A 115,343-nucleotide genomic window follows, 5' to 3' on the forward strand; every position below is an offset into this window, starting at 1 on the left:
ACCTTGTCGACTTTAAAACCGACACCGTCATCATGGACAAGTATCCTCACGCAATCATCTTCCTTGGTCAGGGTAACAAAAATATTTTGGGCACTGGCGTATTTATAGCTGTTTTGCAACGCTTCTTGAAGGATGCGGTAGATGTTCATACGAAGGACACTTTCTGTCATTTCCCAATTGAAGGCAGGGTCGATTTCCGTAAAAAGATTGGTTGAAGTTGTGCCGCGATACTCATTGAAAAGATTGTCCAGCAACGCCGCGAAACCTTTGTTTTCGGAAAAAATATCGTCATTCAAGTCATGCGCCACTTGTCTGATTTCATATTCGATCTCCTGGATATTGTCTATGAAACCTATGCATTTCCTTATGGTTTCATCATCTTGGCTTTTGTTCAGGATGAATAGATTTAATCGGGTACTCGCCAACCGGTTCATGATGCCGTCGTGTAACTCGCGCGCGATTCTTTGTTTTTCGGCTTGGCGTCCTTCATCGATTTTGAGCTGCTGGTCATTGATGAGTTGGTAAATCGCTTCATCGGCCTTTTGCTGTTCATGAACCAGCATCAAACGTTTCTGCCGCGCGCGTTGCATCTTGATGACGAAAAGCAGTCCGCCCAATAGCAAAATGGCCCCGGCAACCCCAATGACAATCCATTTTTGTTTGATGGCTCGATCCTTTTCAACGGTCAATTCGTCGGCTTCGAAGGCAATTCGGGCAAACTTATTCCGGTTCCGGCGTTCGGCGAGTTGGAGGGAATCTGAGAGGGAGATGTATCTCTGGGTATATTCCAAAGACTTGACTTTATCCAACTCTATCAACTGTTTGAGACACTGCAAAATATCCCTGGGCGCCCGGAAGCTCTTTGACAATCGCAGCGCCTCCTCGGCGTAACGCAATGCCTCATCCTTTCGGCCTATTTTCCGATAATAATTGGAAAGGTATAATCGGTTGTAATTTCTGCCTTGATCAATATTAAAGCTATCTCGCATTTTGTTTGCCTGTTCATATAAAAAAGGAACTGAGTCAACTTTGTTTATTGAAAGATAGGCGTTTGCTAGGTTGTCTAAAAGGACCGCTTTACCTTCTGCATAATCATTATCTCTTTTCCGTAAGAAAATTAGTCCCTGCCTATAGTATCCAATTGCTTGTCTAGTATTTCCGCTATCAAATGAACTTTGTCCCAATAAACAATAACAAACTTGAAGATCCGTGCTATTGTTGTTCAGCTTTTTTTCGGCAATTGAAACTGCCTTCAGGCCGTATTTAATAGAAGTTGCATATTCTCCAATGTCTCGTAAAACAAAGGCGAGAGAGTAAAAAGCGTTAAATTGTTCATCATAAAGGAACTTCTTTTGAGCCAATTTGAGTGCCTCCAGGTAATTCGAAATGGCCTCAAAATAATCGCAATTAAAATAGTAAACCAATGCTATCGCTGAATAAATCCGAGCAATGTTCTTGTAGTCGTCCGTTTTTATATAAATCTTTTTTGATTCCATGAGAAAATACATGGCTTGGTCATTCTCACTTAGGTTCGTATAGCCGTTGCCTAAGGCCTGGTATGCTTTAGCCAAATAAAAATCGTCATGGGCGGCAAGTGATTTCTTTTTTAGATTGTGGGAAGCATCAATGGATTCACGGAAGAAATTAATTTCAGAGAAAATCTGAGCGACTTGTAACAACTTCTTCCTATTATCAAGCGTATTCGGGGCACCTTTGAGTATTTCTAAAGCCTTTTTCCCATAAAGTGCCCTTGTTTCTCTCTGGGCTGATTTATTCCCTGCACACGTGATGTATCTTTGCATCTTTGCCTCAGGGTTAGATTCCCCCGCTGATAAGCACAAAAAGAGAATCCCTAAAAGCAAAGTTATTTCTTTGATTCCCATAAGCATATTAAGTCAATAGACAATAGTAGGAACAACCATTGTGGATCAATTACAGAAAATCTGTAATTATATCAACCCTTCTTTCCTTGCGGCCAAGATGATTTCCTCGTCGGAACCTTTATTCAGCAGGAAGTAGTCCTTAATCTGGGCCTTTCGTTTATCAATGGCACTAACGGATAAGGGCAAAACTTCATGGAGATTCTTGGTCATCATGCCTTTAGACAAGAGCAGTATGATTTGCCGATTGTAATTGTCTAGGTAGTTTTCTTTTGCGCTAATCTTTTTTATCTGCGCCCTTGCCGTCTGACTAAAATAGTTTTCATTGCCAGACATCGCATCATAAACATCCTTGAAGTCTTCAACCTTGAAGTCCACCTTACAAATCAGCGCATCGGGTGAAAAATCCTTGTATAAATTGTATAGGAAAATAGCCTCCACATGCGACGTCAGCACCAGTAATTTTCCCATCGGTGAATGTGCTTTGATAGGAGTGATTAAATCGCCGCCATTGTAGAGATTGGCGTGTTCATCTGGCGGTATGCTCCAATCCAAGAAGATAAAGTCGTAAGGTTTGGTTGGCTTAGTTGTTAAGAGCAACCTTCCTTCCTTACAATTTTTCGCGACATCGACGGTTTGTACCGGGGCGTTCATCATTTCGAACATCCTCAAATATCCCTGGACAAACAAATCATGGTCTTCGACTACCAAAACCCTCATTACTCGCCTTTTTTATGTAGTGGAAACTTCACGTCAATCGTAGTGCCTTTACCCTTTTTGGAGCGGACGTCAAATGTCCCGTTAAGCTCCTGGGTTCTCGACACCATATTCTGGAGGCCGATACCTTTCTTCTTGGTATTGGTAGAAAATCCGACACCGTCGTCGGCAATGGTCAGGCTCAGGTCATTCCCAAGCTTTTTGATGGATAGATTGATATTTTTCGCGCTTGCGTATTTGTTGATGTTTTGCAAACACTCCTGTATGATCCGGTAAAGATTAATTTTTGCGGTATTCTCTAGCTCATCCCATTGGATCGAATCGTCGATATTGACGGTGACTTCGGGCTCAAACGAACTCCTTTGTTCTTCCAACAAATTGTTGAGGATGGCTAGGAAATTGCTTATCAATGCATGTTTCTCTCGGTTCAGGTCGTGCGATATTTCCCGGATGTCCTGTTCTATGTTCTTCAATTCGGTGAGGTATTCATTGCGCTTCGAAGCGGCATCCTCCGAGTTTTGGCGATTCAGGCTGTCCAAATTCAGCCGCGCCCCAAAAAGACGCCCGAGTACACCGTCATGGAGTTCCTGTGCGATGCGTTTTTTCTCACGCGCGCGGCTTTCCTCAATGGAGTTTTGTTGGTTGATCATGAGGTTGTAGATGTCTTCATTGGCCTTCTGCTGGGCCTGCTTCAGCATCAACTCCCTATTTTTGGCGCGTTGCGTACGGATGACAAAGAGGAGCATTACAATGGTTAGGGTACCGATGAAGATGTAGAGGAGGTTTCGGTTCTGTTGTTCCAGCTTGTCCTTTTCATCAATTATCTCGTTGGTTTCATAAGCAATACGTGCGAACTTGTCTTTCGCTTTTCTTTCAATTTGCTGAACACTGTCATTTAGCTTTATATACTCCTGAAAATAATTCCCTGCATTTCCCTTGTCAACTATCGAGGTCTGCTTCAAGGAACCGAGCACGTCTGATGCTACCCCGTTCGCCTTGGCAAAAGCCAAATTATCCTTTGCTATCTGAAGTGCTTTGTCATCTTGTTTCAAATAGTCATATAGCTGGGAGAGGTGAATCTTATTTAAAATAATACCTGACGGATCCGTCTTTAGGCTGTCGCGTATTGATAAAGACCTCTCGTAAAGTCCAGGCAAACCATTCAAATCGCGAAGTTTGAATTTAGAATATGCCAAATTATCAAGCAACATGGCGTATAACCCGGGATTGTCCCGGAAAAGGGTTTTATCTGAGAGTGCTTCCTCAAAATATACTATTGCCTCGGCGTCCTTGTCCATATTCTGATAGACATAGCCAATGTTGTTTAGTGAACTGGCGCCCAGGTGAAAAGGACTGGCAAGGTTGTGTTCCCTGAAAACTCCTAAAGCTTTCTTGTGGTATTCTAATGCTCGCTCGTAATTTTTCAACTCATTTGAACAAACACCAATTATATTGTAGGCATCGTATACGCCATATTGATTTGTCTTGGAAAAATGAGTTAACGCCTTTGATGCGGAAATCTCACTACCTGTAAAATCACTTTCAAACAACTTAATGAAAGCAATGTCAAGATAAATATTCCCTAGCAAGGGTTCGTCCTTTGCCATGAGGGCAAGTTCCTCCGCCTTCAAATAGTGGAAATAAGAACTGTCATTTTTTTGGAAGTCGAGATAGTATGTCCCAAGATTCTTGTATGCCTTGGCCTTGTGCAGTGTGTCGTTTTTTTCATTCGAGAGCTCAAGTAACATTTGGCTGGCTCTTTTGAAACCGTCCTTATCATTCAACTTATACAAGTTCTCGGCCGCATCTGCTACGCTTCTCCTAACCGCTCTGCTGTTATCCTGATCCAGCAAATAGTCTAGAAATTTTTTGTTAAGATTTAATCTATCCTTTTCTGCTAGCGATTCCTTCTTCAGCATCTTGCCATAATGTGCAATGCTGTCGTTGGTCTGCTCCGCACTTCCGTTACCCTGCCTCTCACAGCAAGTGAAAAGAAAAATTACTAAGAAACTTAATGGTATAGATTTCAATATTGACACTCCGTTTGCGTGTAAATATAAAAAAAGGCCGCCAATTTAGGCGACCCTTATATTCTTATAATTTAAAATGACAATTATGCCGCAGTGGTAGTGCTTCTTGGCGTGCTGTTACCACCAATTGGTTTCGCCTGAGATGAAGCGTTTCGAGGTGTACTGTTGCCGCCGATTTCAGCAACACCGGTAGAGGTTCCCCTTGGCGTGCTGTTGCCACCAATGTCAGACAAACCTTTACTTCTCGGAGTACTATTGCCGCCTATTTCAAATGGAGCTGGCGATTGAGTAGGATTTGAAGGGTTGCGCGGTGTGCTATTTCCCCCAATCTCCTGCGGCGCCGTAAATGACGTCAGAACCATAATCAGGGAAAATAATCCGAAGGTTAAAATTGCTTTTTTCATAATTTGAGACATTAAGTTTTTATGTTTTGTTTTTTGTTTCGTTTGGGTCGGCGGTGCTTTTGAACACACGCTTACACGACGTAAAACTACATAGCATGTCTCTGTACAACTAGCGTTTTCAGGCGTTTATGGTAGATGACGCCCGTTTGATAGTGGATGAATATTAAATTTGAGTGGATGGATTTCCTTAAATCTCCAAATAATTGCCTTTTGTGATGCTTGTAAGGATGGCATCGACATTTTCCTTATAGGATTTGGAGAACGGAAGCTTGGTTGTAGTGTTCTTTATGTAGCACACCGCGTTACCGGTATGGATTCGTGATACATAATCAATGTTCACAATGTAGCTGTTGTGGATGCGAACGAACGGAGATGGCAGTACCGTTTCAAAATGCTTCAGCGTTTTAAATGCGGTAACCATTTCGCCATTATTTAAGTGAATATCGGTTGAATTGTTGTCCGCCTGCAGATAGCAAATGTCATCCGCAGCAATAAACCGGTAATCTCCATAGGACTTGACGCAAATCGTGAGTGGTTTTTCCGGACGCGCAATAGGCGCAGTTGTCTCAATGTCTTCTGGGAGTGCTTGTGGTGTTTCCTGTTGGTCTTCGGATGGCGCAACAGCAATCTCGTCAATCATTACGGGCGCCGAGACTTCAGTCGCATTCTCGGGTGTTTGCAACGACCCATTAAGCATTTCGGGCGCATCGATTTTGACAGGAACGTGAATTTCTTTAAGATCCAAACCCACATCGGCACGTTCCAGCCTCAGCACCGATTTCCGAAACTCATTGATTTCAAGCGGCTTAACGAGATAATCAGCAACTTCGTGCTTCAAGGCATCGAAAGCCAACGACCTATCTTGTGTTGTGACAATAATTTTCGGAACGGCCTTGAGATAGCGGTATAGTTCATTAATTAGCGAAAGCGAAAGCCCGCTTTCAGGATCTACCGGGTCGATTTCCAGGAACACAATAGCCGGTTTAAATTCCAGAATCATATTCAATCCATCATCGTAATTGGTTGCGGAACCACAAAATAGCAACGTGGGAAAACGTTCCGCAAGTGCGCGGGTTTCCCGGATGCTCTCCTGGTTGTCGTCAATGATGATGTACGGAAGTTGGGCCAATGCTTCGGATTTTATCCAAGCAAAGCAGGCTAAATCAATTTAAGGCAGAATTGGGGGAATTCTTCATCGCTAAATTAGCCAAAATCCCAAGCAGTTATAAGCTTTGTTGATACAATGCGGCAAATGTTGATAGATTTCAACCGAACGGCAAAAAAAGTCGGCGAATGGGAAAAAAAGTTTTTTTTATCTGTATAATATATCTATTTTTACATCATTATCTACATTAGAGTGTAAATTTCTACATTTTACATATGCAAAAATCTATTAGTCAATTTCTTGCGAGCTTTCCAAGTGAAACCGAATGCCTGCGATATCTGGAAAAAGTCCGTTGGAACGGCATCGTGATTAGCCCGTTTTCCCCGAACTCCAAAGTGTACTACTGTAAAGACGGAAAATTCAAGTGCCGCGATTCAGGGAAATATTTTAATGCGAAAACAGGCACGATGTTTCACCACTCAAGGATCAGCCTGCAAAAATGGTTCACCGCCATCTGGATGATGTCTATCGAGAAACACGCCATTACCTCTGTTGACATGGCGAAAGAACTCCAAATTACCCAGAAATCCGCCTGGTATATGATGCAACGCATCCGCGATTACTTCAACTTGAAGAAAACACCGGTCTCGAGAAAGAAAAAGATGGTTGAAACCGAAACGATCGGCGAAATATCTAATGCCGACAAACTCAACATGGTTGAATGGCTAAAAATGCTCAAACAATAACATGGAATCCGCAAAAATACCATCCGCCTTATTCGGTTCGGAATCACAAAAGTTAAAAATCGGCAACGTCTCGTTTTCCTGTTATTTGCTAGACAATGGCCAGCGCGTGCTTTTGAAAAACAGCATTCCCAAAGTATTCGGCTATGACGGAAAATCAGAAAACTGGCTTTTCGAGTTCCTGATGCACATTAATCGGTTGACGCCCGTAGAGCCCGTCATCCTGGAAGCGTTGGGCAAGGACATTGTTTTCCAAGTAAAATCTGGGGAAAACTACACCAAAAAAATGGGGATTAGTCCGAATCTATTTCTTGAGGCCTGCAGAACCATTGTCCAAGCAAACATCGACGGTTTCCTATACATGAGCGAACACCGTTTCGCAAAAGCCGCGGAAACCATTTTGAAGGAAGTAGCGGACGCCGATATCGAACAACTCATCGATTATGCTACTGGCTATGAATTGTACAAACAAAATCACAAAGAAGCACTGGCAAGGCATATGGCCGCAAATGGCGAAACGTACGGCGTCTGGGTAAAAAGTTTCCCCGACAGTTTTTTCAGGATCGTTTTCCTTTACAAAAACTGGGGCTGGAAAAATCTCAACACGGATGCCCCCGCTTTTGCTTCTTTCCTGAACGACATTGTATTCTCGCGGGTTTCAGACGACCTGTTTCACGAAATTGGACGCACCAAGCCCAGGATGCAGTACCGGAAGAAAAATACGCCGGAACAGTACATCGAACATCCCGAATTGCGTGCCCATCTGCAAACCATTTCGGGTTTGATGACGGCATCCGGGAACGACGAGGCTGTTTTTGAACAATTGTTGTCGAGAACATTCCCGCAGGTTAGGAATATGGGCGGTACGTCCGCAAAAAAAGACGTCGGCCAAAATGCCGACGCCACTTTCAATATCTTCAACGATTCGATACATAGAGCTCTGCACCGAAAAAAATAATTAAATCGTCTTCTTGAGCCAAGCCGTCATCGACACTTCGTTATTGATGATTTCCTTAAGCGATGCAATCGAAACGCGGTCTTGTGCCATCGAATCCCGGTGCCTTAAGGTAACGGTGCTGTCCTCCAAGGTTTGATGGTCGACCGTGATGCAAAACGGCGTTCCAAGCGCGTCCTGCCTCCTGTAGCGGCGGCCAACGGCGTCTTTTTCGTCATAGGCGACGTTGAAATCCCATTTCAGGTCGGAAACGATTTGCTGTGCGATTTCAGGCAATCCATCCTTCTTTACGAGAGGCAATACAGCGGCCTTGGTTGGCGCCAACACCGACGGCAAGCGCAAAACCGTCCGGACCGAGCCGTCTTCCAGCGTTTCTTCTTTCAAGGAATTGGAAAAAACAGCAAGGAACATGCGGTCTAGCCCGACGGAGGTTTCTACCACATACGGCGTGTAATTCTCATTCAACTCAGGATCGAAATACTGCATCTTCTTGCCAGAATATTCTTCGTGGGCTTTCAAATCAAAGTCAGTCCTGGAGTGGATACCCTCCAATTCCTTGAAGCCAAACGGGAAATTAAATTCGATATCGGCGGCCGCGTTGGCGTAATGGGCCAATTTTTCGTGGTCGTGGAAACGGTAATTGCCTGCGCCCAATCCCAAAGACAAATGCCAGTTCAAACGCGTTTGCTTCCAGTATTCGTACCACTTCATCTCCTCACCCGGACGCACAAAAAACTGCATTTCCATTTGTTCAAATTCGCGCATCCGGAAGATAAATTGCCTAGCCACGATTTCATTACGGAATGCCTTTCCGGTCTGGGCGATGCCGAATGGAATTTTCATCCTGGACGATTTCTGTACATTCAGGAAATTCACGAAAATGCCTTGCGCGGTCTCAGGCCTCAAATACAAATCCATGGCGTTCTCTGCCGAGGCACCCAGTTTGGTCCCGAACATCAGGTTGAACTGACGCACTTCGGTCCAATTGCGTGAACCCGTATCCGGATCGGCGATTTCCAACTCTTCGATTAAGGTCTTCACATCGTCCAAATCGTTGTTGCCCAGAGATGCGGCCATGCGCTCCAAAATCTGCCGCTGACGGGCTTTATATTCGGCCACACGCGCATTTGTGGAGACAAATTCCTCCTCGTTGAAGGCATCTCCATAACGCGCCCGCGCCTTCTCGATTTCCTTTTGGGCCTTTTGGTGCAGTTTCTCGGCGTAGTCTTCAATTAAGACATCGGCCCGGTAACGCTTTTTAGAATCTTTGTTGTCGATGAGCGGATCATTGAATGCATCGACGTGACCCGAAGCTTTCCAGGTTGTCGGGTGCATCAATATCGCCGCGTCAAGCCCAACGATGTTGTCGTGCAATTGCACCATTGACTTCCACCAATACTCGCGGATGTTCTTCTTGAGTTCAACACCATTCTGCGCGTAATCATAAACAGCGCTCAATCCGTCGTAAATTTCGCTCGAAGGAAAAATGAAACCATACTCCTTGGCGTGCGAGACCACGTTCTTAAATAAATCTTCCTGTTTTGCCATAGTGGTGCAAAAATATAAAAATGTGGTTTTACCGTAACCGCCAGCGATGAACTTTCTCTAGATTTCCAACGATTTATCTAAATACTGACATGATACGAGACTTCATCGACCTTTTCTATCCGAAAGTATGCGCTGGCTGTGACCGATTCTTGTTGGCTAGCGAATATGTAATCTGCACCCGATGCCGCCACGAAATCCCGCTGACGAACCATCATCTGAACAGAAAAAACGAAGCATTCCAAAAATTCTATGGAAAACTGCCCGTAGAATACGCCGGTGCCATGGTCTGGTTTCACAAAAAAGGAATCGTCCAGGAAATGATCCACAAACTGAAGTATAAAGGCCAACAGGACATCGGCAACGCCATTGGGTATTGGTATGCACCCTATTTAAGTAATTTGAGGCAAACCGTAGATGCGATCATTCCTGTGCCACTTCATCCCAAAAAGCAAAGACAACGCGGCTACAACCAAGTCGAAACCTTCGGGAAAGCCCTATCAGAAACGTTGAATATTGCCTACAATGACCGACTACTTGTTCGAAACACTTACGCCAATTCGCAAACCAAGAAAAACCGTTCAGACCGGGCAGACAACAGCCAATCGGTGTTCGACATCAGCGGGATTCCGGAAGAAACGGGCCAGCATTATCTTATCGTGGATGACGTGCTGACGACAGGCGCTACACTCGAAGCTTGTGGCCGGGCGCTGCTGAAAATACCGCAAACAAGACTGAGCATTGCGTGCATCGCCATGACAGAATAGTGTTTTTAATGAAGTAATCTTGAGTTATAAATTTGATTTAGAATAACTTAAACTTGATTAAGTCATAGCGATTAATAATTCCATAAAATCCTTCGGGCGAAAAAAATATAATTGTTATTTTGTGGCTCATTCTGCACTATGCGTCTACTAGTAAAGATTTTTGTCGTGTTTGCCCTCGTGGTGTTTGCCGGTTGTGCAAAGCGCGGTTCCATTACCGGCGGCACGAAAGACACGCTTGCGCCGGTCTTGAAAGTCAGTTTCCCAAAAAACTATTCAACCGGTTTCGATAAAAACGAAATCAAACTGGTGTTTGATGAATACGTCAAACTCAAAGACGTGCGAAAACAACTCATCGTGTCGCCGCCCATGACCAACGCGCCGGAAGTGTTGCCGCAGACCGCCAGTAAAACCCTGACCATAAAATTAAAGGATACGCTTCTCCCGAACACGACCTATAGTTTCAATTTCGGGCAGAGTATTCAGGATAATAACGAAGGTAATCCGTATCCGCAATTCAAATACGTCTTTTCGACCGGCAGTTACATTGACTCGCTGAAACTTCGCGGCGTTGTAAAAGATGCGTATGAAAAACAGCCCGACAATTTCGTATCGGTGATGCTGTACGAAGTCGATGAGAAATTCAACGACTCGGTCATTTACAAACAAAACCCGCGTTACGTTACCAATACGCTGGACAGTCTGACCTCTTTCTCGCTTGAGAATCTAAAGGCCGGAAAATATAGGCTCGTCGCGATGAAAGATGTCAATGCCAACTTCCGTTTCGACCCGAATACCGATAAGATTGGGTTTCAGAAAGACTTTATCACCATTCCGAACGACACCCTTTACGAAATAGAATTGTTCAAGGAAGCCCAGACTTTCAAAGCGATAAAACCCACCATCGCATCCGGCAATCGCCTCTACATGGGTTATCAAGGGAACGCGAAAGACGTGAACGTCGTCTTGAAAAATGGCGATGATGTGATTCAGACCATTGTAACCAACGTACCCGACAAAGATTCTGTGAACATATGGTATGCCCCGGTGAAGGCTGACTCGCTAAAAATGTCGGTGGCCAAAGGCGCGTACGCAGAAACGTTCCAGCTAAAGTTCAAGGCGGCCAAGAATGATACCCTTAGTTTTTCGCCGAAACAAAATGGCACGTTGCCGTTGCGCGAGGATTTTATCGTCAACGCTTCGCGTCCTATCGTGAAAATTGACCCGACTTTAATTCAAGTGACCAAGAAAGATTCCTCGACGGTGGCCTTCACCACGTCTTACGAGGTATTTGACCAGCAATTGAAGTTCAAGTTCGAGAAAGAACCGTTGGAAAAATACAAAATCGTCCTGATGCCAGGCGCGCTCACCGATTTCTACGAAAAGACCAATGACACACTAAAATTTGAATTGACAACGAAAAACACCTCAGACTACGGAAACCTGAGATTGACACTGCAAAACGTGCGGAAATACCCGATCATCATTGAACTTACGGATGCCAAAAACCAAGTGTTGGCCTCTGAGTATGTGACCGAAAGCCAAGTGATTTTGTTCGATGCGCTCGAACCGCAGAAATATACGTTGAGAATCATTTACGACGAAAACGGAAACCGCGAATGGGATACCGGAAACTACCTGGAAAAGCGGCAAAGTGAAGAAGTGATTTATTTCCCCGGAGAGCTTGACGTACGGGCCAATTGGGACGTGGACCAAACGTTTAAACTACCGTAAACGTATCGCGATCATTCAGGAAACCAAATTTTTGTCTGGCTTCCAGCAGCGCACCTTTGTCAAGTGATACATTGATTATGGCTTCGTCTTCAGACGAATTGCCCATCGGGTTGCCCAGCATATCAAAAACCTGTGAATGCCCAACATAGCATTGCCCGTTGCCGTCTTTCCCGACGCGATTCACCCCGACCGCGAAACTCATGTTCTCGATCGCACGCGCTTTTAATAATGCATCCCAAGCGGATACGCGCGGCTCGGGCCAATTGGCCACATAAATAAGCAAGTCATATGCTTCAACGTTGCGCGAAAACACGGGAAATCTCAAATCATAACATACCAGCGGGCAGATCCGAAAATCCTTATACGTGACGATGAGCTTTTCGCGTCCGGCCGTAAACGCTTCGTCTTCGCCCGCCAAAGTGAATAAATGCCTTTTGTCATAATGGACGACTTCTCCGGTCGGATGAACAAAAAGGCAACGGTTGAAATACTTTCCGTCTACTTCGATGACCGCAGATCCGCATAAAGCTGCGCCGGTTTTGGCGGCCATGGCTTTCATCCAATTGACCGTTTGCCCGTCCATCGGCTCGGCGACGCGATTGGGCCGCATCGTAAAACCTGTCGAGAACATCTCCGGCAGGACAATTAAATCGGTATCCGGCAACGCGGAAATTCGCTGCTCGAATGCCGCTAGGTTGGCCGGAATATCTTCCCAAACCAAAGTTGATTGTAAAAGGGAAATTCGCATAAAAATATATTTTATTACACTTTTATTTTATCTGAATTTCATCGACAAAAATGAAAGCATCGCCCCCGAAACCTTGATGCCACTCGGCCAGTTTCCCGAAATTGTAAGCCTTGATCTTCACGTAGCGTGCACGCGTTTTATCGACCATAACCCCGAAAGCGCGAATTTCGTTCTCCGTGCTTTTTGGATCCAACGAATTGGTTGTGCTACCCACAAGCCTGAAGTTTTGGTTATCGTCCGAGAGGTAGTATTCCACCTTACTTGGCATTAAAATCCAAGAGCGGCTGTCTTGCAGGAACGTCGCGGAAAGTTGTGTTACATCATGCGGCTGTTGCATGTCGATAACCGCTTCAAAATCCTGGCTTTGGTAGCCTTGCCAATCGCCTTTGCGCCAATTTTCCGTGCCGTGGATACCATCGAGCAAACCGTCCGGTCCGCCCGCGTGGTATTGTTTGTTATAGGTTGATTTCAATTCGATGGTGAAGTCGTTCGGCCGTCGGAAAAAACTTGCTGAAATGGTGTCGCTAGACACGCCGCTGACCATCGCAAACGCATGGATCCGGCCAGAATCGGTGATGTGCAATGGTGCCTCGTATCGCGAAAAACCACCGGAGTCTCCCAATCGGTAAAACAGTTCCGAAGCACTTGAATTAGGATCGCGCAAACCTTGCTCAATAACGACCGACATGCCGCCTTTAAAGGTTTTCCGGCCTGCTTTGATTACCGGAACAACCACAATGGGCCGGCTCACGAACTTCGCCGTCGTTTTAACAGGCTTTGAACCTATGCGTTCGTCGCCGGGCTTGTCCTTTGTTATCGTAACGCTCGTGCCGTCCTCGAAATTGATCTTCGCATCAAAATATGGCGGAATAGACAACCACGAATCATTGCCCGGCGTGACATCGTACAACCCAATGGCGCTCAAGACGTACCAAGCGCTCATCTGCCCGCAGTCTTCGTTGCCAATCAGGCCATCCGGCGTATTCTTGTAAAATTCCTTCAAGATATAATTGACCCTGCGACTTGTTTCGGGTACATTCCCGACGTAGGAATAAAGGTAGGCCATGTGATGGCTCGGCTCGTTGCCGTGCGCATACTGACCGATCAAACCGGTGATGTCCGCCTGCTCGCGGCCTGTGGTCTGGGATGGCGCCGTGAACATTTCATCCAACTTGGCTTGAAAAAGCGCTTGCCCGCCGTACGCGTTGATCATCCCCGGAATATCCTGCGGCACGAAAAACGAATACTGCCAACTGTTGCCTTCCGTGAAATTGTTGTTCACTTCACGCGGATCAAAAGGCTTGTCCCAGCCGCCATTCCGCTTCGGACGCATGAAGCGCGCCGTAGGGTCGAACACATTTTTCCAACTTTGCGACCGCCTCATGAAATACTGATAATCTTTCTCTTGGTTGAGCATGAGCGCCATTTGCGCGATGCACCAATCGTCGTAGGCGTATTCCAAGGTCTTCGAAACGCTCTCATGTTCGTCGTCGATTGCAATAAAACCGCGTTTCTTATAGGCGTCAAGGCCCAAATGATCGAGCATGGCGCTGTGTTTTGCGGCTTGGTACGCTTTCTTATAGTCGAACCCGGTGATTCCTTTTGCCATAGCGTCTGCGATGACTGAAACGGAATGGTAACCAATCATGCAATCGGTCTCATTGGATGCCAATTCCCACACCGGCAGCCGGCCGCCCTGCTCATATTGCGCCAGGAATGTATTGATGAAATCTGCCGTACGCTTCTTGTCAATTAAAGTGTACAGCGGATGCGCCGCGCGAAAGGTATCCCAAAGTGAAAACACCGAATAGTAGTCAAACCCTTTTGCCGTATGGATTTTGTTGTCGCGCCCACGGTATTTTCCATCGACATCCTGTGCGATATTCGGCTGCACCATTGTGTGGTACATAGCGGTATAAAAAACCGCTAATTCGTCTTTATTTGAAGTGGTTATCGTAATCTTCGAAAGCACCCTATCCCAGTCTTGTTGCACCTTGTTTTTGACCGCATCGAAATCCCAATCTTTGATTTCCTGCATGTTTCTTTTGGCGCCATCGTAACCCGTCGGAGACAAAGCCACTTTGACCTTAATGCTTTCCCCATCGGCTACGTCGGCAGAAAAACTAATGGCCAGAACAGTTCCCGAGAAAAACTTTTCGGAAACTTTGGGCGGTGCGACGCCATTATTGTTGACCCCAGAAACAGTCATCGGTTTGCTGAACTCAATGCGTGCAAAAACGTATTGGTCTCGTGCCCATGCTTCACTACGCCGCAATACTTCAATGGTTTTACTGTCGATAATCCGGACTTCACCCTGCAACAATTTGTCGCGGTGGTTTAAGTCTAGAACGATGTTGGCTTGTCCCGCCTTCGGAAACGAATATTCGTGGAAACCGACTCTTGTTGAAGTGGTCAACCTGACGCCGATTTCGTCTTTGTCAAGTTTGACGGCATAGTAACCCGCAGCCGCATGTTCATTGGCATGGGAAAAAGACGACGCGTATTCCTTCGGGTTGAGGCTTGGATTTCCCATGGTTGGCATGAGCATGATGTCTCCAAAATCAGAACATCCCGTTCCGTTAAGATGCGTGTGTGAAAATCCGTAAATAACAGGGTCCGAATGATGGTATCCGGAACAACCGTCCCAACTGCCGTCAACCCGCGTATCGGGTGAGAGTTGCACCATACCGAACGGAGCAGTTGCGCCTGGAAACGTATGCCCGTGGCCGCCTGTTCCAATCATTGGGTTGACGAATTGATGAAGTGATTGCCCGAATTGCAACAGCGGAACCAGACAAAATGCGATGGCTAACTTTTTCATGCCGTAAAAAAGTATAAATTTAAAGTTTAAAATTTAATTCATTGGCCAGATGAAAATAAATACGATCCTCGGTTCAATTTTGCTTGCGGGCGTGTCGCTCATGGGTTGCAAATCTCCAAAAACCGCTACGCCCGACGTTACGCCAACAAGTAGCGTTGTTGAGAATGTCGCTTCCGTAACGGTGGTAAAAAAGGACTCGGCTTTTACGTTGCTGTCTGTCGATCGCGCAAAAAAGACCATTTATCGCGGGCTAAGAAACCCGTTGACCATCTTCGTCCCGAATGCAGTTTCAACCAAAGTGGAAGGCAACGGCGTGATGAAAGTAGATGATTTCGGACATTACAGAATCGCTCCAGGCGCGGGCGCAACCAGCGAAATCAGGATTACTGCTACGATGCAGGACGGCTCAACCTACAAAGACACCAAGATCTTCAACGTCAAGAACGTTCCGGCACCAACGGTTCATCTAAGCCAAATGAAATGGATTCCGGGCGCCACGCAAGGAAGTTTGACCCCAGAGGAACTGGCAAATGCTGAGATTTCGCTGCACATGATTGATTTCGACTACGATTTGCGCTTTATCGTCACCGGATTTCGGGTGTTGTTCCCCAACGGTAAAAGCCTGGATGTGGAAGGAAACAAGCTCGACGCGAAAGCGCTGGACATGCTGAAGAAAGTGCGCCACAATGCCGAGGTTAAAATACAAAACATCCGCGTGGCACCTGTTTCTGGCGATGATGTGTTGCTCTTTAAACCAACGCCCATCACGATAAAAGTCAATAAAAAAGCGCGTCCAAAAAAATGAACGCGCTTGCTTTTATATTCAGCTAAAAAGCTTATTTGATACTGGCAGTCAAATATTCCCGGTTCATGCGGGCAATATTGTCCAGCGAAATGCCTTTCGGACATTCCACTTCACAAGCACCGGTATTGGTACAGTTACCGAAGCCTTCAGCGTCCATTTGGCGTACCATATTCAAAACGCGGTCGGCAGCTTCCACTTTTCCTTGTGGCAAGAGCGCAAACTGCGACACCTTAGCCGAAACGAACAGCATGGCAGAAGCATTTTTACAACTCGCCACGCATGCGCCACAGCCAATACAAGTTGCCGCGTCGAATGCTTTGTCGGCATCGTCTTTTGGAATAGGAATCGCGTTTGCATCAATGGTGTTGCCCGAAGTGTTCACCGAAATGAAACCTCCGGCGTGTTGGATGCGATCAAAAGCACTACGATCTACGACCAAATCCTTGATAACCGGAAACGCTTTCGCGCGGAACGGCTCAATGAAAATGGTATCGCCGTCCTTGAATTTACGCATATGCAATTGGCAGGTTGTCACGCCGCGGTCTGGGCCGTGCGCCTCGCCATTGATGAACAAAGAACACATGCCACAAATGCCTTCACGACAATCATGGTCAAATGCTACCGGATTATCGCCCTTGTTGATGAGTTGCTCGTTCAAGACGTCGAGCATTTCCAGGAAAGACATATCCGGCGAAACGTCGTCGATGTTGTAATCGACCATTTTCCCTTTATCGGCGGCGTTCTGCTGACGCCATATTTTCAATTTGAGTTTCATACTTTTCAGTTTGAATGCCTAAAGTTCAGGTCATCGGTCTTTCGACTTTCGACTTTCGACTTTCGACTGATTTATTTGTAGCTTCTTTGAACCAGTTTCACATTGTCGAACACCAGTGGCTCTTTATGCAGCACTGCATCGCTCGGCTTGCCTTTGTATTCCCAAGCGGCCACGTAGGCGAAATTTTCGTCGTCGCGTTTGGCCTCGCCGTCTTCGGTTTGGTATTCCTCGCGGAAATGCCCGCCGCACGATTCGTTACGGTGTAATGCATCTTTCGCGAACAACTCACCCAATTCCAGGAAATCGGCCACGCGCATGGCTTTCTCAAGCTCTTGATTGAACGAATTCATCGAGCCGGTTACTTTTACGTCGCGATAGAACTCTTCACGCAAAGCGGCGATTTCATCAATGGCCTCCGTTAGTCCTTTAGCATTTCTGGCCATCCCGACTTTATTCCACATAATTTTTCCGAGCTTCTTGTGGAAATAATCAACGGAATGTTTTCCGTTGTTGTTGAGGAATTTTTCCAGTTGGTCACGGACGTTTTTCTCGGCCTGGTCAAATTCAGGTGTATCGGTCGGGATTTTACCGGTACGGATATCCGCAGCCAAATAATCGCCAATCGTGTAAGGCAATACAAAATATCCGTCGGCCAAACCTTGCATCAGTGCAGACGCGCCTAATCGGTTTGCGCCGTGGTCGGAGAAATTCGCCTCGCCTATGGCATAACAACCTGGAATGGTCGTCATCAAGTTGTAATCAACCCAAACGCCGCCCATGGTATAGTGCACCGCCGGGTAAATCATCATCGGGGTTTCATAAGGGTTCTCATCGACGATTTTTTCATACATCTGGAACAGGTTGCCGTATTTTTCTTCGATGACTTCCTTGCCCAGCGCACGAACGAGCGACATGTCGTTTTCGTTCAAATGCCTGATGCGCGCCTGATCTTTGCCATAACGCTCGATGGCTGAAGCGAAATCAAGATACACCGCTTCGCCAGTCTTGTTCACCCCGAAACCTGCATCGCAACGCTCTTTTGCGGCACGAGACGCAATGTCGCGCGGTACAAGGTTACCGAACGACGGGTAACGCCTTTCGAGATAATAGTCGCGATCTTCTTCGGCAATCTGCGTTGGCTTCAAACGGCCTTCCCGGATGGCTTGCGCGTCTTCTAATTTCTTTGGAACCCAGATGCGGCCGTCGTTACGAAGCGACTCAGACATCAACGTTAGCTTAGATTGGTGGTCGCCCGATACCGGAATACAGGTGGGGTGGATTTGTGTATAACAAGGATTCGCGAAAAACGCGCCTTTCTTGTGGATTTTCCAAGCCGCAGTGGCATTACTGCCCATCGCGTTCGTGGAAAGGAAAAACACGTTGCCGTATCCGCCGGAAGCGATGACCACGGCATGCGCAGAATGCCTTTCAAGCTCGCCGGTAATGAGATTTCTGGCGATGATGCCGCGCGCCTTGCCGTTTACGATAACAACATCAAGCATTTCATGGCGGTTGTACATTTTGATTTTTCCACGTCCGATTTGACGGTTCATCGCCGAATAAGCGCCGAGCAACAATTGTTGCCCCGTCTGGCCTTTCGCATAAAAAGTCCGGGAAACCAACGTTCCGCCGAACGAGCGATTGTCGAGCAATCCGCCGTATTCACGCGCCAAAGGAACGCCTTGCGCCACGCATTGGTCAATGATGTTCGCCGAAACTTCCGCCAAACGGTGAACGTTTGCTTCACGGGCGCGGTAATCGCCGCCTTTTACGGTGTCATAAAACAACCTAAACGTAGAATCGCCGTCGCCTTGATAGTTTTTCGCCGCGTTGATGCCGCCTTGTGCCGCTATGGAATGCGCACGCCTTGGCGAATCCTGAAAGCAAAATGCCTTTACGTTATAACCCAATTCGGCCAATGTTGCAGCCGCCGAACCGCCCGCCAAACCCGTTCCTACGACGATTACGTCAATATTCCTTTTATTGGCCGGGTTAACAAGGTTGATATGGTTTTTATAATTTGTCCATTTCTGATCGATTGGACCGTTTGGAATTTTTGAATCTAATGCCATGGAATTAAGCTTTTAGAAGGAAGTGAATGTATAACGGAATGGCGGCAAACAGCAGCGGCACGACAATCGAAAAGAAAGTCCCAAAAGACTTGATCATGCCATTGTATTTTGGGTGATTCCAACCCATTGACTGGAAAGCCGACGCAAAACCGTGATTGAGGTGGAATGCCAGCACAATCATGGAAACGACGTATAAAATCGTGAAAAGCAAGCCATATTTGGCGTCCTTGAAGAAATCGATGGTGATTTTGTAAAGGTCTTTGTATCCTTCGGCAATCTTGATTTTCTTTGGTGTAAGCGTGTAGAAAGTGGTGCCTTCCAAAACCACGTTTTTTCCATCGACGGTCTGCACGGGCAGGTAACGGTCTTGACCAACGCCAGTTGTAATATAAAATTCCTGAGTGATTTTAGGCATGCCCGGCATCATTTCTCGCTCAATGGCCAGTTTCTGCAACGGCATATTTTTGTCAAAATGCATACGTGCCCAGAAGTTGACCATGTGTGTCACGATAAAAATCAGGATCAATGTGCCCAAAACCGCCATGTTGCGCGATGCCCATTTGGTATTGGTTTCTGGCTTTTCCTTCGCGTACCGAACCGGCCTGGCTTTGGCATTCTGGTAGGCGAGCATGATGCCGTCTACAGCGTGAAAAAGAATCGAAAAATAAGTCAAATAAGAAAGCGCCTTCACTGCCGGGTTGCTGGTCATGAAAAGCGCATACTGGTTAAAATGGTCTGCATCACTAAAGATAAGTTGCAGGTTTCCGGCCAAATGCCCCAAAAGGAACAGGCATAAAAACAAGCCCGTCAAGGCCATCCAGTATTTCTTCGCGAGGGATGATTTTAATAAAGCAGATTTTGCCATAGGGTTTTGTGGAATTTATTTAGAAAAATCACACAAATTTACACCTATTTGGCCTTTGCTACAATACTTTCAGTTATTTATAATGAATATAAAAAATAGTCAAAATCTATTGCTCGAAGGAAGGAATCAGCCCACGCAATCCCATATCTACAACGTTTTCGCCGATGGCCGGTTCAAACTTGCCGTCAGCGTTGATTTCATGCCACTCAAAACTATGGTTGACGGACAGGCTCAGTGTCACCACGACATCATCGGTTTCATTGCCGGTGATTTGCAGATCATTCAAGAATTGACCAGTCACCACGCACGACCCAGGCGGGATGGCGGAAGTTGCCGCCAGCGGATTCGGTACCGTCGTCGCCCCGGCTGGCGCCTGGCCGCTGGTTTGATAAGGAACGTCGTCGAGCGCAAAAGCCCAATAACCTTGCGCGCGATTGCCATCGACGGTAAAGAAGTTATTTCCGATGCTGTGGGTCCCGATGTAGGTATTAAAACCAACAAAACTGGCCAGCGTTCCGTCATAGTCTGCACCGTTACTCCGAACGGATATGCCGAAATTCTGGTAACCGAGTGAGCAGCGCACATACCGGTAAGTTCCAGCCGTTACACTTCGAAGAGGAATCTTCAAGAAAACTTCGCCTTCAGACACGATTTTGGACTGGCTAAAGTCAATGGCATTTGCGCCGCCTTGCGTAGTTTCTGGCGCATGATATAAAACGGTGCCTTCGCCCAACTGCGTATAAGCGGTTTGTGCAAATTCAAGATAATGTGACGAAATGGTATTGAATGCAGGTGTTTGGGCGGCGTTTCCGGAAGCAATCGGCACTGGCGCGCCCAAATTGTTCAGTCGGGCTTGGTTGGGGTCGAATCTAAATTTGACGATCAGCATTGGCTCGTCGGTGTCATCGCTGTTACACGACACCGATCCGATAGCAAACGCTATAATGACAGGCAAGAGGAACAGGATTTTCTTCATGGTCAGGGCTTTGGTTTGTAACGGCGTTTCTAACCGTTTAGTATCGGGCGGTTAGACGAACCGTTAACAAGTTTGTAACAATACTTTATAAAAAAGTACTTTTGCGTCATGCAAACTAAACTGTCTTTCGCCAATTACATTACCGAGATTGCGGGCACCGAAGACGCCGTCGAATTGTCCGCGATATTAAAGTCGTTTAACCGGATATCGTTCCGAAAAAACGGATTTCTAGTACGCGAAGGCACGGTTTGCAACCATTTCTGTTACATCGAAAGCGGCATCCTGCAACATGCCATTATGGTAGACGGCGCTGAAAAAACAACCTATCTCGCGCTCCGGAATACAGTAACGACCTCGCTGTTCAGCTTTTTGCATCAACGCCTGTCGCGCAAAGATGTAAAAGCCATCGTGGATTGCGTAATCTGGACGATTGATTTACCGACGTTCCAAAAACTGTTGCAAGAGAATAACTTGTTCCGAAAGTTCTACTACCAATTGCTGGAGCGGCAAATTTGTTTGATTGATGACTATAGAATCGACCTGCTGACTATGACGCCCGAAGAACGATACGCCAAACTGCTGGCCAACGAACCCAATTTGTTGCAACAAGTGCCGTTGCGATATTTGGCGTCTTTCCTGGGCATTTCGGACCGTCACATGAGCCGCATCCGCAGCAACGTAAAATAGCGCCATTTGGCCGCTTCGCCACCGGAGGAAAAGCGTAAATTTGGCTTGTCTATTTAATCATTTTACCATGAAATATTTACCGATTGACCGCAACCTGTTCATCAAGAACCGCAAGAAGTTTACGGCCGAGATGAAACCAAAGAGCGTCGCCATTTTTAATTCCAACGATATCTATCCCGTGAGCGCAGACAGTACGTTGCCGTTTGCGCAGCACCGCGATATTTTTTACCTGAGCGGCGTAGATCAGGAAGAGAGCATTTTGCTGCTTTGCCCTGATGCGCCGTATGAACACCAACGCGAGATGTTGTTCCTTCGCGAAACAAATGAACACATCGCAATCTGGGAAGGCGAAAAGCTCACCAAGGAACGCGCGCTTGAAGTTTCCGGCATTAAAACCGTGCACTGGCTGAAGGATTTCGAAAAGGTGTTGTATGAAATCATGACTTACACCGAAACCATGTACATCAACACCAACGAGCACTATCGCGCATCCGTGGAGACAGAAACCCGCGAAGACCGTTTCGTGAAATGGTGGAAAGCCAAATATCCGGCGCACAATGTGGCGAAGAGCAACCCGATTTTGCAGCGCTTGCGTTCGGTGAAAGAATCGGAAGAAATCGCCTTGATCCAGCACGCCTGCGACATTACGGAAAAAGGCTTCCGCCGTTTGTTGCCGTTCGTAAAACCCGGCGTGGCGGAATATGAAATCGAAGCCGAACTCATCCACGAATTTGTCCGGAACCGTTCCAAAGGATTTGCCTATACGCCAATCATTGCCTCGGGCAACAACGCCAATGTATTGCACTACATCGAAAACAACCAAGTCTGCAATGCCGGCGATTTGATCTTGCTTGACGTGGCGGCCGAGTATGCCAATTACTCTAGCGATTTGACACGTACGATTCCGGTGTCTGGCCGTTACACCGACCGGCAAAAAGCGGTTTACAATGCGGTGCTTCGCGTGAAAAATGAGGCCACGAAAATGCTTCGTCCCGGCACATTGTGGAAACAATACCACGTTGAAGTCGGTAAAATCATGACTTCGGAATTGCTTGGATTGGGCTTGATTGACAAGGCCGACGTGCAAAACGAAAACCCGGATTGGCCCGCTTACAAGAAATATTTCATGCACGGCACCTCGCACCATTTGGGCTTGGATACGCACGATTACGGATTGTTGCACGAGCCGATGAAAGCCAATATGGTATTTACCGTTGAGCCGGGTATCTATATTCCGGAGGAAAAATTCGGCATCCGTCTCGAAGACAATGTCGTGGTTCAGGAAAGCGGCGACCCTTTCAACTTGATGCGGAACATCCCGATTGAGATCGAGGAGATTGAATCGTTGATGAACGTTTAAACTTATAAAAATCTTCGGCCGCGAATTCTCGAATTTTTTGATTCTAGGATTCGCGGTTGTTTTTTCAGAAATCTGTATTAAATGTTTCGCTTGTCTGTATTGCGAAAATTATCTTTGTAACATGGAAACGCTTCATTTCAAAAACATCTCCGTCAACTATACCGACTCCGGGAAAGGCACCGCAGTCGTCCTTTTGCACGGCTTTCTCGAAAATGCTACAATGTGGGACGCTTTCATTCCCGAATTGTCCCAAAAATACCGCGTCATCACCATCGATTTGCTTGGGCACGGAAAGACCCAGCCGCTGAATTACGTCCAGACGATGGAAGACAACGCCGACATGGTTTTGTCTGTGCTGAATGAACTGCGCATCCGAAAAGCCATTTTTGTTGGTCATTCCATGGGCGGCTATGTGGCGCTGGCCTTTGCCGATTTGTTCCCGAATATCGTGAAAGGCGTTGCGCTGGTGAATTCTACGGCCAAGCCTGACAGCGCAGAGAGAAAACTCAATCGGGACCGCGCCATTGTTGCTGTCAAACAGAATTACGCCAGTTTTGTGCGGATGTCTGTCGCGAATCTCTTCAGCGAAGACAACCGGGAGCGTTTCGCCAAGGAGATCGAAGCCGTAAAATTCGAAGCCTTGAAAACGCCGTTGCAAGGAATCGTCGCATCCCTGGAAGGAATGAAAATCAGGAAAGACCGCGAACTGCTGCTGCATGAAGGGAAATTCCCGGTATTGTTGGTTTTAGGAAAAAAAGATCCGGTTTTGAATTTCGAGGAGACGCAAGAATTGAAAAAACACCCGAACGTCTCGTTGGAAGTGTTTCCGGATGGCCACATGAGCCCAATTGAAAACCGGCGCGATCTCCAAACCGTACTGCACAACTTCCTGAAACGTTGTTAGGTTTTTTCGATAAACGGAATATCGGCATCCAATATTTCACGCAGCAATAGCGCCAGTTCGTTTATGTAAGCTGATGAAATTTGATCGGTTACGATGGCGGTTTCCGATTTTTCTTCCACAAAACCAAATGGCAGGAAACCCGCGCGCATGTTCTTGAACGAAATGATGCCGACTTCGATGTCGCGCCCGGCGGCATGCGGTGCAAACATGAATGCATAGGCCAGCACTTGGATGATTTTGTCGTTTTTGATGTCGTCGGTCAAACCGTTCCAAGTGTTGAGCTTGATGTTCCTTTTCTCAACCTTGCCCGTTTTGTAATCGACGATGCGGATTCTTCCGTTGCGCTCTTCGATCCGGTCAACCGAACCGCCGATCAGTACCGGATAAGGCAGGATTTCGTGCGACAATTGCCGCTCAAAACGTTTTTCGAGCGCGATGATTTTGACGGCAAGCTCTGGATCTTGGTCAAATTCGGCGATTTCCATCTTGATAAAATTCTGGACGTGACGCTTTGCTACTTCAAACGCCAGAAGGTTTTTCCCTTTTTTGATTTCGCCTTCACGGTAAATTTTCTTGAACTGCAACAAGACTTCTTGATCAAGTTTCTCCATGGCATCGCGCAAATCCTGCTTGGTGAGGAACCGACCCACAAAAGGCAAATAAAGCGCTTCCAACGCGCCGTGGATGATGGTGCCGAGCGTGTTCACCGCAATGTTTTCTTCGACCTCATCGGTTTGGGAAATACGCAATATCCGCTGGAAATAAAATGTCATCGGGTCACGGATGTACGCCGTCAGCGACGAAGGCGAAAATCCGGTCTGGGCCAATTCCTTTAACCGATTGACAACGGTTTCGGACTTTTCGACGACCGCCGGCTGGTAGGCTTGACTCGGCACTTCGGCCTGATAGATTCGGTGCGATAATGCGTGCGAGGGTTGTTGTTCTATTTCCAACTGCGTAATGAACCGGCTTTTCTCACCACCGTCGAGCCCTTCGCTTTCCGTGTTATACAACAAATAGACATTTTGAGAGCGTTGCAGCAAATGATAGAAGTGATAGGTATAAATGGCATCTTTTTCCTTGAATGTCGGCAAGCCCAGTTCGCGCTTCACATCATACGGGATGAACGAGTTTTGCGTCTTTCCCGCAGGAAATTTTCCCTCGTTGACCGACAAGACGATGACATTCTCGAAGTCCAGCACGCGGCTTTCCAGCACGCCCATGATTTGCAATCCTTCCAGCGGTTCGCCTTCGAACGATACGTCGGCGAAATCGATGATCTGTTTATAAATCGTATGCAACACGTCTAGATTTTGCACGGTCTGTTGGGCAAAATAACTGCGCAATTGGTTGATGGTCTTAAAGACCGCATAGAGGAACGCCTTGGCGATTTTGTCTTGCTGGTTGTCGTTGCCCAATTGATGCTTAATGTGCAATAAAATTGCAGAAAGCCGCTCCAATACGCCGCCGGCGTCCATGTCCCAACGTTTGAACAGTAAATCGAAATAGCCGTCTTCCAAACCATACAATTCAAACAGGCGCTGGCTGACGATAAAGGTGTAATTGTTCCTGTTGATGGTTTGCACAAGATTCCCCGCACGAAGCATCGGTTCCACGAGCGGATGCGTGAGCACGTCGAGCACATCTTTGTAGTACATGACGTAACTGTTGGCATTGCGTTTCAGCGAATTCAGGTGGAGTTTGAAGAGTTTCGCAATCAGGATTTGCGCCGGATTGTTTTTGCCGGAATAACCCATGGTAATATTGAGCGCTGGCGTATCGGCGGGAAGCGCATGCAGCAACGGCAACAAAAGGCTTTCTTCCGAAAGCACAATGGCCGTGCGGCTTAGATCTGTCGTTCGTTTGAGAATATTAGCGACGATGCTTCCTGCTATTTTAGCTTGCCCGATGGACTTGGGCGTGCCAATGATTTCGATCGACTTTCCCTTGGTGAAATGCCCAGACGTCCAGTCAAACGGATGCTTTTTGTAATACGCCCAGTTCTTTTTGTATCGTCTGAGAAACAATCCTGCGGCATGGTGCGGATCGTCGAGGAAGCAACTATCGGCATCCCAATATATTGTTGCTTTCGCAAAGCTTAGCAACTGCTGGAAAATGTTTTCTTCGGCGGCATTCAGCGCGTTAAAACCTGCGAAAACGTGAATTCGATTTTCTTTACCGAGGTAGCGGTGTAATCCTTTAACGGCCTCGCGGTAAATCATCCCTTGATAGCCGAGCCGCTTCTCCAGTAGATGTTGATACAACGCATGATAGTACGTCGGCAACAACTTCCAGAACTCCAGATAACTGGCAATGAGTTCCGTTTTTTCATCGCCGACGGACCAATGCTCCAACTCCTTGATGTCTTCCAGGTACTTCAGGACTTTCTCCGGCGGGGAAATCAGGTAACGATCGATTTCATTGAAATCCTGTAACAGGGTTTTCGCCCAGTTTGCGAATACTTCAAAGGATTGTCTGTTGGATTGGTCTGTAACGCACTCATAAACCTGATAAAATTCAAACAACAATGCAATGTTGTCTATAGCGCTTATACCTGCAATCTCTTGAACAAAATCCTCGATGCTGATGATATCGGGCGCAAAAACATTGCCTTCGATCTCATGCTTGATGGCTTCAACGAAAAAGACCTTAGCGCGCCTGCTAGGCAAGACGACGATCAAGTCTGCGATGCCGGAACCGTAGTCTGCGAATAGTCTTGCTGCGAGTTCTTTCAGGAAAGTGTCTGCCATGGCATAAAAATAAAAAAACGCCCCGGATAACCGAGGCGTTCTTCTTTATATTTCGGGAAGATTACTCCTTGATGAGTTTCACTTCAACCCTTCTGTTGTTGGCTTTGCCTTTAGCAGTTTTGTTGGTGTCGATTGGCCTAGACTCGCCGTAACCAGCGGAGTTCAAACGGCTAGCGTCGATACCATTCTCGATCATGTAGTTTTTAACGGCTGCCGCTCTGTTTTCAGACAATGTCTGGTTCATAGCGTCTTTACCGTCACTGTCCGTGTGACCTTCAATCATGAAGCGAGAGTGAGGGAACTCTTTCAAGATGGCCGCGATGGCTTGCAATACAGGGAAAGTTTCTTTCTTGAATGTCGCTTTACCACTGTTGAACAAGATCGTTTTAGCGTAGTCGTTCAATTTCTTCACTTGCTCTTCTGACATTTCAGGACAGCCGTTGTTGGCTACAGTTCCTTTAACTTCAGGGCATTTGTCGTCTTTGTCAAGAACACCGTCGCCGTCTGTATCTGGCCATGGGCAACCTCCGTTTTCAGCTGGACCTTTCACTGTAGGACATTTGTCTGACTTGTCGGTAACGCCGTCACCATCTGTGTCAGGACATCCGTTGAGTGATTTCAAGCCAGCTTCGTCTGGACAAGCATCGTCTTTATCTGCAATACCGTCGGCATCGCGGTCCGGACAGCCATTAAATTCAGCCAAACCTGCTTCTTCAGGACAAGCATCATCTTTGTCGATGATTTTGTCGCCGTCTGTATCAGGACAGCCGTTAAATTCTTTCGGACCAGCGACTTCAGGACAAGCATCGTCTTTGTCGTAAATGCCGTCGCCGTCTGTGTCTTTACCACCAAACTTGAACGTAAGACCGGCAAAATGTTGCATATGTGATGGGAAAACGTTTCTGTCGTCTTCAAACGAATGCTTGTACGTTGACTGGAATGACAAACCTACATTTTCAACGAACCAGAAAGTGATACCCAAACCACCATTCACGGTCCCGCCGCTTTTCACGTCGTCAAACCAAGTGTAACCACCGCCAATGTGCGCCGATGGGTCAAACCACTTAGAACCGATAAGGTTCATCAAGCTATATTTCAATTGTCCGTCCACTGCGTAATAGCTCAAGTCGCCAGGATTGCTTACTGTGTAGTCGCCAGCGTCAAGATATGGACGTTCGTTTACGAACCTAGTGATACGGTTTACAGATCCGGACACGCCGAATGTGAAACCTGAGCCTACGTACCTAGATACGTTTACATAAGAAATAGACGGAAGGATGTTCCAGTTCTTTCTCGCGTTAAAGTACTGCGAGAGCTGGTCTTCCAACCTAGATGCAGCGCTTACTCTGGTATCCACTGCATTTACCCCGAATGATATTGCCCATTTGTTGTTGTCGTCCTGAGCCTGTGTGCTCAAGCCCAATAACATCAATGCCGCAACAGCAATTTTGTTCAGATGTTTCATACTTGATTTTATTATTTAGTTACAAAGTTATTGGAAACAAAAGTAATGTGTTAAAATCTAACGGCAAAGCGATTTCGTTAAAAATAACATAACTTTAAAAATTTTCCTTCATTTTTACAACGCCTAAAGACAGCCCCACTTTGGTAAACGCATCAATGCATTTGTCGAGGTGTTGTTGCGTATGTCCAGCCGATAACTGTACGCGGATACGCGCTTTTCCTTTCGGCACGACCGGAAAGAAAAACCCGATGACATAGATGCCTTCTCTAAGCAATTCTTCCGACATTTTCTGGGCCAGTTTGGCATCGTAAAGCATGACCGGCACAATGGCAGAGTCGCCATCGATAATATCAAATCCGGCCTTCTTCATTCCTGCCTTGAAATAGTTGGTATTCCATTCGAGTTTGTCCCGCAAAGTCGTGTCTTTCTCAAGCAACTCAAAAACCTTAATGGAAGCACCGACGATGGCCGGCGCCAGTGAATTCGAAAACAAGTACGGCCGCGAGCGCTGGCGTAGCATTTCTATAATTTCCTTCTTGCCCGTAGTGTAGCCGCCCATTGCGCCACCCAAGGCTTTTCCTAATGTTCCCGTGATGATGTCTACGCGGCCCATGACACCCTTTGCTTCCAGCGTTCCCTTGCCTTTTGCGCCGATGAATCCGGCGGCGTGGCATTCATCTACCATGACCATCGCGTCGTATTTATCGGCCAGGTCACAGATTTTATCCAATGGTGCCACCAGACCATCCATCGAGAAGACACCGTCGGTCACAATGATTTTAAAACGCGCGCCCGCTTCATCGGCTTTGATGAGTTGCGTTTCCAAATCCGCCATGTTGTTGTTCTCGTATCGGTAACGCATCGCCTTACACAACCGCACGCCATCAATGATGGACGCGTGATTCAGCGAATCTGAGATAATCGCATCTTCTTCGTTGAACAACGGTTCGAAAACGCCGCCATTGGCATCGAACGCCGCAGCGTAAAGAATCGTGTCTTCGGTTCCGTAAAAATCAGCGATCTTTTTTTCCAATGATTTGTGGATATCCTGCGTGCCGCAAATAAAGCGAACCGACGACATTCCGAATCCGTGCGTATCCATCGCATCTTTGGCTGCTTGAACCACTTCTGGGTGAGACGACAATCCGAGATAATTGTTCGCGCAGAAATTCAGCACTTTTTCACCGGTGGAAATCGTGATTTCGGCACCTTGCGGAGAGGTGATGATGCGTTCTTTCTTGAACAATCCGTTTTCTTCGATTCCCGCGAGTTCTTGGGCGAGATGGTCTTTTATTTTTCCGTACATGGTGTTGTTTTTATCGAATTTTGAAGGTCACAAATCTACAACATTTACTGTCGCCCCAATATACACCAACACCTTTTTGCTGACGCGGTAACCCATAGATTCCAGCGCATGCTGGTAACTTTCCAACTGTGCAATGTATTTTGGATGGTGCGCGCCGGTTTTGTAATCAAGCAAGTACACTTCCCGTTCTGCGACAAGCACAATCCGGTCAGGTTTTACGGGCGATTGATCTTTGCGGATGATGGTTTTCTCGGAAAGGACTTTGTATTGCCCGGCGTAAAATTCCCTAAGCGATTCATGGCTAATGATCCGGCCGATGGTTTCGTCTATGTCCTGTCGTTGTGCGGCGGTAATCAGTCCGGATTCCACGGCGCGTGTTACGGCAGCGGCAACATCTGCGGCGGTCGCGATGGACGACAAGATTTCATGGACAACATTTCCGTATTCGATTGCTTCCTGCTGTTTTGTGCCCCACATCAACGATTCGCGTTGCGCGATGCGGATTGCGTTTGGTGGTAAAAACGCTGTCAGCACCGGAAGCGGTAATGTGCTTTTTTCCGCAGTTGTTTTCACGGAAAGTCTCGTGGATTTTCCGAAAACATATCGCAATTCCGTTTCGTTGAACAGGTTTTTCTCCATCAGATAGCGGATGAAAAACGAAGACAGGTTATTTTTGGCCGGCATACGTTCTTTGCCAGTCAGATTCATCGCCGAAATCACGAATAATTGTTCTTCGGCACGCGTCAGGGCTACATACAACACGTTGATGTTGTCCAGCAATTCTTCCTGTTTTTTCTGTTTGAACACGGCCGATGCCTCGGAGCCAAAAGCTTCAACGGCCGACGTATTGTCAACCAACACCTTGGGCAATCCCAAAACCGATTCGTCTGAATCCAGCCACAGTTTGTCTTTGGGTTTCAGGGCGAAATTCTCTTCGGCGAATGGGAAAATCACCACCGGAAACTCAAGGCCTTTTGATTTATGAATCGTCATAATCCGTACTGCGTCTGCGTGTTCGGGCGACGGAATACTGAATTTTTCTGCGTTCCGATCCCAATACTCCAAAAATTCAGAAATGCCGCCTTGCGCTTTCATGTCGCGCTCCAGAACAATGTCCAGGAAATATTGCACATATGCATTCCCGGGCGAAACCACGAATCGCGACACGACAAATTCTACGGCTTCATACAATGATTTCTTGCGAATGTCTTGGAATGAAAGCGGCGCATTTGTTTCACCGAATGCAGACAGCCAATCCTCGAATTCCTTTTCATTCACTTTGGCGACGCCCGCCGCAAGGAAATCGTGCAGCGGCATGGTGTCTTGCAAATGCCTGCCGATGTACTGCAGGAAAAGCGCCTTTGATTCTATATCGTTGCCGTTCCTGAGATAGCGCAGCAGGTTCACGATGAACCTTACTTCGGTGGCATTCGCGATGATTAAAGTCTCTGATGAAATTATGGGAATACCGTGGGCCGTTAGGAAATTCGCAACAGCAACGCCATGGTCGCGTTTTCGCGTTAAAACAGCAATCTCGCCGTACGAAAACCCTTGGTCACGGCAACGCGAAATCGTTTCGAAAACAGCGTTGACATACAAATCTTCCTTGTCGATTGGTTCTTCTTCGTCCACGTCTTTCGGGATAAACTGCAGTTCTACGTAACCGCCGGTTTTGTCGTTGACTTGTTGGCGGGAACGATTTTCATACAAATCACGATAGTCTTCGTGCTCGAACTCGCCCGACAGGAACCTGAAAAAATCATTGTTGAAATCTACGACCTGTGAATAGCTGCGGTGGTTGCGCCCAAGGGTGAACAATTCCTTTTCAGGATTATTGAACGGATTGTGCGTCTTGGAAAGCGCGATGAACTGTTCGGCCTTGCCGCCGCGCCAACGGTAAATGGATTGTTTCGGGTCGCCGACGATCATGAGCGAACCGCGCCGGCCGTCCAAATCTTCTGACGACAGCGCATTATCGATGAGCGGAATCAAGTTTTGCCATTGCAATTCGGAAGTATCTTGAAACTCGTCGATAAAGAAATGCCGGTATTTTTCGCCCATGCGCTCGTAAATGAAAGGCGCGGGCTGGTTCTGGATGTGCTCGTAAATGAGTTTGTTGAATTCGGCGATAGACAAAATCTGTTGTTCCTGCTGGATGCGCGTGAGCTCGGCGTTGACCGTATTAAGCAAAGACAGCGGCGTAATATTCTTGAGGAATGCCCGGTAAAAACCCAGCTTTTCGTAGTTGCGGTAGATCTGGCCCAAAATGTCGAGCCACGACGGAATAAGGTTTTCGATCAAGCTGCGGTCTGCAGCGGTTTTGTTGATCGCGATCTCATCAGGCGCCGAATAGCGTTTATCGTTGATCTCACGGGCGATGACGCTGCGGATGTGGTTGGGAAAAGTGCCGCGGGAAAAAGACGCCGGATTGATGCCGTTTCGCTCGATGGATTCCCAAATTTCGACGGCGAGGCTGGCGCTGGCGAGTTCCAATTTCTCGACTTCGCCTGAAAGTTGCGCCTTAATCTTCATAAACTCCGGGATTTCTCGGCCTTTAAAATGTTGGAGTTCGTTGCGGTTGTTGTCGTTGAGGATGAGCTTTCCGGTTTCTGCAATCTCGCGAGAGATGTCCCAGCTTTTGTCGTCGTCTGTTTTTTCCATGGTGAAATCCACGAGCAAATCGGTAAGCGTCGGGTTTTCTCCGGCCTGGGCGATGAGCGCATCGACGGCTTCGGCCACGAGGTTTTCGGTGTCGAGCGACACGTCGAACGTTGTGGGCAGGTTTAAATCATGGGCGAATGTCCGGATGACACGGTGCGTGAATTTATCGATGGTGGAAATGTCAAACGCCGCATAATTGTGGATGATGTGCCGGATGATGCTGCGCGATTTGGACTGGATTTCCTGTAGCGGCAGTTTGGCTTCTGCAGCGATGTCGCGCATGAGGTTCTGGGCCTTTTCGGACGGTTGCTCTTTTGCGAATTCCGACAAACTGCCCACGATACGGCTTTTCATTTCGTGGACGGCCTTGTTGGTGAATGTTATGGCGAGAATGTTCCGGTAAGTATCTTCCTGCGCCGAAGTCAGGATAATCTTGAGGTATTCCTTCACCAAGGCGTACGTTTTCCCCGATCCGGCCGATGCGTCGTAAATGGAAAATGCGGGGCGTCGGCCCGGTCGTTCGTCTTGGATCATTGGTTTGTGAAAGTTAACTCGGAAGCCCTAGCCCGGATGGACGCGGATAGCCTTTTGAACAAAACCGCGCCATTTTGCACCTTTGGAACGGCGACCAACGGAAGCCGAAAACGAAGGTTGGAAAATGCGGTGTTTGTGAAAAAGCTATGAGCAAACAGCCGGAACAAGCTTCTTAAAAAATTTCCCAACAAGGAAATCATTCCAAAGTTAAATGTTTAAATTTGAATAAAATATTTATAAACCAATAAACGAACTATCATGGCTTTTGAATTACCGAAATTACCTTACGCCTATGATGCGCTGGAACCGCATATTGATGCGCGCACCATGGAAATACACCATACCAAACACCATAATGCCTACACGACCAACCTCAACGCGGCCATTGCCGGAACCGATCTTGAGGGCAAGACCATCGAAAATTTATTGATCAACCTGGACAAGTCAAACGCCGCGGTACGCAACAACGGCGGCGGCTTTTACAACCACAATTTGTTTTGGAAAGTGATGTCGCCAAACGGCGGCGGCGAACCGAAAGGCGATTTGATGGCGGCCATTGAGCGCGATTTTGGTTCGTTTGAGGAGTTCAAGGCGAAGTTCGCGAAAGCAGCTACGACACAATTTGGCTCTGGCTGGGCTTGGCTGTGTGTACACCAAGGTGGAAAATTGGAAATCTGTGCTACGCCCAACCAAGACAACCCGTTAATGCCTGGTATTGGCTGTGAAGGAACGCCGATCTTGGGCTTGGATGTTTGGGAACACGCGTATTATTTGAACTACCAGAACCGCCGTCCGGATTATATTACTGCGTTTTTTAACGTGATCAATTGGGAGGAAGTGACCAGAAGGTACGCGACGGAGAAATAAAAAGCGTAAAAGACCGCTGCGCTGAAAGAAGAAAGACTTGGCGTAATCCGAACTAAAAAAGCGAATCAACATAATTGATTCGCTTTTTTAGTTTCTGTACTCTTTCAGCGCAGCGGTCTGTCTTCTTTCAACGAAGTGGTCTTTCTTCTTTCAGCGCAGCGGTCTTTCCTCTTTCAACGAAGTGGTCTTTCTTCTTTCAACGAAGTGGTCTTTCGACAAAATAAAAAAGGTGGAATTTCTTCCACCCTTTTTGCCCCAAATCTACCATAAACTTAACCTACTAATGCTATGGTGGTTCAAATGTATAGCGAGGCTTCGCTGCCACAAAATTTTTTAGATGAACTACCTGAAAAAACGTTAACAAACCTATTTGTGTTAAAATTAGGTCGAAAACCGCTCTTTTTAGCAGTTTTAAAATGAAAAATCCGGGCAGGAAATCTGCCCGGATTTTTTATATGTTTTGCGCTGTGTATCAAATAAAAAAGGTGAAGTAAACTTCACCCTTTTTGCCCCAAATCTACCATAAACTTAACCTACTAATGCTATGGTGATTCAAATGTATATGGACAGGTATTTGTTAACAAAATTATTCGGCGAAATGCACCAAAATCCGATTAAATGCGCTTTTGACCGATTTTCTTAGTACGCACGGGCATTTTTGCCCTCGTAAAAGTTCATAAATGCCCTGTTTACCACGCGGTTACCGCCCGGTGTCGGGTAGTTTCCGGTGAAATACCAATCGCCTAGATTTTTAGGACAGGCTTTGTGCAGGTTCTCGACGGTTTGGAAGATGATTTTCACTTCAGCGTTGATATCTGCGGAACTCAGCATTTGTGCGATTTTATCTGAAATTTCCTGATCGGTGAACGGCGCGTAGATTTCGTTGACGTAATTCACAACATCAGCATCCTTGAATTTCTCCTGCGCTTTGCATTTGACATAGACTTCATCGACCAGATGATACATCTTGCGCTCGCGCAGCAGTTCGAGCGCCGCATTAAAAGCGACCAATCCTTCTAACTTGGCCATGTCAATCCCGTAACAGTCCGGATACCGGATTTGTGGTGCCGACGATACAATGACGATGCGCTTGGGCTTTAACCGGTCGAGCATTTTAATGATGGACATCTTTAAGGTCGTGCCGCGCACGATGCTGTCGTCGATGATGACTAGGTTGTCTTCAGGTTTTATGACGCCGTAAGTCACGTCATATACGTGCGCCACTAAATCATCACGGCTGGAATCTTCCGTGATGAATGTCCGGAGTTTGGCGTCCTTGATGGCAATTTTCTCCGTCCGGATTTTTACCGACAACAATTCCTCTAACGATTCCTTGGTTAATGTCTTGCGATTCTTCAGGATGTCATCATTCTTCCGATGGTTCAGAAAATCATTGGCGGCTTCTACCATACCGAAGAACGACACTTCGGCCGTGTTCGGGATGTAGGAGAAAACGGTGTTGTCTGTGTCATTGTCAATGGCTTCCAAAACCTGCGGCAAGACAAGTTTCCCCAATTCCTTGCGCTCTTGGTAGATTTCAGCATCGCTGCCACGGGAAAAATATATCCGCTCGAACGAACACGCTTTTTTGTCGGTGGCCGGAATGATTTCTTCTTCGGACGTGTTGCCGCTTTTCTTGATGACCAGCGCATGGCCGGGCTGCAGTTCCTTGACACGTTGGTAGTCTACATTGAACACCGTCTGAATGACCGGGCGTTCCGATGCCACCGTCACGATTTCGTCGTCTTCATAATAATAGGCCGGACGGATTCCCGCCGGATCGCGGAACACGAACGCGTCGCCGTGACCGAACAATCCAGCCATGGCATAGCCGCCGTCCCAGCCCTTGGAAGCTTTTTTTAAAATCCGGACGATGTCAAGTTTTTCGGCAATGACGGGCGAGGCTTCGCGCTTGGACAGGCCATTTTGCTTGCATTCCTGGTATAAATCGGTCACCGCATCATCCAGAAAATGGCCTATTTTTTCCATCACGGTCACGGTATCGGCCATTTCTTTCGGATGCTGGCCCAGCTCCACCAAACTGGCAAACAGTTCGGCTACATTGGTCATGTTGAAATTGCCTGCTACAATCAAGTTTCGGTGCATCCAGTTGTTCTGGCGCAAAAACGGATGAACGCTTTCAATGCTGTTCTTCCCGAACGTTCCGTAACGAACATGCCCGAGAAACAGCTCGCCGATGTAGGGCAGGTTTTTCTTTTGGAGCGCGACGTTGTCTGCATATTCAGGATGCGACTCCATTTCCTCATTGATGCGCCCGTTGATTTGCGCGAAAATGTCCTGAATGGGTTGTGCGTCATTGGAACGGATGCGGCTGATGTAACGCTCGCCCGGTTCCATATCGAATTTGATGCTCGCGAATCCGGCGCCGTCCTGGCCGCGGTTGTGCTGCTTTTCCATGAGCAAGTACATTTTCTGTATGCCATAGAAAGCGGAGCCGTATTTTTCCTTGTAAAATTCCAGCGGTTTTTTGAGCCTTAAAAAGGCGATGCCGCATTCGTGGTTGAGTTTGTCGCTCATTGTCGTGTTGTTGTGTTGTTGTCGAATGTCGAACGATTATAGTCGCAAAATTAATCATCGCTCGTCGCACTTGCGTCGAAATTGCTTTTTATTTAACTGCCTAAGGTCATTTGATATTCGACGTTCGACATTTGACTTTTTAATATAAAAAAAGCCCCGGATTTCCGAGGCATACTTTTATTCCAATTCGATTTCAAACTGCGTGAGCGCGCGGAATTTCTTGAGCCTTTCTACGGCTTCCTCGCGGGTGAGGTTTTCCATCCGTTCGGTGCCGAATTTCTCGACGCAGAACGAAGCGAGGTTCGATCCGTAAATGATGGCGTTCTTCGTGTTCTTGAACGAGATGTTTTCGCTTTGCGCCAAATAGCCCGCAAAACCGCCCGCAAACGTATCGCCTGCACCGGTTGGGTCAAAAACTTCTTCCAGCGGAAGCGCCGGCGCGAAAAACACGTCTTTATCATGGAACAACAGTGCGCCATGTTCGCCTTTCTTGATGACGACATATTTCGGCCCCATCGTGTGGATTTTCGCCGCAGCTTTCACCAATGAATATTCGCCCGACAATTGGCGCGCTTCCTCATCGTTAATCGTAATCACGTCGATGCGCTTCATGACGGCGTGCAATTCTTCGAGTGCGCAGTCCATCCAGAAATTCATCGTGTCCAACACGACGAGTTTCGGCTTGACCGTCATTTGATCGAGCACACTGGCCTGTACGAGCGGATGCAGGTTGCCCAACATGACCACTTCGGCGTCCTTGAAATTCTCGGGCACTTTCGGCTGGAAATCGGCGAGTGTGTTCAATTCGGTAACCAATGTATCGCGCGAGTTCAAATCATTGTGGTATTTGCCGCTCCAAAAGAACGTCTTGCCGCCTTTGACGACTTCAATGGCCGAAATGTCTATGCCCTTTTTTTCCATCATGTCGAGATATTCCTGTGGAAAATCATCGCCCACGACCGAAACGATGGCCGGTTTCAAATGGAAAAACGAAGCGGAAAGCCCGATGTATGTGCCCGCGCCGCCCAATATCTTGTCGGTTTTGCCAAATGGCGTTTCGATGGCGTCGAAAGCAACAGTACCAACAATGAGTAATTTGTTCATTCAGAGGGAATTTTTAAAGGCGCAAAGATACGTCAACTGTTTGACAGTTGCAACCCTCAAAACGGGTGGAAAAGCAAAGTCATTTTTCGTAAAATTCCCATTCGTCGGTGAGCTTTGTGATCAGGTTGAACTTTTCATTGTAATATTTGTCCCACTCTTCAGGGCTTTCTTTGTTGTATTCCGACACAATAAAATTGCCATTGTCCATAATAAATCCATTCGGATTGTTGAACATGAAGGTCATCCTTAAAACCATTTGTTCATTGTTGCCGCAGGACTTATCGAGATACAAGTTGCCTTTGTAGATGTGGAAACACGCGCTTGGAAAATTCCTGTGGTTCGGGCTCCGTTTCATGTCATATTCCTGCGCCTCGTATTTTTTTTCAAGCAATCCGATCAATTCTTTTAAACCCTCCGGCTTTTGTTGTACGGCATGCCTGATGATGACATTGTAATCGGGCGATGTGACCAAAGTCGTGTCATTCTTCATGAAAACGCCGATTCTTTCTTCTGTCGGAAAGCCTTCCCGTTTGAGCAATTCGGCCAATTTGCCGGTCACGCGCGCCGTGGTTTCGTAAAGGATTTGCGGTTCTTTGCGGTTTTCAAGTCCGTAATCGTTTTGGTCTTCGCGAACCAATGCGTCAACTTCCACTTTTAAATGTTCATCTTGTTTGCTGATGGCCAATTTGGAAAGGGAATCATATTTTACGCAAAACGTTTTCCATTGCGGATTTTTGCGCATGCCGTCAAATAGCTTCGCTTTGAAATAAGACAGTCCCACACCTTTCGTTGCAAGTTTTTCACTCCAGGTAAAAGCGGACTTCATGTCTCGGGATAAAATGAAAACCCGAATGGCGTTGTGGATGTCGCGCGCAAACAACGTCGGGTATTTTTGCGCCAATGCGGCGTACGTTTCTTTCGCTTTTGCATATTGCCGCATCAAAATGTAACCTTCGGCCTTCTCAGTAAATTGGTAATATTCGGGCGCGGGCTTTTCGGGTTTCGGATTGTTGACTTGCACATTCTTTTCAATAATCCTGACAAAACGCGGTGCATCCTTGGCTCGTTTTGGCCGTGATTTACCCGATACTGCCGGACCGAAAAACAGTTTGCCCAAATCATATATTTCGGCATAACAGCTAAACCGGGCTAACGCAAAGACTGATTTTTCATTGACCTTGCATCTGATGGAAAAGTTTTTCCTGTTTCCGCCGAAACCTTGCCTGTAAATCAATTTCTTAAAGTAAAAGGCCGGCAATGAGTCGAGTACAATGGCATCTTTCCTGACGTGGTTTTTATAAGTCGTGATGAAACTACCCGGCCTGAAAGTCACCTTGAATAACGAATCTTTTATTTCCCCGATAAAAATTTCGGTTTTTTCGCTGGCGCCATCCATTTCAACGATATTCCAGCCGCCGGAAAAACTGCCCGTGATTTCGGCGATGCTGTCTTTCGGATTAAAAGTGCATCGCTCAATGGTAAGTTCATGGAAATAAATCGAATAATCTTCAATGTAAGTAACGGTCCTTTTGTCTTCCGCCGAAAATTCCAACCCGTAATTGATGATCCCTTTATAATCTTTAGTGTCCACGAAAAAGGGTATCGTATCTCGACTCCCGAAAGTCAGATGATCCCATAAATCATATGTATTGACGCCGATTTGGTGCGCGTTGAAATCTTTTTGGGTAAAGGTTTTCAGTTTAGGTTTTTCCTGTCCGGTACCGGCAATGACAACAAGCATGGCCAATAAAAGAATCAGTTTCTGCATCGTAAGATTTTGATTGTTATTACAGAAACGGGAAACGGTGAAAATATTGTATTAAAGGAGCTTGTCTTCGCTGGATTCATAAACCGCATCGATGGAAAGCTGCGGCAGGTTTGACGCCATCACGGCCAATGCATCACAGCGTTCATTCTGCGGGTGGTTGTTGTGGCCTTTGATCCATTTGAATTCAACTTGGTGCTGGCGGTAGATTTTAAGGAAACGCTGCCACAAATCTGGGTTCTTTTTGCCGGCAAAACCTTTCTTTTCCCATCCAAAAACCCAACCTTTCTGTACGGCATCGACCACATATTTGGAATCTGAAGTGACGAGTACCCGCGTGCCAGGTTTGATGAGTTTCTCCAACCCGACGATCACGGCCAGAAGCTCCATGCGGTTGTTGGTGGTCAGCCGGAAACCTTCATAAAATTCTTTCCGATAATCGCTCCCGACCTTTTCCATGACGACGCCGTATCCGCCTGGTCCGGGATTTCCCTTGGCTGCGCCGTCGGTATAGATGTGCACGTCGTGGATCATTGATTAGGCGATGGTTCGATTCGATGGTTCGACGAGAAGATGTTCGATTACCCTTGGAAAATGATCGTGCTCGAGTTGTTGCACTTTTGCTGATATTTCCTCACAAGTCTCGGTGCCGTTAAGCGCTACCGATTGTTGGAAAATGATGTCGCCTTCGTCGTAATGCGCATCTACGTAATGGATGGTAATGCCCGTTTCGGACTCGTTGTTGTCGCGAACCGCGCGGTGCACATGCATGCCATACATGCCTTTCCCTCCATATTTGGGAAGCAACGCCGGATGGATGTTGATGATTTGGTTCGGATACTGGGCGATGATGGTTTCCGGGAACTGGAGCAGGAAACCGGCCAGCACGATTAGATCGGGTTTAATGCGGTTAACGGCCGATAGTACACTCCCATCGTTCAATTCTGTTTTAGTGAAAACGATACGCGCCACGCCGTAGCGTTCGGCCTTATCCAGAACGCCTGCATCCGCTTTGTTGGATAGCACGGCGGCCACTTCAACCGAAGTGTTTTCGGCAAAATGACGAATGATGTTTTCGGCGTTAGAACCCGCGCCGGAAGCAAATATGACTAGGCGTTTCATCTGGTCTGCAAAAGTATGGCATAATCTGCCCGAGCACTAAATTTAATGCGCTTTTCTGAAATTATTTTTTTACCTTAGTGCACATTTATTTACTAACTCGTGGTTTTAAAATAAAGTTTTTTATTTTTGCCATCAATTTAAAATTAAAAAATAGAAATTATGTCAGACATTGCATCACGCGTTAAGGCGATTATTGTAGACAAATTGGGCGTTGACGAAAACGAAGTGGTAAACGAGGCAAGCTTCACCAACGATCTTGGTGCCGATTCATTAGACACTGTTGAGCTGATCATGGAGTTCGAGAAAGAATTCGACATCCAAATCCCAGACGATCAAGCTGAGAACATTGCAACTGTTGGCCAAGCGATTTCTTACATCGAAGAAGCTAAAAAATAATACACTTACACCCGTAAACTTCCTGTTTATGGGTGTTTTGTTTTTTATTGGAATCCAGATTGATCCAACCACAAGATATTGATGCAATGCCCATGTTTTCTTTGTAACCATAAAGCTAACATGGGTTTTGCTTCTTAAAAAGACAACTAAAATTAAAAGTATGGAATTAAGGCGAGTTGTAGTGACGGGTTTAGGTGCCCTGACGCCCATCGGGAACAATATCCAGGAATACTGGGATGGATTGATCAATGGACGAAGCGGCGCAGCGCCAATTACGTATTACGATACCGAAAAGCACAAAACCAAATTTGCCTGCGAAGTCAAAGGCTTCAATATTGAAGACTACATGGACCGAAAGGAATCCCGCAGGCTGGATAAATTCTCGCATTACGCCATCGCCTCGAGCGACGAAGCCATCAAGGACGCCGGATTGACGCCAGACAATGTAGACAAATACAAAGTCGGGGTAATCTGGGGCGCCGGGATTGGCGGTCTGGAAACGTTCCAAGAGGAAGTGATTTCGTATGCCAAAGGCGACGGAACACCTAAATTCAACCCTTTCTTCATCCCGAAAATGATTGCCGATATCGCCCCGGCGCACATCTCGATGCGCAACGGCTATATGGGTCCGAATTATACTACTGTTTCTGCCTGTGCGTCGTCGGCGAATGCGCTTATTGATGCTTTCAATTACATCCGTTTGGGTATGTGCGATGTCATCATTTCCGGCGGATCGGAAGCAGCCATTACCATTGCCGGCATGGGCGGATTCAATTCCATGCACGCCTTGTCAACCCGAAACGAAAGTCCGCAGACGGCTTCACGCCCGTTTGACGCCACCCGTGACGGATTTGTACTTGGCGAAGGTGCCGGCGCGTTGGTGCTCGAAGAATACGAACACGCCAAAAAACGCGGCGCGAAAATTTACTGCGAAATCGGCGGCGGCGGCCTGTCTTCGGATGCATATCACTTGACTGCACCGCATCCCGACGGCATCGGTGTCATCGCTGTTATGAACAACTGCTTGCGCGATGCTGGCATGAAGCCAGAAGATGTAGAGCACATCAACACGCACGGCACGTCCACTCCGCTGGGTGACGTGGCCGAACTCAAAGCCATCAGCGCGGTGTTCGGCGACCATGCCAAAAACATCAACATCAACTCGACCAAATCGATGACCGGGCACTTGCTCGGAGCGGCCGGTGCCATTGAAGCCATTGCATCCATCCTGGCCATTCACCACGGCATCATTCCGCCGACGATTAACCATGAAGTGGTCGATGAGAATATTGACCCTTCGCTGAACCTGACACTCAACAAGCCGCAAAAGCGAGACATCAAAGTGGCCATGAGCAACACCTTTGGTTTCGGCGGACACAATGCCTGTGTGCTGTTTAAGAAATTAGAGGCATAATGGGGTTCATCAATAAAATATTATTTTCAAAATCCCGTTCCCATGAAGACGGGATTTTTTTTAGCGACCTCAAGAAAATTCTGGGCTTTGACCCAATCAATACCGATTATTACAAAAAAGCATTTACGCACCGATCGTCCAACAAGTTGGATGAAAAAGGCAATCCCATCAATTATGAACGCCTTGAATTCTTGGGCGATGCCATGCTCGGGTCGGTGATTGCGGCCCACTTGTTCAGCAAAGCGCCGGGCGGCGACGAAGGCTACCTCACGAAGATGCGCTCGAAAATCGTCAGCCGCGAACACCTCAACGAACTCGGCCGCGACCTGAATTTGGCCAAGTTCATAGAAAGTAAAATTCCCCTGGCCCATTTCGGCGAGAACATCCACGGAAACGTATTTGAAGCGCTCATCGGGGCAATTTACCTGGATCGCGGCTACCTGTTTTGCGAGAAATTCATCCATACGCGCGTCATCATCCCTTATGTCGACATCGCGAAACTGGAAGGCAAAGTCATCAGCTACAAGAGTTTGTTGATTGAATGGTGCCAGAAGGAAAAGAAACATTTCCACTACGACGTGTTCGAGGACAATGCGCTCGACGGCCAACGGCTCTATGGCGTGAAGCTCAGCATCAACGGAAAAGTAATTGCGAAGGCGCGCGCCACGTCCAAGAAAAAAGCGGAGGAGAAAGCGTCACAACGGGCGTATTTTGCATTTCAGGAAAAAATTAACAGAAAATAATAGAATACTTTCAAAAGCTATATCGTTTTCGTTAATAAATAAACGTTAACAAGCCTTCTCCGCCAGATTTTCTGCCCTATAAATGCTATATTTACGGCTTATTTCCGAGAAAATGGCCATCCACCGGTTAAGCATCGACGAATTCGACGAAATCAATTACGAGCTTATCGCAATCCACACGTCTTTAGAGGATTACCGGCTGGCGTATTTCATCAATCAAAAGTTGCCGGTATTGCTCAGCAAGAATCCAGACGAAATCCCGGCACGCCACAAGGAAGGCGACACCTGGTTTTCAAGATTTACCTTCGAGCAACCCGAACAGGAAGTCGCGTGGAATCTTATCCAGAACAAAACCGAGATCAAAGTGCCACGCAAAAAAGCGTCTTCCGGCGATTTGTTCAGCGATGGATCGGGAACATTGTCTGTGGCGGAAGTGACGGCAAGACTGTATCTTTTACCAGAATTCAAAAAGGTCGACTACTTCCTGAAAATCGAAAATGCTGCTGAAAATTCCGAAGAAATTATCGGGAAACTACATACCATTGACCGCGTCTCGACCGTTTACACGATAGACGTCGGCCAATTAAAATCCAAGAACAACCTAATTTTCTAGAATACATGCCTACGACCAAAAAAACTAAAATTGTTGCTACACTCGGCCCGGCCTGCAGCACGCGTGAAGTGCTCAAGGACATGATTGACGCTGGCGTGAACGTGTTCAGGGTTAACTTTTCGCACGCTGATTATGACGACGTCAAACAACGCATCGACATCATCCGAAGCCTCAATGAAGAATTTAACTATACCACCGGAATCCTGGCCGATTTGCAAGGCCCGAAACTCCGCGTGGGCGTGATGAAAGAAGACATCGTAGTCCACAACGGCGACCTGATTACTTTCCAAACCGCCGAAGACGTGCCCGGAACCGCCGAGCGCGTGTACATGAACTACAAGGAATTCCCGAAAGACGTTAACCCGGGCGAGCGCATCTTGCTGGACGACGGCAAACTCATCTTCGAAGCCGTGGAAACCAACGGGAAAGATGAAGTGCTGTGCCGCGTGGTCCAAGGCGGCCCGTTGAAATCCAAAAAAGGCGTCAACCTGCCGAATACGAAAGTATCGCTGCCGGCCTTGACGCAAAAAGACATCAAAGACGCGCTTTTCGCGATCGAACAACAAGTGGACTGGATTGCGTTATCTTTCGTGCGCACGCCGAAAGACCTGGAAGAATTGCAGGACTTGATTGCAAAACATTCGGAACACAAAATCCCAATTGTTGCAAAGATTGAGAAACCAGAAGCCATTGAAAACATCGACAAGATTGTTGCATTTTGTGACGGCCTGATGGTCGCCCGCGGCGATTTGGGTGTCGAAATTCCCGCGCACGAAGTACCGCTCATCCAGAAGAAACTGGTGAACCGCGCCAAGACCGCGCGTATTCCGGTGATTATCGCAACACAAATGATGGAAACGATGATTACCAGCCTTACGCCCACACGTGCCGAAGTGAATGACGTGGCCAATTCGGTCATGGACGGCGCCGATGCGGTAATGCTCTCGGGCGAAACTTCCGTAGGCAACTACCCGGTGCAAGTCATCCGCAAAATGACTGAAATCATTGAAGCTGTTGAAGATTCACCGCTGATACAGGTGCCGCAGAATACGCCGCAAATCCGGACCAAGCGTTTCATCACCAAGGCCATTTGCCACCACGCCGCCATGATGGCCAACGTCATCCGGGCCAAAGCGATTTGCACGCTCACCAACAGCGGTTACACAGCGTTCCAGATTTCTGCCTGGCGTCCTTCTGCGCACATCCTGGTGTTTACGTCGAACCGACGCATCCTGACGCAATTGAACTTGCTCTGGGGCGTAAAATCGTTTTACTACGACAAGTTCGTCAGCACGGACGACACCGTGACCGACATCAACCAAATGGCGCGCGACAGTGGGTTTGTGTCCAAAGGCGAATTCCTGATCAACCTGGCCGCCATGCCGGTGGCAGACAAAGGCATGGTGAACACGTTGCGCGTTTCGGAAATTGAATAGTTGCCATTTGGCAAAAAACAATTACTTTAGGCCACATAAAAATTCAATCTCATGGAAGAACAAAGCACTTTGATTGCCTACGCGTCCGACCTCGAAAAAGCGTCGTTCTACAAGAAAACATACCTTCATGTAGCGCTTGCTATCCTGGCGTTTATCGTGGTGGAAACGATCCTAATGAACGTTGTGCCCACTGAGGCCATCCTTTGGATGATCAGCGGTAAATTTCTATGGTTATTCCTGATCGGGCTATTCTGGCTCGGGTCGATCCTAGCCGATCGATTGACGTTTCATCCTTCGCGTGAACAACAATATTTAGGGCTTGGGTTGTATGTCCTGCTCGAAGCCATTATTTTTCTGCCGATGATCACCATCGCGTGGATTTACAGTGGCGGCGGCGACATGATCCTGCAAGCTGCCGGCATTACGATGTTCATGTTCGTCGGATTGACAGCTGTGGTTTTCATCACAAAGGCAGACTTTTCGTTCCTGCGTACCGTATTGGTGATTGGCGGATTTGTGGCGCTGGGCGTCATTGTCATGGGCGCGATTTTCGGCTGGAACCTAGGCCTGTGGTTTTCCACTGCCATGGTTATTCTAGCGGTAACAAGCATCCTATATCAGACGCACCAACTCCGCAATGATTACCATACCGGACAATACGTGGGCGCGGCGTTGAAGCTTTTTGCATCCGTCATGCTGTTATTCTGGTACATTCTCCGGATTCTGATGAGCAGAAGAAACTAATAAGAGAACCGGCCGAGTGCCGGTTTTTTTTGCTAAAATTCAAACCTCAATTGCACGACCACGGTCTTTCGCTCTTCGTTATTGAGGTTGCTGAGCGATATGCCCAGTAAACGTACGGAGTCTTTCATTCGTTCTTGATAAAGCAATTCAGTAGCGGTTTCCAGGATCAACCCTTTGTCCGAAATAAAATACGGCAACGTCTTGCTTCGCGTCTGCAGCGTAAAATCAGAATATTTTATCTTCAGCGTAACCGTTTTTCCGGCCAGTTCGTAACGTTTCAAGCGTTTGGCCAATTGTTCGGCGATGGCCTGCAACTGTTCCTGCATGTAGATTTCCGATGACAGATTCTCATTGAACGTATGTTCCGCAGCGACCGATTTGGTAGTCCGTTCCGGCTTGACTTCACTGTTGTGGATGCCGCGCACCGCGTAATAATAATATGTTCCGGATTTTCCAAAATGCTTCTCGAGGAATTCGAGCGATTGCGCTTTCAGGTCTGCACCGGTGAAAATGCCGAGTTGGTACATGCGTTCGGTGGTAACTTTTCCGACACCGTAGAATTTCTTGATGGGCAATTGCTCCAGGAAGCTTTCCACCTCGTCCGGTCCAATGGTTTTCTGCCCGTTGGGCTTGTTGACATCAGAAGCAATCTTGGCGACGAACTTATTGACCGAAATTCCCGCCGAAGCCGTCAGCCCTGTTTCGGCCAGGATGCGTTCCCGAATTTCTTTTGCAATCAATGACGCGCTCGGATTTCCTTTCTTGTTCTGGGTAACGTCAAGATAGGCTTCGTCTAAAGACAGTGGTTCGACCAGATCCGTAAACTCGTGAAATATCTGCCTGATTTTATTCGAAACTTCCTTGTATCGGTCAAAACGCGGACGAACGAAAATCAAATCAGGGCAATATTTCTTGGCCAGTACGCCGCTCAGAGCGCTCCGGACACCGAATTTACGTGCTTCGTAGCTGGCCGCCGACACCACGCCGCGCGTTTCAGATCCACCGACGGCCACGGGTTTCCCGCGCAACTCAGGGTTGTCGAGTTGTTCCACCGACGCGTAGAAGGCGTCCATGTCTACGTGGATGATTTTCCGCTGCGGCTTTTCTTCGGACATGCACAAATTTAATAACTTTAACCCACGACAATTGCGCTTGCCATGGTAGAAATCGAACGGAAATTTTTGGTCGCCTCAGACGCTTTCAAGGCCGATGCGGTCCGCAAACAACACATCGCGCAGGGTTATCTGAATTCGCACCCGGAACGTACGGTGCGCGTCAGGATCAAGGGCGAAGCGGGTTTTATGACCGTCAAGGGAAAATCAAACGACAGCGGCACGACGCGGTTGGAGTGGGAAACGGAACTATCGCTCACCGAAGCACGGCCTTTGTTGGCCATTTGTGAAGAAGGCATCATCGACAAAATCAGGTACGAAATTCCGGTGGGCAAGCATCTCTTCGAGGTCGATGAATTCTTTGGGGAAAACCAAGGGCTGATTATGGCCGAAATCGAACTTTCCACCGAAGATGAAGATTTCGTCAAGCCGTCTTGGCTGGGCACGGAAGTTACCGCCGATGTGCGTTATTACAACGCCTATCTGGCGAAAAACCCTTACAAATCCTGGTAATTTAGCGTTCAATCACTTCAATGGTGACATCTACATATCCGCTATTTTTATTGTGGGCGATGTCCATGAAAGCGCGCCGCGACAAATCGATTTCACGGCCTTTCGTAAATGGGCCGCGGTCGTTCACCTCAACAATCACACTTTTTCCATTGGTCTCATTGGTTATGCGGAGTTTTGTCCCGAAGGGAAATTTTCGGTGTGCCGCCGTGTATTTGTTGTTGTCGAAACGCTTTCCACTCGCCGTACGTTTCCCGTTGAATTTGTTGTGGTAATACGAGGCATGTGCTTTCCTCTTATAAAGGCGAAACGTCAAATCCCCGAGTGTTTGCAAGCTGTCCACGGAAACCTGCAACGGGTTAATGGAATCTTGCACCACCGGGCTTAACGCTGTTTTCACGACAGGTTTGCCTTTCTCAACGGTCTGCGCGTGGAGCGAAAATCCGTTTAGAAAAAGGGCGAAAATTCCTGCCAACAGGATAAGTGTTGTGCGTTGCCTCATAAGTTTGATTTAGTTGCCGTAACCGGCCGATTGGACTATCCCAACCAAAGCTGCCACGGAATGCGGCTTAGGAGCAAGACAAGCCCGAGCACGTAGAAAATCGCAATCTTCTTGAACTTGAGTGTTTCGGCGACCCGTTTGTGCTTCGACCAGCCCACGGTAATCAAGACGATGGCAATCAAGTTAACCAGCGGATGCTCCAGAGCAAGCAGTCGGTCCATGGCGCTCATGCCGGACATTCCTACTGCTTTGATCTTATCCAAGCCGTTGGGCGAAGTGAAATACAACAACATCCCAAAAACAAACTGCACATGCGCCGCAATGAGTGCGAACATGGAAATGCGTCGGTCTTTAGGCGTAAACGGATTCTTGGCAGAAATCCCGATAAACGCGTTTACGACAGCGATTACTAAGAAAATCAGGGCGACGTATGCCCAGCCGGAGTGGGCTTTGAGGATAAATTCGTACATAGGTTGTCTAGGTTTACTTACAAATATAAACAAACCAATAAAAAAGCCCCACTTTTTTGCAGGGCTTTGGCTTGTTCTAGGCTATTTATTTTCTTTCCAAAAAGTGCTGCAACAGGAATGTTGTAGAGGCGTCATGCTTTTTGACTTGGCCGGAGTGGATTTCGTCCAGGATTTTATTGGCCAGTTGCTTGCCCAGTTCCACGCCCCATTGGTCATAACTGAAAATGTTCCAGACGACGCCTTGTACGAAGATTTTATGCTCGTACATCGCAATCAACGCGCCCAATGCTTCCGGCGTGAGTTTGTCGATCAGGATAGTATTGGTGGGTTTGTCGCCTTGGAAAACTTTGAACGGTAGCAGGAATTCGGCCTGCCCGGTTGAATATTGGGTTTTTGTGAATTCCATCCGGACTTGATCTTCGGTCTTGCCGTTGAGCAGCGCTTCGGTTTGGGCAAAAAAGTTCGACATCAATTTGTCGTGATGGTCTTGGTTGCCGTGCAACGGTTTAGCGAATCCGATGAAATCCGTCGGAATCAACTTCGTGCCTTGATGGATAAGCTGGAAAAATGCATGCTGAGAATTCGTGCCCGGTTCGCCCCAGATGATGGTTCCAGTCTGATAATTCACCGGATTGCCGTCGCGCCCGATGCTTTTCCCGTTGCTCTCCATAATGCCTTGCTGAAGGTACGGTGCGAGCTTCTGCAAGTATTGTGTGTACGGAATGAGCGCTTCGGTTTCCGCACCGAAGAAATTGTTGTACCAGACGGTAAGCAATGCTAACGTCACCGGAATGTTCTGGTCAAAAGTAGCCGTCCTGAAGTGTTCGTCCATACCATTGGCGCCGGTAAGCAATTTGTCGAAATTCTCGAACCCGACGGCCAACGCGATTGATAACCCGACCGCGCTCCACAAAGAGAAACGGCCGCCAACCCAATCCCACATCGGGAAAATATTCTCGGCCGCGATGCCGAATTCAGTGACTTTCTCGATGTTTGTGGATACGGCCACAAAATGTTTGGCCACGTCGCTTTGCTTGCCCGACCGCAAAAACCAATTGCGGATGGTTTCCGCGTTTGACAAGGTTTCCTGCGTGGTAAAGGTTTTGGAAACCACAACGAACAAAGTGGTTTCCGGATTGAGTTTCTTAAGCGTTTCCATGACGTGATCGCCATCGACATTGGAAACAAAATGAACTTTTAAATGGTTTTGGTAGTACGCCAACGCTTCTACTGCCATGGCCGGGCCCAAATCTGAACCGCCAATGCCGATATTCACGACATCGGTGAATGCCTTGTTTGTAAAACCTTTTTGTACGCCCGAAATGATTCGCTCAGAGAACGATTTCATCTTTTCCTTGACCGCAACGATTTCAGGCATCACGTTTTGGCCATCGACTTTGACCTCTACATCGCTTTTCGCACGCAACGCCGTATGCAATACCGCCCGGTTCTCGGTCTGGTTGATGACATCGCCCGAAAAATACTTGTCGATGGCATCCTTGAGTTGCATTTCGCTGGCCAATTCACGAAGCAATTTCATCGTGTCGCCTGTGATGACGTTCTTGGAATAATCAATCAGGAAATCGTTCCATTTGAGGTGAAATTTCCCGGCGCGCGACGCATCGGCCGCAAATAAGTCTTTCATGGAAACGAATTGCATCTCGGCGAAGTGTTCGCGTAAATCCATCCAAGCTTTCGTGCCCGAGGGATTGGTAGTTTGTAATGCCATAGTTTTCTATTTGTGCAATGCGGCGACGCTGTCCAGTTCCCGTTTCAGCGGCTGCATCATAGTCATGAATTGTGCTTTGTATTTCTTGTCCATCGGTTCGGCATTGGGCAATTTCAGCCGCAACGCATCCACCTGGACACCGTTTTTCCAGAATCGGTAACACACGTGCGGGCCAGTGGCCAATCCGGTGCTCCCTACTTTCCCGATGACTTGGCCTTGCGTGACGCGTTGCCCGCGACGCACCAAGATTTTGGACATGTGTAAATATTGCGTCGAATAAACTTTGTTGTGTTTAACCTTGACGAAATTTCCGTTGCCGGTGGTGTAACCCGCTGCTTCCACAACACCGGCAGCCGTCGAAAGAATTGGCGTTCCGGTTGGTGCCGCATAATCGGTGCCTTTGTGGGCTTTCCAAATGCCCTGTACGGGATGCAATCTTCGCGCAGAGAACCGCGAAGTGATCTTGCTAAATTTGAGCGGTGCCTTCAGGAAGAAATTCTTGAGCGGTTTTCCATCTTCGTCGTAGTATTCCAGCTTGCCCGAGGTTGGATTGGTCGCGAATGGAAAGGCGTAGATGTTTTTTCCTTTGTACTCGAAAAATGCCGCCTGCAGGCTGTCGACGCCGTCATACACGGTATCGTTGATGTAGCGCTCGGTGAATGTAATCCCGAATTTGTCTCCTTTCTTGAGTTTGAAGAAGTCGATTGTCCAGGCATATACCTTGGCGATTCTGGCAGCCAGTTCCGGATCTACCTTTTCCTTGGACAGTGCTTCGGCCAACGAACCGTCAAGCGCGCCGGCAATCGTGCGGCGTTTAATGGTGAGCGGCTTGGTCTTTTTGATGACGATAATCGAATCGCGCAAATCGATGACGTAGTAATTCATCTGGTCCGGCTGGTAAATAAATGCCTGAAGTTTGTTGGTCTTACCCAGCCCGCGCAGCAATGTGTATGGCCGACCCCTGCGGATCTGACGGACGTCGAACGAATCGCGTATTTTCTCGATGATGTCATATACTTTAAGCGTGTCAAGGTTTTGCCTGCCGAGGATTCCGCCGAAAGTGTCGCCTGATTTCACGGTATCGTTCACGACATTGAAATCGTTCAGCTTGAAACCGAAATCAAATTTCGACATGCGCGGTTTGGCATCGGCAACGAAAGCCTCGTCGGGCTTGTCGCTACACGACACAAACGCGAATACCATCAGTATGAAAAGGGCTATTTGTCTCAAGAGATTACACTTCTTGTCCCCAGTTGTTGCGTTCTTCTTCACTCCACAATTCGGGAAAGAAAATCCGCTTTTGGTGTTTCGGATGCATATACTTTTTCCAGTCGCTGCCGCCGGTGGCTTCGCCCGAACCAATGCCGCTGTCGATGTATTTCCTGGCCGCATTCAAATGCCCCATGACCCAAGTCACGTTCACCGTATAATCATAATGTCGCATGGCTTTGATTAGGTCCGGATTGTTTCGATCTTCGTCCGGCAGGCTCTTGAATTTTTGCCAAAGGTTAGTCGTGTTGTAGGCTTCCATTTTCCGGAGGAATTCAGCTTTGTATTTCGCCTCGAAAGCCTTCAAAAGATACGACTTCTCGCCAGTATGGTAATCTTTGCCCGCTGCCTGCCAATACAAATGCTCGAGCGCGTGTTCGTACGGCGTGTTGCGGTCTATGGTCGCGCGGAAACGATGGTCAATCAAATTGATCAAATCGGTCGAGGCAAATTCAATAATCCTGTATTGCGCACTTTGGAAACCGCTGGCCGGCGTAAGTGTGTTGCGGAATTTCATGTATTGTTCAAGTTCCATTCCGTCGCCCATAATGGTAAACGATGTGGTAAGCATATCGAAATACCGGCTGATGCGCATAAGGCGTTCGGCGAAAAAGGTGGTTTCAGGCTTCTCAATGGTGGTAATCTGATCGATCTCCCAAAGCACCATCTTGAACAACAATTCGTTGATTTGATGGTACATGATGAACACCATTTCATCGGGCAACACCGTGCGCTGCGTTTGAAGATTCAACAGCGCGTCGGTTTGGATGTAATCCCAGTATGTAATGGGCTTTCCCCACAACAGGCCTTCGAGATGCGTGTCGGTCTTTTGCCCCATGTCGGCAAATTTCCGGTCGAGTTCCTGCAACAATTGATTGGTTTGGTCTGTCATTATTTTTTCTTGGCTTTGACGGTAAACGGATATTTCAAGCCCCTGAAACCGTCCAAGTCTGCCTTGAGCGAGCCTACGGCCAGGCTGGCTTTTATCCTTACCGGAATTTTATTGTCGTCGTCCGAAATCCAGACGGTTAAACTTTCCTCTTCCTTGAAAACGCGCCCTGACTGTACATACGGCCTGAACATCATCGTGGCAATGGTTCCGTATTTAGTGCTGACATCTTGGTTGCCCAAATATTTCAACTTGAATTTGAAGATTTCATCATCGAAAAACATATCGATGGTGATAGATTCGCCCGGTTTCAATTTGTCGATACTCGGGTGATTGCGCAAGAAATAAAAGGCTGACACCATGTCTTGTACCTCTTCGGTGACGTTGATGCTGGTCTGTTTTTTATTCTTGTAATCCTTGACCAAAACCGTGTTCTTGGCCTGGTCAAAAAAACCTTCTTGATTTTTGGTGTAGCCGCCTTCATCTATCTTCCTGACATATTGATAGGGTTTTCCTGTCTCTTTGTCAAAATAACTTTCATAATTGTCTTCGACCTTGAAGAAAAAACGTGACATGCCGGTTGTCCAGCCTTTGCCCACGGCGTGGTAAACTTTCTTGTTGTTTTTGACGGCTTCTTTCACTTCGAGCGTGGCATATCCGGCGTTGATAATTCCGTAGTGGATGCGGAATTTGAAGTACTCGCCAACGTCAAAGGCGCGTTCTTTTTGTGTGCTGAAACCGGTTGTAGCGACGAAAATGAGCAGTATGAGTATCTTTTTCATAAGTGTTTTTTGAAAATTCCGCCGCGGCTTGTCAATTACTGTTCCAAAGGTACCAAAACAAAAAAACCCAGTCAAGGATGACCGGGTTTTTATGCTATTAACCAACCAAAAAACTATAAATTATGAAAATTTATAACAAACGCGGGAAACCACTCCCTTGATTTGCAGTGCAAAGGTAATTTGCTTTTGAAAGATTGCAAAAGAAAAATCGACTTTAACACTTAATGCGCAAATTTTTGATGGTTAGAAATGTCAATATTGCATTATTCGCAACAAAATTGGTGTTTTTATAATGTTCCGCGCAATTCCTGTTCTCTTTCAATCGATTCGAACAACGCCTTAAAGTTTCCAGCGCCAAATCCGCGGGCACCCATACGCTGAATGATCTCGAAAAACAAAGTCGGGCGGTCTTCCACCGGTTTGGTGAAAATCTGTAACAGGTAACCTTCTTCGTCGGCATCGATCAAAATCCCGAGTTTCTGCAACTCGCGAATGTCTTCCTTGAATTTCGACATGTGGTCTTTCAATCGCTCGGGGATGGCATCGTAGTAGGCTTGTGGCGGTGTAGAAAGGAATTCGATACCCCGCGCGCGCATCTCTGAGACGGTTTTCAGGATGTCGTCGGTAGCTACGGCAATATGCTGTACACCCGGGCCACCATAAAAGTCAAGGTATTCTTCGATTTGCGATTTCTTCTTGCCTTCGGCGGGTTCATTGATCGGGAATTTGATGCGGCCATTTCCGTTGGACATCACTTTCGACATCAAAGCCGAATAGTCGGTCGTGATTTGCTTGTCGTCGAACGAAAGGAAGTTCACAAATCCCATGACCTCTTCGTACCATTTCACCCATTGGTTCATTTCGCCCCAGCCCACGTTTCCTACCATGTGGTCTATGTATTTCAGCCCGACCGGCGACGGATTGTAATCAGATTTCCATTCTTTGTAACCCGGCAGGAAGACACCGTTGTAATTCTTGCGCTCCACGAAAATATGGACGGTTTCGCCGTAGGTATAAATTCCGGCACGGACCGTTTCGCCGAATTCGTCCTGCTCGACGGTTGGCTCCATGAACGGCTTCGCACCGCGTTTGGTGGTTTCGGCGAAAGCCTGACGCGCATCTTCTACCCACAATGCCACTACTTTTACGCCATCTCCGTGCTTGCGCAAATGGTCGTTGATCGGTGAATCGCCATTGAGCGGCGTGGTCAACACCAACCTGATTTTGTCTTGTTTGAGCACGTATGACGCGCGGTCACGCACACCGGTTTCCAATCCGGCATAGGCCAAAGACTGAAATCCAAAAGCAGTTTTGTAGAAATGGGCGGCCTGCTTGGCATTGCCCACGTAAAATTCTACGTAATCAGTTCCCAAAAGCGGCAGGAAATCCTGTGCGCCTTCAAATATTTTTTCGAGTCCGTATTCTACGGAGGTTATTTCTTTTGACATAATTTCTTGATTTTAACTAGTGTATTAAATACATAATTCCCTTGATTATGAGCATCACAAAACTGGCGAGCATCGAAAAACCACAAATGTGACGGCCATCGGCAACATTTTTCTTGCTGCTGGGATAATACAGTTCCGGTTGCTCCTCGTACAATTTCAAGTTGTCTGCGCCTTTTGAAAGGCCAGCGATGCTGAAAAACAAGGCGACGAACAAAAAGTATGTCGCGTCAGACAGCAGTAAAATCATCCCGACGCTGATAAATCCCATGACCAGAACGACAGGGTCGCCAGGCAACTTGCTTTGAAACATTATTCAACCCACGATTTGTAATATTGCCCGTCGTCAAGCCTCATCGCGTCTTCGGTCACCATCAATGGGCGGAACGTATCGACCATAACGGCGAGTTCCAACGTCTCGGTCTGCCCGATGCTGCGTTCCATCGCGCCAGGTGCCGGCCCGTGCGGAATGCCTTTCGGGTGCAATGTGATGTGGCCTTGCTCGATGTTGTTGCGGCTCATGAAATCGCCATCCACATAATACAAGACCTCATCGCTGTCTATGTTGCTGTGGTTGTACGGTGCCGGAATCGCCTTTGGATGGTAATCGTACAAGCGCGGGCAGAACGAGCACACCACGAAGGTTGACGTCTCGAAAGTCTGGTGCACCGGTGGCGGTTGGTGGACGCGGCCAGTAATCGGCTCAAAGTTGTGGATGCTGAACCCGTACGGGAAATTGTAGCCGTCCCAGCCTACAACGTCAAACGGATGCGTCGCGTAAACGACTTCGTGCATCATGCCTTCCTTCTTGATTTTGATCAGGAACTCGCCTTTCTCGTCGTAGGTTTCCAATTCTTCAGGCAACTTGAAATCGCGCTCGCAAAATGGCGAATGTTCCAGGTGTTGGCCCGATGCGTTCTTGTAGCGTTTCGGCGTGTAAAAAGGCGCGAACGATTCCACATAGAACAAACGGTTGTCGGTGGTCTCGAAATCGATCTGATAAATCATGCCGCGCGGAATGATGAGATAATCGCCATATTCAAACGGGATGTTGCCCATCATGGTGCGCAGTTTCCCTTTGCCCTTATGGATGAACAGCATTTCGTCGGCATCGGCATTCTTGTAGAAATAACTGCGTAGGGATTCTTGTGGCGCTGCAAGCCCGATGATGCAGTCACCGTTGACGAGCATTGGTTTGCGGCTGTCGAGGAAATCGGCTTCCGGTTTTAACTCGAAGCCTTTTAACAATAATGATTTAATATTTTTCCCGATGGCTATTTTTGGTTCCACCGAATAAGAGCGGATGATTTCCTTGACCTGTGTTGGCCGATGGATTTCATACAGCAAAGACGAATGGCCATGGAAGCCTTCGGTGCCGAACAGCTGCTCGTAATAGAAGCCGCCGTTTGGCTTTTCAAAAACGACATGGCGTTTCTGCGGAAATTGACCTAATTTATGATATAATGGCATAGCAAATAATTGATAATTGAAAGAAACAATTGACAATGATCGGAATGCCGAAAGTCATTCAGGATTCCTTTTGATGAGGAATTTGAGGTGAGCCGCTAAACCTTGCCAGGCTTTTTTCATGATACACAAATATCGGAATTTTTGCTTTTACGGCGGCATCGCCGGCTAAAATATTTAAATGAAAAACCCCGGCTTGCGGCGCGGGGTTTTGTCTTTTTAAATGGATGCCCGTTTCTTCATATAACTGCTTGCGTAGCCAATCAAATGGATGGCCGCGAAAATCAACGAGAAATAAAACAAATAAATGTCATCGGCACCTTCGTGGTGTACGAAAGCGACTGCAATGAGCGCCAAAGCCATCCCGATGCCCGAACCGGCCACCATTTTATAATTCCCGGCCTTGTATCCGTTCGGGTTCAAATGGCTATTCTTCATGCCGTAGAACAGATACAGGTCAAAACCAATCATCATCCAGACAATGAGTCGGATCCAGGTATCGAGCGGCAGGAACACCATCATGAACAAGCAAACACCCACGCCGAGAATCGGCACCAACGGCACCAACGGCGTACGGAACGCACGCGGCGCTTCAGGCATTTTGCTGCGCATGATCAACACGCCGATACAAACCAGGATAAAGGCGAACAATGTCCCGATACTGGTCATCTCGCCCACAACCCTAGCCGGGATAAAGGCCGCGAAAATACTCACCAACACCATGAACAGCATGTTGTTCTTGGCCGGCGTGCGGAATTTAGGATGCACTTCCGAGAAAATCTTAGGCATCAAACCGTCTTTACTCATGGAGAAGAATACGCGGCTTTGGCCCATGAGCATCACCAGGATAACAGATGCATAGCCCGCCAAAATCGCGAGTAGGATGGCATTGTTCAGCCACGGATAAGCCGGTACAATAACGCCTGCCGCATTGGCATGTCCCATGTTTTCCACGGCAACCGCCACCGGTGCAATACCGTCTTTTCCTGCAAATGCAGTATAATTCACCACGCCGGTCATGACGTGTGCGAACAAGATGTATAATAACGTACAGACACCCAATGACAATAAAATACCGATAGGCATGTCGCGCTTCGGGTTCTTGGCTTCCTGCGCAGCGGTTGACACGGCGTCAAAACCGATGTAGGCGAAAAATACGATTGCGGCCGCGCGGATGATTCCTGAGAATCCGAACGCACCAAACTCGCCGGTATTTTCCGGAATGTATGGATCGTAATTCTCCGGACGGATGTACTGCCAGCCCACGGCGATGAAAATCAATACGACGCTTACTTTCAACAACACGATAATCCCGTTGACAAATGCCGATTCCTTGGTGCCACGCATCAGAATCAGCGACATGAGCATCACAATGAATACCGCCGGAATGTTGATGATGCCGCCTTCAAACGGCGACAACATGAACTCATCGGGAATGTGTATGCCGTAACCGCCGAGGAATTTTCCCAGATACCGCGACCAACTGATGGAAACCGTCGCCGCGCCCACGGCATATTCCAGGACCAAATCCCAGCCGATGATCCAGGCGATAAATTCGCCCATCGTAGCAAAAGAATACGTATAAGCGCTGCCCGCAACAGGAATCATAGAGGAAAACTCTGCATAGCACAATCCGGCGAAAATACAGCCAACGGCCGCCACCAAAAACGAAATCGTAATGGCCGGCCCTGCGTTGGTTGCCGCGGCCAAGCCCGTGATTGAAAACAATCCGGCGCCGATGATGGCACCAATGCCCAGCGCGGTCAAGCCCGTGGCCGATAGGGTTTTCTTGAGTCCTTTTTCAGACTCTGAGGCTTCGTCAAGCAATTGGTTGAGCGGTTTTCTTTTCCAGATAGACATAATGTAGTTTTATTTGGTTGGATTAGTGATGGCCAGACCGAAGTCCAGCACGCCGCTCGAGCAAAGCGAGCAGGCGAAGCAAATATATTGTTTTTTGAAAAACCCCGAGCATTTGGCGGTTAAAACCAAAACCCGACGCTGAACCAAGTAAATCCGCGGCCTACTTCCGGCGACCAGGAATATTTGACCTCAATCGGCCCGATGACGCTTTCCAGACCGTAACCCACGGCGTACCCGAAGACGCGGTTTTTGGACAATGCCTGCGAATCCTCGAACAAGTTGTCGGAGATACTGCCGCCGTTGGCCGAAAAGTTCAAATGGTTTTTCTTGAAGAATTCCCAATCTGCGGTTGCGGTCGCCTTGATGTAACTGTCGCCGGAAATGCTCAGGAAATCATAGCCATAGAAAGGCCGCACATTGATCACCGGGCTATAGCCGTAACCGCCGAGGACAAAATCGAAAAAAGGAACGCTGTCTTCGCCGATGGAAACGCCTGCCTCAGCCTGCAATTTTAGTGTAAATCTCTTGTAGAAGGTTTGCGCCAGCCCAATGTCTGCCTTTGCGACCGAAAAACGCTGAAACTGATTGGTGTAGTCAGTCGAATTCAGATACCATTGGAAATCGCCGGTAAAATACCAGCCGCGTTTCGGGAAATATTTGTTGTCGAACGAATCGAACTTCAAATACCCGAACAAACTCAGGTAATTGCTGTTCTCAAAGACCGGATCGTTCTGTTGCAGCGTTTCCGATTCAATTTTCAGGTGTTTGAATTCCACGCCGGCGCCAATGAGGTATTTCTGGACGAAAATGGTTTGGATATACGCCTGATTCGTCCAATCGGCAAAGTCGATGTTGAGTGACTTCAAGCCCAACTGTTCGAGCAGCGCGCCATCGGCAAAGTCGGTTTCCACGTTTCGGTTGAAACCCGTAAAGCGCGATTTAAACCCGAAGCTGAAATAAAACCCGTTGTCGATGTAATAATCGAAGTTGTACCGGATATTGTCACCCAAAATCATGTCGAACGAAGCCACGTCGTTCTTCAAAAACAACTTTTTATACGTCAGGTTCGCCAAGACGCCCGTCTTATACAGATTGTCATAATGCACACCGAACTTGAGGTAAGCGCGCGTTGTATTTTCGGTCAAATTCAGTTTGATCTCGTCTGTGTCGTTCGGGCCGGGTTCGAGCGAATAGCTGATGGCCGAGAAATTCTGCGTCGCCGACAAATTGTCCATGCCGAGCTTGAGGTCGTTGTAACTGATTTTCTTGCCGGGCTTGAAGCGCAATTTGCCCAGCACATACGCGCGGGTAAAATCGTCGAGCTTGTTGACCGTGATGCGATTGACCGTAAGGCTGTCTGTGCAAACAGACAGATCAGGACGGCGCGACGCCTGTTGTTTCTGGGCCAATTCCTTTATTTTTTCGTATGCACCAAACGCCGCGTCTTCGCCTTTCTTGACGATTTCCTGGCCGCGTTCAAACGAAATGACGCCAAAACTGCTGATGTCCGGCTTGAGGTAAATATCGGTTTTCTTCGCGTCTTCCTTCATCCGTTGGATCATGCCCAAATTGGAAATCTGGACCAAAATACGCGTGGCATCGTTGAGCGACGAACGGTCTTTCATGTCGTCCTGGACATCGACTCCGATGATGACATCGGCACCCAAAGCCTTGATTTCCTCGATAGGATAATTGTTGACCACGCCGCCGTCGATGAGCATTTTCCCGTCGATTTCAATGGGCGCAAACAACGACGGGAACGCCGCGCTGGCGGCCATAGCTTGCGGCAAATATCCTTTGTTGAGTATGACTTGCTCGCCGGTCTCGATGTTGGTTGCGACGCACAGGAACGGAATCGGCAACTGGTTGAAATCGCGTACATGCCGGACTTTGTGGGTGAGCTTCGCCAGCAAATTGTAGTTGTACAAGCCTTTGGAAAGCGCCGTCGGGATGCCGATGCGGAATTTGTTGAACGGCAACGACACCGCGTACAATTCGTCGTTCCGCTTGCCGTAAAAACTCTTTGAAGAACGCGGGATGAAATCTTGCAGCAACGCATCGAAATCGGTCTGCTGGAAAATGGAATCGATTTGGCGCGCGTTGTAACCCGAAGCGTAAAGTCCGCCGACAATCGCGCCCATGCTCGTGCCGCCAATGTAATCAACCTTGACGCCGGCTTCCTCGAGCACTTTGAGTACGCCGATATGGGCAAAGCCTTTCGCGCCGCCGCCGCTGAGCACCAAGCCTACCTTAATCGGTTTTTGCGGTTCCTGCGCCATCGAGACCAAAGGCATCGACAACAGAAAAGCCAGCAGCGCCAGTTTCTTCATGTTATTTATTAATGGTTTTGTAAAAGTCGATAATTTTTTTGGCTTTTGAAAGCCCGACGACTTTTGATATTTCCTCTTCGGAAGCCTGCATCATCCTTTTGACCGACTTGAAATGCTTGATAAGCGTGAGCATCGTTTTTTCGCCGATGCCCGGAATGGTTTCCACCGAAGTCTGTAAAGCGGACTTGCTGCGTTTGTCGCGGTGGTGCGTAATCCCGAAACGGTGCGCTTCGTTGCGCAATTGTTGGATGACTTTGAGCGTTTCAGACTTCTTGTCCAGATACAACGGCACCGGATCGTCGGGGTAAAACAATTCCTCGAGCCTTTTCGCGATGCCGATGATGGAAATTTTCCCGCGCAGATCTAGCATTTCCAAGCTTTTCAGGGCCGATGACAACTGGCCTTTCCCACCGTCGATGACAATAAGTTGCGGCAACGGCTGGGCTTCTTCGAGCAATCGTTTGTAACGACGGAAAACCGCTTCTTCCATCGAGGCAAAATCGTTCGGGCCGTCCACGGTCTTGATGTTGAAATGCCGGTAATCTTTCTTGCTGGGTTTGCCGTCCTTGAACACCACGCACGCCGACACCGGATTCGTACCCTGGATGTTGGAGTTGTCAAAACACTCGATATGACGCGGTTCTTTGGGCAGTCGCAAATCTTTCTGCATTTGCGCCATGATGCGGTTGGTATGACGATCGGGGTCGACAATTTGAATCTGCTTGAGCTGTTCCATCCGGAAGAACTTGGCGTTGCGCGTGGAAAGGTCGAGCACGTCCTTCTTGTCGCCCAGTTTCGGGACGATGACTTTGACGTTTTCGCCGACTTCGACGTCCATCGGCACAATGATTTCCTTCGAGATCAGGTTGAATCGCTCCCGGATTTCGACAATGGCCAATTCCAGCAATTCCTTGTCTGTTTCGTCAAGTTTTTTCTTGAGTTCCAACGTATGCGTCCGGATGATCGAGCCGTGCATGATCTGCAGGAAATTCACGAAGGCCGCGCTTTCGTCGGACACGATGGAATACACTTCGACGTTGTTCAAATTCGGGTTGGCCACCGTGGAACGCGACTGGTAATTTTCAAGCACCTCGATTTTTTCCTTGATGCGTTGTGCGTCCTCGAAACGCATCTCGGCAGCGGCGGCGGTCATCTGCTTCTTGAACACTCGCAGGCTTTCCTTGAAATTGCCCTTGAGGATTTGCCGGATTTGCTCCACATGTTGCTGGTAATTCTCCAGTGTCTCATGGCCTTCGCACGGGCCTTTACAGTTGCCGATGTGGTATTCCAGACACAACTTGAATTTGCCCGCAGCGATGTTCTTTTCGGTCAAGTCATAATTGCACGTCCGGAGCGGATACAGGTGCTTGATCATGTCCATAACCGTCCAGACCGTCTTGAAACTGGTATATGGCCCAAAATATTCTGAACCGTCCTTGATCATTTTCCGGGTATGGAACACGCGCGAAAACGGCTCGTTCTTGATGCAGATCCAAGGATAACTCTTGTCGTCCTTGAGCAGGACGTTGTAACGCGGTTGTAGTTTCTTGATGAGATTGTTTTCAAGTAGCAACGCGTCGTTTTCGGTAGGTACGACGATGTGTTTGATCGTCACGATTTTCCGGACCAAGACGTTCGTACGTCCAATATCATGCGTCTTATTGAAGTACGACGATACGCGTTTCTTGATGTTCTTCGCCTTGCCCACGTAGAGGATTTTTCCGTCCTTATCGAAATACTGGTAAATCCCCGGATTGTCGGGAAGCGTTTGTATTTGTAAGGCTAACGGCGTGGGCTGCATAGGGCAAATTTAGTGATTTGTCCGGAGCAAAAACAGCGGACGCAACAACCTCGACTGAATTTAACTACTTTTGGAGAATGACCAAAAACGAGCTTCGCATCCGCTATAAAAACCTGCGTAAAAGCCTGTCGCCGGACGATGTGGCGGAAAAAAGCCTTGCCATCGCCAACCGGCTTTTGGCTTTACCGATATGGGAGAAAGAATTTTTTCATGTGTTTCTCCCGATTGCCGAGATGAACGAAGTCGATACGGAATTCATCCTGCACATCTTGTCAGGAAAAGACAAACACATCGTCGTGTCGAAAAGCGATTTTGCGACGAGAAACATGACCCATTTCCTGTTGACCGATGGCACAAAAATCAAGAAAAACGGGTACGGCATTCCTGAACCGGTTGACGGGATCGAGATTGATGCAAAGAAACTGGATGTCGTGGTCGTGCCGCTTTTGGCGTTCGATGACGCTGGAAACCGGATTGGTTATGGCAAAGGTTTTTACGATAAATTCCTCGCGAAATGTCGTCCGGATGCGGTAAAAATTGGATTGTCTTTCTTTGAAGCCGTTGCGTCTTGGGATGACGTTTTCGACAGCGATGTGAAGCTGGACTATTGCGTCACGCCAGACCGTCTTTATCGGTTTTAAGCGTCAACCTGAACCGAATCGTCATGGTGTTTCGGGAACGCTTTTTTGTTGAAGACGATCAAAATGCCCACGCCTGTTGAAATCGCGACGTCGGCGACGTTGAAAATCGCATTAAAAAAAGTGAAGCGTTGCCCACCCCAAATGGGCACCCAACTCGGCATGATTGCGTCTTCAATAATCGGGAAATAAAGCATGTCCACTACTTTTCCGTGGAAGAGCGAACCGTACGGATGGTCAGAAAACAACGTTGCCAATTGGCCTTCGCTGCTGTTGAATACCACGCCGTAGAAAATAGAATCGATAATGTTTCCGGCCGCACCGGCGAAAATGAGCGCAATGGCCACGACCAAATAGACCGAGCTGTGTTTGCGCGCGGCATCCCACAACCACCAGGCAATGCCACCAACGGCAAAAATCCTGAAAATGGTGAGCGTCAATTTGCCGCCAAGCCATTCCGGAATAACCGTTCCCCAAGCCATGCCTTCGTTTTCGATGAAACTGATCTTGAACCAGGAAAACACCTCAACGTCTTCACGCAGAATGAAATTCGTCTTGATGTAGATCTTGGACACCTGGTCTACCAGCAAGATGATGAAAATGAGAAAATAGGCGTTACGTAATGACATCTGTTGCTTTTTAGTCGGGCAAAAATAACGGTTATGTTTGAATAACTTCCAAAAAAAAATCCCAAACCCCATTAATTGGAATTTGGAATTTTATTCGGTAATTGTCATTTATCGCTGCAGGTTTTTAGCCTCGATGCTCATGGTGGCGTGCGGTACGATTTTCAGCCTTTCCTTGCTGATGAGTTTTCCGGTCACTTTGCAGATGCCATACGTCTTGTTCTCTACACGGAAAAGCGCATTCTTCAAGTCGCGGATGAATTTCTCCTGACGGATGGCCAGTTGCGAATTCGCTTCCTTGGACATGGTTTCGCTGCCTTCTTCGAAAGCCTTGAACGTGGGCGACGTATCGTCGGTGCCGTTGTTCAAATCGTTCATGTACGCGCTTTTTATGAGGTCAAGATCGTTTTGTGCTTTTTCAATTTTCTTGAGGATGAGTTCCTTGAACTCGGCCAGGTCTGCATCAGAGTACCTAATTTTCTCTTCTACCATGATCGTTCTATTTTGTAATTAGTATTTTCGTTTTAATGTCGTCAAATTCAATCGCCGTTGCGCTGCCGTTGAGTTCATTGGAAAAATCCAATTGCTCTGTGAGCGTTTCCGACATGATGTAGCCGCGGTTTTCATTGACCGAAGCTTCCAGTTCTGCATCGTGCTGCAACAAAACCTTAATCTTGTCGGTCACCTCAAATCCCGAATCCTTGCGGATATTTTGGATGCGGTTCACCAATTCTCGGGCAATGCCTTCCCGTTTCAGCGTGTCAGAGATCGTAATGTCCAGCGCTACCGTAATGCCATCGGCGTTAGCGACGAGCCAACCCGGAATGTCCTGTGAGGTAATCTCGACATCATCGAGTGATAAAATTATACTTTTTCCCGAAATATCAATGTTCATGGAGCCTTCGCGGTCGAGCAGGTTGATTTGCTCCTGCGAAAAACCTTGTATTTCTTTGGAAATCAACCCCATATCTTTCCCGAAGCGCGGCCCGAGTGTCTTGAAATTCGGCTTGATTTGCTTGACCAAAACACCCGACGCGTCGTCCAGAAGTTCAATTTCCTTGACGTTCACTTCGGCTTTGATCAGGTTCGATACCGCCTCGATTTCGGCTTTCTGATTTTCGTCAAGCACTGGAATCATTACCTTTTGCAGCGGTTGGCGCACCTTGATCATTTCCTTCTTACGCAGCGACAGCACCAGTGATGAAATGGTCTGGGCTTTCTGCATTTTGCTCTCGAGTGATTTATCAACAAAGTTTTCAACGCAAACCGGGAATTCGGCCAAATGAACACTGCTGAAATGCTCGGTTTTCGTGGCATTCACTAAATCCCGATACAATTGGTCCATAAAAAACGGCGCGATCGGGGCGCTGATTTTCGCCACCGAAACCAGACATGTATAAAGTGTTTGGTACGCGGCAATCTTGTCTTGGCCATACTCGCCTTTCCAGAAGCGGCGGCGGCACAAACGCACGTACCAGTTCGAGAGGTTTTCCTGAACGAAATCCGAAATGGCGCGCGCGGCCTTCGTAGGTTCGTAATCCGCGTAATAGCCGTCAACATCCTTGATGAGCGTGTTGAGTTCCGACAAAATCCAGCGGTCGATTTCCGGGCGCTGGTTTACCGGAACTTCGGCTTCGGCGTATGAAAACCCATCGATGTTCGCATATAGCGCAAAAAACGAATAGGTATTGTATAATGTACCGAAAAACTTTCGGCGCACCTCAGCCACGCCTTCTATGTCAAACTTCAGGTTGTCCCAAGGATTGGCGTTGGAGATCATGTACCAACGTGTCGCGTCCGGGCCATATTCGGCCAAAGTCGTGAACGGATCCACGGCATTGCCCAATCGTTTGGACATCTTTTGCCCGTTCTTGTCGAGCACCAAACCGTTTGAAACGACGTTTTTGTACGCAATCTTGTCGAACACCAACGTCCCGATGGCATGCAAGGTATAAAACCAACCGCGCGTCTGGTCTACGCCTTCGGCAATAAAGTCGGCCGGGAAATCTTTATTCTGGTCTATCTTGTCTTGATTTTCGAACGGATAATGCCATTGTGCATACGGCATCGCGCCCGAATCAAACCATACGTCGATCAAATCTGTTTCTCGTGTCATCGGTTTTCCTGAACCTGACACCAGCGTGATGTTGTCTACCACGTTCTTGTGCAAATCCACCAAATCGTAATTGCTTTCGGACATGTCGCCGATGACGAAGCCCTTGAACGGATTTTCCTTCTGGAATCCGGCCGCGACGGATTTTTCGATTTCATTGTAAAGTTGTTCGACAGACCCGATGATGATTTCCTCGGATTTGTCTTCGCTGCGCCAAATCGGGAGCGGAATGCCCCAATAGCGCGAGCGAGACAAGTTCCAGTCGTTGGCGTTCTTGAGCCAGTTGCCGAAACGGCCTTCACCGGTGGCTTTCGGTTTCCAATTGATCTCATCGTTTAGATCGAACATGCGGTCGCGCACGTCGGTGATTTTAATGAACCACGAATCGAGCGGATAATACAGAAGCGGTTCGTCGGTGCGCCACGAATGCGGATAGCTGTGGACGTATTTCTCGACCTTGAATGCCTTGTTTTCTTCCTTTAATTTGATGGCGATTTCCACATCAACCGATTTCTCTGGCGCGGTGCCGGCATCGTAATACTCATTCTTGACGTATTTCCCCGCGAATTCGCCCATTTGTTTGGTGAATTTACCTTGCAAATCAACAAGCGGAACGGGCACGCCGTTTTCGTCCAAGACCAGCATCGGTGGCACTTCTGGCGTAGCTTCCTTGGCGACTTTGGCGTCGTCTGCACCGAATGTCGGCGCGGTATGCACGATTCCGGTGCCGTCTTCTGTCGTGACAAAATCACCCGAAATCACGCGGAAGGCGTTTTCAGGATTCTGGTGTGGCAGCGCGTACGGAAGCAGTTGCTCGTACTTAATCCCGACCGCGTCCTTGCCTTTGAATTCCGTAACGATTTTGAATGGAATGTTCTTGTCGCCAGATTTAAAATTGCTGAAATCGTCGTCGGTTTCACTGGCAAAATAACCTTTGCCGAACTGTTTTCCGATAAGGTTTTTCGCCAATACGACATTGATGGGTTCAAACGTATATTGGTTGAAGGTCTTCACCAAAACATAATCGATTTTCGGCCCGACGGTGAGCGCAGTGTTTGACGGCAATGTCCAAGGCGTCGTCGTCCAAGCCAAAAAGTGCACTTCGCCGAAACCCTGCAGGAACGGCGGCAAACTTTCTGTTTTGGTCTTGAATTGCGCCACAATGGTCGTGTCGGTCACGTCACGGTACGCCCCCGGCTGGTTGACTTCATGCGAACTCAAACCTGTTCCAGACTTTGGGGAATACGGTTGGATCGTATAGCCTTTGTACATCAATCCTTTGTCGTAAATCTGCTTCAAAAGCCACCAGACCGACTCCATGTATTTCGACTTGTAGGTCACATACGGATTGTCCATGTCAACCCAATAGCCCATTTTTTCGGTCAGGTCATTCCACACGTCGGTATAACGCATCACGGTACGTTTGCAGGCTTCATTGTAATCTTCGATGGAAATGGTCTTGCCGATGTCTTCCTTGGTGATGCCGAGTTCTTTTTCGGTGCCCAACTCAACCGGCAAACCGTGCGTATCCCAGCCGGCCTTGCGTTTTACCTGATAACCTTTCTGGGTTTTATAACGACAGAAAATGTCCTTGATGGCGCGTGCCATCACGTGATGGATGCCCGGCAAACCGTTGGCCGACGGCGGTCCTTCAAAAAACACGTATGGCGGGTTGCCTTCGCGTGAGGTGACACTTTTCTCGAATATATTTTCCTTTTTCCAGAAGTCAAGGACATCGGTTGCAGACTGCGGCAAATCAAGTCCTTTATACTCTGTAAACTTCGTGCTCATGGGAGTTTTGTTTTTCGCGGATGCGAAAGTACGGATTTTTTAAATATGCGTCTGCATGAGCGCTTGAAACTAAAATTCAGCGTGTTAAAGTTATTTGTTTATTTTTGGTTTTGTCAGGCACTTAGAAACTCAAACCGAAAAGTATGGCATTTAAGAATAAAATAAAGAACTTCCTAAACTCATTACCTCACGTTCGTGGCTTGTACGCTTTTAAGATGTCATACCAGAAAAACGCCTGTTTTCCACCCGGACACTACTATTCGCCCATCGTGAAGGTAGACGACACCAGAAAAAGGGAACACGAAATCTGGAAAGGTCGCGCCCAAGATGGCGTAGCGGGCATCGATCTCCATACACAATCACAACTTGACTTACTGGGGAATTTGGCTGCCTTTTATGACGAAATGCCTTTCAAGTCAACCAAACAGGCCAACTTACGCTTTTACTTTGACAACGATTTTTACTCCTACAGTGACGGTTTTGTACTGTACGCTATGATGCGTCATTTCAAGCCGAAACGCATCATGGAAATAGGTTCTGGCTATTCCTCAGCAGTCATGCTCGACACCGCAGAAAATTTTGACTTGGATGTTGCGTTGACATTTATTGAACCCTACCCCAAACGATTGTATTCATTACTTACCGATGCCGATAAGAATCGGGTAACAATCATCGAAAAAGACATCCAAGCCATTCCTGTGGCGACATTCGAATCGCTTGAAGCAGGAGATTTCCTGTTCGTTGACAGCACACACGTAAGCAAGACCGGTAGTGATGTCAATTACATCCTATTCGACATTCTCCCAGCGCTCAAGCCTGGCGTTTTGATTCACTTCCATGATGTATTTTATCCTTTCGAATATCCTGAAAGTTGGGTCTTTGAGGGATTCAATTGGAACGAAGATTACTTGCTCCGCGCATTTCTAATGTACAATGATGCCTTCAAGATCAGACTTTTCACCGAATATCTTCACCGCCATCATGCGGCCGCCTTTGACAAAATGCCACTGACACGGGACAATTTTGGCGCAAACTTATGGTTGGAGAAAACGCGCTAGGCAAAAACCTCCCGCAACACCTCCAAGGATTTTGGCTTGCGGAAACCGTCGAGGTGCACGCTGTAATAGTCGAGTAAAATCTTGAGCAGGATTTGTCTCTCATTGGCCGAAAATACTTTCTGGTCACTCCCGAATTTATGCCTGAGCAACCGCTTGAGCAAGTGCGTTTCGGTTTCAGACAAACAACTGATGCCGTGGTCTTCGGTGAAAATCCCTTCGATCATCTCAAAGAAGCGATTTTCTTGGGAAACGTCTGGGTAAAATCCTAGGAATTTCGAGGTTTCAAGCAACAAAATCAAATGGAAATTGGCCACTTCATCGTGCGCATCGAGCCAATGCAACGCGGTTTCCAGAAAGGCAAACAAGTCTTCGTTGCGCTCTTCTTCCTTGATGGAATGGTGCAACACTTCGGACACGAAAAGGATGATCGTACTTTTGACGACGTCGGTGTTGATGGTTTGGTAAGCCGTGGCCAGTTTAATTTCGCGGAAATTCTCGAGCGTGCCTTTGTTCTTGTGGACGGCTTCGATCTCGAGCAAGGTCAGTGGCTGGAAATACGCTATTTTCTGGGCCGATTTTCCGGCAAAAGCATTGCGGACAAAGTAAGATTTCAATCCGGCTTCGCGCGTAAAACATTTGACGATCAGGCTTTTTTCCTGATAACGGAGCGATGAAATGACGATGGCTTTGGTTTTTACGAGCATTATCTCACAATCATCACCTTCTTCACTTTCGTTTCATCACCGTTTTCGGTCGAGATGAAAATCATGTACACGCCCGAAGCGACTTTGTATTTTCCGAACGCGGTCGTATCCCATTCGATCGTGCCGCCTTCGGTGATGGTTTCATAGACCAGACTGCCGGTGATGTCGGCGATTTTCACGTGCGCTTTGTCGGTCAACCCGCTGATTTTTACCGTACCGTTGAATTCAGGCCGCACCGGATTCGGATACACGAACACGTTGCTCAAATCGTCTTTCGGCTCGGTCGACGTACCTTTGAAAGACACCATGCCCTTGGCCGTCGCAATGAAAACCTCGCCCGAAACGCCGTCGATGTCAATGTCGTTGATGCCGTTGCTCGGCAGCGGGGAATTGTTGATGTTGAATTGGTAGATGGTTTCCTGACCGTCGGGCGACAGCAGGAACACGCCCGAATCTGCGGTGCCGATCCATTTGTTGTTCGCGCCGTCAACCACAATATCGGTGATGAATTGCTCGGCCAAGAGTTCTGCGCCCACGCCATTTTCGGAAATAACAATCATGTTGGCGGTCATTTGCCCTTCAGCGTTGAACCGGTCTACGCTCGAGAGCACGCGCAACCCGAAGGTGGTCCCGATCCAGAGTTGGTTGCGGTTGTCTATCGCGATGGAACGCACATCAAAGGTTGGCAGGTTTCCGGTGTCGGTGCCGGTGGTGATTTTCTTGAACTGCGGCGAACTACTTTCGTTGAAGGCAATCACGCCATCTTTGGTGGTGCAAAGCCATTTGGTGGAGTTTTTATCGACGAGCATCCGGCCGTAACGCGTATTGAAATAATTGGCGACGATGCCTTCCACGTTGTAGGATTGCCACGTTCCGCTTGTGTTCAGGACTTTGATGGCGTTCTTGACAATGCCGTTGCTGACCCAAAGATTGCCATTTCGGTCAAAGGCACTTTGTTCGATACGGATGTTTTCTGTTGGCGGGTCGGTCGCAAAAATACTCTCAAGCCCGCTGTTGGTCTCGTTGTACAACGCATCAAACGTGACGCCGGCGCTGTCATTGACCAATTTAAGCAAGCCGTTGTAAAACGAACTAATATAAATCTCGTTTTGATTCGACGGATTCACCGTCACACGAACCAAATCGAACGTGTTGGCACCCGCCGGATGCAGTTCGTCGTATGGAATGTTCAACCATCCGCTTGCATTATACCGGCTGATGCCGTATGACCTAACTGGTGTTGGATCATAGTCCAAGGTATAATCGCCGTAAACCGCCCAAAGATTGTCTGATTGTTTATTGATCGAAAAAAGATTGTTCCGCGTTGGCCCGCTTGGACTGATGAAATCAAACGCCGTCGGGCTGGCAATGGGCGCGGTCACGACACCATTTTCGAACGTTCCGATAAATACCGTATCGCCAATGGTTGTTGCGCAGGTGAAAACGGCGTTCATGTCCGGAATCAAATCGCTTAAAACTTGTGCCGCGAGGATAAACGACGCATTGTAAACATACACGCGGTCCGCCGTAGAAATCACCAGATAATCTACGCCTGCGCGCATATCAACTGCGGGCAGCGGCAACTGCACCAACGTCGAAAAACCCACGCCATTGTATCGAAAAACAGTTGCGCCATTGTTGACCGATACCAACTCGTTGCCGAAGGTTTCCGTGGCCACCCAGATGCCGGCGGCGATGTTCGTCCACTGGCTGTAATCGATCAAGTTCGGATTATTGACCGCGGCCCGGCGCAAGCCAACCGACGTCGCGGCATAAATGTTTCCGTTGTACACCGCCGTTTGCGAGACGATGATTTCGGCGCCGTTGTCTCCTATAAAATAAGTATCGCCGAATTGCAGCAATTGCAAATTGTATTGAACGATGCCAAAATCGCAGGACACGTAAACGATGCCGTTGTATTCCATGAAATGGTTCACCCGCTTGATGTTGGACGGCAGTTGTTTGTTGATGATGTCTACGACGTTGATCATGCTACCGTCGGCCTCGTTGATGACGATGATCAGGCCGTTGTCATAGCCTACCATGGTACGGTTGAGCGCCTGGCTGTGGTACAATGCCGTAATGGTTTGCCCCGACAGGCCGTCGATGGTTGTGGTCGTCTTGAGCGTATTGGTATTGAGGTTTTTGGAAAACAGCGCATTTTCTGCTGCCGCGTAAATGGCCGATGGCGTTTGCGACAAATCCTTGATTTCGTTGTACGAAAAATAGCCTTTCCATAATTGGTTGGACTGTCCTATGAGCAGGCATGGGAAAACCGCCAAAAACCAAACGTAAAAATATCTTTTCATAGGAAGTCGTTGAGTCGCAAATATAGTAAACGCATTTATCCTTGTTTTCATATATCCCAATAAAAAAGCCTTTCTGTTACGAAAGGCTTTTGTCTTTAAGGTCGAAATTATGTCGTTACACTACGCCTTGTGCCAGCATGGCGTCGGCCACTTTTACGAAGCCTGCGATGTTGGCGCCTTTCACGTAATCTACATATCCGTTTCCGTCGGCGCCGTATTTCACGCAAGCCGAATGGATGTTAAGCATGATGTTGTGCAGCCTTTGGTCAACTTCTTCTGAAGTCCAGCTCAAACGCAACGAGTTTTGTGACATCTCCAAGCCTGAAGTAGCCACACCGCCAGCGTTGGACGCCTTTCCTGGCGCAAAAAGGATTTTCGCGTTCTGGAACACCATTACGGCTTCCGGTGTCGATGGCATGTTCGCGCCTTCGGCCACACAAATACAGCCATTGGCCACGAGCATTTTCGCTTCGGCCTCGTTCAATTCGTTCTGCGTCGCGCATGGCAAAGCCACATCGCACTTCACTTCCCAAGGACGTTTGCCTTCCACGAATTTCGCGTTCGGATATTTTTTGGTGTATTCTGAAATACGGGCGTAATCCACGTTCTTGATTTTCATCACGTGCGCCAATTTCTCGGCATCGATACCGTCTGCGTCATAAATGTAACCCGATGAGTCAGACATCGTCACGACTTTGCCGCCGAGTTGCGTGGCTTTCTCACAAGCATATTGCGCGACGTTTCCTGAGCCTGAAACCACAACGGTTTTGTCTTTGAAGCTGTCGCCTTTGGTTTCGAGCATGGCTTGTGCGAAATACACGTCGCCGTAACCCGTCGCTTCCGGACGGATCAATGAACCACCGAACGTGATGCCTTTACCGGTCAAAACGCCGGTAAACTCATTGCGCAGCCTTTTGTATTGCCCGAACATGTAGCCCACTTCGCGTCCGCCCACGCCGATGTCACCGGCAGGAACGTCGGTATCCGCGCCGATGTGCTTGGCCAGTTCGGTCATGAATGCCTGACAGAAACGCATGATTTCGTTATCTGATTTGCCTTTCGGGTCGAAGTTCGCGCCGCCTTTTCCGCCGCCCATTGGAAGCGTCGTGAGCGAGTTCTTGAACGTTTGCTCGAAAGCGAGGAATTTCAGGATAGACAAGTTCACAGATGGATGGAATCGGATGCCGCCTTTGTATGGTCCGATAGCCGAATTCATCTGGATGCGGTAGCCGCGGTTTACTTGGGTTTGGCCTTTATCGTCTTGCCATACGACACGGAAAGTGATCACGCGCTCGGCTTCGACCATTCTTTCCAACAGCATTTTGTTCTGGTACTTTTCGTTTTGCTCGATGAACGGAATTACCGTTTCGGCAACTTCTCTGACGGCCTGCAAAAATTCAGGCTCATTCGGGTTGTTCTTGGCGACTGCCTCAACAAAAGAATCGATACTTTTCGACATGGTTATTAGATTAGGAACGTTTATTTCAAACGTTTTCGTTTTCGTGGCGCAAATATACATTTTTATAAAAACACGAGACATTTTTACCTTTTATATTTTGTTCGCTGAAACCTGGATGTGTGTTTTTTACGTACAAAATAAATGTTAAGCCGATGCGTTAAATAATCTGTTCCCACGGGTAATTTTTTTAATTTATTTCACAAGTGAATGATGTTTTTATATATTTGTCGGGAATTGTAAATACTTTAAAAACAATGCCCAAGTACATTATCATAACCTGCCTGCTGGTTTTTGGTTTTACGTCAAAGTCGCTCGCGCAGTTTGGATTTTCTCACGAAGTGGGTGTCATCATTGGCCCGACGGCTTTCCAGTCAGATTATGGTGAAAGGCATGATGTGAAGACCAATTTGGGCAATACCGGTTTCGGTATCGGGCTTATCCACTACCTCAATTTTTCCTACAAGGCAGATTGCGACTGTTACACGCCTGAGACGTATTTTAATGATCACTTCAAACTCCGCAGTGAGTTGTCCTATTCGAAGACCAAACTAGATTTCTTCGGAAAATGGACAGAAGGCAATGGCAATTTGGCTACGAGACTTAGAGGTATGCATGGCGAAACGTCGATCACCGATATCGGTATGCAGCTCGAATATTTCCCGCTCAGCATCCGCGACTTCTCTGCCACTTTAGGTGCTTGGGGTCCGTTTATGAGTTTGGGTGCGCACTTTAGTTTTTACGACCCGAAAGCCTATTCAGACTACGGGCCGCTGGATACGCCAATCACGACGCCGGTAAAATACATCGGTGCCACGCAAAATGAAAGCGGCACGGTATGGTCTGTCGTGGGTAGCGTTGGTACGCGTTACAAATTGACGACTTTGTCCGACTTGATGATTGACCTGCGCTGGCAGTATTATTTTTCGGATTGGGTTGACGGCTTGCGCCCTGACCCGGATTTGCACAAAGAAAATAAAGCCAATGACTGGAATGTCTGGCTGAACTTCGGTTACATTTACTACATCGATTAAAAATATAAAGCCGCTGATTAGCGGCTTTTTTGTTGCGCCGCGAATTCACTAATATAATATTTCAATCATTCGTGAATTCGCGGTTTATCTGATTATGCGAGCGCTTGCCTGAGGTCTGCCATCAAGTCCTCGGCGTCTTCAATACCCACGCTCAGCCTGACCAAATCGTCCGTAATCCCGATTTCGATGCGTTTGTCTTCCGGGATTGAGGCATGTGTCATCAACGCCGGGTGATTCGCCAATGACTCCACGCCGCCCAATGATTCGGCCAACGTAAACACTTTAAGTTTCTCGAGGAATGAAATGGCATCGGCTTTCGCACCAGATTTGAAGTTAAACGACACCATACCACCGAAACCGCTCATTTGCTTTTTCGCAATCTCGTGGAACGGATGTTCGGGCAATCCGGGGAAAAACACCTTTCCGATCTTCGGATGGTTCTTGAGGAAATCAACCACTTTCTCGCCGTTTTCGCAGTGACGCTGCATCCGCAAATGCAAGGTCTTTATGCCGCGCAATACTAAGTATGAATCCATCGGGCCAAGCGTGCCGCCGGTAGCGAACTGCTGAAAATGCAATTGCTCGCCCAGCGCCGAGTCTTTTACAACGAGCGCGCCCGCAATGACGTCGGAATGTCCGCCCAAGTATTTCGTGGCCGAGTGCATCACGATGTCGGCGCCCAAGTCAAGCGGCCGTTGCAGGTAGGGCGTCGCAAAGGTATTGTCCACGGCAAACAAGATGTTCTTCTCCTTGGTAATTTTTGCAATCGCAGCGATATCGGCCAACTTCATCAAAGGATTCGTAGGTGTTTCCACCCAAACGAGTTTTGTGTTTTCGTTGATGAGCGACTGGAATTTTGCCGAGTCGTTCATGTCCACGAAATGGAACTTGATGCCCGAATCCTTGTAGATCCTGGTGAACATGCGGTACGTGCCGCCGTACAAGTCGTCCATTGCGATGATTTCGTCACCGGCCTTGAACGAACGCAGGACGCAATCCGTGGCGGCCAATCCTGAGGAAAAGGCCAAGCCACGGGTGCCGTTTTCGATACTGGCCAGCGCGTCTTCCAATGCCGTACGTGTTGGGTTGGCAGCACGGCTGTATTCGTATTCGCCGATGGGTTTGCCCGGTGATGATTGTGCAAAAGTCGAGGTTTGAAACACCGGCGGCATGACCGCTCCGGTTACTTTTTCGTGGTGTTGCCCGCCGTGAATGGCTTTCGTGTTGAATTTCATAACGTGTATTTGAGTCTTTTTAAGTCAGATGAATTTGCGGATGGCCATCATGGCACCGGTGTGCACGCCTTCGTGGTAATTGTTGAAATTGATGGCGTCTTCCACGGAATGGATCTGGAATCCGGTCATGGTCGTAAAGGCTTGATAAGTGTCGAAAACACCATCGCCATAATCGCGTTGGGTTCTAGAAATCGTCTCCTTCAACAACGTTTTCAAAACGTCGATTTCTGCGCGGGAAACATCCGCTTCAGGCTTGGTGCCGCGCTTGTATTTGTCGACCATTTCGGCGGAAACCATCATAGGCAATCCAGACAGGTTGTACACCAGCATTTGCTGGACGACGACAATGTGCGCGATGTTCCAAACGAGGTTGTTGTTGAACCCAACAGGAATTTTGTTGAGTTGTTCGGGCGTATAATTCTCGAGGAACTGCAGCAGGATTTCGCGGCTTTTCAGGGTAACGTCGAAGGTGTTCTGCATGTCTGAAATTTTTTCCAAAAATAAGCAATTCTCCGGCATTTGGTTTACTTTTGTGTCGCGCCTTTTTGGCCGAAAAAAACACCTGAATGGACACAGTTTACTATCTTTCCACCTGCGATACTTGCCGAAAAATTCTGGCGTCGCTACCCAAAAACAACCTTGCATTGCACGACATCAAGGCCAATCCACTCACCGAAAAAGAAGTGGACGCACTCGCGAAACTGGCCGGAAGTTACGAGGCGCTTTTTTCGCGTCGGGCCGAACGCTATAAAGCCTATGGGTTGAAAGACCAGAAACTCACCGAAGCCGATTATAAAAAATACCTGCTCGACCATTATACGTTCCTGAGCCGTCCGGTATTTGTCATCGGCGGAAAAATCTTCGTCGGCAACAGCAAATCGAATGTCGAAAATGTCATCGCCGCGTTAAGCTGATGTCTTCCCGCGCACTGGCCTTGTTGGCCGCCACAGCCGTTTCCATCATTTACGGCGTTACGTTTACCATCGCCAAAGATGTCATGCCGCACCATTTGCAGGCGTATGGCTTCATCGTGTTGCGCGTGGGCGGCAGCGCGCTGTTGTTCTGGCTGGTGTGGCTGTTCTTGCCCAAGGAGAAAATCGCTTCCGCAGATTGGCCGCGCATCGTCGCATCGGCATTCTTCGGGATTGCACTCAACATGTTGACATTCTTCAAAGGCCTGAGTTTGACTTCGCCCATTTCGGCATCGGTCATTATGGTCACGACGCCCATCATCGTGTTGGTATTGTCGGCCATCATTATCCGCGAGCGGATGCAAACCCGAAAAGTCATCGGCATTTTGCTCGGTCTGTTCGGGACGGCATTTTTGATCCTGTACGGCAAATCCATCGGCAGCGGCGAAAATGCCTCACTCGGCAACCTGCTGGTGTTCATCAACGCGGTCTCGTACGGTTTCTATCTGATTCTAGTCAAGAAACTGATGGAAAAATACAACGCGTTCACGTTCGTCAAATGGATTTACCTTTTTGGTTTCCTGATGGTATTGCCCTTTGGCTGGGCCGAATGTATCGCCGCAGATTGGGCCGCAATGCCACCAGGAATTTGGTGGAAAATCGGGTTCGTGGTCGTGTTCTCGACGTTCCTGACGTATTTGCTGAATTTGTTGTCGATGAAAACCCTGTCGCCTTCCATCGTGGCCGTGTTCATTTACCTGCAGCCGGTATTCGCGACAATTTTCGCCATCGGGTTACAGAAAGACAAACTGTCCTGGGAAAAAGGCGTCGCCGCGTTACTGATTTTTGTAGGTGTCTATCTCGTCACGCAAAAACCGCGGAACGCCAAAATTGCCTGACTACCGAAGATTTAAGGTTTACCCGTTTTCAGATTCGTGAATTCGCGGTTGTACGCTGCGCCTATGAAGCCGTGGCTGCATTTTTAACTATATTTGTGGCTTCTAAAGTTTTTTGCATGATACAATCCATGACCGGATTTGGCAAGGCAACACTGCAACTGCCGAACAAAAAAGTCACCGTCGAAGTAAAATCACTCAACAGTAAAGGCCTCGATTTGAATGTCAGGATGCCACAAGCCTACCGCGAAATGGAATTGGGCCTGCGCAACCAGATTGCCCAAATGCTCGAACGCGGCAAGATTGATTTCTCTATTTTCATCGAAAACACGACCGAAGTCGGGTCAACGAAAGTGAACGTCCCGATTTTGCGCGCCTATATCAACCAACTCAAGGAAATCCAGCCCGACGCCGACGAAACCGAACTCATGAAAATGGCCATCCGGATGCCCGATGCGCTCAAGACCGACCGCGAAGACATTGAAGACGGCGATTGGGAAGACATCCAGAGAGTCATTGACGAAGCCTTGAAAAACATTAAGGATTTCCGCAAAAGTGAAGGCGTGGCGCTTGAAAAGGAATTCCTGCACCGCATCGCCAACATCATGACCATGATGAACGAAACCGTGGCGCTGGACGGCGAACGCATCAAAACCGTGAAAGAGCGTTTGAAGGCGGCCATTGACGAGTTGAAAGTAACCTTGGACGAAAACCGTTTCGAGCAGGAACTGATTTTCTACCTCGAAAAATACGACATCACGGAAGAGAAAGTCCGGCTGGAAAACCACATGAATTATTTCATTGAAACCCTCGCGGGCAACGAAGCCAACGGACGCAAACTGGGTTTCATCATCCAGGAAATGGGACGCGAAATCAATACGATGGGCTCAAAATCAAACCACGCGCAAATGCAGAAACTCGTCGTGCAGATGAAAGACGAACTCGAGAAAATAAAAGAGCAAGTGCTCAACGTACTATAAGACAAGTCGAAAGACTAATGGCTATGACCAACATCTAGCCGCTAGCAACCAACCACTAGCCACTAAAATGAAAAAAGGAAAACTCATCGTCTTTTCGGCACCTTCCGGATCGGGCAAAACAACCATCGTCAGGCATTTGCTGGGCTTGCCCGAACTCAACCTGGAATTCTCCATTTCGGCCACTTCGCGTCCGCCGCGCGGTGTTGAAAGCCACGGCGATGACTACCATTTCATGTCGGTACAGGAATTCAAGCAGCACATCCGCAACGACGATTTTATTGAATGGGAAGAAGTGTATCCGGATATGTTTTACGGCACGCTTAAATCTGAAGTGGACGCCATCCGCGAAACCGGCAAACACGTGATTTTCGACATCGACGTGTCGGGCGGATTGCGCATCAAACGCAAATTTCCGGAAGACACCATCGCTATTTTTGTCAAGCCGCCGAGCATCGACGAACTCAAGAAACGCCTTAAGAATCGATCCACGGAATCAGAGGAAAAAATCGCGATGCGCATTGCTAAAGCCTCGGCAGAACTGGCCACTGCGCCGCTGTTTGACGTCATTGTCGAGAATTCAGACCTGGAACTCGCCAAGCAATTGTCGTACACACTGGTTTCCGATTTCATCAAGACTGGCCACATTCCGCATAAATCTTAGTAAATCGCGCTATTTCGGACTATGAAAATCGGACTGTATTTCGGAACGTTTAACCCGATCCACATCGGGCACCTGATCATCGCCAACCACATGGCGGAGCATTCAGGGCTCGATCAGATCTGGCTCGTGGTCACGCCACACAATCCGCACAAAACCAAAAGCACGCTGCTCGACGATTACAAACGTTTGGAAATGGTCTTTCAAGCCACCGAACACTATCCGAAACTCAAACCTTCAGACATTGAATTCAAGTTGCCGCAACCCAATTACACGGTAAATACGCTGGCGCATCTGCAGGAGAAATATCCGTCGCACCAATTCTCACTGATCATGGGCGAAGACAACCTCAAGTCTTTGCACAAATGGAAAAACTACGAAGTGATTCTGGAACACCACAACATTTATGTCTACCCGCGGATTTCCGGGGAAATGGTTCCGGCCGAACTGGAAATCCACCGGCATGTGCACCGCATCGACGCGCCTGTCGTGGAAATCTCCTCGACTTTTATCCGCGACAGCATCAAAGCCGGCAAAAACGTACGACCGATGTTGCCCGAGGCCGTATGGCAGTATGTAGACCACAACAACCTCTACAAAAAGTAATTAACGTTATCTTGGCGTAACGCTGTGTTTGCTTGCGTAATTTTGTGATTCAAAACCAAAAAAATCATGAACAACTTCGAATTCTATAACCCGACAAACCTCATCTTCGGGAAAGGCCAGATGGAAAAACTCACCGCTCTGGTTCCGAAAAACACCAAGATTTTATTGTGCTATGGCGGCGGAAGCATTTTCGGCAACGGCGTTTACGACAGCGTGAAAAAAGCGCTTTCGGGTGTTGAAGTGTTGGAATTCGGCGGTATTGAAGCCAATCCGCACTTTGAAACCTGCATGAAAGCCGTGGCATTAATAAAGCAGGAGAACATCGGCTTTTTGCTGGCCGTTGGCGGCGGTTCGGTGATCGATGCCGTGAAGTTCATTTCAGCGGCGGTAAAATTCGATGGCGATCCGGCCGACATCCTGCACAAAAGAATCCTGATAAAAGATGTAGACGCGGTCATTCCTTTTGGCACCGTGTTGACCTTGCCGGCCACAGGAAGCGAAATGAATTCCGGTGCGGTCATTACGATTGAAGCCACGCAGGAAAAGCTCACCTTTGGCGGCGCGGCGATGTTCCCGAAATTCTCGATTTGCGACCCAACGGTGATCCAATCGCTACCGAAGCGGCAAATCCAGAACGGCGTCGTGGATGCCTACACGCATGTCCTGGAACAATACCTGACTTACAAACACGAGGCTTTTTTACAGGACCGGATTGCCGAAGCCATTCTGTCGACGCTCCTCGAAGTCGGCCCGAAAGTCGCAGAAAATCCTACCGATTATGCGCTCGCGTCGAATTACATGTGGTGTTGCACCATGGCGCTCAACGGATTGCTCAATAAAGGTGTCCCGACAGATTGGGCCACGCACATGATTGGCCACGAACTCACCGCGCTCTATAACATTGACCACGCCAGGACGCTGGCCATCATCGGACCGAATTTGTACCGCGTCATGTTCGACACCAAGAAAGAAAAACTTGCCCAGTACGGCCAACGCATTTTTGGGTTGTCTGGAAGCGAAGACGAAATGGCAAAAGCCGCCATCGAAAAGACCGTTGAATTCTTCCACCAAATGGGTATGCAAACGAAATTATCGGAATATACCGATGACTACGCCAAAACCGCTGGTTTCATCAAAGACCGATTCGAGAAGCGCGGCTGGAAAATGATGGGCGAACGGCAGAACATCACGCCGGAAAAAGTGATGGAAATTGTGGCGTTGAGTTATTGATAGCCGTTCGTTGATAGCGGCTAGACATTGCTAAATATTTATCCTAACTTAAGCAGGGCTATTTTTAAATTTGTTCTTCTAACCACTAGCAACTAAACTACTAGCAACTAAAATCAAAAGGCGCTTCTGGATTTCCAAAAGCGCCTTTCTCATAACACCAAAACAAAATTTACTAACTTTCACACTTCCGGTAGGAAAATGTAGCTGGTTATAGCAAAATAACGGCGGAAAACTTTTTGAATTGCACGGCGCGTCATAATTTAATGTTAAACTTTATTTTAACAGGTTTCCCAGTGTTTACGGGCGGTTCCGGCGCAAACGAACTTCGGTAAAAAAATAGTATTTTTGGCAACCAAGAAAAGCGAACGAAGTAAATCTCCCGGAATGAAAAACCACCCGAAATTTGCGGTTGTCGGCGGCGGAAGCTGGGCCACGGCCATCGCAAAAATGCTTTGCGTGAATGAAGATGAAATTGCGTGGTATATGCGCAATGAGGACGCGATTGCCCACATCAAGACGCACCATCACAACCCGAATTATCTGAGTTCTGTGGAATTCAACACCAAAAAACTCCGGCTGACGTCAGACATCAATGAAGCCGTTGCCTTTGCTGATTACATCATCTTCGCGATTCCGTCGGCTTTTTTGGGCGGCGAATTGAAAAAACTCACCGAAAGCCTTTCAGGAAAAGTCATCTTCTCGGCCATCAAGGGCATCGTGCCCGAAACCAGCCTAATCGTTGGGGAACATTTCCACGAAGTCTACGATATTCCGTACGGCAACATTGGCGTGATCACCGGACCGTGCCATGCCGAAGAAGTGGCGCTCGAACGCCTGTCGTATCTGACTATCGCATGTGGCGACGAAGAAAAAGCCAAAGTCATGGCCGATGCGCTGTCGGGCAATTACATCAAGGCGAAAATCACCGACGACATCATCGGGACAGAGTACGCCGCCATGCTCAAAAATATTTATGCCATCGCCGCCGGCATTGCGCACGGGTTGGGTTACGGAGACAACTTTCAATCTGTCTTGATGAGCAATGGCATCCGCGAGATGAAACGGTTCATCAAGAAAGTCCACAAGATGAAACGCAACATCAACGATTCTGCCTATTTGGGTGACTTGCTCGTGACCGGATATTCGGTGTTTTCGCGCAACCGCATGTTCGGCAATATGATCGGGAAAGGCTACACCGTAAAGTCTGCCATGATGGAAATGAGTATGGTGGCCGAAGGCTATTACGCCGCCAAAAGTGCGTTCGAACTCAACCGGAAACACAAAGCAAAAACACCTATCATCGACGCCGTCCATGCCATTTTATACGAAGGCAAAGAAGCGCGTCCCGTATTTAAGAAACTCACCGAAAAACTGGATTGATCATGACGGCACGCTGGAAATACCAAATCAAATGGGGTTTGTTATGGGGCATTTTCATGGCGCTGGCCATGACGGCGTTCAACGCTTGGGAAAACGAAAACTGGAGTTTGTTCTTCACCTGGAGTTTGCTCTTGCGGCTGGTAATTTTTGTCGCCGTCGGGGTATTTTTCGTGGGGTATTTCAATTGGAAAGAAACCCAAAAAGCCGCCGCTAAGAAAGACCAATAATAGAACGGCCGCGCATTGTTGGTTTACAATCGTTAAAAATAATTCGTTAAACGCTTGTCTGTTAGCAAATAACGATTAATTTTAACGTATGGGGCAATTTTACAAACTTGTTATTTCATTGGTGTTGCTGGCTAGTTTCGCCACGGGCAACGCGCAAAAGCAAGCATCGATAGATTCGCTGTTGCTGGAACTTCCGAAAGCCAAATCAGACAAGCAAAAAGTTTCCATCTTGTATGAATTGGGTTCAGCGTACCAAAAAAAGAAAAGCTACGACCCGGCCATCGAGTATTATTCGCAGGCGATGAAAATCAACGAGGCCGCCGGGAATAAAAAGAATATCGCGACACTTGCTTCCAATATGGGCGTGTGTTATTACGGAAAACGTGACTACAACAACGCACTGGCCAACTACAACCGCGCGGCCTCCATCTACGAAGAATTGAACAACGCCAAGAGCCAATTGGTCGTCTATTCCAACATCGCGACGGTGTATAACGAAATGGGCAACCAAGCCAAGGCGGTAGAATTTTACGACAAATCGATGGCGCTGAACGAATCACTCGGCAACCAACAAAATGTGGCGACATTGGCCGGCAATATCGGAACGGTTTACCGAAGCCAGGGCAACAACCAAAAAGCCACGGAGTATTTCCAGAAAGCACTCAAAATCAACGAAAGCCTCGGCAATGCTAAAGGTGCGGCGCTGAATGCCAACAACCTAGGTTCGATATATTTCGGGCAGGAAGACTACAACAAAGCGATTGAGTTTTACGGAAAATCACAGAAAGCGTATGAACAATCCGGCAACCGCGAAAGTGCGGCGCGAAACCTCGGCAACACCGGCATCGCCTATTTGAAAATCGCGCAACAAGCCGGCTCCGAGTCCGAAAAACAACAAGCGTTGCAACAGGCTATCGACAAGCTGAGCACTGCCATTGAGCAGGTCGATGGCGACGTCAGGCAACAATATTCCCAATCCTTAGCAACGGCGCAAGGCATGGCGAGCGGGAAAGTCTATGTTCCGGCGGCCAAACGAAGTACGTCCGATGCGGTTGCATCATCAGAAACTAGCCCTAGGATAAATCCGGCGCAGGCCGACATTAGCTCAGAATATGCGCGCAAACAGGACTCCATCCGAGCAGAAAGCCGCAACAAAGAACTCAACCTGCGCAAGGAAATGGAACTCCAGCAATTGGCTTTCGAGTACGAACGCAAACAATCGATGGCCAAAACCGAGGAAGAACGCCAAAAACTCCGCGAAGAAGAACGCATGAAACGCGAACAGATCGAGAACGACTACCGAAGCCTTTTGGAAGCCGCATCGCTACAGCAAAAGCTGGCACAATCTGAATTGGAGAAGAAAGAAGCGCTCGCATCGGCAGAAATCCAAAAGCAGAAAAACATCAAGAATGTGGCTTTTGGCGTCGTGGCGCTCATTCTGGTCGTGGCGTTCCTGGTGTATCGAAACTTCCGCAACCAACGCAAGGCTTTCCGGATCATCGAAGAAGCCAACCGTACGATTCTGTCTGAAAAGCAGCGTTCAGAAGCGCTGTTGCTGAACATCCTCCCACAGGAAGTCGCCGACGAACTCAAAAGCAGCGGCAAGAGCGAAGCCCGATTGTATAATGAAGTCTCGGTATTGTTTACGGACTTTGTCAACTTTACCCAAACCTCTGAAAAGCTGACACCGCAAGAACTGGTGAATGAATTACACGCGTGTTTCTCGGCTTTCGATACGATCATCGAGCGCAACGGACTGGAAAAAATCAAGACCATCGGTGATGCCTACATGGCGGTTTGCGGACTGCCAGAATCCAGCGGCGAGCATGCGCAGCGCGCGGTTCGTGCCGCGTTGGAAATACGTGATTTCATTTACGAAAGGCAGCAACACAATGGCGCCTTTGAAGTGCGCATCGGGATCAATTCCGGACAAGTCGTGGCCGGTATCGTGGGCGTGAAGAAATTCGCTTACGACATCTGGGGAGATGCGGTGAATACGGCGGCGCGCATGGAAAGCAGCGGCGAGGCCGGAAAAGTAAATATCAGCCAAGGCACTTATGAACTGGTGAAAGAAGATTTCGTTTGCACCGCGCGCGGAAAAGTGAACGCCAAACACAAAGGCGAAGTGGATATGTATTTTGTGGAATACGCCAAGACGTCTGTGGCCAACAATGTATTGGCCGATTAAACGATTGCCCAAATTAAAACCGTTTTTATGGATTTCCTGAAAGCCAAAACCTACATCAGCCGGCGGATGCGCAAGGAGTTGCCCAAACACTTGTCTTACCACAGCATGGCGCACATCAAGGATGTTTATGAATCGTCTCGGCGCATCGCAAAATCCGAAGGCATCAAAGGCGAAGATTTGAAACTGCTGCTTATCGCGGCGATGTACCACGATTGCGGGTTCATTGTCCAGAGCAAAGACCACGAGAAGATTTCCTGCGACATCGCCAAGGAAAACCTTCCGGGTTTTGGGTTTACGCCCGAGCAAATCAAGAAAATATGCGGAATGATCATGGCCACGCGCGTGCCGCAAAAACCGAAGAATCATCTGGAGGAAATCCTCTGCGATGCCGATCTGGATTATCTCGGGCGCGACGATTTTTTCGAAATCGGCAACCGGTTGTTCCATGAACTGATGGTGTATGGCATCATCCATACCGAAGCGCAATGGAACGAGTTGCAGATCAAATTCCTGGAACAACATCATTTTTTTACACAAACGGCCATCAACACCCGCAAACCTAAAAAAGACCATTACTTGGCCGAATTGAAAGCAAACCAAACATGACCAAATACAACCTGAGTTACGCGATCCAAGACTATACATACATCATTACCGGTGCGCTTTTGAGCGGATTTGCCCTGAAGAGTTTCCTCGTTCCCGGCCATTTCCTGGACGGCGGTGTCACCGGGATTTCGTTGCTCTTGCACGAGATTTACCATTGGAACATCGCTGTTTTGATTATCGTGGCCAACGTGCCGTTCATCTTGCTCGGGGCCAAGCAAATGAGCGCCGGATTTGCGATCAAGTCTATTGCGGGTGTCGTGATTCTGGCTTTGTGCCTGCGGTTCGTGCCGTACCCTGAATTCCATTACGACAAGCTCCTGATTTCCACCTTTGGCGGATTTTTTCTCGGTGCCGGCATCGGGCTGGGCATGCGCGGCGGCTGCGCACTCGACGGGCTGGAAGTCCTGGCGCTTTACACCTTGCGCCGCACGGGTTTTACGATGAGTGAAATTATCCTCGGGTTGAACGTCATCATTTTCATGTGCGCCGCGTTTTTCCTCGGGTTCGAAACCTCACTATACGCGTGCCTCACCTATTACACCGTAACGAAAACCATCGATTACGTCGTGGAAGGCTTGGAAGAATACACCGGCGTGACGATCATCTCTGGCCAAAGCGAGGAAATCAAGGAAAAATTGGTGTTGGGCTTGGGCCGCGGCATCACAATCTATAAAGGCGAGCGCGGGTTTATGAAAGATCGTTTCACCGAAAGCCACGAGTGCGATATTGTCTTTACGGTCATTACACGGCTCGAAGTGCGCCGCTTGAAAAACATCGTGATGCAGATTGACCCGAAAGCCTTTGTCTTCACGCATTCCATCAAGGAAGCGGCGGGCGGCGTACTCAAACGCCATATCGTGCATTAACGGACGATGACACCGGGTTTCCAGAGGTGTGGTACTTCTTCGGTATTTTCTTCTTTTATGGAATTGGCGACGAACGTGTATTTGCGGTCGTACAACGTATTGCCGATGAAGAACGTCAGCATGAATTCATTGTTCAGCGCGAGTACGCTGTCTTCAATCATTTCGATTTTTACGGCCGATACCGGCGGCATTTCGACCAGCGCGTGACGCAATAGGGAGGTTTTGCGCATTTCGCCGTTGAGTGTGCCGAAGGCTTTTGAAACCACCATGATGTCGTGCAACTCGTCGTCTGAATCATTCACCAGATAAACGTTCCAGACGTTCGCCAGGAAATCGTCATTCCATTCCTGGATGGCGGCCATGAAGACGTTCTTTACTTCCGGGATTGAAATGTCTTTTTGCATAATATCGCATCCAGAGATAGTCGCCTCTTTTTACTTTTGACTTTCGACTTTCGAATTGTTTAAATGCTGGCTTTGAATTGCTCGAGGAAACGCACGTCGTTTTCATAGAACATGCGTATGTCGCCAATCTGATACAACAACATCGCAATCCTTTCGATGCCCATTCCAAACGCGAAACCGGTGTATTCGTCGGGGTTGATGTTGCAGTTTTTCAATACGTTCGGATCGACCATGCCACAGCCCATAATCTCGAGCCAGCCCGTGCCTTTGGTGATGCGGTAATCGGTTTCGGTCTTCAAACCCCAATAAATATCGACCTCTGCACTCGGTTCGGTGAATGGGAAATACGACGGCCGCAAACGAATCTTGCTCTTGCCGAACATTTCCTTGGTGAAATACAGAAGTGTCTGTTTGAGGTCTGCAAAGGAAACGTCTTTGTCTATGTACAAACCTTCGACCTGGTGGAAAATACAGTGCGAACGCGACGACACGGCTTCGTTTCGGAACACGCGTCCCGGAGAAATCGTTCGGATCGGTGGCTTGCTGGCTTCCATGTAACGCACTTGCACCGATGAAGTATGCGTACGCAACAAGACATCTGGATTGGTCTGGATGAAAAACGTGTCCTGCATGTCGCGCGCCGGATGGTATTCCGGTAAATTCAGCGCGGTAAAGTTGTGCCAGTCGTCCTCGATTTCCGGGCCTTCCGACACGTTGAAACCGATGTTCGAGAAAATATCTACAATCTGGTTCTTGACAATTGAAATCGGGTGGCGCGAACCAATTTCGAGCGGTTCGGCCGGACGCGTCAAATCACCATAAACCGATGACGATTGCTGGCTGTTTTCGATAGCGTCTTGAATCGATTTTACTTTGTCTTCGGCCTTGGTCTTGAGTTCATTGATGACTTGCCCAAACTCTTTCTTGAGTTCGTTCGGGACATTCTTGAATTCAGCAAAAAAATCCTTGAGCAAACCTTTGCTGCCCAGGAATTTGATACGGAAGGCTTCGAGTTCTTCCTTCTTTGTGGTATGGAACGCTTCGGCTTCGGCGATGTATTGCCTGATCTTGTCGGTCATCGTGAGTAATTGAAGCTGCAAATTTAGGTTTTTTAGCCCGAAAGTCGGCAAAAAACCTGTGATTTAATCGATGTAATTCCGCTCGAGGAAATAGTGTACGATGGCTTCCTTCATGAGTACGGATTGCTCTCCGGCCTTAAGCGCTGGCAATTGTTCCTTGACGTTGTAATGCGGCCAGCCGTCTTTGTCGAAATGATCGAATTCGTAGTACCCATAAGGCTCAAGCAGTCTGCAAATGGCGATGTGCATCAGGTTGACTTTCTCGTCCTTCTTGAATTTCTGTTTCAATTGCCCGAGTTCCTGCACGCCCACCAGATAAATGATGCGCTCCAGATCCAGGTCTTCGCCTTGCGAGAATTGGTCAGACAATTTGGAGACGACGCGCTCCCAGCGTTCTTTGAGTTGTATATCGCGTGACATTATTGGTATTCGATTGTGTAGGTGATGGCGATCACGTTATCGGACATGCGCCGCGCCTTAATCTGCGTCGGGTAATTGTCATCGTTGTAAACCATTTCAAAGGTGTAACTGTATTGCGGCAACAGTTCTTGGCTAGCGGTATTGTAAACTTTTTTGGATAGGCACACATTTTCACTTTGGGTCATTAAGCCCCAAAATTCCGAACAGCCATGGTTTTTCCAGGTGATTGGCATGCTTCGAAATGGGTTAAACTGCGGGCCATAGGTAAACTCAAACGTTCGCCCGCTCGAAAATACTTTTTTAGTTAAGTTGCCGTTCGCCCAATAAAATTCTGTTTGTCCGGCTGTAGCAAGTTCACCGGCGTTATAGGTAATCTCGCTGGTTGTTACATCGCCGAAGCCATTCGTAGAAGTGATTAATGCCGGCCATCCATTTTCATAACTGATGTCATGCGAATAGCCCATATCAGAATTGTTTTCCCAGTGAACCAAGTTTTGACCGTCGTAAACGAAATTCGCGGAAACGCCATTTTGCAGGTGATAACTTGTCAACAGCCCATTTTCGTAGGTAAAAACGGGAACATCAAGAGCGGCCAATTCGTCATCTACAATGGTAATTTCCTTCACCTTTAAATCGATAGGTAAATTTTCCTCGTCGGAATTGCAGCCCGAAAGCACTCCGACAATTGTCAATAGCATTAAAGATAGTTTCTTCACCTTTTTTTTACCAAATATAAGAAATGTCGAAAACTATTTTACCTCTTTAATCGCGCTACTTTCCATCCAACCCGTCGCGCCGTCGGGCAATTCCACCTTTCGCCAGTTCTCGAGCGATTCTAAGACATAGACCTTCGTTCCTTCGTGCAACACGACTTCATCCGCCGCCGATGATTTGGGTTCGCCCTTCACCGGTGCCGCGGCAGCGAAAACGATGGCCGGCCGTTCAGATTCGTATCGGTCTTTCTCGAATATCGCGGCAAAAACACTCAGCAGGATCACCAATGCTAAGGCAATCATCCCGAAAAAAAACAGCCTTTTCACCAATGTTTGGCCCGAAAAATAATAGCCGCAGAAAAACAGCAGAAACCCGATGGCACAAGAAACAGCCAACCAAGCCCAGCCGTTATAACTGAATGCGGACGTGAAATCCGAAACGATTTTCCGGAACCCGACTTTGGGCACTTCCTTGACCTCATCAATCATCATTTTGTGCGCAAACCTCAGGTTGGTTTTGATGTCTGGATCGGTTGGGGCGAGCAACAAAGCTTTTTCGTAGTTGTAGATCGCAGGCGCAACTTTGTTCAATTTATAGTAGGCATTGCCCAAGTTGAAATACAATTCCGCGGAATGTTTCTTCGTCTTCAACACGTTTTCATAAGCGGTCACGGCCTCGGCATATTGCTCTTTCCGATACAGCGCGTTGCCTTTCTCGAACCCGTTTTGGGCCGACAGCAACGAGGCGAACAACAACAGGAAATACAACAGATTCTTTCTCATGGCTTCAACATTTTTTTCATGCAGACGCTGCTTTCGACGCCGATATATTGTCCGTAATTTGGCGTCCTTTCATAGCCCGATTTGCCATAAAGCGCAATGGCAGCGGTCATTTTGTTGCCGGTTTCTAGAATCGCTTCCGTATAGCCGCTTTCTGCAGCCCATTGCTCCAATTCTTCGAGCACCATTGCAGCGAAACCTTTTCCACGGTTGGCTTCGCGGGTAAACATGCGCTTGATTTCGGCCACGCCCGGTTCATATTCCTTGAACGCGCCGCAACTTACCGCCTGCTCGCCGTCATACAAAACAACGACATGCTTGATGCTGTCGATTTTGTTGTATTGCGCAAAGAACGGCGCTTCATCGCCATCGATGATTTTTAGCCCAGCGTCCAGCAGTTGTACCAACGCCTGAAAATCGTTGTTGTTTGAGTTGGTTCTTTCGACGCGCATCACAATTGTTTTTCGAGTTCGTTGATGACTTGTTCCGCGCGGCCAATATCGTCCTGCATGGCGGTGTCGCTCGATGGCGCGTAACGGGCAAACTCGCAGCTTTCCATCAGGCCAATGAACGCATTTACGGTGTCTGCGCCCGCTTTCTGCAACAGGATTTCCCGGATGCGGTCTTTGCTCATCTCGGTGGTTTCGATATGCAACTTGGCTTTCAGGAAGTTGTGCATGGCCTTTTCCAGCGCGATATAAAATTGTTCTTTGTTCCCAATGTGTTTGCGCGCTTCCGACAGGTACTTTCGGGCCAGTTTGTTTGACATTTTGCGTTTGTTGCCCACGACATCGCGGTCTATCGCTTCTTTTTTCCGACGCGCCGCAATGACCAGCGGAATGCACAAAAAGGGCAACAGCATCATGGCCACGAATCCGCCCGAACCAAAGAAATCGTCCCGATTTGTCGAGGCAAGCGCGGTCTTGAGCTTGATGAACTTGAACTGTTCGGTTCCGTTGATTTTGGCTTTCGGCTGTGCGGCCACCGCACGGTCGTCTTCATCCGATGCTGCCGGGCCGTCCAAGACGTTGAGCATGATTTCGGGCGACGTGATGGTTTTGTACCGGCCCGACGACAAGTCAAAATAACTGAAACTCATGGCCTGAATCGGGTATTTGCCTTTGTATTGCGGAACAATGGTGTATGTGTCAGAAATTTTCCCCGTCATGCCGGAAAGCGGCGTGGTCACATTTTCCTTGTGCACCGGATCGTACATTTCCAGCGACGAAGGCACGGTAGGTTTCGGCAAATTGAAGAGCTTCAAGTTTCCTGTTCCGGCTACGCTGACGACCAATTCCACGGATTCGCCACTCTTGACATTGGTTTTCGACGGCGTAACCTTAAAGTCAAACCGGCCGACGGCACCCGAGAAATCATCAGGTTTTCCGGCCTCCGGAAGCGCTTTCACCGCGATGGTTCTGGCGCCAGCCGATACACGTCGGTTGTCTCGGGCCATGATCGGCTGCCCAAAGAATCGCCGTTGTGTCGGGATTTCCATGTCCAGATCGATCGTGAGCGGTTCAATTTCCAACTTGCCCGATTTCTGCGGATACAAGACCGTTTTCTTCAACACCGCAACCAAGCAGCGTTTTCCGTTAAACGTGGTTTCTTCTGCGCTCGGTTTCTTGATTTCGATGTTCTGGCTCCAGAAGTCGTTGTATTTCGGTTTCTCCAATTCGCGGTATTCCCGGATCATGACGCCGTAATCAAAATACAATTTGTACACGACGGTAATCGGTTCATTCACATACGGGTTGGTTTTGGACACTTCCGCCACTAGTGTTAAGGCTTCCTCCATCCGTTGCTTCACCGGCTGGCTGGCATCGTTGGCATCGCGCGGATGTTCTACGGCTTCGGTGATGTTTACGGTAATCGGATCTGTCTTGTAGATTTTCCCGTTGATATCGATGCTCGCCGACTTGATGGTAATTTTCCCTTTTCGGGCGGGCGTCAAAAAGTACGAATACGTTTTGTTGAATGAACCGCGCCCGTTCACATAATCGATTTTCACCGATTGGAACGGCCCGGCCGACACCTTGAATCCTTCAAATGACGGCGGCACGAAATTGTCGCCATCGCCATTCATGGAAAAGTCGATCCTGAGCTTTTCATTCAGGGCGAGCGACGTCTTGTTCACCTTGGCCTCGAACTGGGTTTGGGCGACAACCGCCTGAAACGCTAAGAATAATATGAATGTGAATTTTTTCATTCGTGGGGAAATCTTGTTTCCGTTGTCAAATTAAATCAATTTCTTACCAATCCTTGTCGGTCTGCACCGGCGGCGCCTGCTCACGCTTGGCATTTACGCGGTCCTGCACTTTCTTTTCTTCATTGTCCACGGCCTTGAGCAAACTTTCCAAGCGCTGTTTCGGAATTCCGCCGGGCGCCGGTTTGGGCGGTTGCGGCTTTTGATCCTGTCCGCCTTTTGGCTGCGGTTGATTCTGGCCCTGATCTTTGTTTTGATCTTGCTTTTGTTGCTGTTGCTGTTGTTTTTGCTGTTGCTGCTGATCCTTTTTGTCCTTGTCTTTGTCTTTTTTGTCCTTCGGCGGCGGATTGTCTTTCAGGAACTTCTTGGCCAAGGCGTAATTGTAGCGTGTTTCCTCGTCGTCTGGATTGTTGCGCAACGCGCTCTTGTAGGCGTCAACCGCTTCCTGGTATTTCTTTTCGGCCATGTAAATGTTGCCGAGGTTGTGGAATGCCCGGTGTTTTTCGAAATAAGACTTGGCCGTTTCGATTGTTTTCTTGTATTGTCTCTTGGCTTCCTCGATTTGCTTCTGCCGGTAAATCGCGTTGCCGAGATTGAACAGTGACGCGGCTTTTTCAGGGTTTTTGGACGACGACACGCGATAGTCTGCTTCGGCTTCGGCGTATTTCTTTTCAGCGTATTCACGGTTGCCTTTCGGCAGGTCTTTGTCTTTCTTCGGTTCTTTTTGCTCCTGCGCCCAGACCATGCATGAAACCGCCAGCAAACCGTATGTGAGCCACTTTTTCATGATGTCTTTTCGTTAAACAGGTTCAACTTTTGCAACCACGCCGTTTTGCGTTCGAGGAAAAACACATCGAGCAGCAACAGCGCCATTGCAATCCCTAAAAACCACTGGAATTGCGACTCGAAATTGGCCATCTGCGTGCTTTCGAATTCGGTCTTCTCGATTTTCTCCAACGATTTGCGAAGGTATTCCGTCACTTCCTTGGAACTTCCGCCGTACACGTAACCGCCGCCCGCGCTTTCGCCAATGGTTTTGAGCGATTCCTTGTTGAGTTTCGTGACCACGACTTCGTCCGAACGGTCGCGTTGAAAACCTTGCACCGTACCGTTCTTCCTGAGCGGAATCGGGCCGCCTTTGGCTGTACCCAAACCTATGGTGATGATTTTCACGCCGGCCTTTTTGGCTTCCTCGGCCGCATCTTCTGCACCTTCGGAATGGTCTTCACCGTCAGAAAGCATCACGATGAGCTTGCTGGTTTTGCTGTCTTTGTCGAAGAATTCGGTCGACATCTTGATGGCATCGTCCAAGGCCGTGCCTTGCGAGGAAACCATACCAGTACTGATGCTTTGCAAATACATTTTCGCCGCGCCGTAGTCTGAGGTGATCGGCAAAATCTTGAAGGCGCTTCCGGCATAAACCACAATCCCGACGCGGTCGCCGGCCAGCGAATTGATGATTTGCGAGACCATTTGCTTGCTTTTTTCCAAACGGTTCGGCGAGACGTCTTCGCACAACATACTCTTGGATACGTCGATGGCAAATACGATGTCAATGCCTTCCCGCTTAACGGTTTCCATCTTGGTGCCGATGCGCGGATTGGCCAGTGCGATGATCAGGCTTGCCAGCGCCAATACTACGACGGTGAACTTGAGGATGTGCTTGAACAGCGATTGCTCCGGGCTGAGTTTTCTCACCAAAGCAATGTCGCCGAATTCGCGTTGTTTCTTGCGTTTCCAATACAAATTGAAAAGGAATACCAACACGAGCACCGGTACGATGCCAAGCAGCCACAAGTATTTTATTTCGTCTATTTCGTACATGTCAAATAAAACTGCGGAAAATGGTGTTTCTCAATCCTACTTCAATCAGCAACAACACACCGGCGGCCACGGCAAAAATCCTGAACTTCTCGTCGTAGTCGTAAAACCGCAACTCCTCTATTTCGGTAGTTTCGAGCTTGTTGATCTCTTCATAAATCGCGGCCAATTTGGTGTTGCTCGTCGCGCGAAAATATTTTCCGTCGGTATTCTTGGCGATACTTTTCATCAAATCCTGGTCGATTTCTACCGGCATCAAACGGAAAATGAAATCACCATTGGGCGCAATTGCGTATGGAAACTCTGCGTTGCCATTGGTTCCGATGCCTATCGTATATACTTTAATACCATATTCTTTTGCAATTTCCGAAGCCGTTTCCGGTTCAATCGTTCCGGAGTTATTAACGCCATCGGTCAGCAGGATGATGATCTTACTCTTGGCTTTGCTGTCTTTCAAACGGTTCACGGCGGTGGCCAATCCCATCCCGATGGCCGTTCCGTCCCGCAGCGCGCTGCCGTCATATTTGATTTCTGAAATCGCCTTTTCGACGATGGCTTTGTCACTGGTGACCGGCGTTTTCGTATAGGCTTCGCCGGCATACACTACAATCCCGATGCGGTCGTTCGGGCGGCCTTCCACAAATGCTTTTGCTACTTTCTTGAGCGCGGACATACGATTCGGCTTGAGGTCGCGGGCCAGCATACTGCTCGATACGTCTATGGCCATGACGATGTCGATGCCTTTTGTGGATTTGGTTTTGCTGCTGACGTTCACCGTTCGCGGACGTGCCATCGCAACAATGAGCAGCGCCAAGGCCAGCATCCGCAAGATGAAAAGCGATGCATATATCTTCGCCCAAAATGTGGTTTGAAACCCAGACAGCGAACTCATCTTTAAAGTAGCGTTTTGCTGGTTCCGTTTCCAGACATGCCAAGCGATGGCCACCGGAATGAGCAACAACAGCCACAAGAGTTGCGGGTGCAGGAACGTAATATTTTTATAGAATTCCGTCATGGCGATGTCTTGATTTCGACCGAGTCAAAAACCTTCTCGACCATTTTAATGGCATTCTGGTCGTCGGCCTGGTAGATCATGAGCAATTGTACGACGCCCGTGCCTTGGGTAAAGGTGAGCAGATCGTAATTCATGAAATAACTTTCCTTGGTTTCCGGGTTGGTGAGCTTCATGGAGCCGAACGTTTTCATGCCTTTTTGGCCCGCCGGCAACTCGTACTCATCGCTCTTCAAGGATATATTCTTGGCTTTGAAATCCTTTTCGAACCTTGAGGCGATGGCTTCGACGGTTTCGTCGAGCAGCTTGTCGGTTTTGGCCGAATCTGCTATGCGGCTCGTGGTGAGCATCACCGAAAAGGCATCGGTGTATTTGCCATACGTGAACTTTTGCTCGTCGGTAAAAATGGCTTTGTCGGCATCGTGCGACTGGCGCGTCAATACTGCCGGTGTTTTGACGATGACCGACGGATCGCCGTATTCGGACGCAACCCATTCGCCTTCGAGCAATTCCTTGGTTGGGTCGCCTTTAACCAGATTGCGGACGTAATCGAACCCTTTCGTCACGATCAGTCCAATGAAAAACGCAAAGACAATCATCACGACAAATGCAGTGACGTTGAGGATTTTCTGTCTTTTCTGTTTGCGCAGCTTTTCCAGTCGCGCTTGTTCGTTGATGGCCTCCAGGTCTTCTTCGTCGGTTTCTTCCGGAATGGCACTGTCGATCTTGACGATGGCCGTTCCAATCTTTTTTCGGTCTTCGGCAATCTCAAAATCGAGCGGCTTGGATTTCGCGAATTTCACCAAATCGGCTTGGCGCAATACCGCTTCTAGATTTTCGACCGTTTCCGGCGAGAGCTTCATATTCTTTTTGCATGCCGCCAGGCGAAGCGCCGCAATGAGTTCGGCCGTGGTGCTTTCCATGGCTGGAATGTGCACGGCTTCTTCAATGTAGGTACGGGCAATGTCCGTCAACTCAGAATAGTAGGCTTTGATTTCGCCTTGTTCGAGCAGGTGTTTTTGTTCGAGCTGCTCCAATAATGTATTCGCTTTTTCAATTGGCGTTTTGAATACTTCCTCGGCCTGCTTGTTTTTTTTCTTCCGCGTGATGAGTTTCCAGATGCCCAGCCCGATAAAAACCAGCGCCACCCAACCGATGAGCCAATACAGCCATTTGGCCGACCAATTTGTGTCGCCTTCCGCAATCACATCCTTGATATCGTAGAGTTTCTGCTTGAGTGTATCGACCTTGACGTCGGACACTTCCACTTTGATGCTGTCCGTGTCGAATTGCTTTTTACCTATGACGACTTTCAAGCTCGGAATGACATAACGGCCCGAATCAAACTGCGTCAATCCATATTTCTTGATCAGCTCATAACGGTTGTTGGCCTTGACCGTATCGATGTCGTAATCGCGGATCACTTCCAGCCTTCCGAAGTTCTGGCCCTTCGGGAAGACGACGACCGTATTGGTATCGGCAATTGCTTTGATGGTGAGATTGAATTGCGCCCCGATTTTATTCCTGGTGGTATCAATTTGGGTCGTGACCGGACGTTGCGCCATGACGCCCAAGGAGAACAACAAGAACAATATGCATATTTTCCTGGTCATGCGCGTGATTTGAAATAACCCAGCAATTTGGTGACGTAGCTTTCATCGACACGCGTGTTGACCGTGCCCGCGCCGCATTTGCTGAAGGTTTCCTTGAAATATTTGAGTTTGTCCTGATACTGTTTTTCGTAATTCATACGCACCGACTTGGCGCCGGTATTTACCATCATGATTTGGCCGGTTTCGGCGTCGCGCATGTGCACCATGCCCAGATTCGGGATGCTTTCCTCGCGGAAATCATACACACGTATGCCGGTAATGTCATGTTTTTTAGATGCAATTTTTAGTGTAGTTTCGTAATTATCATCTGTGATAAAGTCAGAAATAGTGAAGACAATTGCTTTCTTTTTCATGACCGATGACAGAAACTTCAATGCCTGGGAAATATTGGTTTTCCTACTCTTGGGCTCGAATTCTATCAACTCGCGGATGATGCGCAACACGTGCGACTTTCCTTTCTTAGGCGGAATGTACAATTCGATTTCATCGGAAAACAAAATGAGCCCGATTTTGTCGTTGTTCTGCGTCGCCGAAAAAGCCATGGTGGCTGCAATTTCCGTAGCGATTTCGCTTTTCATCTGGCTTCGGCTCCCAAAGCTTTCCGAACCGCTGACATCGACCATTAAAATCATGGTGAGTTCGCGTTCTTCCTCAAAAACCTTGACATAAGGCTCGTTGTAGCGCGCCGTGACGTTCCAGTCTATCGCCCGGACATCGTCCCCGAACTGATACTGCCGGACTTCGCTAAAGGTCATGCCGCGTCCTTTAAAAGACGTGTGGTATTCGCCCGAAAAGATGTGATCGCTCAATCTTCGGGTCTTGATCTCTATTTTGCGGACTTTCTTGAGAAGTTCTTTGGTATCCATTGCTTTGGGTTCAAGGTTAAAGGCTCAAGGTTCAAGGTTAGTTGGGCCACAACTTTAAAACGTTGAACGTTGAACTTTAAACTTCTTATGGAACTTCGACTTCGTTGACGATTTTGTTGATGATGTCTACCGAGGTGACGTTCTCGGCTTCGGCTTCGTAAGTCACGCCGATCCGGTGACGCAGCACATCATGAACAACGGCGCGCACATCTTCAGGAATGACGTAGCCGCGGCGCTTGATGAATGCGTAACATTTGGCGGCATTAGCCAAGTTGATGGAACCACGCGGCGAGGCACCGAAACTGATGAGTGGCTTGAGGTTGGCGAGTTTGTATTTCTCCGGGAAACGCGTCGCGAAAATGATGTCCAGGATATATTTTTCGATTTTCTCGTCCATGTAAACCTCGCGGACAACTTCCTGCGCCTTGAGGATTTGTTCTATGGACACGACCGGATTCACTTTTTCGCCGCCGCCTTTTAAGTTCTGGCGGATGACCAATCTTTCCTCATCCATTTTTGGATAGTCGATTACCGTCTTGAGCATGAAACGATCTACTTGGGCTTCCGGCAACGGATACGTTCCTTCCTGCTCTATCGGATTCTGCGTAGCCAGGACGAGAAACGGTTTGTCTAGTTTAAAGGACGTGTCGCCGATGGTGACTTGCTTTTCCTGCATGGCTTCGAGCAATGCGGATTGCACTTTCGCCGGGGCGCGGTTGATCTCGTCGGCGAGGACGAAATTGGCGAAGATCGGGCCTTTCTTGATAGAGAATTCGTTTGCTTTGATGTTATAGATCATCGTACCGACAACGTCTGCCGGGAGCAAATCTGGAGTAAATTGGATGCGGCTGAACGACCCGTGAACGGCCTGCGACAGCGTGTTGATGGCAAGTGTCTTGGCCAGTCCCGGAACGCCTTCCAGCAGAATGTGCCCTTGGCCCAGAAGCCCGATGAGCAAACGCTCTGTCATGTGTTTTTGACCCACGATGACTTTGTTCATTTCCATCATCAAAAGGTCTATGAACGCACTTTCCCTTTCTATCTTTTCATTGATGGCCCGGATGTCTAATCCAGTGGCGGTTTCTTCCATAATTTTAAGGTTTTTGTTCTCGGGTTTTTAAGACGGTGCAAATTGAAAATTAATTCAGTCTGCGGATGTTAACAGACCGTTAAAAAACTTTGGAAGTCCTTTTATTTAAGGATGATTTATGATAGAGTTTTCATATTTTTAGAAAATCTAAACGACCTATTTTGAAAACTACTTTTTCGCCCATTATTGCGGGTGTGATGACATGGGGCGCGTGGGGCAGAAACCTCGACGGACCAGAAATGATTAAACTGATGGAAAGCTGCCTGGAAAATGGCATCGACACGTTTGACCATGCAGACATTTACGGCGGTTACACGACCGAAGCGGCTTTCGGAGATGCATTTGCGGATAGCGGCATCAGCCGCAGCCAGGTGAAACTGATCTCGAAGTGCGGCATCCAATATCCGTCGGAAAAAAGGCCGCTTCCGATAAAACATTACCAATATTCAAAAGATTACATCATCTGGTCGGTCAACGAGTCGCTCAAAAACCTCAGGACTGATTATCTCGACTTGCTGTTGCTGCACCGGCCGAGCCCGCTGATGAAAAGCGCCGAGATTGCCGAAGCGGTAACCGAACTCAAACGCGACGGCAAAATCCTTGATTTCGGGTTGTCGAACTTTACCCCGATACAGACCGAACTGATCCAGCAACACACGCTGGTCTCCTACAACCAAATCCAATTTTCGCTCACGCACCACAGCGCCATGACCGATGGCACGCTGGACGACATGCAATTGCGCAATGTAAGGCCGATGGCGTGGAACCCGCTGGGTACAGTATATAGGGAAGACATTGAACAGACACAGCGTATCCGGAATCTGCTCGGGCAGCTGGAAGCCAAATATGGCGTGCCGGGCGAAGTCATCTTGTTTGCGTGGATATTGAAACATCCGGCGAAAATATTGCCCGTGTGCGGCACGACAAGGCCGGAGCGCATCAAAGAAATGATGAAAGCGACCACGCTTGAGTTGGAAACCGAAGATTGGTTTGCGTTATGGGTAGAAAGCCGCGGCAGTAAAGTACCGTAGCTGGCAATTGTGAATTGTGAATTGTGAATTGTGAATTTTAAATTATAAATTTTTGAAGACTGCATTAATAACTGGTGCAACCAGCGGTATAGGAAGGTCGACAGCATTTGCCCTGGCTGAAAAAAATTTCAAACTCGTCATTTGTGGGCGGCGCGAAGACCGACTGGAAACCTTACGTGCGGAATTGGCCGAGCAAACGCAAGTTCACACCTTGACTTTTGATGTGCGTGACAAAGATGCCGTTTTTGGCGCCATTGCCGGTTTGCCCGACGACTTTCGCCAGATTGACGTTTTGGTGAACAATGCCGGCAACGCGCATGGCCTTTCACCTATTGAATCTGGTGACTTAGACGATTGGGATGCGATGATAGACAGTAACGTGAAAGGTTTGTTGTATGTATCGAAGGCGATTATTCCGGGAATGGCCGAGCGAAGATCTGGGCACATCATTAACATTGGGTCGATTGCCGGTAAAGAGGTATACGCGAATGGCAACGTGTATTGCGCCAGCAAGTTCGCCGTGGATGCGTTGAGCCAAGGCATGCGGATAGACTTGAACCAATACGGGATTCGGGTGGGCCAAATCAATCCAGGCATGGTGGAAACGGAATTCTCGCAGGTACGCTTCAAAGGCGACGATGCGCGTGCGGCCAATGTTTATAAAGGTTTACAACCGCTGACGCCCGAAGATATTGCCGAGGTGATCACTTTCATGGTGACACGCCCGGCGCATGTGAACCTCGCCGATGTAATGGTGTTACCGACTGCGCAGGCGAGTGCGACGATTGTAAAAAGAACGTAAGCTGGCGGTGACCGCGTTAGGGATGGCAGCGGAAATCCTTTGAGACCTCAAAGGTTTTCGAAACCTTTGAGGTCTAAAGATTGTAGCGTACAGCCCGACGGCGGCCCTTGTCAACATGTTCGATAATATCCCGGCCCAACGACGCCGGAACGCCCAAAACCTATGATCAACAAACGCCTTTTGATTAAAAACCTGCTCGCGCACAACGACGAGAACAGTTTTTATGACAAAAAGCGGCAGTTGAATATGCATACCAAGGAAGGCAAAGGCAAATTCCTGAAGCACATTTGCGCGCTTTCTAACTCCAACCAGACGAACAATTCCTACATTGTTGTGGGCGTGGAAGACCATGACAATGCGATTGTGGGCGACGATTTCTTTGACGACAGCCGCATCCAGAACTTGGTGAACGCGTTTTTGGACAATCCGCCGAAAATCCAGTATGAAAACGTGCCGTTCCCAAACCTGCCGAAAGGGAAAGTCGTGGGTTTGGTGACGGTAAAGCCCAATGGCAAGATTTCTTCCTTTAAGAAAAGTATACACAACATTCCGTACAGTGCGGTGTTTTTCAGACGCGGCAGTAATTCGCTTCCCGTAGACAGCATGGCCGATTTGAACGCGCTCAAATCGAACCTGAACAACAATACCGAAACCGTTATTTCTATCGAGAACAACTCGCGCAACAGCATTGCGCACACCTTGGACGGCGTGATGGACTTCATGAATGTACGCCACAAAGACATCGGGCCACGGTATAAGGTCTTCAAGGAATTGTTCGTGATTTGCTGGGCTGGCGTCCCGAAGAAAATACGGGAACATACTTTTTTGTCGCGCGTTGATATTGAATTGATCAATGAGCAGGTGAAACTTTTCTATTCGGCGCTGGACGTGGTCGAAATCAAGTACAACCAGAACAGTTTTACGATTGTGGAATACGTGCCATTGGGCTTGAACGACAAAACCAGCTACTATCCGCTGGAAAAGCTGACCATCAATTTCCACGACAACGGTTATTATAAGATAGACCGGGAGATGTTGTTCGAACCGCCGCAGTTCAACAAGAAAGTCTTGCATCACATCTATAACAGCATGTTGTCTGTGCTCACGAAATTGCAGAAAGGACTGTCGCTGACTGAGCGAGAATTGGCCGACCTTGAAAACCTACCTTCAACGCTCATGCTGTGCCACCTCAACGGCTTTGAGGACGCGAAACAAAAACTGATTGACGCCAAACCGCTGTTGAAATCTTCGGGTACGCCGGCGTATCTGGCCTTTAAGGAAGCGATGCGGATTTTGAGGAAGATGAAATACGATACACAATAAAAAACGGCGGCCAGTGGCCGCCGTTTCCGGCTTAACGCCCTTGGAAAAATGGCCCCAAATTCCATTTCCCCATTGAGTTGTCGTGGCGTAGAGAATAGCGTTAAGCTAGTTTGGCTTCACGGTAATGGTCGTGGCCGCATCGAACCGGTATTCGCCGCGCTTGTAAATTTCCTTGCTCGGCAAAACGATTTCGTAGGTGTAAACGCCGACCGGTAAATCCAGCAGGCATTCTTTTCCGTCAGTAGGAATGACCATTGTTTTTAATACTGCCGTTCCGTCGGCGCCAGTGGTGGAAAGGTTGAGTGTAATTTTGTCTGTAAGTTTGTTACGGACGCATATTTTCTCAATCATGCCATTGGTCGGCGCGTTGGGCTTGTCTTTTAATATGGTCAATCCAGTTACCAGTAATTCCCCGCCCTTGATGATCTTATCCAGGTTCTTTTGGGAGTACACAGATAGGGAGAGCAGGCAGCACATTAAGGCCGTCTTCATTTTTTGTTTTTCAAAAACTTAAAACTAACGTCGTGGCGCGGTTATGACGTGCAATCCGGACCAATCCGATGAATCATTTAGCAACGCTTTCATTTCACAAATATTCTTCTGGCTTATCGCCTTGCCATTTACCGATACTATTTCATCGCCTACTTGATACTCGGTATCAAAATTCCGGTAAGAAATAATCAATCCGTCATTGTGAACATCCGCTAACAGACGTGGCTTCATGGCGATCGAAAACGATTTCCCGGTCAAGGCCTGCGCATCTCTCGCACGGCAATATACTTTACCGTTACGCCGGTCAAACACCCAGTCAAACTTAGATATCAGGGCTTTGTTGAGAATGCTTCGCTCTGAAGTCTGATCAACGCCGATGGGAAAATCAAATGACAAGCCGGGCAAGTTGAACCGTGCATTGTTGATTTGCATCTCGATTTTGACTGGAGTATTCCCAATAGTGTTAGTCAGTGAGCTAATCGTGTACTCGCCTTTTTCAAAACCGGAAAAAACTTTCCTATTCAACATCGTCATGGTTTTATTTCCCGTATCGAAAAGAAAAAAATCTTCGGTGCCGTTAACGTTTAGACGAATGTACACCTTTCCGGTGTAGTCGCTGAATTTCGCTTCAAGCGGCATCCAATCTCCTTCGGGCAAACGTTCGGTGAACTGCAAATAGCCCTCAGAATAGTTCAATTCAAGCATTGCATCGGATTCATAAAAGCTCCCCAAAATTCCATCAGTCTTAACGCTCCCATCGCACAGGTTCCGCCGGTAAGGTGAAACGTACAAATACTTGTGGGTCACTTTGAACATGCTTGTTTGCATACTGTCGGCTGAATAATTGAAACTTTCAATCTTTGTTTTCTTGTCAAAACCGTAAACTGATTTTTCCCGAATCTTCTTCTTCTGGTCAACCGTGAATTTTGGACGATACAGCAAGGTAATACCCGCTCCAGTGTCGAAAAACAACTCATGAGATATGCCGTTAATCGAGACCGAAACAAACTCTCGGTTGTCATCGGAAAAATAAACTTTCCGGTTGATAAAATTCTGCGTCTCTTCTGCCATCCTGGCTTTGTACTCAGCGCAGGACATCAAGAAAATCGGAATGAGAAAAATCAGTTTCTTCATTAATGTTGTTTTAAGTTTATTGATGCTTATTCGTCAGGCCAAAGATCCACGTTGATGTCGTTATCCGGAATAAATATATCCGCGGCGACATTAATAACCGTGTTGATGAGAATTTGCCACCATTTTTTCTTGTCCGAGTAAACAGTGTTTGGCGTCCCTTGATTCTTTGGACTTTTAGCAAGATCTACGGCAAACCGCGACAACGACGAATTGTCTCCTTTCAAAATGTCACAGTCTGCCGTTCCGGCACTAACATAACCATAGACTTTTCGCAGAAACTCGTCTTGAGATGGAACGGTTGGCGACGGAATCGCCAATGCCCTTACAAAATCGTTGTACGTCTGTCCTTTAGTGTAAAACGCTTTCGATACGTTTACAACCGATACCATCTGCGCTCCAAGTAAATTCTTTTTTGCAGTTTCGGACAGGGTTTGTCCGAATGACAGTGTCGTGGCGAATAATAAGACCATCAGGCCTCCTATCAACTTTTTCATGATTTCTAAAATAATTGGTTAAACTTTACTTTTAAATCTCCGGTGATTCAATGTGGTAAAATTAAACCGGGCCACCTTGCCGGGCCTGCGGTTTTCCCGCATCTGTTGTTAAATAAATCCGCGGTTGCGGGCCTCGCGCACGATATCTTCATCGGTGGCTTTCTCCAGACAGAAATAATCCTTGACTTGCGCCTTGCGCTTTTCGATGGCACTAAGTGACAAGTGCAAATAGGCGGGCATGTTCTTCGTCCGGATGCCTTTGGCCAACAACGCGATGATTTGGCGGTTGAAACTGTCCAGATACATTTCCTTGGACAACAATTCCTTGATGCTTCGGTTGACCGTTTCACTATAATAAGTCCCGTTGTTGCGCACCGTCTCGAAAGCAACCAGCAGTTCGTCGCCGTTAAAATCGCTCTTTACGAGCAGCCCGGCCGGTTCAATGGTTTTAGCGATATGGTACAATTTGAACGCTTCGCAATGTGAGGTCAGGATGACAACCTTGGCCGCGGGCATGCTTTTGCGGATCATCTTGGCCAAATCAGCGCCCGTAAAAATGCCCCTGTCCGGAAGCGGCGGCATATTTTCATCCAGGAAAATCATGTCGAAAAATTGCACGTCGCGCTTCAGGATGCGATAGGCATCTTCAAAGCAGAAACACGAAGTGGCTTCTATTTCGAGACTGGAATCATTATACGACAAAATGGCTTTGTAGCCTTCTATTTGCGACGGATGGTCATCGATCATCAGGATGCGGACACGTCTCTCTCGGGCAAATTCAGGAATCCGCCCACGGTTTCTTTTGGATGATTGTGCGGTTAACATGTTTTCTATTGTTTTGGTAACTAAAACTACCTTAGCGCTTTAAGTCGTCGTTACGGATTTTCCGTAATAATTGTTAATTTTGCCGCCCATAAGTGTCAGGCATTTTTTTGCAGCCTTGCCATCATTTTGTAGTTTTAGCGTATGAACAGGACTTTGGTTATTGGTGACATCCACGGCGGCCTTCGCGCACTGACACAGCTTTTCGATCGGGCGCAGGTGACGGTTTCCGACAAACTGATTTTCTTGGGCGATTATGTGGACAGTTGGAGCGAATCCCCGCAAACACTCGACTTCCTTATTGCGCTTTCCCAAACACACGATTGCATTTTCATCCGTGGGAACCATGATGCGCTGCTGTTGCAGTGGCTACTCGGCCAGGACAATTTAATGTGGCACCAACACGGCGGACTGGCCACGATGCTGTCCTATACCGATATCGGGAACGATGTCAAGTCACGCCACATCAACTTTCTCGAAAATCTGCAAGATTATTATCTCGACGACCAAAACCGATTGTTCGTACATGCGGGTTTCACCAACCAACACGGCGTGGCGCACGAATATTATCCGAAGCTGCTGTACTGGGACCGAACCTTATGGGAAACCGCCGTCGCGCTCGACCAAAGCCTCACGCCAAACGATGTCAATTACCCGAAACGGTTCCAGCAATACCATGAAATATTCATCGGTCATACGCCGGTGACCAAAATAAACGAAAGCGTTCCGTTGCAGCGTGCCAACATCTGGAACATCGATACCGGAGCCGGATTTGCCGGAAGGCTTTCAATGATGGACGTAAACACCAAAAACATCTGGCAGAGCGATCCTTTGCCGGCGCTTTATCCGGGCGAAACCGGGCGAAACAAATAAGATGAAAAAGACAATTTTTGTATTGCTGGCGTGCTGCGGTATGCTTCACGCACAGACCAACAAACACGAAATCAAGTGGAATGTTTTGAACACCATTACACTGGCATCGGTGGAAGTGGGTTACGAATATTTCCTGGACAAGTCGCAATCGGTAGGCGTGGAATTGCTATTGAACGACAGCTTCAACATGTCATGGAATAGACAGGCAAAAGATTTCAAGACCAACAGCATCCAGCTGTCCTATAACTTCTACACCGGAAAATCTGACGACGCTTCAGGTTTGGTTATTACGCCGATCGCGAAATTCCGATTTGGCACCTATCAGGAAACCGACAGCAGCGTAGAGGTTGACATGGATAGTTTTATTTTGGGCATCGGCATGGGTTACAAATGGAACATGAGCGACAAATTCACGTTTGGGCCGTACGGGATGATTGGCCGTAATTTCAGCGAAGAAGTCCGCGAAACCTTTGACAATCCTGTAGAATTCAACGTCGGTTTTGGCGTAGGATACAGGTTCTGAGTTACTCCGGTTGCAACGCTACCGCCCGATTGGTGGTGAGCGAATGACAGCCCGGTTTGAACACCGCCACGTTATCTTCGGTATAGGTCTGATAGCCTGCCTTGCTCACGGTAAGGGTGTAGCTGCCTTGTTGGTCATAAAGCCCAAGGAAGTAACCGTCAACCGCCGTGAGATTTCCCGTAAATGCGCCTTCCTGAACTTGCACGCTCACGCCGTCTGTGAGCACGTTGCTGGTAATGGCGTCGGTGACGATGACTTTAAGGCCAGCCACTTCCGGGCCGTCGCAGGGCGCTTGATCGTCAACGTCATCGCCGCAGGACAAAAGTAAAAACAAGGAAAATAAGGCAAGGTATTTCATGGCTTTTGGGTTTATCCAAAGATATAGAAAATAAAAAAACCGCCTCGTGTGAAGCGGTTTTTTTAGTCTTACAAATCAAACTTGATGCCTTGTGCGAGCGGTAGGTTTGTCGTGTAATTGATGGTATTGGTCTGCCTGCGCATGTAGATTTTCCAGGCATCTGAACCCGATTCGCGTCCGCCGCCGGTTTCTTTCTCACCGCCGAAAGCACCGCCGATTTCGGCTCCCGAAGTTCCGATGTTTACGTTGGCGATGCCGCAATCTGAGCCAGCCACCGAAAGGAATTTTTCGGCTTCGCGTAAATTGTTGGTCATGATGGCCGAAGACAATCCTTGCGCCACGCCGTTCTGTATGTCGATGGCGTTTTCTACATCGCCTGAATATTTCAAAAGATACAATACCGGTGCGAATGTTTCGTGTTGCACGATGGCCATGTCATTGCTCGCTTCGGCGATGGCGGGTTTCACATAGCAACCGCTTTCGTAGCCTTCGCCCGAAAGTACGCCGCCTTGCACGATGATTTTTCCGCCCTGCGTCACGACTTCTTCCAACGCTTTGTTGTATTGTTCGACGGCATGGGTATCAATCAGCGGCCCGACGTGGTTGTTTTGGTCGAGCGGGTTGCCGATGCGCAACTGCCCGTATGCGCCAACGATGGCGTCTTTCACTTTATCGTAAATGCTTTCGTGGATGATGAGCCTGCGGGTTGACGTACAACGCTGGCCGGCCGTTCCTACCGCGCCGAAAACCGCGCCGATAACGGTCATTTTAATGTCGGCGTCCGGGGTAACGATGATGGCGTTGTTGCCACCCAATTCGAGCAATGATTTGCCCAAACGTTTGGCCACGTCCTGCGCCACGAGTTTGCCCATGCGGGTTGAACCGGTAGCCGAAACCAATGGTACGCGCGTGTCGGCGGTCATCAATTGGCCGATTTTATAATCGCCGTTGACCAGACACGAAATGCCTTCCGGCAAGTTGTTTTCCTTCAAGACCTCAGCGATGATGTTCTGGCACGCGATGCCGCACAAAGGTGTTTTCTCGGATGGCTTCCAAATGCAGACGTCGCCGCAGATCCAAGCCAAAGCGGTGTTCCAAGACCAAACGGCTACCGGGAAGTTGAACGCCGAGATAATCCCGACGATGCCCAGCGGATGGTATTGCTCGTACATGCGGTGTCCTGGCCTTTCAGAGTGCATGGTCAAACCGTGCAATTGGCGCGACAAGCCTACCGCGAAATCGCAGATGTCAATCATTTCCTGGACTTCACCATAACCTTCCTGGAGCGATTTGCCCATTTCATACGAAACGAGCTTGCCCAACGCTTCCTTGTGGACACGCAATTTCTCTCCGAACTGACGCACGATTTCACCGCGTTTTGGCGCCGGCATCAAACGGAACGTCTTGAAGGCTTCCTCGGCCGCTTTCATTGCTTTTTCATAATCGGCTGCGGTGGACATCCGGACTTTGCCGATGAGTTGGCCGTCGACCGGCGAATATGATTCAAGAATGTCGCCCGAGGCGAAATTGACCTGCCCGGTTGATGTGCCGTCGTTAATGTCTTTGATGCCAAGTTGTTGGAGCGCTTCTGCAATGCCGAAGTTATCTGTAAGGGTTTGCATATGTTGTATTTTAAATTTCTGGCGCAAAGATAGTTTGATTAATTGATAATTGACAATGTATGACGTAGAATTACAGGCGAGCACTGCGGCCTAGCCCTGATGGCAGCGGCATCCTTTTGCTTTTTTCTTTAAAAAGCAAAAGATACAGCGCACAGCAGGTTCCCGGCTTCCATAAAAAAATCCCAAGTTCCTAAGAACCCGGGATTTTTCAGCTACCTACCAAAAAAATTATTGCTTTACTATCTTCAAGGTTTTGATGGCATCGCCGGCCATTACTTTTACGATGTACGTTCCAGGCGCGAGTTGCGACACGTCTATGGAACCTTCGTTGGCGTCAATCTTTATGGCGATGACTTCCTGGCCCAGCAAATTGTAGATGCTTGCCGTTGAAATCTTCGATGTGAACGCGATTTGAAGCTGGTCTTTGACTGGGTTTGGATAGACTTTCATGGTTTCTGAGACTTCCAATTCGTCGGTCTCCAAAGCATTTGTCGGGCACGCAATCTGGACCATGTTCGGGTTCAACGCATTTGGCCCGATGCCCATTTGCCCCTGCGGACTCCAGCCAGCGGTGAAGGCATTGCCGTTGGTTTTCAGATAAATGCCGTATCGGTCTCCGCCGCCCGCTTCGGTCCAATCATTTGCGAAACCGATGCGAACCGGCGTAGGACGGAAATTGTTGTCTCCGGTGCCCAATTGCCCTTGGGTGTTTGATCCCCAACCCCAAAGTGAGCCGTCTGTGCGGATGGCCGTGCCGAAGCCCATACCGAACTGCACTTTAGCCCATATGGATACGCTGCCGATTTGCGTAGGCGACAGCACGTTGCTCGTGGTACCGAAACCGAGGCGGCCGTCTGTGTTGAATCCCCAAGCCCAAAGCGTGCCGTCGGTCTTGATGCCGTAGCTCGCGCCTTGGTTGGCCTCGACGTACTTCCATGAAGCCGTTCCGATTTGCGTCGGCGTATAGACAACAGTCGTGGATGTGTTTCCGATGCCTACCGAGCCGTTGTTGTTCCAGCCCCAAGCCCACAAAGTATTGTTCGTCCTGATGGCAAGCGTCGTAGCGCCGCTGGTAGAGACTTCTTTGTATGTGGCGGTGCCTATTTGCGTTGGGACCAAGAATGTATGGAAATCTCCGAAACCGAGGACGCCGCTACCCCACACCCATAATGTCCCGTCGGTTTTGATGGCAATCGACATTTGTTGACCCACAGCGATTTTAGACCAATTGGTAGCTGTGCCCACTTGCGTGGGAACCATCGCATCCGTCGTCGAGTTGATCCCGAGTTGCCCGTTGCCATTTTCTCCCCAGGCCCAAAGGGTGCCATCGGCTTTCAATGCCAAGCTGTGGAATGAAGATGCCGCGACCGCTACCCAATTGTTGGCCGTACCGATGCGTTGCGGCGTATTTTTATTTCCTGTAACACCAAGCCCCAATTGATATGTATCGTTCAATCCCCAGGCCCAAAGCGAGCCATCGGCTTTGATGGCAAGCGTGTGGTTGTCGCCATTAGACATTTTCGCGAAGCATGGCGGCGGAACTGGTGTGTTGAAGAAACCACCTTCAACCCATTGGCTTTGGCTGTTGCCACAGTTGGCGGCGAGCCACCAATAATAGTCGGAATTCGGGTTAAGATCGTTTATGGTGATGGAGTTCGTAGTCGTGTAGTAAGGCGTGCCGCCCAAATCAGGTGAATTGTTGATCATCACGGTATAGCCGGCTGGCGCAGGCGATGGAGCCGTCCAGCTGAAAGAAGCCGATGTTGATGTAATCGTGCCGACCGTCAAATTAGATGGCATATTACAAGTTCCGGAAGCGATGGCCATTTTCACCAAGCCGCCCTCGAACGTGCCTACCCAAATCAGGTTCGAGCTGACCACTTCAAGACAACTGGTGTATTCAAAGCTGGCGTTTGGTACAGCCGGAAAATAAGCTGCACAATCGGTGAAATTCTGCAAGCCGCCGCTTTCACATTCGCGGGAATAGGCAATCCAGAGTTTGTTGTTCTGGTCTGTATCCATACCGCCGAACTGACAATCGAGCATGCACGAGTTCTGGTATTCTGCGCTGCCGGAAACGTCTTCATTGGTGTATTTCAAATAGCCCGCGCCGAAAGTCTGGACATACATATCGTTGCCAACGATGCGGCGGATGCGGTCGGCCTGATCGCCGATGATCGAAAACGTGGTGCCGCTCAATTTCCCCAAAATGCCTTCATTGGTGTAGTATACCGTACTGCCGCTGGCGCCCACTGAACTCAGGAAGTTGCCTGTAATGCCCGAGTTTGACGTATTGTAAGTGGTCCAGATCGTGCCGTCGAACTTGACCAGGCCAACGCCCGTAGCCAACCAAACATTGTTGGATGCGTCTACGGTTACATCGTTGATGACGTTGGTCGGGATGCCGGAATTGTCCGTACGGTAATGCGTCCAGGTTGTGCCGTTGTACATGATCAGGCCGTTCTGCACGGTGGAAACCCATTTGCGGTTGAGCCCGTCGATGGCGATTTTGCGAAGCGCACCGATTTCAATGCCCGTGTTTTCAAAATTGTAGTTGGTGAACGTCGTGCCGTTAAAGCGGCTCAGGGCAAAATCTGTAGCGAGCCAAACGTTGCCGCTGCCATCAACCTCAAGGTCGTAAATATTGTTCGCGGCGATGCCCGAATTGGAAGTGTTGTACACCGTATAGCTGTAGTTTTGGGCTACGGCCGAAACGGTAAAAATCGTTAAAAGTAAAAGATAAAGTTTTTTCATAAAAAGTGATTAGTGGACAAAATGATGGTTGGTTTTAATCTGGCTAAAAACGGTATGGCCTGACAGTCAACGGATAAACAAAAAAATAAGTGTTTTCTTTCAATTTTTTTGGGTGCAAACATAGCCATTCCGCAGTTCGCTTGTTTGTTAAATCTTTACACCGTTCCATTTTTAACAGGCGCCGCCGCACAAATAAATGCAGGATAAAGTCATCGTTGTGGCTTTGTATTTCTCCCGTGCGACAATTCCCTTGACATGAACACCGCGTAACAATGTTGCGCGTTGCGTTGTACGATGAAACGGTTGCGCCATTGCAACCGTTGCCAGATCTTGGCAGGCATGGCGGCGAATCGGGTTAACATGTGGGTTGCGGTTTCCATTTGCGTACAATTACGATGCAATGATAAACCAATTAGGAAGGGCAATTTCGGTCAATGTACCAGCGTTGGTCTTTCGGATATTAACGTAAAGATTTTCCGGAAAACCGTTTTTGGCCTTACAGACGGTCGAGCAGGATCAGGAATTCGTCCTTTTTCCGGACCGATAGCGGAATGACCGTTTTGTTTTTCATCACGATGGTGTTGCCGCCTTCAGACTTGACGAAATGGTCAAAGTAGGCCATGTTGATCAAATGCGATTTGTGTGTCCGGAAGAAATGGTGCGGCGTGAGCAACGTATCGTATTCCTTGAGGTTCGTGGACACAATCAGGCTCGGCGCATTGATGAAATGAAATGTCGTGTAGTTCTTGTCGGATTCGCAATTGACGATGTCCTGGACATTGACCGAATAAATCTTGTCGAAGGTTTTCAGTACCAGTTTCTGCAGGTCTTTCGGGCGTTCGAGGTTGGCGAAAAGGTTGTTGAGTTTTGCCTCCAAAACATCGTTCCCGAGCGATTCTTCAGCCTTCGTGACCGCTTCAACCAAGTCTGCGGCGCGCAAAGGTTTGAGCAGGTAATCGATGGCCGAAAACCGAAACGCCCGGATCGCGAAATCTTCGTAACCGGTAATGAAAATGACCTTGAAGGAAAATGGTTTGAGTTTTTGCAGCAGATCGAAACCTGTACCGTCGGGCATTTCCACATCGAGGAATACCAGATCGGGCGCGACTTGCTTGATCAGCGCGAGGCCACTGGCAACAGAATCGGCCTGCCCAATAATGGAAACACTCGGGCAATTCGCCTTGATGATGGCCACGTTGTCTTTCCGGATGGCTTCGATATCGTCTATGATTACAGCGCGCAACATATTAGTTTTCGTAAATATAAGGGATTTCAAAACTTACTTTCGCGCCAACAACGTTTCCGTCCTGGTCTTGGAGATTGCTCGTATGCACCGCGAAATCCTGATTTTTCGTATAGCCGACAAGGCGTTCGCGTGTGATGTTCATCGCCATGGACTTGTGGTTTGACGCCGCTTTGTTGGCATCGAAACCTTTGCCGTTGTCGGTGACTTCAAAGCACAATTTCCCGGCGTCGAGGAAAAACCGAATGTCGATCATACCGTTTACGCCAGTATGGCTAAGGCCGTGTTTGATGGCATTCTCGATAAACGGCTGGGTCAGCATGGGCGGCAGGAAAATCGAGTCGGTTTCCAGATCGTCGGCCACTCGCACGGCATAATTGAATTTGTGGTTGTAGAGCAATTGCTGGATGCTCAAATAGTTTTTGACCATCGCCACTTCTTCGTCGAGCGAAATGTAATTCTCGTTTGAATTCTCTAGGATTTGTCGCGTCAGGACCGAAAATTCATCGAGGTATTTCACGGCATCGTCGTTTTTTTGCCGGTCAATGAGGTTGCGGATGTTCTGCACCGAATTGAAGATGAAATGCGGATTCATCTGGGTGATGAGCAATTTCTGCTTGATCTGGTTTTTCTCCAACGTTGCGATGGCCTGTTTCTGTTTGCTGTTGCGGTAATAGAAATACGCGCCGAGCAAAATCAGCAGCAAAACACCCGAAAGCGCGATGAGCCAGTTGCGTTGCGCGGCTTCTTTCTTCTCGGCATCGAGTTTCAGTTTCAGTTCTTTCTTCTCGAAATCGTACCGCAATTGCTGTTGCGCCATCGCATTCTTGGACGCTTCTATTTTGCTGGCATCGCCCAATTTCTGTTGCAACTGGAACATTTCCAGCGCGCGTTTGTAGTCTTTCCGGCGCAGACTGATGTCGTAAAGTTGCTTGCTGGCGTCGGTGAGCTGGAATCCTTCGTTGATGGTTTGCGCGATGGACAAGGCTTTCTCGGTATAAAAAGCGGCTTTGGATAAATCTTGCTTTTCGGCGTACAAACGGCCCATGGCCAAATTTCCGTGGAAGAACGCTTCTTCGGCCAAAATCGTGGTTTCGCTCGGCTGGAGCGCCAAGGCTTGGCGGAAGATGTTCTCGGCCTGATCCATTTCGGACCGTTCCAAATGCACCATGCCAATCCTGCAAAGGTTTTCGATCTCGAGCGTTGCATCGTTCATGCCTTTGATCAGTTGCTGCGACTGCTGGGAAAAACGCATCGCCTGCTCATAGTCTTTCATGCCGAAATACGCCTCGGCCATACGGCTGCGGGTTTTGCCCATGTGGTAGTCCACGTAGTTGTTCTTGTCATATTCCTGGTAACACTTGAGCGTCTTTTCGTAGTACTCGATGGCCTTTTCGAATTTTCCTTGTTTGAGATAGACATAAGCCAAAGAATAATAGGCGTAGGCAAAATCCTCGGCGTAGACTTCGTCTTTGTGGCTTTCAAAATACTTGAGCGCTTGGAACACATTCGGTATGGCTTCATCGTACCGCTTTAATTTCGTCAACAACGCCGCTTTGGAAATCATCGCGAAATGCATGTGCTTAAACTCTTTGGCTTCTTTGTGAAACGCAATGGATTTATCGAAATAGAACAAGCCTTTCTCATGGTCCGGTTTTTTGAAGTATTCCGAACCCAGCAGCGAATAATAGCTTCCGAGCCACATCGTATATTTCTTCTGCAACTTGGGCGCGTTGGTGCTTTTCTGTTGGTATTTTTTGTACGCCAGATCGCCCAAGACCTTAGATAGATAGTAGTAATTCTTGTCTGCACCGGTATAATACTGGTCGCGAAAAAGGGCAATCGTACGCAACCGCGTTGTGTCGTGAAGTTTCGGGTTCTTGAGCGCGGTAAGCAAGGAATCGATGCGGCTATCCTGTGCATACGACATCGAAAAAACAAAAAGCGGCCATAAGAACGCCGCCCACTTCAGTAATCTGGACATTGGGTAAGCTGTAGGTTATGCCGCCAAATATACGACGAACAAATTTCTAGTAGGCTAAAAGATTGTATACAAATTTAACGGCAGCTACAAAATCGAAGACCATCAGTCATCGGCCATAAATCGTGCATCGGCTGGCATGACGGTGCCGCACTCGTCACATGTCCTCAAATCCTTGGAGTTGTAGAAATGTTTGTAATGTGGCAGGAAATCCTTTTCGATGTCGTTCAATTCGAAATACACTTCGTGGAGTTTGTGGTTGCAATTTTCGCAGAACCAAAGTAAGCCGTCGGTAAAGCCTTTTCCCGCGCGCTTGCGCTCCACGACCAGCCCGATGGAACCTTCAGACCGCACCGGAGAATGTGGCACTTTGCCCGGATGCAAATACATGTCGCCGGCGTTAAGTGTCATTTCCTTTCGCGTGCCGTTTTCCTGGACCAAGACTGTTATCGAGCCTTCGAGTTGGTAGAACCATTCTTCGGTTTCATTGTAATGGTAGTCTTTCCGGGCGTTTGGGCCGGCCACGACCATGACGATATAATCCTCAGATTCAGGAAAAATATTTTTATTGCCTACGGGCGGCTTGAGCAGGTGACGGTTTTCGTCGAGCCATTTTTGGAAGTTGAAGGGTTTCATAGAAGTATGTCGAATGTCAGATGTCGAATGTCAGATGTCGAAGGACAATAGGCAATGGACAAATACTGTTAGTGGCTAAGTTAAGGAAATGCCTTTAATACGCGTATATTTTCGACAAACGAAATACAATCTACACCATGGTCAATGGCCATAAAAAAAGACCCGATGAACAGGTCTTGATTTTATTTCTTGAGAAACGCTCCGTGTCGGTTCTTGCTCTCGTTCGACGTTTGACTCTGCTTATCTCTTCTCCTTAATCAAATAGATATACACCGGAAAGTGGTCACTATACCCAACTTCGGTAAGCGAGTGGCGCAACGGATAACCTTTGTATTGGCCCACGGTCGTGATCATGAAAGGCTTGTTGTAAATCCCGGCTTTCCAATAACGCCAGGAAGAATAATCGTTTTCCTTGATGAACGGCTGGGTGAACATGATGATGTCGAAAATATCCCAAGCATCGCGGTACGCGATCGTGCCGTGGCCTTTGTTGGCCATTTCCTCAAACGGGTTGTAAATGCCTTTGGCTTCTACTTTTTCTTTCTTGCCCTTCGCCCCGATTTCAACTTTAACCGATTTGTTGAAACTGCCGTCGTTCAAATCGCCGAGGATGATGACCTTCGCATCCGGATTGATGGTTTGAAGTGAATCCGTGATTTTGCGGGTCAACCTTGCGGCAGCTTCGCGATATGGCGCACTTTTCTTCTCGCCGCCAGAACGCGATGGCCAGTGGCAAACGATGATGCTGATTTCTTCACCGTCGAGTAGCCCTGTTACCAGCAGTTGGTCTCGGGTGTAGATGCGCGAGCCTTGCGCGTCGTCGGTTTTGTCATCGGTGGCTTCTTCTTGTTCTTTCTTTTCCTTGCCCGCTTTCTCTTTGTCGCGCGCCGTTAAATCCTTGCTGTAGATATACAACGGAATGTTCTTGTAACTCGTAGGCTTGAAATGTTTCTTCTGATAGAGCAAGCCAACGTCGATCCCGCGCTTGTCGGGCGAATCGAAATGGACGACACCATAATCAAATGCCGTCAATTGGGAGTCGCGCACCAAATCTTCCAACACGCCGCGGTTCTCGATTTCCGAACAACCCAAAAGCGTCGGTGCGCTGTGGCTGCCTTGTTTGCCTTGTTCCACTTTCCCGATGCCGGAAATCACTTTACCCAGGTTTTTGAGTTTCTGTTTGTATCGCTCGCCCGTCCAGTTCTGTGCACCTTTCGGCAACCATTCTTCGTCGTTGTTCGGCTGGTTGATGGTATCGAAAAGGTTCTCTAAGTTCCAAAACGCCACCGTGTGCACCGCATAGGTCTTTTCCTGTGCTTTTGCTCCTAAAATTGAGGATAACACAATTAAAAGGGCGATTGACTTTTTAATTTTCATAAATGTGATGTTATTTTTAGGTCAAGATTTGAAAATCTTCGGCGTCAAAAGTAAATAATAATATGAAATCATGTACATTTGCGGGCTGTTAAGTTTTTATTAACGCTTAGAACATTTAACTCAATTCCTTTTTATGAAAAAACTAGTTTTCAGTGTCTTATTTGTAATCCAAGCTGTGGTAGCTGTGGCGCAGACAGGACTCACCGGAAAAGTGGTCGATTCCAAGACGCAAAAGCCGTTACAAAACGTGGTGGTTTCTATCCAGAACACCAATTTCACCCAGCTTACCGACGTACTCGGTAGCTTTACATTCACCGGTTTGGACGCAGGCTCGAGGCTTGTCCAAATTAAAAGCGCCGGTTACAAAGACCAATTGTTGCCTGTCTCGATTACCGAAGGCAGCGTGACAGACCTGGGCACGGTTGTTCTTGAAGAAGACATCACTGCCGAACAAGAACTCAGCTTGATTACCATCACCGAAAACGATTTGGGCGACGACAACTCAGGTTCCGAAAGCACTTCTGGCCTTTTGCAAGCCTCGCGTGACGCCTTCCAGCAGTCTGCAGCCTTCAACTGGGGCCAGGCGCGTTTCAGGATCCGTGGCCTTGACAATGAATACGGCACGACGATGATCAACGGCATCATCATGAACAAAATATACGACGGCAGGCCGCAGTGGAGCAACTGGGGCGGCTTGAACGACGCTACCCGTAACCAAGAATTCACCATGGGTTCTGCACCGTCTGATTATACATTCGGCGGCATTTTGGGTACGCAGGAAATCAATACCCGTGCGTCCATTTACCGTCCGGGCACCAGGATTTCATTCTCCGGGACCAACACCAACT

Annotated in this window: 103 protein-coding genes (2 of these 103 cut by a window edge); 36 read left to right on the plus strand and 67 right to left on the minus strand. The window is 48.1% G+C overall.

Annotated elements, in window-relative coordinates; all coding sequences use genetic code 11:
• The 5 genes from ACM9J1_RS12225 to ACM9J1_RS12245 form a co-directional block, all read right to left on the minus strand.
• Positions 1-1,883: the 5' portion of a tetratricopeptide repeat-containing sensor histidine kinase gene (locus ACM9J1_RS12225; protein WP_415582337.1), read on the minus strand. 154 nt of this gene lie to the left of the window's left edge; only the first 1,883 of its 2,037 coding nucleotides appear in the window; the start codon lies at positions 1,881-1,883; the stop codon falls past the left edge of the window.
• A 66-nt stretch (positions 1,884-1,949) separates the two neighbouring features.
• A complete protein-coding gene (locus tag ACM9J1_RS12230) occupies positions 1,950-2,600 on the minus strand; it encodes a response regulator (RefSeq protein ID WP_415582338.1) in 651 nt (216 codons plus the stop codon).
• On the minus strand, positions 2,600-4,516 hold the full coding sequence (locus tag ACM9J1_RS12235) for a sensor histidine kinase (protein WP_415582339.1): 1,917 nt from the start codon (positions 4,514-4,516) through the stop codon (positions 2,600-2,602). The genes ACM9J1_RS12230 and ACM9J1_RS12235 overlap by 1 nt, the downstream gene beginning before the upstream one ends.
• Before the next feature lie 194 nt (positions 4,517-4,710).
• Positions 4,711-5,031 carry a hypothetical protein gene (locus ACM9J1_RS12240; RefSeq protein ID WP_415582340.1) on the minus strand — a complete coding sequence of 107 codons (321 nt, stop codon included), beginning with the start codon at positions 5,029-5,031 and terminating at the stop codon, positions 4,711-4,713.
• 187 nt (positions 5,032-5,218) lie between these two features.
• Positions 5,219-6,160 (minus strand): LytR/AlgR family response regulator transcription factor, encoded by a 942-nt coding sequence (locus ACM9J1_RS12245; protein ID WP_415582341.1) that lies wholly within the window; start codon positions 6,158-6,160, stop codon positions 5,219-5,221.
• Between the two features lie 251 nt (positions 6,161-6,411).
• On the opposite strand from ACM9J1_RS12245, the gene ACM9J1_RS12250 reads away from it, so the two are divergent.
• On the plus strand, positions 6,412-6,882 hold the full coding sequence (locus ACM9J1_RS12250; protein WP_415582342.1) for a hypothetical protein: 471 nt from the start codon (positions 6,412-6,414) through the stop codon (positions 6,880-6,882).
• Between the two features lies 1 nt (position 6,883).
• Entirely contained in the window at positions 6,884-7,837 is a 954-nt protein-coding gene (locus ACM9J1_RS12255; protein WP_415582343.1) for a P63C domain-containing protein, read from the plus strand.
• Here the strand turns inward: ACM9J1_RS12255 and ACM9J1_RS12260 are convergent, their stop codons facing one another.
• Complete coding sequence (locus ACM9J1_RS12260; protein WP_415582344.1) at positions 7,838-9,382, minus strand: glycine--tRNA ligase; 1,545 nt, start codon at positions 9,380-9,382, stop codon at positions 7,838-7,840.
• Positions 9,383-9,471: 89 nt separating this feature from the next.
• On the opposite strand from ACM9J1_RS12260, the gene ACM9J1_RS12265 reads away from it, so the two are divergent.
• Positions 9,472-10,146 (plus strand): ComF family protein, encoded by a 675-nt coding sequence (locus ACM9J1_RS12265; protein WP_415582345.1) that lies wholly within the window; start codon positions 9,472-9,474, stop codon positions 10,144-10,146.
• Between the two features lie 138 nt (positions 10,147-10,284).
• Entirely contained in the window at positions 10,285-11,877 is a 1,593-nt protein-coding gene (locus ACM9J1_RS12270; protein WP_415582346.1) for an Ig-like domain-containing domain, read from the plus strand.
• Here the strand turns inward: ACM9J1_RS12270 and ACM9J1_RS12275 are convergent.
• The gene (locus ACM9J1_RS12275; protein ID WP_415582347.1) at positions 11,864-12,625 is read right to left on the minus strand and encodes an amidohydrolase; all 762 of its coding nucleotides are present in this window, start codon (positions 12,623-12,625) and stop codon (positions 11,864-11,866) included. The genes ACM9J1_RS12270 and ACM9J1_RS12275 overlap by 14 nt on opposite strands.
• A 22-nt stretch (positions 12,626-12,647) precedes the next feature.
• Positions 12,648-15,479: a GH92 family glycosyl hydrolase gene (locus tag ACM9J1_RS12280; RefSeq protein WP_415582446.1), complete on the minus strand. Its 2,832-nt coding sequence runs from the start codon at positions 15,477-15,479 to the stop codon at positions 12,648-12,650.
• Between the two features lie 16 nt (positions 15,480-15,495).
• On the opposite strand from ACM9J1_RS12280, the gene ACM9J1_RS12285 reads away from it, so the two are divergent.
• The gene (locus ACM9J1_RS12285; RefSeq protein WP_415582348.1) at positions 15,496-16,251 is read left to right on the plus strand and encodes a GldM family protein; all 756 of its coding nucleotides are present in this window, start codon (positions 15,496-15,498) and stop codon (positions 16,249-16,251) included.
• 31 nt (positions 16,252-16,282) lie between these two features.
• On the opposite strand, the gene ACM9J1_RS12290 is transcribed toward ACM9J1_RS12285, so the two are convergent.
• The 4 genes from ACM9J1_RS12290 to ACM9J1_RS12305 form a co-directional block, all read right to left on the minus strand.
• Positions 16,283-17,026, minus strand: coding sequence for a succinate dehydrogenase/fumarate reductase iron-sulfur subunit (locus ACM9J1_RS12290; protein ID WP_415582349.1), 744 nt, complete (start codon positions 17,024-17,026; stop codon positions 16,283-16,285).
• Between the two features lie 71 nt (positions 17,027-17,097).
• Complete coding sequence (locus tag ACM9J1_RS12295) at positions 17,098-19,098, minus strand: fumarate reductase/succinate dehydrogenase flavoprotein subunit (protein WP_415582350.1); 2,001 nt, start codon at positions 19,096-19,098, stop codon at positions 17,098-17,100.
• A gap of 4 nt (positions 19,099-19,102) precedes the next feature.
• A complete protein-coding gene (locus ACM9J1_RS12300; RefSeq protein WP_415582351.1) occupies positions 19,103-19,963 on the minus strand; it encodes a succinate dehydrogenase cytochrome b subunit in 861 nt (286 codons plus the stop codon).
• Positions 19,964-20,069: 106 nt separating this feature from the next.
• A complete protein-coding gene (locus ACM9J1_RS12305; RefSeq protein WP_415582352.1) occupies positions 20,070-20,939 on the minus strand; it encodes a hypothetical protein in 870 nt (289 codons plus the stop codon).
• A 108-nt stretch (positions 20,940-21,047) separates the two neighbouring features.
• Here ACM9J1_RS12305 and ACM9J1_RS12310 point away from each other — a divergent pair, with 108 nt between their 5' ends.
• The 3 genes from ACM9J1_RS12310 (at position 21,048) to ACM9J1_RS12320 (ending at position 23,890) form a co-directional block, all read left to right on the plus strand.
• The gene (locus ACM9J1_RS12310) at positions 21,048-21,626 is read left to right on the plus strand and encodes a Crp/Fnr family transcriptional regulator (protein ID WP_415582353.1); all 579 of its coding nucleotides are present in this window, start codon (positions 21,048-21,050) and stop codon (positions 21,624-21,626) included.
• A gap of 67 nt (positions 21,627-21,693) precedes the next feature.
• A complete protein-coding gene (locus ACM9J1_RS12315) occupies positions 21,694-22,986 on the plus strand; it encodes an aminopeptidase P family protein (RefSeq protein ID WP_415582354.1) in 1,293 nt (430 codons plus the stop codon).
• Positions 22,987-23,107: 121 nt separating this feature from the next.
• Entirely contained in the window at positions 23,108-23,890 is a 783-nt protein-coding gene (locus ACM9J1_RS12320; RefSeq protein WP_415582355.1) for an alpha/beta fold hydrolase, read from the plus strand.
• Here the strand turns inward: ACM9J1_RS12320 and ACM9J1_RS12325 are convergent.
• From ACM9J1_RS12325 to ACM9J1_RS12340, 4 genes are all read right to left on the minus strand, one after another.
• Complete coding sequence (locus ACM9J1_RS12325) at positions 23,887-26,640, minus strand: PD-(D/E)XK nuclease family protein (RefSeq protein WP_415582356.1); 2,754 nt, start codon at positions 26,638-26,640, stop codon at positions 23,887-23,889. The genes ACM9J1_RS12320 and ACM9J1_RS12325 overlap by 4 nt on opposite strands.
• Before the next feature lie 61 nt (positions 26,641-26,701).
• Positions 26,702-28,105 carry an OmpA family protein gene (locus ACM9J1_RS12330; RefSeq protein WP_415582357.1) on the minus strand — a complete coding sequence of 468 codons (1,404 nt, stop codon included), beginning with the start codon at positions 28,103-28,105 and terminating at the stop codon, positions 26,702-26,704.
• A 94-nt stretch (positions 28,106-28,199) separates the two neighbouring features.
• Positions 28,200-29,411: a glycine C-acetyltransferase gene (gene kbl, locus ACM9J1_RS12335; protein WP_415582358.1), complete on the minus strand. Its 1,212-nt coding sequence runs from the start codon at positions 29,409-29,411 to the stop codon at positions 28,200-28,202.
• Between the two features lie 27 nt (positions 29,412-29,438).
• Positions 29,439-32,606 carry a UvrD-helicase domain-containing protein gene (locus ACM9J1_RS12340; protein WP_415582359.1) on the minus strand — a complete coding sequence of 1,056 codons (3,168 nt, stop codon included), beginning with the start codon at positions 32,604-32,606 and terminating at the stop codon, positions 29,439-29,441.
• A 258-nt stretch (positions 32,607-32,864) separates the two neighbouring features.
• Between ACM9J1_RS12340 and ACM9J1_RS12345 the strand changes: the two genes are divergently transcribed.
• Complete coding sequence (locus tag ACM9J1_RS12345) at positions 32,865-33,473, plus strand: superoxide dismutase (RefSeq protein ID WP_415582360.1); 609 nt, start codon at positions 32,865-32,867, stop codon at positions 33,471-33,473.
• A 639-nt stretch (positions 33,474-34,112) separates the two neighbouring features.
• On the opposite strand, the gene ACM9J1_RS12350 is transcribed toward ACM9J1_RS12345, so the two are convergent.
• From ACM9J1_RS12350 to purN, 5 genes are all read right to left on the minus strand, one after another.
• Positions 34,113-36,011: an amidophosphoribosyltransferase gene (locus tag ACM9J1_RS12350; RefSeq protein ID WP_415582361.1), complete on the minus strand. Its 1,899-nt coding sequence runs from the start codon at positions 36,009-36,011 to the stop codon at positions 34,113-34,115.
• A gap of 177 nt (positions 36,012-36,188) precedes the next feature.
• Complete coding sequence (locus ACM9J1_RS12355) at positions 36,189-37,115, minus strand: PfkB family carbohydrate kinase (RefSeq protein WP_415582362.1); 927 nt, start codon at positions 37,113-37,115, stop codon at positions 36,189-36,191.
• A gap of 79 nt (positions 37,116-37,194) precedes the next feature.
• Positions 37,195-38,883 (minus strand): hypothetical protein, encoded by a 1,689-nt coding sequence (locus ACM9J1_RS12360; protein ID WP_415582363.1) that lies wholly within the window; start codon positions 38,881-38,883, stop codon positions 37,195-37,197.
• Positions 38,884-38,934: 51 nt separating this feature from the next.
• Positions 38,935-39,414: a ribonuclease HI gene (gene rnhA, locus ACM9J1_RS12365; RefSeq protein ID WP_415582364.1), complete on the minus strand. Its 480-nt coding sequence runs from the start codon at positions 39,412-39,414 to the stop codon at positions 38,935-38,937.
• Positions 39,415-39,417: 3 nt separating this feature from the next.
• A complete protein-coding gene (gene purN / locus ACM9J1_RS12370; RefSeq protein WP_415582365.1) occupies positions 39,418-40,002 on the minus strand; it encodes a phosphoribosylglycinamide formyltransferase in 585 nt (194 codons plus the stop codon).
• 159 nt (positions 40,003-40,161) lie between these two features.
• Here purN and ACM9J1_RS12375 point away from each other — a divergent pair, with 159 nt between their 5' ends.
• From ACM9J1_RS12375 to ACM9J1_RS12400, 6 genes are all read left to right on the plus strand, one after another.
• Complete coding sequence (locus tag ACM9J1_RS12375) at positions 40,162-40,398, plus strand: acyl carrier protein (protein ID WP_093141106.1); 237 nt, start codon at positions 40,162-40,164, stop codon at positions 40,396-40,398.
• A gap of 160 nt (positions 40,399-40,558) precedes the next feature.
• Positions 40,559-41,812, plus strand: coding sequence for a beta-ketoacyl-ACP synthase II (fabF, locus tag ACM9J1_RS12380; protein WP_415582366.1), 1,254 nt, complete (start codon positions 40,559-40,561; stop codon positions 41,810-41,812).
• Positions 41,812-42,555: a ribonuclease III gene (gene rnc / locus ACM9J1_RS12385; protein ID WP_415582367.1), complete on the plus strand. Its 744-nt coding sequence runs from the start codon at positions 41,812-41,814 to the stop codon at positions 42,553-42,555. The genes fabF and rnc overlap by 1 nt, the downstream gene beginning before the upstream one ends.
• Before the next feature lie 82 nt (positions 42,556-42,637).
• A complete protein-coding gene (locus ACM9J1_RS12390) occupies positions 42,638-43,168 on the plus strand; it encodes an IPExxxVDY family protein (RefSeq protein ID WP_415582368.1) in 531 nt (176 codons plus the stop codon).
• A 5-nt stretch (positions 43,169-43,173) separates the two neighbouring features.
• Entirely contained in the window at positions 43,174-44,604 is a 1,431-nt protein-coding gene (gene pyk, locus ACM9J1_RS12395) for a pyruvate kinase (RefSeq protein WP_415582369.1), read from the plus strand.
• A gap of 51 nt (positions 44,605-44,655) precedes the next feature.
• On the plus strand, positions 44,656-45,348 hold the full coding sequence (locus ACM9J1_RS12400; protein ID WP_415582370.1) for a Bax inhibitor-1/YccA family protein: 693 nt from the start codon (positions 44,656-44,658) through the stop codon (positions 45,346-45,348).
• Between the two features lie 32 nt (positions 45,349-45,380).
• Here ACM9J1_RS12400 and dinB read toward each other — a convergent pair whose 3' ends face one another.
• Positions 45,381-46,463 (minus strand): DNA polymerase IV, encoded by a 1,083-nt coding sequence (gene dinB, locus ACM9J1_RS12405; RefSeq protein ID WP_415582371.1) that lies wholly within the window; start codon positions 46,461-46,463, stop codon positions 45,381-45,383.
• Positions 46,464-46,505: 42 nt separating this feature from the next.
• Here dinB and ACM9J1_RS12410 point away from each other — a divergent pair, with 42 nt between their 5' ends.
• Complete coding sequence (locus ACM9J1_RS12410; RefSeq protein WP_415582372.1) at positions 46,506-46,973, plus strand: CYTH domain-containing protein; 468 nt, start codon at positions 46,506-46,508, stop codon at positions 46,971-46,973.
• A gap of 1 nt (position 46,974) precedes the next feature.
• Here ACM9J1_RS12410 and ACM9J1_RS12415 read toward each other — a convergent pair whose 3' ends face one another.
• The 12 genes from ACM9J1_RS12415 to uvrC all read right to left on the minus strand — a co-directional run bounded on the left by ACM9J1_RS12415 (position 46,975) and on the right by uvrC (position 61,514).
• Positions 46,975-47,472, minus strand: coding sequence for a septal ring lytic transglycosylase RlpA family protein (locus ACM9J1_RS12415; RefSeq protein ID WP_415582373.1), 498 nt, complete (start codon positions 47,470-47,472; stop codon positions 46,975-46,977).
• A 35-nt stretch (positions 47,473-47,507) separates the two neighbouring features.
• On the minus strand, positions 47,508-47,942 hold the full coding sequence (locus ACM9J1_RS12420) for a hypothetical protein (protein ID WP_415582374.1): 435 nt from the start codon (positions 47,940-47,942) through the stop codon (positions 47,508-47,510).
• A gap of 85 nt (positions 47,943-48,027) precedes the next feature.
• On the minus strand, positions 48,028-49,671 hold the full coding sequence (gene pgi / locus ACM9J1_RS12425) for a glucose-6-phosphate isomerase (protein ID WP_415582375.1): 1,644 nt from the start codon (positions 49,669-49,671) through the stop codon (positions 48,028-48,030).
• A 6-nt stretch (positions 49,672-49,677) separates the two neighbouring features.
• Positions 49,678-50,901, minus strand: a complete 1,224-nt coding sequence (locus tag ACM9J1_RS12430) for a M23 family metallopeptidase (RefSeq protein ID WP_415582376.1) — start codon at positions 50,899-50,901, stop codon at positions 49,678-49,680.
• A 4-nt stretch (positions 50,902-50,905) separates the two neighbouring features.
• The gene (locus ACM9J1_RS12435) at positions 50,906-51,832 is read right to left on the minus strand and encodes a tryptophan 2,3-dioxygenase family protein (protein ID WP_415582377.1); all 927 of its coding nucleotides are present in this window, start codon (positions 51,830-51,832) and stop codon (positions 50,906-50,908) included.
• Complete coding sequence (locus tag ACM9J1_RS12440; protein ID WP_415582378.1) at positions 51,832-52,611, minus strand: DUF3108 domain-containing protein; 780 nt, start codon at positions 52,609-52,611, stop codon at positions 51,832-51,834. The genes ACM9J1_RS12435 and ACM9J1_RS12440 overlap by 1 nt, the downstream gene beginning before the upstream one ends.
• Before the next feature lie 287 nt (positions 52,612-52,898).
• Entirely contained in the window at positions 52,899-54,059 is a 1,161-nt protein-coding gene (hppD, locus tag ACM9J1_RS12445; protein WP_415582379.1) for a 4-hydroxyphenylpyruvate dioxygenase, read from the minus strand.
• Positions 54,060-54,075: 16 nt separating this feature from the next.
• Positions 54,076-54,369, minus strand: coding sequence for a hypothetical protein (locus ACM9J1_RS12450; protein ID WP_415582380.1), 294 nt, complete (start codon positions 54,367-54,369; stop codon positions 54,076-54,078).
• Complete coding sequence (locus tag ACM9J1_RS12455; RefSeq protein WP_415582381.1) at positions 54,369-55,526, minus strand: homogentisate 1,2-dioxygenase; 1,158 nt, start codon at positions 55,524-55,526, stop codon at positions 54,369-54,371. The genes ACM9J1_RS12450 and ACM9J1_RS12455 overlap by 1 nt, the downstream gene beginning before the upstream one ends.
• Positions 55,527-55,742: 216 nt before the next feature.
• Entirely contained in the window at positions 55,743-57,383 is a 1,641-nt protein-coding gene (locus ACM9J1_RS12460; RefSeq protein WP_415582382.1) for an amino acid permease, read from the minus strand.
• Between the two features lie 119 nt (positions 57,384-57,502).
• Positions 57,503-59,713: a patatin-like phospholipase family protein gene (locus ACM9J1_RS12465; protein WP_415582383.1), complete on the minus strand. Its 2,211-nt coding sequence runs from the start codon at positions 59,711-59,713 to the stop codon at positions 57,503-57,505.
• A 1-nt stretch (position 59,714) separates the two neighbouring features.
• Positions 59,715-61,514 carry an excinuclease ABC subunit UvrC gene (uvrC, locus tag ACM9J1_RS12470; RefSeq protein ID WP_415582384.1) on the minus strand — a complete coding sequence of 600 codons (1,800 nt, stop codon included), beginning with the start codon at positions 61,512-61,514 and terminating at the stop codon, positions 59,715-59,717.
• Positions 61,515-61,591: 77 nt separating this feature from the next.
• Here uvrC and ACM9J1_RS12475 point away from each other — a divergent pair, with 77 nt between their 5' ends.
• Positions 61,592-62,155 carry a 5-formyltetrahydrofolate cyclo-ligase gene (locus ACM9J1_RS12475; protein WP_415582385.1) on the plus strand — a complete coding sequence of 188 codons (564 nt, stop codon included), beginning with the start codon at positions 61,592-61,594 and terminating at the stop codon, positions 62,153-62,155.
• On the opposite strand, the gene ACM9J1_RS12480 is transcribed toward ACM9J1_RS12475, so the two are convergent.
• From ACM9J1_RS12480 to ileS, 3 genes are all read right to left on the minus strand, one after another.
• The gene (locus tag ACM9J1_RS12480) at positions 62,152-62,781 is read right to left on the minus strand and encodes a lipoprotein signal peptidase (RefSeq protein ID WP_415582386.1); all 630 of its coding nucleotides are present in this window, start codon (positions 62,779-62,781) and stop codon (positions 62,152-62,154) included. The genes ACM9J1_RS12475 and ACM9J1_RS12480 overlap by 4 nt on opposite strands.
• A 108-nt stretch (positions 62,782-62,889) precedes the next feature.
• Entirely contained in the window at positions 62,890-63,270 is a 381-nt protein-coding gene (locus tag ACM9J1_RS12485; protein WP_415582387.1) for a TraR/DksA family transcriptional regulator, read from the minus strand.
• A 7-nt stretch (positions 63,271-63,277) separates the two neighbouring features.
• The gene (gene ileS, locus ACM9J1_RS12490; protein WP_415582388.1) at positions 63,278-66,682 is read right to left on the minus strand and encodes an isoleucine--tRNA ligase; all 3,405 of its coding nucleotides are present in this window, start codon (positions 66,680-66,682) and stop codon (positions 63,278-63,280) included.
• A 143-nt stretch (positions 66,683-66,825) separates the two neighbouring features.
• On the opposite strand from ileS, the gene ACM9J1_RS12495 reads away from it, so the two are divergent.
• Positions 66,826-67,740 carry a class I SAM-dependent methyltransferase gene (locus ACM9J1_RS12495; RefSeq protein ID WP_415582389.1) on the plus strand — a complete coding sequence of 305 codons (915 nt, stop codon included), beginning with the start codon at positions 66,826-66,828 and terminating at the stop codon, positions 67,738-67,740.
• Here ACM9J1_RS12495 and recO read toward each other — a convergent pair.
• From recO to gdhA, 3 genes are all read right to left on the minus strand, one after another.
• On the minus strand, positions 67,737-68,444 hold the full coding sequence (gene recO, locus ACM9J1_RS12500) for a DNA repair protein RecO (protein ID WP_415582390.1): 708 nt from the start codon (positions 68,442-68,444) through the stop codon (positions 67,737-67,739). The two genes, ACM9J1_RS12495 and recO, sit on opposite strands and share 4 nt — an antisense overlap.
• The gene (porZ, locus tag ACM9J1_RS12505) at positions 68,444-70,753 is read right to left on the minus strand and encodes a type IX secretion system anionic LPS delivery protein PorZ (RefSeq protein WP_415582391.1); all 2,310 of its coding nucleotides are present in this window, start codon (positions 70,751-70,753) and stop codon (positions 68,444-68,446) included. Before porZ ends, recO begins: the two co-directional genes overlap by 1 nt.
• A gap of 115 nt (positions 70,754-70,868) precedes the next feature.
• Positions 70,869-72,212 (minus strand): NADP-specific glutamate dehydrogenase, encoded by a 1,344-nt coding sequence (gdhA, locus tag ACM9J1_RS12510; protein ID WP_415582392.1) that lies wholly within the window; start codon positions 72,210-72,212, stop codon positions 70,869-70,871.
• A gap of 254 nt (positions 72,213-72,466) precedes the next feature.
• Here gdhA and ACM9J1_RS12515 point away from each other — a divergent pair, with 254 nt between their 5' ends.
• Positions 72,467-73,243 (plus strand): THC0290_0291 family protein, encoded by a 777-nt coding sequence (locus ACM9J1_RS12515; protein WP_415582393.1) that lies wholly within the window; start codon positions 72,467-72,469, stop codon positions 73,241-73,243.
• Positions 73,244-73,335: 92 nt separating this feature from the next.
• Here the strand turns inward: ACM9J1_RS12515 and ACM9J1_RS12520 are convergent, their stop codons facing one another.
• Complete coding sequence (locus ACM9J1_RS12520; RefSeq protein ID WP_415582448.1) at positions 73,336-74,487, minus strand: cystathionine gamma-synthase; 1,152 nt, start codon at positions 74,485-74,487, stop codon at positions 73,336-73,338.
• A 15-nt stretch (positions 74,488-74,502) separates the two neighbouring features.
• On the minus strand, positions 74,503-74,958 hold the full coding sequence (locus ACM9J1_RS12525) for a DinB family protein (RefSeq protein WP_415582394.1): 456 nt from the start codon (positions 74,956-74,958) through the stop codon (positions 74,503-74,505).
• 86 nt (positions 74,959-75,044) lie between these two features.
• On the opposite strand from ACM9J1_RS12525, the gene ACM9J1_RS12530 reads away from it, so the two are divergent.
• The 11 genes from ACM9J1_RS12530 to ACM9J1_RS12580 all read left to right on the plus strand — a co-directional run bounded on the left by ACM9J1_RS12530 (position 75,045) and on the right by ACM9J1_RS12580 (position 85,026).
• Positions 75,045-75,392: an arsenate reductase family protein gene (locus ACM9J1_RS12530; protein ID WP_415582395.1), complete on the plus strand. Its 348-nt coding sequence runs from the start codon at positions 75,045-75,047 to the stop codon at positions 75,390-75,392.
• Positions 75,392-76,288: a DMT family transporter gene (locus ACM9J1_RS12535; protein ID WP_415582396.1), complete on the plus strand. Its 897-nt coding sequence runs from the start codon at positions 75,392-75,394 to the stop codon at positions 76,286-76,288. Before ACM9J1_RS12530 ends, ACM9J1_RS12535 begins: the two co-directional genes overlap by 1 nt.
• A gap of 116 nt (positions 76,289-76,404) precedes the next feature.
• A complete protein-coding gene (locus ACM9J1_RS12540; protein ID WP_415582397.1) occupies positions 76,405-77,265 on the plus strand; it encodes a YicC/YloC family endoribonuclease in 861 nt (286 codons plus the stop codon).
• 67 nt (positions 77,266-77,332) lie between these two features.
• Complete coding sequence (gene gmk, locus ACM9J1_RS12545; RefSeq protein ID WP_415582398.1) at positions 77,333-77,926, plus strand: guanylate kinase; 594 nt, start codon at positions 77,333-77,335, stop codon at positions 77,924-77,926.
• 21 nt (positions 77,927-77,947) lie between these two features.
• Positions 77,948-78,529 (plus strand): nicotinate (nicotinamide) nucleotide adenylyltransferase, encoded by a 582-nt coding sequence (gene nadD / locus ACM9J1_RS12550; RefSeq protein WP_415582399.1) that lies wholly within the window; start codon positions 77,948-77,950, stop codon positions 78,527-78,529.
• A 66-nt stretch (positions 78,530-78,595) separates the two neighbouring features.
• A complete protein-coding gene (locus ACM9J1_RS12555) occupies positions 78,596-79,759 on the plus strand; it encodes an iron-containing alcohol dehydrogenase (protein ID WP_415582400.1) in 1,164 nt (387 codons plus the stop codon).
• A 384-nt stretch (positions 79,760-80,143) separates the two neighbouring features.
• Positions 80,144-81,139 carry an NAD(P)H-dependent glycerol-3-phosphate dehydrogenase gene (locus ACM9J1_RS12560; protein WP_415582401.1) on the plus strand — a complete coding sequence of 332 codons (996 nt, stop codon included), beginning with the start codon at positions 80,144-80,146 and terminating at the stop codon, positions 81,137-81,139.
• Positions 81,140-81,141: 2 nt separating this feature from the next.
• The gene (locus ACM9J1_RS12565; protein ID WP_415582402.1) at positions 81,142-81,366 is read left to right on the plus strand and encodes a hypothetical protein; all 225 of its coding nucleotides are present in this window, start codon (positions 81,142-81,144) and stop codon (positions 81,364-81,366) included.
• Between the two features lie 88 nt (positions 81,367-81,454).
• Entirely contained in the window at positions 81,455-83,554 is a 2,100-nt protein-coding gene (locus ACM9J1_RS12570; protein WP_415582403.1) for an adenylate/guanylate cyclase domain-containing protein, read from the plus strand.
• A gap of 27 nt (positions 83,555-83,581) precedes the next feature.
• Positions 83,582-84,160 carry an HD domain-containing protein gene (locus tag ACM9J1_RS12575; protein WP_415582404.1) on the plus strand — a complete coding sequence of 193 codons (579 nt, stop codon included), beginning with the start codon at positions 83,582-83,584 and terminating at the stop codon, positions 84,158-84,160.
• On the plus strand, positions 84,157-85,026 hold the full coding sequence (locus ACM9J1_RS12580) for a YitT family protein (RefSeq protein WP_415582405.1): 870 nt from the start codon (positions 84,157-84,159) through the stop codon (positions 85,024-85,026). Before ACM9J1_RS12575 ends, ACM9J1_RS12580 begins: the two co-directional genes overlap by 4 nt.
• Here the strand turns inward: ACM9J1_RS12580 and ACM9J1_RS12585 are convergent.
• From ACM9J1_RS12585 to ACM9J1_RS12645, 13 genes are all read right to left on the minus strand, one after another.
• Positions 85,023-85,430 carry a hypothetical protein gene (locus ACM9J1_RS12585; RefSeq protein WP_415582407.1) on the minus strand — a complete coding sequence of 136 codons (408 nt, stop codon included), beginning with the start codon at positions 85,428-85,430 and terminating at the stop codon, positions 85,023-85,025. The genes ACM9J1_RS12580 and ACM9J1_RS12585 overlap by 4 nt on opposite strands.
• A gap of 59 nt (positions 85,431-85,489) precedes the next feature.
• A complete protein-coding gene (gene pheS, locus ACM9J1_RS12590) occupies positions 85,490-86,509 on the minus strand; it encodes a phenylalanine--tRNA ligase subunit alpha (protein ID WP_415582408.1) in 1,020 nt (339 codons plus the stop codon).
• Positions 86,510-86,572: 63 nt separating this feature from the next.
• On the minus strand, positions 86,573-86,929 hold the full coding sequence (locus ACM9J1_RS12595; protein ID WP_415582409.1) for a hypothetical protein: 357 nt from the start codon (positions 86,927-86,929) through the stop codon (positions 86,573-86,575).
• Positions 86,929-87,627 carry a hypothetical protein gene (locus tag ACM9J1_RS12600; RefSeq protein ID WP_415582410.1) on the minus strand — a complete coding sequence of 233 codons (699 nt, stop codon included), beginning with the start codon at positions 87,625-87,627 and terminating at the stop codon, positions 86,929-86,931. Before ACM9J1_RS12600 ends, ACM9J1_RS12595 begins: the two co-directional genes overlap by 1 nt.
• Positions 87,628-87,678: 51 nt before the next feature.
• Positions 87,679-88,425, minus strand: coding sequence for a tetratricopeptide repeat protein (locus ACM9J1_RS12605; protein ID WP_415582411.1), 747 nt, complete (start codon positions 88,423-88,425; stop codon positions 87,679-87,681).
• Positions 88,422-88,874 (minus strand): GNAT family N-acetyltransferase, encoded by a 453-nt coding sequence (locus tag ACM9J1_RS12610; RefSeq protein ID WP_415582412.1) that lies wholly within the window; start codon positions 88,872-88,874, stop codon positions 88,422-88,424. Before ACM9J1_RS12610 ends, ACM9J1_RS12605 begins: the two co-directional genes overlap by 4 nt.
• On the minus strand, positions 88,874-90,631 hold the full coding sequence (locus tag ACM9J1_RS12615) for a BatD family protein (protein WP_415582413.1): 1,758 nt from the start codon (positions 90,629-90,631) through the stop codon (positions 88,874-88,876). Before ACM9J1_RS12615 ends, ACM9J1_RS12610 begins: the two co-directional genes overlap by 1 nt.
• 43 nt (positions 90,632-90,674) lie before the next feature.
• Positions 90,675-91,415, minus strand: coding sequence for a tetratricopeptide repeat protein (locus ACM9J1_RS12620; RefSeq protein ID WP_415582414.1), 741 nt, complete (start codon positions 91,413-91,415; stop codon positions 90,675-90,677).
• On the minus strand, positions 91,412-92,452 hold the full coding sequence (locus ACM9J1_RS12625) for a vWA domain-containing protein (RefSeq protein ID WP_415582416.1): 1,041 nt from the start codon (positions 92,450-92,452) through the stop codon (positions 91,412-91,414). Before ACM9J1_RS12625 ends, ACM9J1_RS12620 begins: the two co-directional genes overlap by 4 nt.
• Before the next feature lies 1 nt (position 92,453).
• Positions 92,454-93,464, minus strand: a complete 1,011-nt coding sequence (locus ACM9J1_RS12630; protein WP_415582417.1) for a vWA domain-containing protein — start codon at positions 93,462-93,464, stop codon at positions 92,454-92,456.
• Positions 93,461-95,074 (minus strand): hypothetical protein, encoded by a 1,614-nt coding sequence (locus ACM9J1_RS12635; protein WP_415582418.1) that lies wholly within the window; start codon positions 95,072-95,074, stop codon positions 93,461-93,463. The genes ACM9J1_RS12630 and ACM9J1_RS12635 overlap by 4 nt, the downstream gene beginning before the upstream one ends.
• Entirely contained in the window at positions 95,071-95,940 is an 870-nt protein-coding gene (locus ACM9J1_RS12640; RefSeq protein WP_415582419.1) for a DUF58 domain-containing protein, read from the minus strand. Before ACM9J1_RS12640 ends, ACM9J1_RS12635 begins: the two co-directional genes overlap by 4 nt.
• 85 nt (positions 95,941-96,025) lie before the next feature.
• Positions 96,026-97,030 carry an AAA family ATPase gene (locus ACM9J1_RS12645; RefSeq protein ID WP_415582420.1) on the minus strand — a complete coding sequence of 335 codons (1,005 nt, stop codon included), beginning with the start codon at positions 97,028-97,030 and terminating at the stop codon, positions 96,026-96,028.
• Positions 97,031-97,188: 158 nt separating this feature from the next.
• Between ACM9J1_RS12645 and ACM9J1_RS12650 the strand changes: the two genes are divergently transcribed.
• The 3 genes from ACM9J1_RS12650 to ACM9J1_RS12660 all read left to right on the plus strand — a co-directional run bounded on the left by ACM9J1_RS12650 (position 97,189) and on the right by ACM9J1_RS12660 (position 100,186).
• Positions 97,189-98,061 carry an aldo/keto reductase gene (locus ACM9J1_RS12650; RefSeq protein WP_415582450.1) on the plus strand — a complete coding sequence of 291 codons (873 nt, stop codon included), beginning with the start codon at positions 97,189-97,191 and terminating at the stop codon, positions 98,059-98,061.
• A gap of 52 nt (positions 98,062-98,113) precedes the next feature.
• Positions 98,114-98,863, plus strand: coding sequence for an SDR family NAD(P)-dependent oxidoreductase (locus ACM9J1_RS12655; protein ID WP_415582421.1), 750 nt, complete (start codon positions 98,114-98,116; stop codon positions 98,861-98,863).
• A 162-nt stretch (positions 98,864-99,025) separates the two neighbouring features.
• Positions 99,026-100,186 (plus strand): ATP-binding protein, encoded by a 1,161-nt coding sequence (locus tag ACM9J1_RS12660; RefSeq protein ID WP_415582422.1) that lies wholly within the window; start codon positions 99,026-99,028, stop codon positions 100,184-100,186.
• A gap of 105 nt (positions 100,187-100,291) precedes the next feature.
• Here ACM9J1_RS12660 and ACM9J1_RS12665 read toward each other — a convergent pair whose 3' ends face one another.
• The 4 genes from ACM9J1_RS12665 to ACM9J1_RS12680 form a co-directional block, all read right to left on the minus strand.
• Positions 100,292-100,678, minus strand: coding sequence for a hypothetical protein (locus ACM9J1_RS12665; protein WP_415582423.1), 387 nt, complete (start codon positions 100,676-100,678; stop codon positions 100,292-100,294).
• A 24-nt stretch (positions 100,679-100,702) separates the two neighbouring features.
• Positions 100,703-101,812, minus strand: a complete 1,110-nt coding sequence (locus ACM9J1_RS12670; RefSeq protein WP_415582424.1) for a hypothetical protein — start codon at positions 101,810-101,812, stop codon at positions 100,703-100,705.
• 26 nt (positions 101,813-101,838) lie between these two features.
• Complete coding sequence (locus ACM9J1_RS12675) at positions 101,839-102,306, minus strand: hypothetical protein (protein ID WP_415582425.1); 468 nt, start codon at positions 102,304-102,306, stop codon at positions 101,839-101,841.
• Between the two features lie 108 nt (positions 102,307-102,414).
• Positions 102,415-103,131 (minus strand): response regulator, encoded by a 717-nt coding sequence (locus ACM9J1_RS12680; RefSeq protein ID WP_415582427.1) that lies wholly within the window; start codon positions 103,129-103,131, stop codon positions 102,415-102,417.
• A gap of 141 nt (positions 103,132-103,272) precedes the next feature.
• On the opposite strand from ACM9J1_RS12680, the gene ACM9J1_RS12685 reads away from it, so the two are divergent.
• On the plus strand, positions 103,273-104,001 hold the full coding sequence (locus ACM9J1_RS12685) for a metallophosphoesterase family protein (protein ID WP_415582428.1): 729 nt from the start codon (positions 103,273-103,275) through the stop codon (positions 103,999-104,001).
• Position 104,002: 1 nt separating this feature from the next.
• Positions 104,003-104,524 carry a DUF3575 domain-containing protein gene (locus ACM9J1_RS12690; protein ID WP_415582429.1) on the plus strand — a complete coding sequence of 174 codons (522 nt, stop codon included), beginning with the start codon at positions 104,003-104,005 and terminating at the stop codon, positions 104,522-104,524.
• Between the two features lies 1 nt (position 104,525).
• On the opposite strand, the gene ACM9J1_RS12695 is transcribed toward ACM9J1_RS12690, so the two are convergent.
• The 8 genes from ACM9J1_RS12695 to ACM9J1_RS12730 form a co-directional block, all read right to left on the minus strand.
• Positions 104,526-104,882 (minus strand): peptidase associated/transthyretin-like domain-containing protein, encoded by a 357-nt coding sequence (locus ACM9J1_RS12695; RefSeq protein WP_415582430.1) that lies wholly within the window; start codon positions 104,880-104,882, stop codon positions 104,526-104,528.
• Between the two features lie 68 nt (positions 104,883-104,950).
• Positions 104,951-106,504 carry an L-piperidine-6-carboxylate dehydrogenase gene (gene amaB, locus ACM9J1_RS12700; RefSeq protein WP_415582431.1) on the minus strand — a complete coding sequence of 518 codons (1,554 nt, stop codon included), beginning with the start codon at positions 106,502-106,504 and terminating at the stop codon, positions 104,951-104,953.
• 228 nt (positions 106,505-106,732) lie between these two features.
• Positions 106,733-109,258, minus strand: a complete 2,526-nt coding sequence (locus ACM9J1_RS12705; RefSeq protein WP_415582432.1) for a T9SS type A sorting domain-containing protein — start codon at positions 109,256-109,258, stop codon at positions 106,733-106,735.
• A gap of 209 nt (positions 109,259-109,467) precedes the next feature.
• On the minus strand, positions 109,468-109,638 hold the full coding sequence (locus ACM9J1_RS12710; RefSeq protein ID WP_415582433.1) for a hypothetical protein: 171 nt from the start codon (positions 109,636-109,638) through the stop codon (positions 109,468-109,470).
• Positions 109,639-109,754: 116 nt separating this feature from the next.
• Positions 109,755-110,504 carry a LytR/AlgR family response regulator transcription factor gene (locus tag ACM9J1_RS12715; RefSeq protein ID WP_415582434.1) on the minus strand — a complete coding sequence of 250 codons (750 nt, stop codon included), beginning with the start codon at positions 110,502-110,504 and terminating at the stop codon, positions 109,755-109,757.
• A gap of 1 nt (position 110,505) precedes the next feature.
• A complete protein-coding gene (locus ACM9J1_RS12720) occupies positions 110,506-112,485 on the minus strand; it encodes a tetratricopeptide repeat-containing sensor histidine kinase (protein WP_415582436.1) in 1,980 nt (659 codons plus the stop codon).
• A 102-nt stretch (positions 112,486-112,587) separates the two neighbouring features.
• Complete coding sequence (locus tag ACM9J1_RS12725) at positions 112,588-113,118, minus strand: 3-hydroxyanthranilate 3,4-dioxygenase (protein ID WP_415582437.1); 531 nt, start codon at positions 113,116-113,118, stop codon at positions 112,588-112,590.
• Positions 113,119-113,358: 240 nt separating this feature from the next.
• Positions 113,359-114,495 (minus strand): endonuclease/exonuclease/phosphatase family protein, encoded by a 1,137-nt coding sequence (locus ACM9J1_RS12730; RefSeq protein ID WP_415582438.1) that lies wholly within the window; start codon positions 114,493-114,495, stop codon positions 113,359-113,361.
• Between the two features lie 133 nt (positions 114,496-114,628).
• On the opposite strand from ACM9J1_RS12730, the gene ACM9J1_RS12735 reads away from it, so the two are divergent.
• A protein-coding gene (locus tag ACM9J1_RS12735; protein WP_415582440.1) for a carboxypeptidase-like regulatory domain-containing protein crosses the window boundary here: on the plus strand, positions 114,629-115,343 show its start. Its footprint extends 2,081 nt past the window's final position; the window shows 715 of its 2,796 coding nt (coding positions 1-715); the start codon lies at positions 114,629-114,631; the stop codon falls past the right edge of the window.

This window comes from Flavobacterium longum (assembly GCF_965137575.1).
GTDB lineage: Bacteria > Bacteroidota > Bacteroidia > Flavobacteriales > Flavobacteriaceae > Flavobacterium > Flavobacterium longum.

Excerpts from the sequence above, each read along its gene's own strand:
- ACM9J1_RS12645 (WP_415582420.1), bottom strand. The coding sequence starts at position 97,030 with ATGGAAGAAACCGCCACTGGATTAGACATCCGGGCCATCAATGAAAAG.
- ACM9J1_RS12240 (WP_415582340.1), bottom strand. The coding sequence starts at position 5,031 with ATGAAAAAAGCAATTTTAACCTTCGGATTATTTTCCCTGATTATGGTT.
- nadD (WP_415582399.1), top strand. The coding sequence starts at position 77,948 with ATGAAAATCGGACTGTATTTCGGAACGTTTAACCCGATCCACATCGGG.
- ACM9J1_RS12310 (WP_415582353.1), top strand. The coding sequence starts at position 21,048 with ATGCAAACTAAACTGTCTTTCGCCAATTACATTACCGAGATTGCGGGC.
- ACM9J1_RS12640 (WP_415582419.1), bottom strand. The coding sequence starts at position 95,940 with ATGGATACCAAAGAACTTCTCAAGAAAGTCCGCAAAATAGAGATCAAG.
- kbl (WP_415582358.1), bottom strand. The coding sequence starts at position 29,411 with ATGTACGGAAAAATAAAAGACCATCTCGCCCAAGAACTCGCGGGAATC.
- ACM9J1_RS12690 (WP_415582429.1), top strand. The coding sequence starts at position 104,003 with ATGAAAAAGACAATTTTTGTATTGCTGGCGTGCTGCGGTATGCTTCAC.
- ACM9J1_RS12230 (WP_415582338.1), bottom strand. The coding sequence starts at position 2,600 with ATGAGGGTTTTGGTAGTCGAAGACCATGATTTGTTTGTCCAGGGATAT.
- ACM9J1_RS12710 (WP_415582433.1), bottom strand. The coding sequence starts at position 109,638 with ATGGAAACCGCAACCCACATGTTAACCCGATTCGCCGCCATGCCTGCC.
- ACM9J1_RS12680 (WP_415582427.1), bottom strand. The coding sequence starts at position 103,131 with ATGTTAACCGCACAATCATCCAAAAGAAACCGTGGGCGGATTCCTGAA.
- ACM9J1_RS12535 (WP_415582396.1), top strand. The coding sequence starts at position 75,392 with ATGTCTTCCCGCGCACTGGCCTTGTTGGCCGCCACAGCCGTTTCCATC.
- porZ (WP_415582391.1), bottom strand. The coding sequence starts at position 70,753 with ATGAAAAGATATTTTTACGTTTGGTTTTTGGCGGTTTTCCCATGCCTG.
- ACM9J1_RS12720 (WP_415582436.1), bottom strand. The coding sequence starts at position 112,485 with ATGTCCAGATTACTGAAGTGGGCGGCGTTCTTATGGCCGCTTTTTGTT.
- ACM9J1_RS12330 (WP_415582357.1), bottom strand. The coding sequence starts at position 28,105 with ATGAAACATCTGAACAAAATTGCTGTTGCGGCATTGATGTTATTGGGC.
- ACM9J1_RS12530 (WP_415582395.1), top strand. The coding sequence starts at position 75,045 with ATGGACACAGTTTACTATCTTTCCACCTGCGATACTTGCCGAAAAATT.
- ACM9J1_RS12415 (WP_415582373.1), bottom strand. The coding sequence starts at position 47,472 with ATGAGGCAACGCACAACACTTATCCTGTTGGCAGGAATTTTCGCCCTT.
- ACM9J1_RS12400 (WP_415582370.1), top strand. The coding sequence starts at position 44,656 with ATGGAAGAACAAAGCACTTTGATTGCCTACGCGTCCGACCTCGAAAAA.
- ACM9J1_RS12580 (WP_415582405.1), top strand. The coding sequence starts at position 84,157 with ATGACCAAATACAACCTGAGTTACGCGATCCAAGACTATACATACATC.
- ACM9J1_RS12350 (WP_415582361.1), bottom strand. The coding sequence starts at position 36,011 with ATGAGCGACAAACTCAACCACGAATGCGGCATCGCCTTTTTAAGGCTC.
- ACM9J1_RS12390 (WP_415582368.1), top strand. The coding sequence starts at position 42,638 with ATGCTATATTTACGGCTTATTTCCGAGAAAATGGCCATCCACCGGTTA.
- ACM9J1_RS12455 (WP_415582381.1), bottom strand. The coding sequence starts at position 55,526 with ATGCCATTATATCATAAATTAGGTCAATTTCCGCAGAAACGCCATGTC.
- ACM9J1_RS12270 (WP_415582346.1), top strand. The coding sequence starts at position 10,285 with ATGCGTCTACTAGTAAAGATTTTTGTCGTGTTTGCCCTCGTGGTGTTT.
- ACM9J1_RS12285 (WP_415582348.1), top strand. The coding sequence starts at position 15,496 with ATGAAAATAAATACGATCCTCGGTTCAATTTTGCTTGCGGGCGTGTCG.
- rnc (WP_415582367.1), top strand. The coding sequence starts at position 41,812 with ATGGGGTTCATCAATAAAATATTATTTTCAAAATCCCGTTCCCATGAA.
- ACM9J1_RS12410 (WP_415582372.1), top strand. The coding sequence starts at position 46,506 with ATGGTAGAAATCGAACGGAAATTTTTGGTCGCCTCAGACGCTTTCAAG.
- ACM9J1_RS12540 (WP_415582397.1), top strand. The coding sequence starts at position 76,405 with ATGATACAATCCATGACCGGATTTGGCAAGGCAACACTGCAACTGCCG.
- ACM9J1_RS12575 (WP_415582404.1), top strand. The coding sequence starts at position 83,582 with ATGGATTTCCTGAAAGCCAAAACCTACATCAGCCGGCGGATGCGCAAG.
- ACM9J1_RS12605 (WP_415582411.1), bottom strand. The coding sequence starts at position 88,425 with ATGAGAAAGAATCTGTTGTATTTCCTGTTGTTGTTCGCCTCGTTGCTG.
- ACM9J1_RS12265 (WP_415582345.1), top strand. The coding sequence starts at position 9,472 with ATGATACGAGACTTCATCGACCTTTTCTATCCGAAAGTATGCGCTGGC.
- purN (WP_415582365.1), bottom strand. The coding sequence starts at position 40,002 with ATGAAACGCCTAGTCATATTTGCTTCCGGCGCGGGTTCTAACGCCGAA.
- ACM9J1_RS12620 (WP_415582414.1), bottom strand. The coding sequence starts at position 91,415 with ATGAAAAAGTGGCTCACATACGGTTTGCTGGCGGTTTCATGCATGGTC.
- ACM9J1_RS12250 (WP_415582342.1), top strand. The coding sequence starts at position 6,412 with ATGCAAAAATCTATTAGTCAATTTCTTGCGAGCTTTCCAAGTGAAACC.
- ACM9J1_RS12525 (WP_415582394.1), bottom strand. The coding sequence starts at position 74,958 with ATGCAGAACACCTTCGACGTTACCCTGAAAAGCCGCGAAATCCTGCTG.
- ACM9J1_RS12340 (WP_415582359.1), bottom strand. The coding sequence starts at position 32,606 with ATGATCCAAGACGAACGACCGGGCCGACGCCCCGCATTTTCCATTTAC.
- ACM9J1_RS12460 (WP_415582382.1), bottom strand. The coding sequence starts at position 57,383 with ATGTCTATCTGGAAAAGAAAACCGCTCAACCAATTGCTTGACGAAGCC.
- ACM9J1_RS12625 (WP_415582416.1), bottom strand. The coding sequence starts at position 92,452 with ATGTACGAAATAGACGAAATAAAATACTTGTGGCTGCTTGGCATCGTA.
- rnhA (WP_415582364.1), bottom strand. The coding sequence starts at position 39,414 with ATGATCCACGACGTGCACATCTATACCGACGGCGCAGCCAAGGGAAAT.
- ACM9J1_RS12420 (WP_415582374.1), bottom strand. The coding sequence starts at position 47,942 with ATGTACGAATTTATCCTCAAAGCCCACTCCGGCTGGGCATACGTCGCC.
- ACM9J1_RS12600 (WP_415582410.1), bottom strand. The coding sequence starts at position 87,627 with ATGCTATTGACAATTGTCGGAGTGCTTTCGGGCTGCAATTCCGACGAG.
- ACM9J1_RS12585 (WP_415582407.1), bottom strand. The coding sequence starts at position 85,430 with ATGCAAAAAGACATTTCAATCCCGGAAGTAAAGAACGTCTTCATGGCC.
- ACM9J1_RS12515 (WP_415582393.1), top strand. The coding sequence starts at position 72,467 with ATGCCCAAGTACATTATCATAACCTGCCTGCTGGTTTTTGGTTTTACG.
- uvrC (WP_415582384.1), bottom strand. The coding sequence starts at position 61,514 with ATGCAGCCCACGCCGTTAGCCTTACAAATACAAACGCTTCCCGACAAT.
- ACM9J1_RS12375 (WP_093141106.1), top strand. The coding sequence starts at position 40,162 with ATGTCAGACATTGCATCACGCGTTAAGGCGATTATTGTAGACAAATTG.
- ACM9J1_RS12555 (WP_415582400.1), top strand. The coding sequence starts at position 78,596 with ATGAACAACTTCGAATTCTATAACCCGACAAACCTCATCTTCGGGAAA.
- hppD (WP_415582379.1), bottom strand. The coding sequence starts at position 54,059 with ATGTCAAAAGAAATAACCTCCGTAGAATACGGACTCGAAAAAATATTT.
- ACM9J1_RS12570 (WP_415582403.1), top strand. The coding sequence starts at position 81,455 with ATGGGGCAATTTTACAAACTTGTTATTTCATTGGTGTTGCTGGCTAGT.
- ACM9J1_RS12635 (WP_415582418.1), bottom strand. The coding sequence starts at position 95,074 with ATGACCAGGAAAATATGCATATTGTTCTTGTTGTTCTCCTTGGGCGTC.
- ACM9J1_RS12560 (WP_415582401.1), top strand. The coding sequence starts at position 80,144 with ATGAAAAACCACCCGAAATTTGCGGTTGTCGGCGGCGGAAGCTGGGCC.
- ACM9J1_RS12465 (WP_415582383.1), bottom strand. The coding sequence starts at position 59,713 with ATGAAGAAACTGGCGCTGCTGGCTTTTCTGTTGTCGATGCCTTTGGTC.
- recO (WP_415582390.1), bottom strand. The coding sequence starts at position 68,444 with ATGCTCGTAAAAACCAAAGCCATCGTCATTTCATCGCTCCGTTATCAG.
- ACM9J1_RS12305 (WP_415582352.1), bottom strand. The coding sequence starts at position 20,939 with ATGAAGAAAATCCTGTTCCTCTTGCCTGTCATTATAGCGTTTGCTATC.
- ACM9J1_RS12315 (WP_415582354.1), top strand. The coding sequence starts at position 21,694 with ATGAAATATTTACCGATTGACCGCAACCTGTTCATCAAGAACCGCAAG.
- ACM9J1_RS12695 (WP_415582430.1), bottom strand. The coding sequence starts at position 104,882 with ATGAAATACCTTGCCTTATTTTCCTTGTTTTTACTTTTGTCCTGCGGC.
- ACM9J1_RS12440 (WP_415582378.1), bottom strand. The coding sequence starts at position 52,611 with ATGAAAAAGATACTCATACTGCTCATTTTCGTCGCTACAACCGGTTTC.
- amaB (WP_415582431.1), bottom strand. The coding sequence starts at position 106,504 with ATGCAAACCCTTACAGATAACTTCGGCATTGCAGAAGCGCTCCAACAA.
- ACM9J1_RS12660 (WP_415582422.1), top strand. The coding sequence starts at position 99,026 with ATGATCAACAAACGCCTTTTGATTAAAAACCTGCTCGCGCACAACGAC.
- dinB (WP_415582371.1), bottom strand. The coding sequence starts at position 46,463 with ATGTCCGAAGAAAAGCCGCAGCGGAAAATCATCCACGTAGACATGGAC.
- ACM9J1_RS12715 (WP_415582434.1), bottom strand. The coding sequence starts at position 110,504 with ATGTTGCGCGCTGTAATCATAGACGATATCGAAGCCATCCGGAAAGAC.
- ACM9J1_RS12255 (WP_415582343.1), top strand. The coding sequence starts at position 6,884 with ATGGAATCCGCAAAAATACCATCCGCCTTATTCGGTTCGGAATCACAA.
- ACM9J1_RS12300 (WP_415582351.1), bottom strand. The coding sequence starts at position 19,963 with ATGGCAAAATCTGCTTTATTAAAATCATCCCTCGCGAAGAAATACTGG.
- ACM9J1_RS12450 (WP_415582380.1), bottom strand. The coding sequence starts at position 54,369 with ATGTTTCAAAGCAAGTTGCCTGGCGACCCTGTCGTTCTGGTCATGGGA.
- ACM9J1_RS12275 (WP_415582347.1), bottom strand. The coding sequence starts at position 12,625 with ATGCGAATTTCCCTTTTACAATCAACTTTGGTTTGGGAAGATATTCCG.
- ACM9J1_RS12475 (WP_415582385.1), top strand. The coding sequence starts at position 61,592 with ATGACCAAAAACGAGCTTCGCATCCGCTATAAAAACCTGCGTAAAAGC.
- ileS (WP_415582388.1), bottom strand. The coding sequence starts at position 66,682 with ATGAGCACGAAGTTTACAGAGTATAAAGGACTTGATTTGCCGCAGTCT.
- ACM9J1_RS12355 (WP_415582362.1), bottom strand. The coding sequence starts at position 37,115 with ATGAACAAATTACTCATTGTTGGTACTGTTGCTTTCGACGCCATCGAA.
- pyk (WP_415582369.1), top strand. The coding sequence starts at position 43,174 with ATGCCTACGACCAAAAAAACTAAAATTGTTGCTACACTCGGCCCGGCC.
- gmk (WP_415582398.1), top strand. The coding sequence starts at position 77,333 with ATGAAAAAAGGAAAACTCATCGTCTTTTCGGCACCTTCCGGATCGGGC.
- ACM9J1_RS12360 (WP_415582363.1), bottom strand. The coding sequence starts at position 38,883 with ATGCAGAAACTGATTCTTTTATTGGCCATGCTTGTTGTCATTGCCGGT.
- ACM9J1_RS12320 (WP_415582355.1), top strand. The coding sequence starts at position 23,108 with ATGGAAACGCTTCATTTCAAAAACATCTCCGTCAACTATACCGACTCC.
- ACM9J1_RS12725 (WP_415582437.1), bottom strand. The coding sequence starts at position 113,118 with ATGAAACCCTTCAACTTCCAAAAATGGCTCGACGAAAACCGTCACCTG.
- pgi (WP_415582375.1), bottom strand. The coding sequence starts at position 49,671 with ATGGCATTACAAACTACCAATCCCTCGGGCACGAAAGCTTGGATGGAT.
- ACM9J1_RS12325 (WP_415582356.1), bottom strand. The coding sequence starts at position 26,640 with ATGGCAGACACTTTCCTGAAAGAACTCGCAGCAAGACTATTCGCAGAC.
- ACM9J1_RS12730 (WP_415582438.1), bottom strand. The coding sequence starts at position 114,495 with ATGAAAATTAAAAAGTCAATCGCCCTTTTAATTGTGTTATCCTCAATT.
- ACM9J1_RS12685 (WP_415582428.1), top strand. The coding sequence starts at position 103,273 with ATGAACAGGACTTTGGTTATTGGTGACATCCACGGCGGCCTTCGCGCA.
- pheS (WP_415582408.1), bottom strand. The coding sequence starts at position 86,509 with ATGACCGACAAGATCAGGCAATACATCGCCGAAGCCGAAGCGTTCCAT.
- ACM9J1_RS12345 (WP_415582360.1), top strand. The coding sequence starts at position 32,865 with ATGGCTTTTGAATTACCGAAATTACCTTACGCCTATGATGCGCTGGAA.
- fabF (WP_415582366.1), top strand. The coding sequence starts at position 40,559 with ATGGAATTAAGGCGAGTTGTAGTGACGGGTTTAGGTGCCCTGACGCCC.
- gdhA (WP_415582392.1), bottom strand. The coding sequence starts at position 72,212 with ATGTCGAAAAGTATCGATTCTTTTGTTGAGGCAGTCGCCAAGAACAAC.
- ACM9J1_RS12665 (WP_415582423.1), bottom strand. The coding sequence starts at position 100,678 with ATGAAGACGGCCTTAATGTGCTGCCTGCTCTCCCTATCTGTGTACTCC.
- ACM9J1_RS12480 (WP_415582386.1), bottom strand. The coding sequence starts at position 62,781 with ATGTCATTACGTAACGCCTATTTTCTCATTTTCATCATCTTGCTGGTA.
- ACM9J1_RS12595 (WP_415582409.1), bottom strand. The coding sequence starts at position 86,929 with ATGTCACGCGATATACAACTCAAAGAACGCTGGGAGCGCGTCGTCTCC.
- ACM9J1_RS12290 (WP_415582349.1), bottom strand. The coding sequence starts at position 17,026 with ATGAAACTCAAATTGAAAATATGGCGTCAGCAGAACGCCGCCGATAAA.
- ACM9J1_RS12615 (WP_415582413.1), bottom strand. The coding sequence starts at position 90,631 with ATGAAAAAATTCACATTCATATTATTCTTAGCGTTTCAGGCGGTTGTC.
- ACM9J1_RS12495 (WP_415582389.1), top strand. The coding sequence starts at position 66,826 with ATGGCATTTAAGAATAAAATAAAGAACTTCCTAAACTCATTACCTCAC.
- ACM9J1_RS12670 (WP_415582424.1), bottom strand. The coding sequence starts at position 101,812 with ATGAAGAAACTGATTTTTCTCATTCCGATTTTCTTGATGTCCTGCGCT.
- ACM9J1_RS12610 (WP_415582412.1), bottom strand. The coding sequence starts at position 88,874 with ATGCGCGTCGAAAGAACCAACTCAAACAACAACGATTTTCAGGCGTTG.
- ACM9J1_RS12705 (WP_415582432.1), bottom strand. The coding sequence starts at position 109,258 with ATGAAAAAACTTTATCTTTTACTTTTAACGATTTTTACCGTTTCGGCC.
- ACM9J1_RS12630 (WP_415582417.1), bottom strand. The coding sequence starts at position 93,464 with ATGACGGAATTCTATAAAAATATTACGTTCCTGCACCCGCAACTCTTG.
- ACM9J1_RS12295 (WP_415582350.1), bottom strand. The coding sequence starts at position 19,098 with ATGGCATTAGATTCAAAAATTCCAAACGGTCCAATCGATCAGAAATGG.
- ACM9J1_RS12675 (WP_415582425.1), bottom strand. The coding sequence starts at position 102,306 with ATGAAAAAGTTGATAGGAGGCCTGATGGTCTTATTATTCGCCACGACA.
- ACM9J1_RS12235 (WP_415582339.1), bottom strand. The coding sequence starts at position 4,516 with ATGCTGAAGAAGGAATCGCTAGCAGAAAAGGATAGATTAAATCTTAAC.
- ACM9J1_RS12435 (WP_415582377.1), bottom strand. The coding sequence starts at position 51,832 with ATGACAGACCAAACCAATCAATTGTTGCAGGAACTCGACCGGAAATTT.
- ACM9J1_RS12260 (WP_415582344.1), bottom strand. The coding sequence starts at position 9,382 with ATGGCAAAACAGGAAGATTTATTTAAGAACGTGGTCTCGCACGCCAAG.
- ACM9J1_RS12485 (WP_415582387.1), bottom strand. The coding sequence starts at position 63,270 with ATGGTAGAAGAGAAAATTAGGTACTCTGATGCAGACCTGGCCGAGTTC.
- ACM9J1_RS12565 (WP_415582402.1), top strand. The coding sequence starts at position 81,142 with ATGACGGCACGCTGGAAATACCAAATCAAATGGGGTTTGTTATGGGGC.